General features: G+C 44.8%; 93 protein-coding genes, 1 tRNA gene and 4 pseudogenes (1 of these 98 only partly in view). 46 read left to right on the top strand and 52 right to left on the bottom strand.

From position 1 onward, the window contains the following. From R8N47_RS11800 to R8N47_RS11825, 6 genes are all read right to left on the bottom strand, one after another. Positions 1–846 carry the 5' portion of a CobW family GTP-binding protein gene (locus R8N47_RS11800; protein WP_064354624.1) on the bottom strand. The gene continues 168 nt to the left of window position 1, outside the view, so only the first 846 of its 1,014 coding nucleotides appear in the window; the start codon lies at positions 844–846; the stop codon falls past the left edge of the window. Then, the gene (locus R8N47_RS11805; RefSeq protein ID WP_017635738.1) at positions 836–1,396 is read right to left on the bottom strand and encodes a carbonate dehydratase; all 561 of its coding nucleotides are present in this window, start codon (positions 1,394–1,396) and stop codon (positions 836–838) included. The genes R8N47_RS11800 and R8N47_RS11805 overlap by 11 nt, the downstream gene beginning before the upstream one ends. A 44-nt stretch (positions 1,397–1,440) precedes the next feature. Beyond that, a complete protein-coding gene (locus R8N47_RS11810) occupies positions 1,441–2,775 on the bottom strand; it encodes a dihydroorotase (RefSeq protein ID WP_047104476.1) in 1,335 nt (444 codons plus the stop codon). A gap of 82 nt (positions 2,776–2,857) precedes the next feature. Continuing rightward, the gene (locus R8N47_RS11815) at positions 2,858–3,328 is read right to left on the bottom strand and encodes a Fur family transcriptional regulator (protein WP_017635740.1); all 471 of its coding nucleotides are present in this window, start codon (positions 3,326–3,328) and stop codon (positions 2,858–2,860) included. Positions 3,329–3,332: 4 nt separating this feature from the next. Then, on the bottom strand, positions 3,333–4,001 hold the full coding sequence (locus tag R8N47_RS11820) for a DUF1826 domain-containing protein (protein ID WP_017635741.1): 669 nt from the start codon (positions 3,999–4,001) through the stop codon (positions 3,333–3,335). A gap of 335 nt (positions 4,002–4,336) precedes the next feature. Next, positions 4,337–5,131 (bottom strand): AraC family transcriptional regulator, encoded by a 795-nt coding sequence (locus R8N47_RS11825; protein ID WP_054729357.1) that lies wholly within the window; start codon positions 5,129–5,131, stop codon positions 4,337–4,339. Between the two features lie 122 nt (positions 5,132–5,253). Between R8N47_RS11825 and R8N47_RS11830 the strand changes: the two genes are divergently transcribed. Beyond that, positions 5,254–6,060 carry a sulfite exporter TauE/SafE family protein gene (locus R8N47_RS11830; protein ID WP_064354623.1) on the top strand — a complete coding sequence of 269 codons (807 nt, stop codon included), beginning with the start codon at positions 5,254–5,256 and terminating at the stop codon, positions 6,058–6,060. A 123-nt stretch (positions 6,061–6,183) separates the two neighbouring features. Here R8N47_RS11830 and R8N47_RS11835 read toward each other — a convergent pair whose 3' ends face one another. From R8N47_RS11835 to R8N47_RS11850, 4 genes are all read right to left on the bottom strand, one after another. Further along, complete coding sequence (locus R8N47_RS11835) at positions 6,184–7,203, bottom strand: alpha/beta hydrolase family protein (RefSeq protein ID WP_206949092.1); 1,020 nt, start codon at positions 7,201–7,203, stop codon at positions 6,184–6,186. A 399-nt stretch (positions 7,204–7,602) separates the two neighbouring features. Beyond that, positions 7,603–7,905, bottom strand: a complete 303-nt coding sequence (locus R8N47_RS11840; RefSeq protein ID WP_054574367.1) for a hypothetical protein — start codon at positions 7,903–7,905, stop codon at positions 7,603–7,605. Positions 7,906–8,110: 205 nt separating this feature from the next. Continuing rightward, positions 8,111–9,049 carry an alpha/beta hydrolase gene (locus R8N47_RS11845; RefSeq protein ID WP_064354622.1) on the bottom strand — a complete coding sequence of 313 codons (939 nt, stop codon included), beginning with the start codon at positions 9,047–9,049 and terminating at the stop codon, positions 8,111–8,113. 72 nt (positions 9,050–9,121) lie between these two features. After that, positions 9,122–10,036: an alpha/beta hydrolase gene (locus R8N47_RS11850; RefSeq protein WP_017821078.1), complete on the bottom strand. Its 915-nt coding sequence runs from the start codon at positions 10,034–10,036 to the stop codon at positions 9,122–9,124. Positions 10,037–10,164: 128 nt separating this feature from the next. On the opposite strand from R8N47_RS11850, the gene R8N47_RS11855 reads away from it, so the two are divergent. Then, a complete protein-coding gene (locus R8N47_RS11855) occupies positions 10,165–11,094 on the top strand; it encodes a LysR family transcriptional regulator (RefSeq protein ID WP_064354621.1) in 930 nt (309 codons plus the stop codon). A gap of 69 nt (positions 11,095–11,163) precedes the next feature. Here R8N47_RS11855 and R8N47_RS11860 read toward each other — a convergent pair whose 3' ends face one another. Next, positions 11,164–12,357: an acetate/propionate family kinase gene (locus tag R8N47_RS11860; RefSeq protein ID WP_005386205.1), complete on the bottom strand. Its 1,194-nt coding sequence runs from the start codon at positions 12,355–12,357 to the stop codon at positions 11,164–11,166. 363 nt (positions 12,358–12,720) lie between these two features. Between R8N47_RS11860 and R8N47_RS28840 the strand changes: the two are divergent. After that, positions 12,721–13,041: pseudogene (locus tag R8N47_RS28840) on the top strand (GGDEF domain-containing protein); the annotation flags it as partial. Between the two features lie 140 nt (positions 13,042–13,181). Further along, on the top strand, positions 13,182–13,343 hold the full coding sequence (locus R8N47_RS28845; RefSeq protein WP_262640094.1) for an EAL domain-containing protein: 162 nt from the start codon (positions 13,182–13,184) through the stop codon (positions 13,341–13,343). 100 nt (positions 13,344–13,443) lie between these two features. On the opposite strand, the gene R8N47_RS11870 is transcribed toward R8N47_RS28845, so the two are convergent. Further along, positions 13,444–15,375: a DEAD/DEAH box helicase gene (locus R8N47_RS11870; RefSeq protein WP_064354618.1), complete on the bottom strand. Its 1,932-nt coding sequence runs from the start codon at positions 15,373–15,375 to the stop codon at positions 13,444–13,446. 413 nt (positions 15,376–15,788) lie between these two features. Between R8N47_RS11870 and rnb the strand changes: the two genes are divergently transcribed. Together rnb and R8N47_RS11880 are read left to right on the top strand one after the other, a co-directional pair. After that, positions 15,789–17,792 (top strand): exoribonuclease II, encoded by a 2,004-nt coding sequence (gene rnb / locus R8N47_RS11875; RefSeq protein ID WP_064354617.1) that lies wholly within the window; start codon positions 15,789–15,791, stop codon positions 17,790–17,792. A 71-nt stretch (positions 17,793–17,863) separates the two neighbouring features. Then, positions 17,864–18,673 (top strand): helix-turn-helix transcriptional regulator, encoded by an 810-nt coding sequence (locus tag R8N47_RS11880; RefSeq protein ID WP_064354616.1) that lies wholly within the window; start codon positions 17,864–17,866, stop codon positions 18,671–18,673. A gap of 33 nt (positions 18,674–18,706) precedes the next feature. Here R8N47_RS11880 and R8N47_RS11885 read toward each other — a convergent pair whose 3' ends face one another. Continuing rightward, positions 18,707–19,060, bottom strand: coding sequence for a DUF3024 domain-containing protein (locus R8N47_RS11885; RefSeq protein ID WP_064354615.1), 354 nt, complete (start codon positions 19,058–19,060; stop codon positions 18,707–18,709). A 266-nt stretch (positions 19,061–19,326) separates the two neighbouring features. Here R8N47_RS11885 and R8N47_RS11890 point away from each other — a divergent pair, with 266 nt between their 5' ends. Then, positions 19,327–20,151: a phosphate ABC transporter substrate-binding protein gene (locus R8N47_RS11890; RefSeq protein WP_064354614.1), complete on the top strand. Its 825-nt coding sequence runs from the start codon at positions 19,327–19,329 to the stop codon at positions 20,149–20,151. A 63-nt stretch (positions 20,152–20,214) separates the two neighbouring features. Here the strand turns inward: R8N47_RS11890 and R8N47_RS11895 are convergent, their stop codons facing one another. Next, complete coding sequence (locus tag R8N47_RS11895) at positions 20,215–20,895, bottom strand: MaoC family dehydratase (RefSeq protein WP_005375670.1); 681 nt, start codon at positions 20,893–20,895, stop codon at positions 20,215–20,217. 329 nt (positions 20,896–21,224) lie between these two features. Here R8N47_RS11895 and R8N47_RS11900 point away from each other — a divergent pair. Beyond that, positions 21,225–21,315 (top strand) — tRNA-Ser (locus tag R8N47_RS11900). Positions 21,316–21,476: 161 nt separating this feature from the next. Here R8N47_RS11900 and R8N47_RS11905 read toward each other — a convergent pair. Further along, a complete protein-coding gene (locus R8N47_RS11905) occupies positions 21,477–23,027 on the bottom strand; it encodes a PAS domain-containing methyl-accepting chemotaxis protein (protein WP_025768974.1) in 1,551 nt (516 codons plus the stop codon). Positions 23,028–23,312: 285 nt separating this feature from the next. On the opposite strand from R8N47_RS11905, the gene modF reads away from it, so the two are divergent. Then, positions 23,313–24,767: a molybdate ABC transporter ATP-binding protein ModF gene (gene modF / locus R8N47_RS11910; protein ID WP_064354613.1), complete on the top strand. Its 1,455-nt coding sequence runs from the start codon at positions 23,313–23,315 to the stop codon at positions 24,765–24,767. Here the strand turns inward: modF and R8N47_RS11915 are convergent. Continuing rightward, the gene (locus tag R8N47_RS11915) at positions 24,755–26,227 is read right to left on the bottom strand and encodes an EAL domain-containing protein (RefSeq protein ID WP_064354612.1); all 1,473 of its coding nucleotides are present in this window, start codon (positions 26,225–26,227) and stop codon (positions 24,755–24,757) included. The two genes, modF and R8N47_RS11915, sit on opposite strands and share 13 nt — an antisense overlap. Before the next feature lie 348 nt (positions 26,228–26,575). On the opposite strand from R8N47_RS11915, the gene R8N47_RS11920 reads away from it, so the two are divergent. The 3 genes from R8N47_RS11920 to R8N47_RS11930 all read left to right on the top strand — a co-directional run bounded on the left by R8N47_RS11920 (position 26,576) and on the right by R8N47_RS11930 (position 31,457). Continuing rightward, positions 26,576–27,310 carry an IclR family transcriptional regulator gene (locus R8N47_RS11920; RefSeq protein WP_005386192.1) on the top strand — a complete coding sequence of 245 codons (735 nt, stop codon included), beginning with the start codon at positions 26,576–26,578 and terminating at the stop codon, positions 27,308–27,310. 6 nt (positions 27,311–27,316) lie between these two features. Beyond that, complete coding sequence (locus R8N47_RS11925) at positions 27,317–28,156, top strand: arginase family protein (RefSeq protein ID WP_064354611.1); 840 nt, start codon at positions 27,317–27,319, stop codon at positions 28,154–28,156. A gap of 310 nt (positions 28,157–28,466) precedes the next feature. Beyond that, positions 28,467–31,457, top strand: coding sequence for a DUF6701 domain-containing protein (locus R8N47_RS11930; protein ID WP_409234163.1), 2,991 nt, complete (start codon positions 28,467–28,469; stop codon positions 31,455–31,457). Positions 31,458–31,521: 64 nt separating this feature from the next. On the opposite strand, the gene R8N47_RS11935 is transcribed toward R8N47_RS11930, so the two are convergent. From R8N47_RS11935 to pcp, 4 genes are all read right to left on the bottom strand, one after another. Beyond that, positions 31,522–32,814: a DEAD/DEAH box helicase gene (locus R8N47_RS11935; RefSeq protein WP_064354610.1), complete on the bottom strand. Its 1,293-nt coding sequence runs from the start codon at positions 32,812–32,814 to the stop codon at positions 31,522–31,524. A 170-nt stretch (positions 32,815–32,984) separates the two neighbouring features. Continuing rightward, positions 32,985–33,971, bottom strand: a complete 987-nt coding sequence (locus R8N47_RS11940; protein ID WP_064354609.1) for a CobW family GTP-binding protein — start codon at positions 33,969–33,971, stop codon at positions 32,985–32,987. 63 nt (positions 33,972–34,034) lie between these two features. Continuing rightward, positions 34,035–34,298 (bottom strand): hypothetical protein, encoded by a 264-nt coding sequence (locus R8N47_RS11945; RefSeq protein WP_064354608.1) that lies wholly within the window; start codon positions 34,296–34,298, stop codon positions 34,035–34,037. A 197-nt stretch (positions 34,299–34,495) separates the two neighbouring features. Next, entirely contained in the window at positions 34,496–35,134 is a 639-nt protein-coding gene (gene pcp, locus R8N47_RS11950; protein ID WP_064354607.1) for a pyroglutamyl-peptidase I, read from the bottom strand. Between the two features lie 289 nt (positions 35,135–35,423). On the opposite strand from pcp, the gene R8N47_RS11955 reads away from it, so the two are divergent. The 4 genes and pseudogenes from R8N47_RS11955 to trpB all read left to right on the top strand — a co-directional run bounded on the left by R8N47_RS11955 (position 35,424) and on the right by trpB (position 38,481). Beyond that, positions 35,424–35,672 (top strand): hypothetical protein, encoded by a 249-nt coding sequence (locus R8N47_RS11955; protein WP_005375646.1) that lies wholly within the window; start codon positions 35,424–35,426, stop codon positions 35,670–35,672. Positions 35,673–35,978: 306 nt separating this feature from the next. Next, positions 35,979–36,191, top strand: a complete 213-nt coding sequence (locus tag R8N47_RS11960) for a cold-shock protein (RefSeq protein WP_005375644.1) — start codon at positions 35,979–35,981, stop codon at positions 36,189–36,191. Positions 36,192–36,550: 359 nt separating this feature from the next. After that, a pseudogene (locus tag R8N47_RS11965) lies at positions 36,551–36,857 on the top strand (S1 RNA-binding domain-containing protein); the annotation flags it as partial. A gap of 400 nt (positions 36,858–37,257) precedes the next feature. Beyond that, positions 37,258–38,481, top strand: a complete 1,224-nt coding sequence (trpB, locus tag R8N47_RS11970) for a tryptophan synthase subunit beta (protein WP_064354606.1) — start codon at positions 37,258–37,260, stop codon at positions 38,479–38,481. 131 nt (positions 38,482–38,612) lie between these two features. On the opposite strand, the gene R8N47_RS11975 is transcribed toward trpB, so the two are convergent. Next, entirely contained in the window at positions 38,613–40,070 is a 1,458-nt protein-coding gene (locus R8N47_RS11975; protein WP_053303744.1) for a DUF3360 domain-containing protein, read from the bottom strand. Positions 40,071–40,488: 418 nt separating this feature from the next. Here R8N47_RS11975 and R8N47_RS11980 point away from each other — a divergent pair, with 418 nt between their 5' ends. After that, complete coding sequence (locus tag R8N47_RS11980) at positions 40,489–40,905, top strand: VF530 family DNA-binding protein (protein ID WP_005375544.1); 417 nt, start codon at positions 40,489–40,491, stop codon at positions 40,903–40,905. A gap of 151 nt (positions 40,906–41,056) precedes the next feature. Here R8N47_RS11980 and R8N47_RS11985 read toward each other — a convergent pair. The 5 genes and pseudogenes from R8N47_RS11985 to R8N47_RS12010 all read right to left on the bottom strand — a co-directional run bounded on the left by R8N47_RS11985 (position 41,057) and on the right by R8N47_RS12010 (position 44,892). Next, positions 41,057–42,307 (bottom strand): annotated as a pseudogene (locus tag R8N47_RS11985) (DEAD/DEAH box helicase). Positions 42,308–42,700: 393 nt separating this feature from the next. After that, positions 42,701–43,171, bottom strand: a complete 471-nt coding sequence (locus tag R8N47_RS11990; protein ID WP_017821094.1) for a hypothetical protein — start codon at positions 43,169–43,171, stop codon at positions 42,701–42,703. Beyond that, positions 43,161–44,071, bottom strand: a pseudogene (locus R8N47_RS28850) (hypothetical protein). Before R8N47_RS28850 ends, R8N47_RS11990 begins: the two are co-directional and overlap by 11 nt. A gap of 319 nt (positions 44,072–44,390) precedes the next feature. Then, on the bottom strand, positions 44,391–44,636 hold the full coding sequence (locus R8N47_RS12005) for a hypothetical protein (protein WP_033906842.1): 246 nt from the start codon (positions 44,634–44,636) through the stop codon (positions 44,391–44,393). 40 nt (positions 44,637–44,676) lie between these two features. Beyond that, positions 44,677–44,892 carry a DUF3820 family protein gene (locus R8N47_RS12010; protein ID WP_005375557.1) on the bottom strand — a complete coding sequence of 72 codons (216 nt, stop codon included), beginning with the start codon at positions 44,890–44,892 and terminating at the stop codon, positions 44,677–44,679. Positions 44,893–45,036: 144 nt separating this feature from the next. Between R8N47_RS12010 and R8N47_RS12015 the strand changes: the two genes are divergently transcribed. Further along, positions 45,037–45,345 carry a cysteine-rich CWC family protein gene (locus R8N47_RS12015; protein WP_080276966.1) on the top strand — a complete coding sequence of 103 codons (309 nt, stop codon included), beginning with the start codon at positions 45,037–45,039 and terminating at the stop codon, positions 45,343–45,345. A gap of 38 nt (positions 45,346–45,383) precedes the next feature. Here R8N47_RS12015 and R8N47_RS12020 read toward each other — a convergent pair whose 3' ends face one another. Then, positions 45,384–45,728 (bottom strand): HopJ type III effector protein, encoded by a 345-nt coding sequence (locus tag R8N47_RS12020; protein ID WP_017634382.1) that lies wholly within the window; start codon positions 45,726–45,728, stop codon positions 45,384–45,386. A gap of 199 nt (positions 45,729–45,927) precedes the next feature. Here R8N47_RS12020 and R8N47_RS12025 point away from each other — a divergent pair, with 199 nt between their 5' ends. Then, entirely contained in the window at positions 45,928–47,697 is a 1,770-nt protein-coding gene (locus tag R8N47_RS12025) for a choice-of-anchor I family protein (protein WP_064354605.1), read from the top strand. A gap of 70 nt (positions 47,698–47,767) precedes the next feature. Here R8N47_RS12025 and R8N47_RS12030 read toward each other — a convergent pair whose 3' ends face one another. Both R8N47_RS12030 and phhA read right to left on the bottom strand, forming a co-directional pair. After that, positions 47,768–48,106 carry a 4a-hydroxytetrahydrobiopterin dehydratase gene (locus R8N47_RS12030; RefSeq protein ID WP_053303750.1) on the bottom strand — a complete coding sequence of 113 codons (339 nt, stop codon included), beginning with the start codon at positions 48,104–48,106 and terminating at the stop codon, positions 47,768–47,770. Further along, positions 48,096–48,890, bottom strand: a complete 795-nt coding sequence (gene phhA / locus R8N47_RS12035; protein ID WP_053350625.1) for a phenylalanine 4-monooxygenase — start codon at positions 48,888–48,890, stop codon at positions 48,096–48,098. Before phhA ends, R8N47_RS12030 begins: the two co-directional genes overlap by 11 nt. Positions 48,891–49,112: 222 nt before the next feature. On the opposite strand from phhA, the gene R8N47_RS12040 reads away from it, so the two are divergent. After that, positions 49,113–51,086 (top strand): acetoacetate--CoA ligase, encoded by a 1,974-nt coding sequence (locus R8N47_RS12040; protein ID WP_064354603.1) that lies wholly within the window; start codon positions 49,113–49,115, stop codon positions 51,084–51,086. Between the two features lie 149 nt (positions 51,087–51,235). On the opposite strand, the gene R8N47_RS12045 is transcribed toward R8N47_RS12040, so the two are convergent. After that, positions 51,236–51,811: a class I SAM-dependent DNA methyltransferase gene (locus tag R8N47_RS12045; protein ID WP_054728907.1), complete on the bottom strand. Its 576-nt coding sequence runs from the start codon at positions 51,809–51,811 to the stop codon at positions 51,236–51,238. A 171-nt stretch (positions 51,812–51,982) separates the two neighbouring features. On the opposite strand from R8N47_RS12045, the gene R8N47_RS12050 reads away from it, so the two are divergent. Beyond that, positions 51,983–52,861 carry a LysR family transcriptional regulator gene (locus R8N47_RS12050; protein ID WP_064354602.1) on the top strand — a complete coding sequence of 293 codons (879 nt, stop codon included), beginning with the start codon at positions 51,983–51,985 and terminating at the stop codon, positions 52,859–52,861. Between the two features lie 176 nt (positions 52,862–53,037). Next, positions 53,038–53,931 carry a cation diffusion facilitator family transporter gene (locus R8N47_RS12055; RefSeq protein ID WP_005389400.1) on the top strand — a complete coding sequence of 298 codons (894 nt, stop codon included), beginning with the start codon at positions 53,038–53,040 and terminating at the stop codon, positions 53,929–53,931. A gap of 151 nt (positions 53,932–54,082) precedes the next feature. On the opposite strand, the gene yddG is transcribed toward R8N47_RS12055, so the two are convergent. After that, on the bottom strand, positions 54,083–54,985 hold the full coding sequence (gene yddG / locus R8N47_RS12060; RefSeq protein WP_064354601.1) for an aromatic amino acid DMT transporter YddG: 903 nt from the start codon (positions 54,983–54,985) through the stop codon (positions 54,083–54,085). A 120-nt stretch (positions 54,986–55,105) separates the two neighbouring features. Between yddG and R8N47_RS12065 the strand changes: the two genes are divergently transcribed. The 4 genes from R8N47_RS12065 (at position 55,106) to R8N47_RS12080 (ending at position 58,626) form a co-directional block, all read left to right on the top strand. Next, positions 55,106–55,255, top strand: coding sequence for a hypothetical protein (locus tag R8N47_RS12065; protein WP_017634379.1), 150 nt, complete (start codon positions 55,106–55,108; stop codon positions 55,253–55,255). A gap of 12 nt (positions 55,256–55,267) precedes the next feature. After that, the gene (gene elbB, locus R8N47_RS12070) at positions 55,268–55,918 is read left to right on the top strand and encodes an isoprenoid biosynthesis glyoxalase ElbB (protein ID WP_017634378.1); all 651 of its coding nucleotides are present in this window, start codon (positions 55,268–55,270) and stop codon (positions 55,916–55,918) included. Between the two features lie 333 nt (positions 55,919–56,251). Further along, on the top strand, positions 56,252–57,400 hold the full coding sequence (yiaY, locus tag R8N47_RS12075) for an L-threonine dehydrogenase (RefSeq protein ID WP_042521463.1): 1,149 nt from the start codon (positions 56,252–56,254) through the stop codon (positions 57,398–57,400). A gap of 149 nt (positions 57,401–57,549) precedes the next feature. Then, the gene (locus tag R8N47_RS12080) at positions 57,550–58,626 is read left to right on the top strand and encodes a PQQ-dependent sugar dehydrogenase (protein ID WP_064354600.1); all 1,077 of its coding nucleotides are present in this window, start codon (positions 57,550–57,552) and stop codon (positions 58,624–58,626) included. Between the two features lie 27 nt (positions 58,627–58,653). Here R8N47_RS12080 and R8N47_RS12085 read toward each other — a convergent pair whose 3' ends face one another. After that, positions 58,654–59,649, bottom strand: a complete 996-nt coding sequence (locus R8N47_RS12085; protein WP_009701162.1) for a S66 peptidase family protein — start codon at positions 59,647–59,649, stop codon at positions 58,654–58,656. 124 nt (positions 59,650–59,773) lie between these two features. Here R8N47_RS12085 and R8N47_RS12090 point away from each other — a divergent pair, with 124 nt between their 5' ends. Beyond that, positions 59,774–60,388 carry an HAD family hydrolase gene (locus R8N47_RS12090; RefSeq protein ID WP_005375585.1) on the top strand — a complete coding sequence of 205 codons (615 nt, stop codon included), beginning with the start codon at positions 59,774–59,776 and terminating at the stop codon, positions 60,386–60,388. A gap of 107 nt (positions 60,389–60,495) precedes the next feature. Here the strand turns inward: R8N47_RS12090 and R8N47_RS12095 are convergent, their stop codons facing one another. The 4 genes from R8N47_RS12095 to R8N47_RS12110 all read right to left on the bottom strand — a co-directional run bounded on the left by R8N47_RS12095 (position 60,496) and on the right by R8N47_RS12110 (position 81,136). Then, positions 60,496–60,975: a Dps family protein gene (locus R8N47_RS12095; protein WP_005375587.1), complete on the bottom strand. Its 480-nt coding sequence runs from the start codon at positions 60,973–60,975 to the stop codon at positions 60,496–60,498. A 300-nt stretch (positions 60,976–61,275) separates the two neighbouring features. Further along, complete coding sequence (locus tag R8N47_RS12100; protein ID WP_053303759.1) at positions 61,276–63,276, bottom strand: methyl-accepting chemotaxis protein; 2,001 nt, start codon at positions 63,274–63,276, stop codon at positions 61,276–61,278. 121 nt (positions 63,277–63,397) lie between these two features. Further along, on the bottom strand, positions 63,398–63,751 hold the full coding sequence (locus R8N47_RS12105) for a hypothetical protein (protein ID WP_064354599.1): 354 nt from the start codon (positions 63,749–63,751) through the stop codon (positions 63,398–63,400). A 432-nt stretch (positions 63,752–64,183) separates the two neighbouring features. Further along, on the bottom strand, positions 64,184–81,136 hold the full coding sequence (locus R8N47_RS12110) for a tandem-95 repeat protein (protein ID WP_064354598.1): 16,953 nt from the start codon (positions 81,134–81,136) through the stop codon (positions 64,184–64,186). Between the two features lie 182 nt (positions 81,137–81,318). Between R8N47_RS12110 and R8N47_RS12115 the strand changes: the two genes are divergently transcribed. The 7 genes from R8N47_RS12115 to R8N47_RS12145 all read left to right on the top strand — a co-directional run bounded on the left by R8N47_RS12115 (position 81,319) and on the right by R8N47_RS12145 (position 90,871). Further along, complete coding sequence (locus tag R8N47_RS12115) at positions 81,319–81,687, top strand: hypothetical protein (protein WP_031777210.1); 369 nt, start codon at positions 81,319–81,321, stop codon at positions 81,685–81,687. A gap of 9 nt (positions 81,688–81,696) precedes the next feature. Beyond that, entirely contained in the window at positions 81,697–83,046 is a 1,350-nt protein-coding gene (locus R8N47_RS12120; RefSeq protein ID WP_064354597.1) for an HlyD family type I secretion periplasmic adaptor subunit, read from the top strand. A 3-nt stretch (positions 83,047–83,049) separates the two neighbouring features. Continuing rightward, positions 83,050–85,281 (top strand): response regulator, encoded by a 2,232-nt coding sequence (locus R8N47_RS12125; RefSeq protein WP_054577120.1) that lies wholly within the window; start codon positions 83,050–83,052, stop codon positions 85,279–85,281. Next, complete coding sequence (locus tag R8N47_RS12130; protein ID WP_064354596.1) at positions 85,256–86,680, top strand: TolC family protein; 1,425 nt, start codon at positions 85,256–85,258, stop codon at positions 86,678–86,680. Before R8N47_RS12125 ends, R8N47_RS12130 begins: the two co-directional genes overlap by 26 nt. Beyond that, complete coding sequence (locus tag R8N47_RS12135; protein ID WP_064354595.1) at positions 86,670–88,256, top strand: ATP-binding cassette domain-containing protein; 1,587 nt, start codon at positions 86,670–86,672, stop codon at positions 88,254–88,256. The genes R8N47_RS12130 and R8N47_RS12135 overlap by 11 nt, the downstream gene beginning before the upstream one ends. Next, entirely contained in the window at positions 88,253–90,391 is a 2,139-nt protein-coding gene (locus tag R8N47_RS12140) for an ATP-binding cassette domain-containing protein (RefSeq protein ID WP_053809549.1), read from the top strand. Before R8N47_RS12135 ends, R8N47_RS12140 begins: the two co-directional genes overlap by 4 nt. Before the next feature lie 105 nt (positions 90,392–90,496). Further along, positions 90,497–90,871 carry a hypothetical protein gene (locus R8N47_RS12145; protein ID WP_025768457.1) on the top strand — a complete coding sequence of 125 codons (375 nt, stop codon included), beginning with the start codon at positions 90,497–90,499 and terminating at the stop codon, positions 90,869–90,871. 26 nt (positions 90,872–90,897) lie between these two features. Here R8N47_RS12145 and R8N47_RS12150 read toward each other — a convergent pair whose 3' ends face one another. The 3 genes from R8N47_RS12150 to R8N47_RS12160 form a co-directional block, all read right to left on the bottom strand. Continuing rightward, positions 90,898–91,788 (bottom strand): RNA polymerase sigma factor RpoD/SigA, encoded by an 891-nt coding sequence (locus R8N47_RS12150; RefSeq protein WP_064354594.1) that lies wholly within the window; start codon positions 91,786–91,788, stop codon positions 90,898–90,900. Between the two features lie 328 nt (positions 91,789–92,116). Then, on the bottom strand, positions 92,117–93,559 hold the full coding sequence (locus tag R8N47_RS12155) for a diguanylate cyclase domain-containing protein (RefSeq protein WP_017635871.1): 1,443 nt from the start codon (positions 93,557–93,559) through the stop codon (positions 92,117–92,119). Positions 93,560–93,789: 230 nt separating this feature from the next. Then, a complete protein-coding gene (locus R8N47_RS12160; RefSeq protein WP_017821594.1) occupies positions 93,790–94,077 on the bottom strand; it encodes an alternative ribosome-rescue factor A in 288 nt (95 codons plus the stop codon). A gap of 365 nt (positions 94,078–94,442) precedes the next feature. Here R8N47_RS12160 and R8N47_RS12165 point away from each other — a divergent pair, with 365 nt between their 5' ends. The 4 genes from R8N47_RS12165 (at position 94,443) to R8N47_RS12180 (ending at position 96,287) form a co-directional block, all read left to right on the top strand. Next, positions 94,443–94,652, top strand: a complete 210-nt coding sequence (locus tag R8N47_RS12165) for a cold-shock protein (protein WP_005375625.1) — start codon at positions 94,443–94,445, stop codon at positions 94,650–94,652. Between the two features lie 89 nt (positions 94,653–94,741). Then, a complete protein-coding gene (locus R8N47_RS12170; RefSeq protein ID WP_005375627.1) occupies positions 94,742–95,287 on the top strand; it encodes a YaeQ family protein in 546 nt (181 codons plus the stop codon). Next, the gene (locus R8N47_RS12175) at positions 95,274–95,816 is read left to right on the top strand and encodes a hypothetical protein (protein ID WP_017635869.1); all 543 of its coding nucleotides are present in this window, start codon (positions 95,274–95,276) and stop codon (positions 95,814–95,816) included. Before R8N47_RS12170 ends, R8N47_RS12175 begins: the two co-directional genes overlap by 14 nt. Before the next feature lie 111 nt (positions 95,817–95,927). After that, entirely contained in the window at positions 95,928–96,287 is a 360-nt protein-coding gene (locus tag R8N47_RS12180; RefSeq protein ID WP_064354593.1) for a glutaredoxin family protein, read from the top strand. A gap of 191 nt (positions 96,288–96,478) precedes the next feature. On the opposite strand, the gene R8N47_RS12185 is transcribed toward R8N47_RS12180, so the two are convergent. After that, the gene (locus tag R8N47_RS12185) at positions 96,479–97,105 is read right to left on the bottom strand and encodes an OmpA family protein (RefSeq protein WP_025768460.1); all 627 of its coding nucleotides are present in this window, start codon (positions 97,103–97,105) and stop codon (positions 96,479–96,481) included. Positions 97,106–97,387: 282 nt separating this feature from the next. Here R8N47_RS12185 and R8N47_RS12190 point away from each other — a divergent pair, with 282 nt between their 5' ends. Further along, positions 97,388–98,020 carry a thiol:disulfide interchange protein DsbA/DsbL gene (locus R8N47_RS12190; protein WP_054574392.1) on the top strand — a complete coding sequence of 211 codons (633 nt, stop codon included), beginning with the start codon at positions 97,388–97,390 and terminating at the stop codon, positions 98,018–98,020. Positions 98,021–98,033: 13 nt separating this feature from the next. Further along, positions 98,034–98,507 carry an FKBP-type peptidyl-prolyl cis-trans isomerase gene (locus tag R8N47_RS12195; protein ID WP_005375638.1) on the top strand — a complete coding sequence of 158 codons (474 nt, stop codon included), beginning with the start codon at positions 98,034–98,036 and terminating at the stop codon, positions 98,505–98,507. An 82-nt stretch (positions 98,508–98,589) separates the two neighbouring features. Here the strand turns inward: R8N47_RS12195 and cyoE are convergent, their stop codons facing one another. From cyoE to R8N47_RS12215, 4 genes are read right to left on the bottom strand one after another with little or no spacing between them, the layout of a single operon-like run. Beyond that, entirely contained in the window at positions 98,590–99,489 is a 900-nt protein-coding gene (cyoE, locus tag R8N47_RS12200) for a heme o synthase (RefSeq protein ID WP_005385222.1), read from the bottom strand. Then, positions 99,482–100,501, bottom strand: a complete 1,020-nt coding sequence (locus tag R8N47_RS12205) for a COX15/CtaA family protein (RefSeq protein WP_033906821.1) — start codon at positions 100,499–100,501, stop codon at positions 99,482–99,484. The genes cyoE and R8N47_RS12205 overlap by 8 nt, the downstream gene beginning before the upstream one ends. A gap of 11 nt (positions 100,502–100,512) precedes the next feature. Next, positions 100,513–101,049: a hypothetical protein gene (locus tag R8N47_RS12210; RefSeq protein WP_017635864.1), complete on the bottom strand. Its 537-nt coding sequence runs from the start codon at positions 101,047–101,049 to the stop codon at positions 100,513–100,515. Next, on the bottom strand, positions 101,039–101,830 hold the full coding sequence (locus R8N47_RS12215; RefSeq protein WP_031777208.1) for an SURF1 family protein: 792 nt from the start codon (positions 101,828–101,830) through the stop codon (positions 101,039–101,041). The genes R8N47_RS12210 and R8N47_RS12215 overlap by 11 nt, the downstream gene beginning before the upstream one ends. Between R8N47_RS12215 and R8N47_RS12220 the strand changes: the two genes are divergently transcribed. After that, complete coding sequence (locus tag R8N47_RS12220) at positions 101,829–102,065, top strand: DUF2909 domain-containing protein (RefSeq protein ID WP_005375504.1); 237 nt, start codon at positions 101,829–101,831, stop codon at positions 102,063–102,065. The two genes, R8N47_RS12215 and R8N47_RS12220, sit on opposite strands and share 2 nt — an antisense overlap. 24 nt (positions 102,066–102,089) lie before the next feature. On the opposite strand, the gene R8N47_RS12225 is transcribed toward R8N47_RS12220, so the two are convergent. Genes R8N47_RS12225 through coxB form a run of 4 tightly spaced genes read right to left on the bottom strand, consistent with a single transcriptional unit; the run spans position 102,090 to position 106,377 of the window. Next, positions 102,090–102,974 carry a cytochrome c oxidase subunit 3 gene (locus tag R8N47_RS12225; RefSeq protein WP_005385214.1) on the bottom strand — a complete coding sequence of 295 codons (885 nt, stop codon included), beginning with the start codon at positions 102,972–102,974 and terminating at the stop codon, positions 102,090–102,092. Between the two features lie 51 nt (positions 102,975–103,025). Further along, on the bottom strand, positions 103,026–103,565 hold the full coding sequence (locus R8N47_RS12230) for a cytochrome c oxidase assembly protein (RefSeq protein WP_005385211.1): 540 nt from the start codon (positions 103,563–103,565) through the stop codon (positions 103,026–103,028). A 20-nt stretch (positions 103,566–103,585) separates the two neighbouring features. Beyond that, positions 103,586–105,217, bottom strand: coding sequence for a cytochrome c oxidase subunit I (ctaD, locus tag R8N47_RS12235; RefSeq protein ID WP_064354592.1), 1,632 nt, complete (start codon positions 105,215–105,217; stop codon positions 103,586–103,588). Next, complete coding sequence (coxB, locus tag R8N47_RS12240; RefSeq protein ID WP_005385208.1) at positions 105,214–106,377, bottom strand: cytochrome c oxidase subunit II; 1,164 nt, start codon at positions 106,375–106,377, stop codon at positions 105,214–105,216. The genes ctaD and coxB overlap by 4 nt, the downstream gene beginning before the upstream one ends. A gap of 330 nt (positions 106,378–106,707) precedes the next feature. On the opposite strand from coxB, the gene R8N47_RS12245 reads away from it, so the two are divergent. Further along, the gene (locus tag R8N47_RS12245; protein WP_318070214.1) at positions 106,708–108,402 is read left to right on the top strand and encodes a phospho-sugar mutase; all 1,695 of its coding nucleotides are present in this window, start codon (positions 106,708–106,710) and stop codon (positions 108,400–108,402) included. Between the two features lie 98 nt (positions 108,403–108,500). On the opposite strand, the gene R8N47_RS12250 is transcribed toward R8N47_RS12245, so the two are convergent. Together R8N47_RS12250 and R8N47_RS12255 are read right to left on the bottom strand one after the other, a co-directional pair. Further along, a complete protein-coding gene (locus R8N47_RS12250; RefSeq protein ID WP_005375519.1) occupies positions 108,501–108,923 on the bottom strand; it encodes a GNAT family N-acetyltransferase in 423 nt (140 codons plus the stop codon). Positions 108,924–109,002: 79 nt separating this feature from the next. Then, positions 109,003–109,635, bottom strand: a complete 633-nt coding sequence (locus tag R8N47_RS12255) for a LysE family translocator (RefSeq protein WP_005375522.1) — start codon at positions 109,633–109,635, stop codon at positions 109,003–109,005. 229 nt (positions 109,636–109,864) lie between these two features. On the opposite strand from R8N47_RS12255, the gene R8N47_RS12260 reads away from it, so the two are divergent. From R8N47_RS12260 to R8N47_RS12270, 3 genes are all read left to right on the top strand, one after another. Further along, complete coding sequence (locus R8N47_RS12260; protein ID WP_005385198.1) at positions 109,865–110,692, top strand: AraC family transcriptional regulator; 828 nt, start codon at positions 109,865–109,867, stop codon at positions 110,690–110,692. A gap of 79 nt (positions 110,693–110,771) precedes the next feature. Beyond that, positions 110,772–111,482 (top strand): AzlC family ABC transporter permease, encoded by a 711-nt coding sequence (locus R8N47_RS12265; protein ID WP_064354591.1) that lies wholly within the window; start codon positions 110,772–110,774, stop codon positions 111,480–111,482. Continuing rightward, positions 111,482–111,793: an AzlD domain-containing protein gene (locus R8N47_RS12270; RefSeq protein WP_005385193.1), complete on the top strand. Its 312-nt coding sequence runs from the start codon at positions 111,482–111,484 to the stop codon at positions 111,791–111,793. Before R8N47_RS12265 ends, R8N47_RS12270 begins: the two co-directional genes overlap by 1 nt. Here the strand turns inward: R8N47_RS12270 and R8N47_RS12275 are convergent. After that, positions 111,790–112,404 carry a fumarylacetoacetate hydrolase family protein gene (locus R8N47_RS12275; protein WP_017635857.1) on the bottom strand — a complete coding sequence of 205 codons (615 nt, stop codon included), beginning with the start codon at positions 112,402–112,404 and terminating at the stop codon, positions 111,790–111,792. The genes R8N47_RS12270 and R8N47_RS12275 overlap by 4 nt on opposite strands. A 221-nt stretch (positions 112,405–112,625) precedes the next feature. After that, positions 112,626–113,684 carry a porin gene (locus R8N47_RS12280; protein WP_064354590.1) on the bottom strand — a complete coding sequence of 353 codons (1,059 nt, stop codon included), beginning with the start codon at positions 113,682–113,684 and terminating at the stop codon, positions 112,626–112,628. Between the two features lie 609 nt (positions 113,685–114,293). Between R8N47_RS12280 and R8N47_RS12285 the strand changes: the two genes are divergently transcribed. After that, positions 114,294–115,265 (top strand): porin, encoded by a 972-nt coding sequence (locus R8N47_RS12285; RefSeq protein WP_005375535.1) that lies wholly within the window; start codon positions 114,294–114,296, stop codon positions 115,263–115,265. Positions 115,266–115,343: the final 78 nt, after the last annotated feature.

Consider the following 115,343-nt stretch of genomic DNA (forward strand, 5'->3'; position numbering starts at 1 on the left):
TTTCATTCGTTCGACCTTGAGGTCGAGCAGCAATAATCTCAGCTTTTGATGATCGAACACGTTTTCAGCGGATATAAGCCAACCGATACTGTAGAAACCTTCCCCCTGATTGGTTGCTTTTAGAATGCCGCTCTCAGGCATAGGCAACTCAGGAACAAGTGACTTTTTCTCTCTTTCACGATAAAGAACAGAGGGCGTTTTTTGCACGTCAATACGAGTCGCTCCCCCACATTCATGAAAAGGGATAGCGCCATGTTCAGCGAAAATCACTTTTGTTTCCCGCAGACCGAGCTTTGCTATATAAGCCGTCAGCTTTTGCTCATCTTCATCTTGATAGAGATCGCGCTTATTACCTACCACTGTATCTGCGATAGTGATTTGCTGGTTAAACGTTTCATGCTCAGTGTACTTAGGATCCGATAGTTTACGTGCATCGACTAAAGTAATGTTTTTTTGCAAAGCGAGAATTTGACGATAATACTCGGTCGATAGCACTTGCAGTACTTCTTTAGGATGACCAAGACCTGTAGGCTCAATCAACAATCGATCTGGCCTTGCTTCAGACAATAATTGATTTAAAGCGATTTGCATCGGAAGACCTGCTGCACAGCACATACATCCCCCGGGGACCTCTCGAATAAACACTTGGTCTTGTTGTTTTTTTTGGCCTTGTAACAAGCTGCCATCAATACCAACTTCGCCAAATTCATTGACCAATACAGCCCAACGTTCATGGCTAGGTTTATGGGTCAATAAGTGCATTATTGCCGATGTTTTCCCCACCCCGAGAAAGCCAGTGATGATGTTAGTCGGCACTCGCGAAATCAGTGGCTTATTAAAGTTCATTGGCAATTCTCCGGTAGCCTTGGACTAGTTCATGGTTGGCAGAAACGACGGATTCGGAAAAAGCTGAATATTCTGGCGGCACTTTAGAGATACTCTCTAAATCAAAACCGACACCAATATTGGTCATCGGTGGTACATGGAAATAAGCGGGTAAATCGAGGCCATCGACGACACAGTTATGACGAATAACACACCTCTCACCGATGACGCTATTGAACACGACGGAGTTGAAGCCAATGAAAACATCATCACAAACCTGGCAAAGACCATGAATAATCGAACGATGAGCAATGGATGAGCGCTCACCAATGGTCACCGCAGCCCCTGCCTTAGAGTGAATTACGACACCATCTTGGATATTGGTGTCACGTTTGATGACGATAGCTTCCATGTCTCCATGGTTATTAACTTCGTCAGCTCGAATAACAGCATAGGGTCCAATAAAAACGTTATCCTCAATAATGACTTTGCCACAGATAATAGCGGTTGGATCGATAAAGGCTGTTGAGGACACCTGTGGCATATGGCCCGTTGGGTTTCTTCTTAACATAATGCTTCCAGTTTGTTTATGGCTCTTTTTTTACGGTCAGCGACTTAACGATTGAAGGATAAACGCATCGCTCCAGCTGGTTTATCGATGACTTTGTTATTGGCATAAACTAGCGCGCCATTGACCCAAGTCTTTTGAATTTGAGCTGAAAATTCATGTCCAGCAAAAGGCGACCAACCACAGTGATATAAACTGTTTTCGTTGCTAACTCGTGTTGGGGTATGAGCATCAACCAACACCAAATCGGCGTAGTAACCTTCACGAATAAAACCTCGGCCTTGAATGCCATAGCGAATGGCCGGGTTGTGCGCAGTTTTTTCGACTACTTGAGTCAAACTCATATGACCTAAACGGACATGCTCGAAGAGAGTAAGTAACGCATGCTGAACTAACGGCAGTCCGGCTGGAGCCTGCTCGTAAGGCACTTGTTTTTCTTGCCAAGTGTGAGGAGCGTGATCTGTTGCAATGATATCTATTTGCCCCGTATTTAACGCTTTTAACAACGCATCGCGGTCACTAGGAAACTTGATTGAAGGATTACATTTGATCAAATTACCAAGAGCGCCATAATCTTTGTTGCTGAACCAAAGATGGTGAACACAAGCCTCCGCGGTGATTGATTTATCTCGAATGTCTCCCTCGTCAAAAAGTGCTAGCTCCTTCGCCGTTGTGATGTGCAGCACATGCAGTTGGCTGTGATACTTTTTGGCAAGTTCTACCGCATAAGAAGATGAAGCGTAACAGGCCTCTTCGTCACGCAAAATGGGATGGTCTTCGATAGTGAAACCTGGCTTCTTAAGCCTTTGCTTTTGCTGGTTTTGTTTAATAACAGTCCCACTTTCACAATGAGTAACAATGAGTACTGGAGAGTCACGAAAAATTGACTCTAACGCTTGCGGATCTTCGACTAACAAATTTCCTGTTGATGCCCCCATAAATACTTTCACACCACAATGTTGTTTGGGGTTAAGTTGTTTAATCTGTTCAAGATTGTCTTCGGTTGCACCGAGGTAGAAAGAATAATTCGCAAACGAGCTTTCTTTAGCGAGAGCGAACTTGCGCTCTAACGAGTCAATAGTCGTTGTAGCCGGACTAACATTGGGCATTTCCATGTAGCTTGTAATACCGCCGGCTACCGCTGCCCGCGACTCGCTTGCAATTGTGCCTTTATGTGTCAACCCAGGTTCTCGGAAATGCACTTGATCGTCAATCATGCCTGGCAGTAAATAAGCCCCTTTAGCATCAATTACAATATCTCCGTGTTGTACGGATATATTAGTAGCAATCTTGTCAATTCGTTGATCAACAATACGTAAATCTGTTTCGGTAATGGCTCCTTCGTTAACCACCCGAGCGTTTTTAATCAATGTTGCTGACATAATTCATTCTTTTAGATAATTTGAAAAGGTGGCCAATACTCGGTCACCTTGTGAAGCTATAAGGGGAGATCGTGTGTCTGCCTCATAGGGGGCGGTTTGCGCATTCATCGCAAACACAGGAAATCTCAAATTGTGGGCTAAGAACGGTGAAGCCTTCTTGTATGGCTTTCGCACATACGCTAGAAATAACATTGGCTTCAACCGCTATTTCACTAACCTTTCCACACTGAGAGCAAATCAAAAACTGTGGAACGCCATGCTTCTGATCGCACGCGATTTGAGAACAAACGACGTATTTACTAGATGTATTGAGCTTATGGACAAAGTGCTCTGCTTCAAGGAAATCGAGTATTCGATAAACCGACATCGCTTGAATGTTTTGAGAAAAGTTGTGATTGCAGTAGTCAACTAGTTCGTAGGCAGAAAGCGGCTTCTCCGCATATAGCAGTGAAGTCAGTATCAATTTCCGTTTAGTAGTGAGTTGTTTACCTCGCAGCAGGCAGATTTTCTCTACCTGCTTCATGACGTCATCTACCGTTTTGAGCTTTCTCATATCTCTAGATGAAATCCAATGTGAGTAGTAAGCGACGTTCATTGTCTGCAACATGTGGAGAGCGATGTATAAGTCCAGTGGCTTCATTGCCTTCCCAACCACTTCCTTTGAGCAGGGCAACATCGCCAGGCTGCATTCGTCGTATTGCACTTTCAGAGTCGTATAAGCCCGATAGGTGATCAGGTTGACCGAGACTACCGGCACCGAGTTTAGTGCGATCAATGGTATCGTTGGTTAACCATTCGGTCGCTCGGCCGGTATAAGTTATGACAAGTCTGCAAGGCACACGATCAAAGTGAAATTTCGGGCACATCGGGCTGTCTAGGCGAGTTAGTCTCAAACCTGCTTCTTTAACCTCAAACAAACAGCAGAACATATCGACGATTAAAGCAACATCTTCACTCAGCGCATCAGCACACGCATAGCCCTCTAACTTGCTTCGTACCCATTGTGCAGCATCATCTGGCGTGACACTTTGTACCAGTGCCAATCTAGGCTCCTGAGCCAGCATCAGATTAATGTCCTTCGTCAACTCTTTCGAGAGCGTTCGCTGCCATATGGCAATATTGTGCTCTGGTTTGTAGATGTCGCTAAGTATGTTCGCTGATGTCGATATCGCCAACGATGATGTTTTTTGGACACGAAGCGGGTTCTCAACTACATCAATGCTCATATATCTTCCTCCCAAGCGTTAAAAAGGTCAGGTAAAGGTTTTAATAACGTTGATTTTCTAGGGCTATGAGACCTAGTAATCGTTACGATTTCGCTCTAGTTCACGGACATATTGACACAGTCCCACCCCATGTAGAGTCAAGTCAGACAACGCTTGTGAAGAAATCAACGTTTACTCTCAATAGGAGACTACTGGTTGTGAGATCAATTCTTTAAACAACAAATTGTAGAGCCCCAAACAAGGCAATGTTATAACATAACAATTAATCTTTTCAATATTTACCTTTTTTGATTAAAGATAATTAGGGGAACATCATGAGCATGCGAGCACGGAAATTATATTCCGCGATTAGAAAAGTAACGCGTAGGTGAATCGCCATAGACCCGACGAAACATCGCGATAAAGTTGCTGGGCGTCGAATAACCTAAAGCATGTGCAATATCTCCCACCGATTCCCCTCGAGCTATCATTTCTAATGAATGTATTAGCAGTACTTGTTGCCGCCATTCACTAAAACTCATGTTTAACTCACTTCGAATCAATCGTCTTAACGTCCGAGATGAGACTGCCCCAATATTGGCCCAATGCTCTACAGAATGCTTGCTGTTTGGGTCTATTAAAATTGCTTGAGTAACTTTTTGCAGTCTCGGATCTCTGGGCAGCGGGATGTGGAGTGACTCATGAGGGCTATTGACGATTTCATCGGATATTACGGCAAGAATACGTAAAGACTGTATGGATAGATCGTCTGTTTTGCTCCATATCGATGCTCTAACCGATAGGGCTTTCAACACATCGCTCATTTGGATAACACAAGGTCTCATTGGAAACCGCTCACAACTCTCTGGAGTAAACAGTAATGAACGACCTTTCAGAGAACCACAAAAATAAACACTGTGCATCGCACCCGGGGGGATCCAACCAGCTCGGTGAGGTGGTAGTATCCACGTTCCTTCATCGGTTTTTACCTGTATTAGCCCTTCATCTATACACAGTAACTGGCCTCGATGATGACTGTGCCAATTATGTGGCCGTTGATCCAAATGGTTGAAGTCGCTCCTTTCATGCTGCCACTCCTTAGCGATCAGTGCGGCGCCATTTTTCCATTCGCTGTAATCAGAGTTTGTCACTTTATTTACTCAATTCCATTTTGGCCATTATTCATTATTTTCTGTCCTCTTAACGTTACCATAGCAAGTTCACGTTCGAGTAACATTTTAGCAACGACCATTTTATCGAAGGCAGAACCATCATGAACGAACCTATCTTTATTATCTATTACATTACAGCAGGCTTGGGCATTGGCTTTCTCGCAGGACTCGTTGGTGTGGGTGGTGGTGGAATGGCCGTCCCTATTTTTGCGTTTCTATTTTCACTACAGGGAATAGCTGATACGGAAGTAGTGCATCTTGCGTTGGGGACATCAATGGCTTCGATGATTGTTACAACATTGGGCAGCATGCGCGCTCACTACAAAAAAGAGAATGTAGACTCGACAATGGTAGTAAAAATGTTGAGCGGAGTTCTAGTCGGAACATTTTGCGCCACATTCGTAGCATCGTATCTACAAGGCGTCTATCTGGCAGGCTTTTTTAGCGTATTCATGTTGTATGTTGCTTATAAGATGTTCCTCAACACTGAAAATGAGTACAACCCGAACCCACATGGAGCTATCGGTAATATCACTGTAGGCTCGGTGATTGGCTCTGTATCAGCACTTGTCTCTATAAGCGGTGCGGGGTTGATCATCCCCTATCTTGTCCAGCAAAATTTTGAGGTAAAACGTGCTATTGGTACCTCTGCTGCGATAGGTTTCCCTATCGCGCTGTCAGGAAGCCTCGGTTACATGTTAAACGGATGGGGAAACACAGATTGGAACAACTTAGTATTAGGATACATATACCTTCCTGCAATGCTCAGCTTCTCCATTAGTAGCTACTTAACTACTAGCCTCGGCGTGCGTTGTGCAGCGTATTTCCCAAATAAAGTTCTTAAGAAAATCGTTGGTATTTTGTGTGTTCTTCTAAGTTTCAAAATGTTGGTACAAGTACTTAGTTAGAGCAAATAACACGGTCACTAGTAGGCCTTGCACTATGGTGAAAGGATAAGCCTGCAAAAACTTACTTCTCGCTTTGCTGGTCCAAGCACACAATGTGTAAGAAAGCTCCTCATTGTTGCACTCTTATGACTTTGTTAACCTGGCCAGAATTACATCCAAAATGTGCTGATGATTGTCCTTTCTGGAAACCTCGTCACGCTCCTGGCAAAGTGCTTCCTCCCCTTCTGATGCGAGAATTTTAATGCCACGCTCAGTACATTCTGAGAACGCACTAAACTGACTCGCACTGGGGATCTCTTGAAACGTCACATTGGGAAGAGCAACAAGTGATTCGGCTGGTGTCAGTGCGGGATGTAGCCGATCAGAGAGCGCCACCACGGTGATAGCATTGTTCATCAAGGCCAGAGTTTCAGGGACAAAAGTTTTCGTTAGCTCAGGGTTGATAACGACGACCGATTTCAGTTTGTTTTCAGACTGAAATCGGGGGAATTTTTGATCCGGGATGCTGGTAATATCAACGTTATTTTCACGTAACCAATGACAGTCTACATTGGTGGCGTTGTGACACGATGTTCGATACTTCTCCGGGCTTATTTGCGCTCCGGAGAGCATCAGCATAGATGTGCCGCCCAGAAAAAAGCCGACCCCCTGCACTGCATCAGTATCTACGCCTGCGGACAGTATCCCGACCGAACTTAATTCGTTCAGCCCAAGCACCAAATCACTGGTTCTGAATGTGATTTCATCAACAGCCATTTCTGCATTGATTTCGTTCGGTGCAGGAGGCTTTGGTACCACAACGACATAACCTTGTTGCGCCAGGCTCGAGGCTATCCAACCACTGTGGGAAAACGCTGACCGTGTTCCGCCCTGCGACAAAAGCACAACGGGAAATTTTCCACTTGCTAAAGGGGCATCTAACTGCGTTTCGACTGATTTAAAAATGTTCCCCCTACCAAACGAGAAGTTGTTTTTTTCGTTCGTTGTGGGATACCAATAATAGACTTCCACAGGCTTGTCTCTGTCTTCACTGAATCCCGTTTTGACTGTTAGCGCAGAATGGTATTTCGGCTCATTCGTACTGGCGCTGACACTGACACATAATGTAGCGAGTAGAAAAGACATTATTATTTTGGTTTTCATTTTTCCCTCAGCTGGCAAACACACTCTTCTGCACGGCATCTGAAGATAACGAGCAGAAGAATATCCATATATTTTGCGAAACATAGCAATTAAGCTATTCATAGTCGAGGTAACCCAAAGAAAATGATAGACCGCTCCAGCTAGAGCCTTTCTTTTCAATAATTTTCTGCGGATATCCACCATGCAGAAGTTTGTACTTTACTCATTGTAAACGACTAATCATGGCCTCTTAAGGCAACATTAGAAAACCAACCGTATTCACAATCCATAACTCCATAACTCATAGTTACACCGATGTATATCTAAGTGAGCTGAAGCTTCATTGCCCATCCAGTGCCCTTTGCATTTTTATAGCAAGGTAGCCAAGCACCATTTTATTACGGACCATTGCTGCCCGCACTAACACTTTTGTTTTGTATCGTAACTGATTTGCTTACTGACGTTCTTTAGTTGCACTCCTGCCTTATTAAATGCCTTTTGAATAGTTGTGGAAACATGCTGGCGGCCCTCTCCTTCAAAAAAGTTAGCTCGATCTTGCTTCGTTTCGAATACGCAGACTATTTCTAAACTTTGTGGAAAAGAAGAGAATTTGACGGTATGAGTCACCCAAAGAAAGCCATCGTAGCCTTTTAGCGTATCTTCACAAACTTCGGTCAACACTTCTCTAATTAGATTCTCGACCTTCTTATCTGATTTGCGCATAAATTAAACTTCATTCCTATCTAACGCCTTTAATTAGGTTTCAGTGTACATTGTCTTAAACAGTATTTGGCAGTGGTATTTAGTCAATAGCCTGTAGATGAGGTTATTCGCACGAAGATTTACCGACCTACTCGCTTCGAACTACATCTTACGCTGTTAAAAATAAGCGCTTTGCAACTCTACAAAACGCTTCTAACTTATTAGATTATTTTAAGTGTGTTTCAAGGAATGCAGAAACCTTGTCCATTGCAATGCCGACTGCTTCTGGATGGTCATACAGTTCATAGTGAGACCAGTTTTCCAAATTAACCAGCTGTCGGTCTTTTGATTGAACAGAGCGGCCATAAATTTCCTGCCCATCACGATAAGCACCAAACGCCCCGACTTTTTGCCCTACCACGGCCATAACAGGCTGAGTCAATAACGTTTCGGCAAATGCAAAGGCATCCCAGCTCAGTGTTTTCTGTGCATGTGAAAACAGCATACGAGTTGCACCACCTTCGGTTTGTCCACGTGATGTTTTGTAGTATTCAGTAGCTTCGAACACGTCTCGTTCTGTTAATCCATTTTCTTTTGCAAATTCAATATTTGGAGGAAGAAGTTCATCGATTTTCAGCTCTGAGCCGCGAGCTTCGGCTGTTCTCTGTGCAGCCATAGCTTCAAGATTGGCGATAGGGTCGTACATACTAAAGCCTTCACGGAACATGCGGCCTAAGTTAACAGGCGTAATACCTACGACAGCTTTCAAGCGCTTTTCGGTTAGGGCTGAATTGATCATGTAACCACCACCGCCGCAGATACCGAGTCCACCAATTCTATTCTCATCGACATATGGTAAAGTTACTGCATAGTCGATAACGCGACTGATATCTTCAACACGTTGACTTGGGTCTTCTACGTAGCGAGGCAATCCCCCCGATTCTCCTTGGAAGCTCGCGTCAAATGCGATCACGACGTAACCTAACTCAGCAAGGGCTTTACCATAGACAGCGCTGGATGTTTGTTCTTTACAACTACCAAAAGGATGAACACTTATCATTGTTGGGTAGCGTTTCGATTCATTGAAGCCTTCTGGGAATAAAATTAATGCAGACATATCCCAAGACATATCAGCATTTCTAAAAGTGATTTTTTGCATATTCATAATCAATACCTTAAGAGTAAAAAGCCTTGAGAGCAGAAAGGCTCGAAGCAATTGAGCCTTTCATCGGGAATATTAAAGAGTGCGTTGGAAGAAAGATGCGAGTTGGGATACTGCGTCATCGACGTATTCGGCAACATCATAAAGCGACATATGGTTTGCACCATCAATGGCATACAAGGTTTTATCTGAACTCGCTGCACGCTCTATCAGGTCATCACTCATCCATTTGCTGCCTGCGTCACTACCAACGACAGCAAGAATTGGCTGAGTTAGGAATGCTTCCGCTTTGTGGTACGCATCGTAAGTAATGATCTGGTTTAAGTTACGAGTTAGAGCAAAACCCGGCGCATTTGGATGTTCACAACGTGGTGTGTGGTAATACTCCCAAGCTTCGCGTAGCTCTGCATTTGAGGCATCTTCTTCACGCATCGGAGCTAGAGGAATAGTCGCGAATTCTGTACCATTCGTGTCGGTTGTGCGAGCATTCGAACCAAATTCTAAGTAACCAACAGCGTCAGCATCGTTAACCGAATTATCCCAACCATTACGGAACATTTGGCCAATGTTTACGGCACTAACCATACCCAGTGCTTTGATTCGACGATCATTGATCGCTGCATTTGCACTATAGCCCGCACCAGCACAAATCCCCATTGCGCCAATTTTATCGTTATCGACGTACTCTAACGTTGTCAGATAGTCGACGACTGCGCTCACGTCTTCAGTACTCGTGTAAGGGTTTTCCATTTGGCGAGGCTCACCTGTACTTTCACCTTGATACGAACGGTCAAACGCAATGGCAATTATGCCGCTTTTTGCAAGTTTACTCGCATATAGGCCTGCGGTTTGCTCTTTTACGCCACCACCTGGGTGTGAAACAACAACTGCAGCATATTGTTTACTTGCATCAAAATCTGTAGGGAAGTTGATAACCGCTGAAATCTCAATACCTTGACCATTGAGATTTTTGAAAGTGACTTTAGACATAGCGACATTCTCCATTAGAGGTTAACTGTTCATCTCAGGCTGACCTGAGCTTCGAGGTAATATTAGTCAACACACTGTTTCGGATAAATATCGTTTTATCTACATGACTGTTTAGTTATACTTAACAAATGAGAATAGAACCTTCTTTAATTTCATCACTGACGTGGTTTGCACATATTGCTCGCCATCGCAGTTTCACTAAAGCAGCCTTAGAAATGGGGGTAACCCGTGCTGCCTTATCACAACACCTAAAAGCGTTAGAACAACAGCTACAAGTTCGGTTAATTAATCGAACCACCAGAAGTATGTCGCTGACAGAAGAAGGCCAACGTCTGCTTGATATTTTGCAACCTTCATTGATGAACATTGAGCAGGTCGTTAACGAGTTGAACGACTCTCATCTTGAGCCTTCGGGATTAATCCGTATCAGTGTATCAAGAACCGCTGCTCGGCTGCTTATTGAGCCCTATCTAGGTGAGTTCCTCTCTCGTTATCCTAAAATACGCCTAGAGCTAATCATGGATGATGGGTTTTCTAACATCGTCGCAGAAGGCGTTGACGCTGGCATTCGCTTAGGATTAAGCTTAGATGAACATATGGTTGCGGTCCCTATTACTCCGCCGTTAACAACGGCAATAGTGGGCTCTCCTGAATACTTTAGGCAAAATGGACTACCTCAAACTCCTGAGGATTTAGAAGATCACAATTGCCTTGCTTATCGTTTTACCTCTAGCGGAACAATTGATCATTGGTCGCTAACCTCTCCAGATGTTGCAAAGCGCACCCTCGTTTTCGAGCCTAAAGGCAATGCTATTTTTAATGATGACTATAGTATGTTACAAGCTGCAATACAGGGTGTGGGTTTAGTGAAGCATATTGATTTATGGGTGGAAAAGCACATAAATCAGGGAAGATTGACCCGAGTTCTGACACCTTGGTGCAAAGAGTTTCCTGGGTTTTATTTATATATACCTTCACGAGAGCATATGCCGAAAAAAATCCGCGTCTTGATGGATTTTTTAATCGAAAAGCGCGAAGCTCTGAAACTCAAAGAGTAATTACCAAATTGCTTTAAATAAAAAAAGCGAGCACGAGGCTCGCTTTTAACTTTCTGTTTTCGTTATATATTACAATAGCTCAACCGATTGTTTAGCTATCACAAATTCCTCGTTAGTAGGAATAACAAGAGCTTTGGCACCTAACAACTCAGATGTTGCAATAACACCTGCGTTACCAAATCTTGCATCTTCGTTACCTTTCTCATCTTCAACAAAACCTAACAGCTTTAGGTTTTTCAAGATTTCACGACGAATTGGTAGTGAGTTTTCACCAATACCACCAGTGAAGATGATGCCGTCTAATGAATCCAGAGCCGCTAGGTAGGAAGTAATGTATTTCGCAACGCGGTAAGTGAAGATCTCAAATGCCAACTTCGCACGTGAATTCCCCGCTTCCATTGCTTCTAGTACGCCACGAGCATCACTTGTCACACCAGATACACCTAAGAAACCTGACTTCTTGTTCATCATCTCGAACACTTCGTCTTTTTCCCAGCCTTTACGGAAAAGGAACTCGATAACACTTGGATCAAGGTCACCACAGCGAGTGCCCATCATTAGGCCAGCTAACGGTGTCAAACCCATACTTGTATCAACACATTCGCCATTTTTAACCGCGCTCACTGATGCACCGTTACCTAAGTGCACAGTGATAAAGCTGCTTTCTTCAACCGGCTTATCTAGCATTTTCGCTGCTTCACGGCTTACGTAGTAGTGGCTTGTACCGTGAGCACCGTAACGACGCACTTTATGCTCTTCGTAAAGCTCGTAAGGAAGTGCGTACATAAAGGCTTTGGCTGGCATTGTTTGGTGGAAAGCAGTGTCAAATACAGCAAATTGAGGCAGTGAAGGGAACGCCGCCATTGCCGCTCTCATGCCTTCAGCGTTCGCTTTGTTATGAAGTGGTGCAAGTTCAGCAAGGCGCTCTACTTCTTGAATAACTGTTTCATCAACTTTCACAGTTCCTTTAAAGGTTTCACCGCCTGCGACAATGCGATGGCCTACAGCGACAAATTTTGAGCTCAAACCTAGAGTTTCGAGTAGTTTTACCACTCGCTCAACAGCGTACTGATGATGGTTACCGCCAGCAGGAATTGCTTCAACGGTTTTTTCTCCCTGATATTTCCAACTGATTTCAGCTTCAGGTAGGCCAAAACACTCACCAATACCTGATACCAAAGCTTCACCGGTTTCAGAATCAATAACAGCAAATTTTAATGAAGAGCTACCAGAGTTGATCACCAGTACAAACGAATTAGACATGAAATAGTTATCCTGTTGTAGAGCAGAGGTTGTAATAGCGCTTGTGCGCTGCGTACTTCTTGTTTGCCCCTCTATTATTCAATAATTTTTTAATCTTTCAACAATCTTTTAGTAAAAGCGATTTGATTGAACAAATTTTGTTGATCTGTAGCAAGTTTTGATTTTATTTGAAGACTAAAAAATATCACTTGTTAAACATAGTTTATGAACAGGTCAATTTGTACAAAGTCAGGCATATAAAACACGTTGTTTATTGGGTTAACAAAAATAACAAACCAATCAATAAATCGGGGTAATAATGTGCTCACTATTGCGTTTCTACTAGTGATCTTAGGTTTGATTTTGCTCTGCTGGGGATGGCAGATGACAAAAAACATCTGCTCGAAAACTGACGTAACCGGGTGGACTTACCTATTATTGTTAATCAGCTGTTTCATTTTTGCTTATGCCGTTTTTTTGCACGCCATCATGCAAAAACCTATTGCTTCTCTCCTAGAAACGGGGGTTTCTCTTATACTTTTTGGCGGCAGTATCTTTGTCGTGCTGGTGATTAAGTGGAGCAACGATTCGATATTAGAGCTTCATACCGTTGCTGAAAGAGAGAAGCGCAATGCTGTCCATGACGCTCTTACTGGGCTCCCTAATCGTAAATACTGCTTTGAGTCTATCGAAGACATGACACAACCTGAAGGCCAATGACTGATTCAAATTATGAGATAACCTCAAAAACGTCGAAAGATTGATAATACGTTTCAAGGTAAGCTGGTTAATTTCTTTTCACAGCAAGCCGCACTGAAGGCTCCCGCTCTATCGTTGAGAACACGATTGCGCTAGCACATGGATTAGGGTATTCGGTCGTAGCAGAAGGCGTTCAAGACATGGACACACTGCATTTTTTGAGAAGTCGAGGCTGTGACATCATTCAGGGTTACTTGTTCTGTCCTGCCCTTAGACGAAGTAATAAGTTGGGTAAACAAACACGATGAAAAGCAAAACCGTATTAGACGCGCATAAAAAAGCCGAGCGCTTTGCTCGGCTTTCAATTCTTTTTGTAGCAACTTAAACCGTCGCTTTAATCACTCGTGATTATGCGTCTGTACGACGGCCACGACCGTGACCACGTTCACCACGATGTGCACCACGGTGATCACCACCACGGTTGCGATCGAAACGACGTTCGCCACCTTCACGATTACCATCGCGGTTGCCGTCACGGTTACCACGGAAACCACCTTCGCGACGACCGCCTTCACGACGATCACCACCACGATTGCCGCCTTCGCGGTTGCCACGGTAACCACCGCCATCACGACGACCACCATCGCGACGACCACCGTCACGGCGACCACCACGAGACTCGCGGAAATCATCGAAATCACATACTACAGCATCAACATCTTGTTGACGGATACGTAGTTTGCTTAGCTTGTTCGCCGCGTCTGAAGTCATTGCTTTAGGTAGCTGTACGAATGTGTGACCTTGAGCTAGCTTGATCGCACCGATAGAACCTTTACCTAGACCTAGTTCGTTTGCTAGAGCGCCAACGATGTCTTTAACTTGAACGCCTTGCTCACGACCAACTTGAAGCTGGTAAGTATCCCAGTCTTGGTTGTTGAAGTTACGACCGCCGTCGCGACCACCTTCACGGCGCTCTTTACGACGTTGCTTGTCACGCTCAATTGCTTCAACCATTGGGTCTTCGCCAATGTAGAACAGAGGACGTTTGCCTTGCTGACGCTTAAGAAGCATAGCAGCAAGTGTTGCTGGGTCGATGTCTAGAGAAGTTTGTAGTTTCTCTACCAGCTCAGCAAATTTGTCTAGTGCTTTGTGCTCTTTCTCTGCTTCAAGCTCAGCGCCTAGCTTAGCTAGACGAGCTTCAGCAACTTGGTCACGTAGAGGAAGTTGGATTTCTTCCATAGATGACTTAGTTACACGCTCGATAGTGCGAAGCATACGAATTTGGTTAGTGCGAACTAGAAGGATCGCTTTACCCTTACGTCCAGCACGGCCAGTACGACCGATACGGTGGATGTATGACTCAACATCAAATGGGATGTCGTAGTTAAATACGTGCGTAATACGTGGAACGTCAAGACCACGAGCTACAACATCAGTTGCAACTAGGATGTCAATAACACCTTGTTTGATGTGATCAACAGTACGTTCACGTAGAGACTGAGGAATGTCACCGTGCAGTGCAGCTGCTTTGAAGCCACGTGCAGATAGCCAGTCAGCCAGACGCTCAGTATCTTGACGAGTACGTACGAATACGATTGACGCGTCAGTTTCTTCAGTTTCAAGAAGACGAGACATCGCTTCATCTTTCTCTACACCTTTCACTACCCAGAACTGTTGTTGAACTTTGTCTACAGTGTGGTTTTTACCAGCAACGTCAACCGTTACAGGGTCACGAAGGAAGCGTTCAACGATCTTCTTCAGCATTGGAGGCATAGTTGCAGAAAACAGAACGCGTTGTGCTGACTCTGGAGCGTGCTCCATGATCGCAGTTACGTCATCTACGAAACCCATGTTTAGCATTTCGTCTGCTTCATCAAGAACGAAAGTACTAACTTCGTCTAGGTGTAGACGTTCGCGATTGATAAGATCTTGAACACGGCCTGGAGTACCGACAACTACATGAGCGCCACTTTTAAGAGCACGCATTTGGTCGACAATAGATGCGCCACCGTAAATCTCTAGAACTTTCAAACCTTTGATATTTTTACCAAGGTTTTTCATTTCCGCTGCAACCTGAATTGCCAGCTCACGAGTCGGAGCAAGTACAATCGCTTGCGGTTTGCGTTGGTTTAGATCGAGTTTGTTGAGAAGAGGCAGAGAGAACGCTGCTGTTTTACCTGTACCTGTTTGAGCTTTACCCAGCGCGTCAGCACCTTCCAATAGGTGTGGGATTGCCGCAGCCTGAATTGGAGTTGGTGACACGAAACCCATTCCGTCTAGAGCAGAAAGGATAGAATCATTCAGAGATAAATCACTGAATTGAATAACAGAATCTTGCATTGGGATCCTACTTAATTAAACAAAAAAACAGTCCCATATGCTCTTCCAATTCGATACTGATCCATCCAGATACTGATTCCATTCAGACGGGAACACAGCACAGTACACAACCGCGATAAGCCATTAGGGACGACTAAGGGAGGCGGATTATTCCTTAAAAGCATAAAAAAATCCAGAAAAAATTGAATTACATCACAATTTATTCTCAACAATGGTATTTTTAGCATATTTTTCCACCAGCCCTACCATTCCCCGTAGATTCGCGTAGCTCACAGATGAGAATTTCATCAATATTTAAGCCAATTTCTCGTGGTTAAATAGGCAAAATTCACGGCGAAATTACGCTCCACAGGTAGTAATAATAGCTCGCAATGATTATAGTGTGCCCAACTCCATAGGTAATTTAAGAAAAGATGTTTCAAGATAACCCACTACTCGCTCAGCTTAAGCAGCAAATCCAAGAAAACCTGCCTAAAAAAGAAGGCTCAATAAAAGCCACAGATAAAGGCTTTGGCTTTTTGGAAGTGGACAGTAAGACTAGCTTCTTCATCCCGCCTGCGTACATGAAAAAGTGCATGCACGGTGACAAAGTCGTCGCCATTATCCGCACCGAAAATGAACGCGAAGTTGCAGAGCCACAAGAGCTGCTGGAACAAGCCGTGACTCGCTTTATTGGTCGAGTAAAAATGTTCAAAGGCAAGCTCAACGTAGCACCTGATCACCCACAGCTTAAAAAGCTATCTCTTAAAGCGAAACTAAAGAAAGGTCTAAAACCTGACGAGTTCGCCGAAGGTGATTGGGTTGTCGCACATCTTATTCGCCACCCTCTAAAAGGCGATAATTCCTTCTTCGTAGAAATTTCTGAAAAAATCACTGACGCGAATGATAAAATTGCGCCTTGGTGGGTAACGCTTGCTCAAAACGATCTACCAAACTCTGAGCCAGCAGGCATCGATAACTGGGAACTGAAAGACGACACGGAGCTAGAACGCGTAGACATGACTCATGTTCCATTCGTCACTATCGACGGTGAATCGACTAAAGATATGGACGATGCGCTGTACGCGAAGAAAACCGTATCTGGCGATTTCGAACTCACCATCGCTATTGCGGACCCAACCGCCTACATCACACCTGAAGATGAAATGGATAAAGTAGCGCGTGAGCGTGGCTATACTATCTATCTTCCAGGACGCAACATCCCGATGCTACCTCGCGATTTAGCGGACAACCTATGTTCTCTGATTGAAGGTGAAACCCGCCCTGCTATTTGCTGTACCGTAACGGTAAGTAAAGATGGTGTGATTGGCGACGATATTAAATTCTTCGCGGCAAACATCAAATCACATGCACGCCTAGCATACGATCACGTGTCTGATTGGTTAGAAAACGGCAGCTCTGAAGCATGGACGCCATCTGAAGAGATCGCGACCATCGTTCGTGATCTTTATGAGTTCTCTCTTGCTCGCGCTGAATGGCGTGAGAAAAACGCAGTGGTCTTCCCTGATCGTCCTGACTACCGTTTTGAGCTCAGTGAAGATAACGATGTAATCGCTATCCACGCTGACATGCGCCGCAGTGCAAACCGCCTTGTTGAAGAATCCATGATTACCGCAAACATCTGTGCAGGTCGTACATTACGCGATAAATTTGAAACAGGTGTCTTCAATACGCATGCAGGTATCAAGAACGAGAAGATTGAAGAAGTGGTTCAACTTGTCAATCCAGAAGGCCAGTTGGAGTTCACAGCGGAGTCTATTGCTACGCTAGAAGGCTTTGCTGCGTTGCGCCGCTGGTTGGCTGCTCAAGAAACGTCTTATCTAGATAACCGTATTCGTAAGTTCCAAGCATACAGTGAAGTGGGTAATCAGCCTCTGCCTCATTACGCAATGGGTTTAGACATCTATGCAACTTGGACATCACCAATTCGTAAATACGGTGATATGATCAACCACCGTATGTTGAAGGCCGTCATCCTTGGTAAAGAACCCGTACAAAAACCAGATGACCAAGTAGGCGAAGAGCTAGCTCTACATCGTAAACATCATAAAATCGCTGAGCGAAATGTCTCAGATTGGCTATATGCACGCACGCTTGCTGATGAGCCGAGCAAGAAAACTTGTTTCACAGGTGAGATTTTCGATATTAATCGTGCAGGCGCACGTGTCCGACTTCTCGAAAATGGCGCAGCAGCCTTTATTCCTGGTGCACTAATTCTTGATAATAAAGAAAGAATTGAGTGCAATGGCGACAACGGTACCATCTCTATCGATAAAGAGGTCGTATACAAACTTGGGGATACATTGGAAATTGTCCTTACGGACGTAAACCAAGAAAACCGCAGTTTAGTTGCAAAGCCAACCCAGGTATTCGCTGAACAACCAGCAGCACAAACAGAACAGACTGTAAGTGAATAATACCGAATGAAGTTAAAAGGCGCTCTATTGAGCGCCTTTTTTATTTGTTATGTAAAACGATAAGAACTAGTATGCCGAACATTGAGATCATTCGCTTTAATCACTTCACTGCGCGCAAAAGTGAGCGTTACACTGCAACACATAATGGGTTATATATTGTTGAAGAAGGTGCCCTATTAGTTCATCAACCTAATGGTGAGCAATTTGAACTTAAAGCCGGAGATTTCACACTCTATAACTCCGCAGATCTGAGCAGTGCAGAAGCCGTCTCTAGTGACGGAGGCTTTAAAGCACTGGCTTTAGTCTTCAATCCAAATATATTCTGTGACTTTAAGAAAGCGCACCCGATGCTACGTTCCAAAACGGAAGAAAGGCGCTTCTATCCTTTTTCAACGCAATCCAGTGGCGAAGTAGCACAATTGAAGGACATGTTGGTTAAGTTAGCGAGTCGCAACGCTCCAGACTACACACAAAGCCATATCGCAATGGCATTGCTGTCGTTGATGGTTGAGGTAGAGCCAAACATCCTATCGATCATAGATGACGCAAGTAGCCTGAGCGACTCTCAAAAAGCCATTAAGTACATTGAGGGTAATATTGAAAAAGACATCACGCTAGAAGGCTTAGCGGCTCATATGAGCATGTCCATCGCAACCTTAAAACGTCGCCTCGCCGCAGATGATCTTTCGTTTTCTCAGATATTAAAGGTGAAACGGATAAACTTCGCAGCAACCCAACTGCGCAAGTCAGAAAAATCAATAACAGAAATAGCGTTTGAGTCTGGTTTTAAAAGTGCAGCGCATTTCAGTACAGCATTTAAATCCGTTTACAACATGACCCCCAAAGACTTTAGAAACCAAGTCGTTAAGCCTAAAGTATAAATCATGTCGGCATTCGCATCCGTTGGGCTCACCCTATTCCCAAAAACACGCTTGAGGATCACGCTCCAATTCGTTGAGTAAGTCCTCAAGCATTTGGCTAAATGGAAGTGGCTTATAAGGCACCCACCTTAACAGCTCGTTGTGATATGTGGGAACATAGAAATACCAAAGTTGGTTGTCCTCATCAAACATGATCTTCGCGACGGGAGAAGTATACTCGCTATGCTGGGAGTCGAGGAGAAAATGCGCCCGATGAAGCTCAACGCCATTTTCTACTAGCTCATAGAGGCACTTGCCCTGTTCGACAGGCAAGTTAGCATTACGCGCAGAGCAGAGCGATTGAACTGATTTGTATAAACGACTTGTCGCCATTTGGGACACTGACATCAACGTTCTCCCGATGGATGATAGTTAGAGCTGTCGATCCTAGTATATAACCTTTACATCATCACCGATGGTAGTTATCTACCTAACTCAAGTATAAGATAGCTATATTATCATTTGCCCAGATTATCATCTCAATCCACTTGGAAACGCTAGCTCCATCACCTCTTGACTAGAAACAATTCCTTTGTTTAGCGCTAACAGTTCACAAAAGTGTAACCTGAACGCAATATCATAAACTCTGCTTTATCCCGTATATGGAGTTTAATATGTTACGTTTTACTGTGGCGACGTTATTGGCCATAGCAGTCTCCCTCCCTACCATTGCAAAAGAAATCAACATCTCAGGTTCAACGTCGGTTGCTCGTGTGATGGATGTACTTGCTGAGGAATACAACAAAACACACCCAGACGATTACGTTGCTGTTCAGGGCATTGGTTCGAGTGCTGGTATCACCATGGTCAATAAAGGAGTAGCCGAAATAGGCATGAGCTCTCGCTATCTGACTGAAAGCGAAAAAGGTGAAGATCTCAATGTATACCCTATCGCTTATGATGGCCTCGCTGTTGTTGTAAACCGTACCAACTCTGTAGAAAACCTTTCTCAGCAACAACTATTTGATATTTACAAAGGTAAAATTAAGAATTGGAAAGAGGTCGGGGGCGCAGATCAGCCTATCGCGGTGGTTACTAGAGAAGCGTCTTCAGGTTCACGTTACAGCTTCGAAAGCTTGCTGGGACTGACCAAAATCGTTAATGATCGCCTTGTCTCGGATATCAGCCCAAACAACTTGGTTGTAAACAGCAACAGCATGGTAAAAACCATTGTTAACCATAACACTCGCGCCATTGGTTTTATCTCTGTAGGGTCAGTAGATCGCTCGATCAAGGCGATTCAGTTAGATGGTATTGACCCAACCTCGACAAACATTAGCAATCATAAGTACAAGTTGGCGCGACCATTCCTAGTGCTATACAAAGTAGATAAGATTAGCGATGCAGGTAAAGGTTTTATCGCTTTCCTTCGTTCAGAGCAGGGACAAAAAGCGATTGCAGGTTACGGTTATACGCCAGTAAAAAACTTTAATCAGTAAAAATGAAAAAGAGAGCACCTTGATGCTCTCTTTTACTATGTCGTGTTCTATCCGGTTTCGGAATTAGAAATGCAGTTGAATTACAGAGACCACAACCGCACCAGGTCGACGAATACCTTCAATTTCCACTTTAATTTCGCGCTCAATCTCCAAACCTTTTTTGATTGGCGTTACTTTTGTTAACGTGCTGACTGCACGAACATTATTGCCTGCTTTGACAGGGTAAGGGAAACGGACTTGGTTTAAACCCAAGTTAACTACCATTTTAGCTGTTGGGAACATTGGCTTGTCTGGATCGACTGAATCCGTCAGTTTAGGCAGCAATGCTAATGTTAAAAAGCCATGAGCGATAGTTGTCTTAAATGGAGATTCAGTTGAAGCACGCTCTGGATCAGTATGAATCCATTGCATGTCTTCCGTTACCGCACCAAATTGGTTAATACGTTCTTGAGACACATGAACCCAATCACCAGTGTGAATAACTTCGCCAATTTTTTCACTTAACTCGTCATAAAGCTTTTGAGCCTCAGGTGCCATTACGATCGGTGCAGGTTGAGGTGCAACTTCTTCGTTGACGGCTGGCTGCTGGTGATCACGAACTTTTGAGAAAAGAAAGCTATTTTGAGCTTTCCCCAAAAAGTCACTCCAATAATCGCGTAACGTTGGAGACATCCAATTCATAAACTCGGATTGATGAGCAGAAATCGCATCAACTTTGTCTTTAAATAGATTTGTGACCTTCATAAACACCCTTAAGAATTCTAAGCACAACTGGCTATACCAGTTAATTTTGAATTAGTTCACAAAGTCTTGCAAATACTTTCGGGCGAACACATGTACCCTAAAAGCATGTTATGTCTTATATATCAGCAAGATAACAATAAAACACCATTTTATTGACGTGCGCCAATATAAAGTAAAAACTCTATAAATTGGTACTTTTTGTCCCTTTTTCACTCCGTTTTCAAACTGTCCAACATCACATCAGTGATCATAAAACAAGCAAACAGTACTTCTATTATAATTCAGCACTTTACAAGTCGGACTATGCTCCTTATTATACCGCCCACAACGGAGAGATGGCTGAGTGGTTGAAAGCACCGGTCTTGAAAACCGGCATACGTTAATAGCGTATCTAGGGTTCAAATCCCTATCTCTCCGCCACTTATTTAGAGAGCTCGCATTTATTGCGAGCTCTCGTCGTTTTAGCTCTTACAAAAACGAGATTTAGAAATCCTCGCTCGTAAGCGAATCCAGCACTTCACTATATTCCAGTTAAAAGCCCGCTAATGTTTAGCGGGCTTTTAACTTCGATTTTCTAAAGTTTAAGCAAACTTCTTAATCATTTCAGACAGGTCATTGGTGCAATTTTGCACTTTGGTGTTCATATGATTCGTTTCAGTCATCAGTTCATACGATTCACTGTACTTTAAATTAAGCGACTGGATGTTTTCATTTATTTCATCCGTTACATAAACCTGCTCTTCTATCGCGACCGCAATTTGTTGGTTTCGTTCGACGACGTCCTGAACAAGGGACTCCAGTTGTTGAATGCTATCCAAAGCAGTACCTAGCAATGTTACCGTTCCGGTCGACATTTCATTACCTTTCTCTAACGCAGAAACCGCTGATTTGCTCCCATTTTGAATCCCTTCAATGGCCGATTTAATCTCTGTTGTCGATTCCTGAGTTCTTTTAGCTAAGGTTCTCACTTCATCTGCTACAACGGCAAACCCTCTGCCTTGTTCGCCTGCCCTCGCGGCTTCAATTGCAGCGTTCAACGCTAATAAATTAGTTTGTTCGGCAATACCATTGATGACTTCAACAACGGTTCCAATTTGCTCGGTTTGTTGGTTCAAACGTATGACCACTTTAGATATTTCGCCGAGCTCACCCACCAGCTCTAGTACCGATTGGTTAACATTATCGATAACGCTACGGCTGTCTATCATCGTATTTTGCGCTTCTAACGTAGCCTCGGCGGTCGCTTGAGCATTATTTGATATCTCAGATGAAGAGGCTTGCATCTCGTTGACCGCTGTTGCGACCGAGTCAATCTCCACTTTCTGTGCGCTTAAGTTCTCCGTCACTTGCTGGCTATTTGTCGCAGCACTGTTAGCACTTGCGCGCGTTTTTTCGCAAGAGTCTTTTACAGACACGCCAACGCGCCCCAATAGCGCATTGGCAAATTGCTTACGCATCTTCATACCCAGCTCAATCTCAGCCAGATCGTTGATTCTTCCGCAATAAATGTATTCCATGAGTGGATTGTTGAAGTCTTGCCTAGCCTGTTTAGCGAGCTTCTCAACTGGTCTGGTTAATACATAAATAGAGAAAACGGAAAGTAACGCAACAACGCCAAACGCTATCACTGGTGATTGATTCATTTGTAGAATGAGTAAGCCAAGAAGGTTTGAAATTAAAAGGAAGAAGGCCGATCTCATCCACAAACGTGTACGAGGAAGATACATTTTCCACGGCTTACGATTATTTCGAAGCTTCGAATACGCTTTTTCCGCTCGCTGGATGTGTATACGCTCAGGTTTAAATCTCACTGATTGGTATTCCACAACTTCACCATTAGATTTTATAGGAGAAGCAAACGCGTCAACCCAATAATAGCCGCCGTTTTTACGTCGATTTTTGACCATTCCCATCCAGTGTTTGCCAGTTTTCAGGTGAGTCCATAAATCTTTAAAAGCCTGTTTTGGCATATCAGGATGACGCACAACATTGTGGGGTTTACCGATAAGCTCCCCTTCATCAAACCCCGCGACTTCATTAAAGTTTTCACTGGCATATTTGATGTAACTGGAGGTATCGGTAATGGAAACTAGGCTGTAACTCGAAGGGTAATCGTATTCCGTTTCACTCATAAACATGTGTCCTTACATTGATTAATTAACAAACGGCAAATATGAATTTATCAGCATAACATATACATGCATAATGATAGGTTGATTCAAAAATAAAACAAAATTATTGACAAGTTTACTTGTTACTTAATGACTCTAGTCGCATTTTTATCCTCTAATACAAGGCTTCGTTAATATGCACAAGACTGAGCACTGTTCAAAATTAATACACAAAAGCGCTTCCGTACTGAGTTCGTAAATTGTTATAAGTAATCCACTAAAACGAAAACAGGGAAGACAAACACAATGACTATTCACTTTCGTCAGCTTGCAGCTAAGAGAAACACGACACACTTGTTTATTGACGATTGGAAAATTAACACTCAGCAGTCTTGGGGGATATTCAGCGCGGATGGAGATATTGGCTCTCTGCTTGGAGACCTTATTTGTGATGAAATGTCACCAAATAGTGGGGAAATTGAGCTAAATGGGCTGTCCGTTGCGCAAGTGTCGTTATCAGAGCAACAGCGATTACTGGAAAGAGAATTAGAAAAGGATGATACGGATTTTCTTGATCGTATCGACCAAGGGAGCACTGTTTATTCATTAATCCTAGAGCAGAGCCAAGACACCAACTTAACTGAACAGCTAATTAATGATCTCGACCTAAGTCATCTTAAAGATAGTGGCTTCCGCGTTCTCTCTACCGGAGAAACCAGAAGAGTAATGCTCGCCCGAGCTTTAGCCACACAACCTGACTTAGTATTACTCGATAATCCATTTACTGGCTTAGATATTGCGCACCGAGCTGCTCTCGCTCGCTATTTACACTCGCTTTCTCAAAATGTGCAACTACTCGTAACCTTCTCTCGCGAATCTGACATGCCTGAGTGGATCAATAGCATCGCGCTTTTCAGTGCAGGAAAGCTTGATAGTACAATGGATAAGTCCAGTTGGGATAATCATCCAATCATTGGACAAATAAAATCTCAGTCAGAGCAACAGAGTGAAGAAATGATGAGCTTGATACGTCAGCATCAGCACTCGACGCCATTCAACAACCCAATATTTGAACTAAAGAATGGGACTGTTGAATACACCGATAAGAAGATTTTTACTGACTTGAACTGGCGCATAGACAAGGGCCAACATTGGCAGGTCAAAGGCCCAAATGGTTGTGGAAAGAGTACCTTACTTGGATTGATCTTTGGCGATCATCCGCAATGCTACAGCAATGACATTGATATTTTTGGTAAAAAGCGTGGTACTGGCGAGACAATCTGGGAAATTAAGCAGCATATCGGTATGGTGTCTTCAGCGCTACACCTCCAATATCGAGTCAATTGCAGCGCATTAGAAGTCATTTTGTCAGGATTTTACGATTCGATTGGGTTGTATAACCAGCCAACTCGCAAAGAGATGAATATTGCAAACGAGTGGCTCGATATCTTACATATGAGCCAGTACAAAAAAACCTCATTCAAGCAATTAGAGTACGGTCAGCAGCGACTATTACTGATTGCAAGAGCCATCGTGAAACAACCCACATTATTGATTTTGGACGAGCCGTATCAAGGGTTAGATTTTTTGGGTAGACGGTTAGTTAAGAACACACTTGAGCTCATCGCTAGAGAGAATTTAAGCCAACTATTGTATGTGTCTCACTACCAAGAAGACCGCTTAGATAGCATCAAAAATGAGTTAGAGTTTGTGTTTGATGAAAATGCTCAGTGTTATAGAGCTAACGTCTACCAATCATAATGACTTCGCTGCGCAAGCTGCTCATAAGGTAATGGTTTGGAGTACAGGTATCCCTGATGATATCTCACTCCCATCTTCTGTAAGTGTTCAGCTTGCGCTATGGTTTCCACGCCTTCAGCGATCAATTGTACTTGTAATTCTTCCGCGAAGTGAACCATCGCTTTTAAGACAGAAGCACTAAGGCTAGGAATACCAATGGTTTCGACAAAGCACTTATCGATTTTTAAGTAATCTATGCGCATGTGCTGTAGAAATGCTAACGAGGTTTGGCCAGTTCCAAAATCATCGATCAGCACATCAATACCATGCACTCGCAGCGCTGCAATGCATTTTCTCGCCTCTGAATCAATGAGCTGACGCTCCGTTATCTCTACCCCTAATGAGACTTTGTTTCGGCTCAACTGTCTGTCGAGCAATTGAATTTTTCTGATCGCGTTTGGTCCGACTAAATAGCCAGGCGGCACGTTAATACCAAGGTGGACAGGCAGATCAAAGCCTAATTTACTGAAGTCCTCTGCCGCTTTATCCAGAACGAAATCAGTAAGTAAAAAAACCAATCCACTTTGCTCTGCCGCAGGGACAAACTCATCCGGAGAAATGAACCCCTTACTTTGATGCTCCCATCGCACTAGCGCTTCAAACCCGAATAACTGACCGGTATCAACGTTAACTTGCGGTTGGTAATACAGGGTCAACTCTCCTCTTTTTATCGCTCTTTTAAGATCCAGTATCAAATTGCGATGAGGATCAATAAACTTATTCAACGCATACAAGCAAAGGTAGATCACGAAAATAATTGGAATTGAGTACAAAAAATAGGAAAGTGTTCTCTGTTTGACGAAAAGATCGCTGGCTTCACTCAAAGCTTCATACTCAAACATTTGCGACGATTTGATACCGATAGGATTACTTCCCGCTCTTAATGCTCCTTCTGGTGAAACTTGATCATGGATAAACAGCGCAGAGCGTTTTAGGCGTAAATCGTTGTTAAACCCTATTGTCGCATTAAAGTAGTCATGATCGATAATCGTTACGGCTTGATAACCCCGCTCTCCTTCCGTTACCACTAGCAAGAACTGATCGTACAAGCTATCAACACTACCAAGCGCTAGCGTTTGTCCCTTGGGAAAGGCGATGTGCTCAGCTAACGGTTTAGAGATACTTCCCAATTTCGAAGAACAAGTAATGACTCCCTCTTTCACAATGAGCATTTCTTCAATATCTCGTTCAAACATTAAGCTTTGCTGGAGCTCTTCACATCGTTCAGGGTGTAGCAGTGCCGTGCGGTTTTCTGTCTCTATTTGGAATAAAATTTCATCTGCAATTTGCACATTTTTTTCTAATAAATGATTGAGATTGTTTTGCACGCTTTCACGAGCTAAATACAAAACCTCTCCAATAACCAAGGGAATAGGCAGAAGGAAAATGATGGCTTTTTTAAAAATCGCCTTATTCAGCATATAAAAGTAACCTTTTATAAAACCGATTTACTGAGATGGTACCTCGATTCCGATACCCGCTAGCAACTCACGTTTTTTAACATTATTTGTTTGGATTAACTCAGTATGCGAAACGCTGAGTAATACCGCAAACTAAACAATGTCTTATTCACTCCTGTTCCAATTTAGTATCAAGCGCCTCAAACCTGAGACTTTAATTCGACACCATGTTATGTCTATCGGTACTTGCGAAAGTCTTTACCTGTCTGTTTCTCATCATGTAAGAATTACCCATTAAAATTATTTTTCTTTTCTCAGTAATTAAGAATTATATTTGTCGTAACTCCTACAACACGTTACAACACTCTCATGACGACAAACAAAGCTAATGCTAACCAGGTAAACGAAAAATCACTGCAGTTGTTAATGCAAGTTGCAGTTAGTCCGTTCCCAGTTTCTGCGAAAACGCTAAGCGAGCAATTGAACGTTCCTTTAAGCAGCCTTTACCGACACTTAAAACTGCTTAAAGAGTGGAACTTGATCGAAGAAAGCGTTCACGACAAGACATTTGTCGTTGGTCCGGCGGCATTATTACTCATGCACAGCTATGAGACCGCGCAACATGGGCTCGACATGGTCGAAACCATACTGGCTAGGTTGGTACAACAAACCGGGGAAATGGCCGCTTATATGGTACCAGCGGGTTATCGTGCGCTTTGTGTCAGACAGAAAGAAAGTATGCAGGCGCTGCGTTGCAGCTTCGTCCAGGGTCAAAGTCAACCTCTGCTGCGCGGTGCCTCATCTAAAGTGATGCTTGCTTTTATGCCTCAAAGTCGATGCGAGAAAATCTTGAGATATTTTAATCAAGATCACCGACGTGACGAGTGGGAAAAAGAGCTCACAACCATCCGTAAACACGGATATGCCGTCAGTACTTCTGAGATTGACCCTGGTGTTTCAGGTATTAGCGCACCGGTAATGAAAGGAAGCAAACTGATTGGCGCAGTCTCGGTGATGGCTCCGGCCCACCGAGTCGAAAAGGATAAGCAGCGCATTATTTTACATGTACTGCAAGCGGCAAGGGCACTACCACCAGAAAGGTAATTCATCATGTTAAGCTTTTTCAAACGCTATAAACTCCACCACACCGTGAAACAGCCGCAGCATTACCCTTTTTCTTTTATGACAGTGTGTGAGTATTTGCCACCCATGTCTAAGGGCGCGTTTGAATTAGCTGATCAAAGTTTGGAAAATGCTAGCGATTGGCTATACCAACAGCATGATCATGAAACCGCTGAAAACTTTGGTCACTTCAACCACGACAAGCTGGAAAATGGCGAGTTTCAGGAAGCATTAAGCCTTTCGCTTTCTCGCCACTCAATTCCTGTTTTAGTAACTAACTGTACCGAGGCAATCTTGTCCATGTTACCTGTGGTCGTGTCCTATCGAGACGAAGTGGGTGTGGTAAATATTGGACATGACATGAACTTGAAACCAACACTTGAACCACGTTTAGGCTCGGCATTCCATTTTGCTCTTTCTCGCTATCAAAACGTGCGATTATTTTTTGCTGGTGTTAGTGAACAAGATACAAAGCAAGAAACGTGGGAATACGCGGAAGATCAAGGTTGTGATTGGGTAACCGAGAAAGAGTTTTCTTTTCGTCATCGCAATAACGTTAAGCAACAGATCGGCAATTACCTAGACCACTGCGACCAAATAATCATTAGCATCGACCTTGGATCTCTAAAAACCAAAAACAGCCTTGATGGCGCGTCAGAAATTGATATCCAAATGGTTCTACGCACGATTAGGCAATGTCTGGTTGCAGGTAAAGTGAGGGCAATTCAGCTCGTTGGCGATCGAGATTGCCTGGTCTATTCGAGACAAACGAAAGCCATACTAGAAGAGTTATATCAGATGGCTCCACTCATCGTTCACGCTGCCTAGCGTTATAAACATTCAGAATCAGGATCGCTTCCTTCCTGATTCTGAACCAACATGCTTACTTATTATCCTTAACTAACAAATAGTTACACATATAAATCGACACACATCACACTTGCCTCTTGAACTAACCTGACACTTACGTTGTAATAAGGCCGCTAAACTTTGGTATGACATACGAAATAAAAAATAACCAAAGTTCAATAACTAAGCGGCTTCAAAACAAAAAATTACCGCAGCTATTCCAATTTCAGTGAGCATTTGCTCACGCTCGCTTGATGCCATCTTGTTCCACTCATTAGGACATTTGATGATGCGTCTTTGCAGTATTTTCACTGCGGTTCTTTTTTTACCGCTAACCTCACACGCCACCACTTATGACTTAGCAGATATCAAGTCAAACACTAATGTTGCCTTTTGTAAAAACGGAACCATTCATGTAACGGGTTCTACTTACGATTGCACTACAAATATTGTTCTCCCGAAAGGCGATCAAATTATAAATAGTAGTCAAAGCTCATCGTCTTTAACCGCTCATGGTTCCATAACACTCCGTGGGCAGAATGTCATAGGCTCAAAGGAAAGCCCTATAAACATCAAAGCTAAAGGAACTTGGTTAAAAATTAATGGTAATAGCTACGTACTAGGTAATGTCTCTGCTTTAGGTTCTATAAAAATAACTGATAGTGAAATCGAAGGAGATATAGAAACCAATGGTGTTGGTGGAAATGGCCGTTCTGTCGAGTTTCACGGAGAGCACAACGTCCTTAATGGCAACATCATTGCTCAAAGTGACGTGTACATCGAATCTGGTATGTTCTGCGGTGATATCAAATCAAAAGGAACAAAAGTAGAAATTAATCAACTGGAATCGTCGCTTTCTAATACACCAATAGTTGTGGGCAACATTAATGCTCTATCGGGGATAAATCTTAATAATACGACAGTTTTTGGTTCTTTGACATCTCAGGGACATACTGTAGATACAGGTTTTGGCACGACCAAAATATATGCGAATAAGCAAGCTATTTCGGCAATGCATTTTTCAATTAATAACTCCAATACTTCTATTTGTGGTAGTGTGACAGCCACCCTAGAATCAAGTTCAAATTTCAACCACTATTGCGGCATTGATGAACCCAATTGTAGTTACGCAAATCAAACACCAACAACTTGCCCTATTCCTTCTTATATCCCTGAATGTAAAATTACGCCTCCATCAGAGAACGCCTTCGACCTCAGCGTCACACCATCGGACGACATGGCACTGATGTGCGGCGACGATCTTCCGCAATTTACAGCAATGACAACCAATAATGGAGAAGTTGTAAGCGCAGAAGTCAGTGCAGCCCTATCACACCCTGACTTGTTCACTTTAGAGGTGATCAAAGGTCAGCAGACATTAAAAGCAAACCAATTTATGTCTGACGACAATGGTGAGCTCGTTGTTCGAGTGGTCCCGAACGATATTGATACCATCGCGTTAGGTACTAACTACACGCTGACTTTCACTATGGCAGAAGACACCAGCAAGCATCAAACGGTTAGCTTTATGTTTACGCCATTTATGTTTGAGGCCTACTCAAAGACGAAAAGCGCCACTTTAAATGAAATACGCGTTATTGCAGGTAAACCAGAAAACGTGCATACGCGATTGCTTGCTTGTGCCTCCACCGGCGAACCTGTAGTGGCAAGCAACTACAATGGTACGCCTAAGGTTTTTCATCCATTGGTTCAACCATTAGGAGGAAGTGAAGGAAACTTTAGCTATTCAGCGGAATTTAAAGACGGCTTGTCTGAACATGGTCTTGTCACGAACGAGTCCGGCATATTTGAAGTGACATTGTCCGATCATTTTGAATGTGAGGGATTTGAAGAATGTCCAGAAGAAGGCAAAGTGGAAGTGAAAGGGACATTTAATGTGCACTCGCGACCATGGACACTCGCTATTTGTGACAACCAACGTGCTTTGCCTTCTGGCACCTCTGAACAAGGAGAAGGGTTTCTTGCTGCCGGAGAACTTTTCTCTCTAACGGTGAAACCAATCATTTGGCAACCTGACGGCTCTGCAAGTGGATCTGTTGAATCAGCACGCTATTGTGATGCTTCTATCACCCGTAATTTTACGCTTGATGACGCTCCAGCAGCATCGGTTGTCTTGTCGAGTGAGCAACATACGCCATCAGAGACAGCGAACCAAACCTCAAAATTGCTAAAAAGTAGTGACTCACTGGCTCAGGCGCATAATTCAGCCAAGAATGATCAATTCGTCTTTAATGGATTATATTGGGAAGAAGTCGGGAGCTTGAGAGTAAAAGCAAACCTAGAAAGTAAATATCTAGGTATGACTGTGAACGAAGGCTATCGTTACGTTGGTCGTTTTTACCCAAAATATTTTCAAGTGCAAGACCAAGAATGGCACTACCCACATGGCCAAACTTTTGCTTACATGAATCAACCTTTTGAGAAAGTCACTTACGATGTTGTCGCACTCAATGCGAATAAGGAAAACGTGAAGAATTACGTCCACTTTTCGTCTAACCTTCAACAACATTTCGATTTAGGCGAGCTAAGCTCATACTCCGATCGGTTTTTGCCGCCTAAGCCTAAGAAGGTAGACTGGAAACTACTGGGTAGCGCGAGTGTTGGAACGTTTGTTATAGAGAAGCCCTCGACCAATGCGACTTGTAACAATAGCCCATGCTGGAAAAAGAACACGACAGATAAGCAATATCCTGATGGTCCATTCAATACCGAGACTAATAGTGATATCAGCCAAATAGGTTTAGTCTCAGTAAAAGCCGTTGATGAGGTAAACTTCTTCGACGATAGCGAAGTGCTCACAAAACAACCAGACATTCGATTCGGTCGTTTGAACTTTCAAGATGTAGGTGGCAACCAAGGCATGGTGATCAAAGTGCCACTTGCTGTAGAAACTTGGCAAAACGGTCGATTTACGACTAACTTCGATGACAACTCAACAACGGCGAGTGGTGAATATTACTTCAGCACGCCAATTTGGTCTCATGCGCCAGCAAACAACGCCCTGCTTTCTGGCGTTGGAACGATGAGTATTGGCAGAATGACCGATATCGTTGCAAGCCAAATTGACTCAGCACGCGAGCAAATACAATTCCACCTGGATTTAGACGGCTCAGGTAATCGCATCCCTTGGCTGAAATACGACTGGGATAGCTCTACAAGTGAAGAGGAAAACCCACCCGTCATTGTTACGTTTGGTATTCACCGAGGAAACGATCGCATTATTTATCGTGGTGAGCCAAATATGCTTGGCCTAAATTAACGCGAAACGACAAAACAAAAAAAGCCCCTCAATTGAGGGGCTCTTTTCACACAGACTGTGTAATTTACTTTGCGCCACGACGCGCTTTCAGGCGCTTCACCATAGCAAGACGACGCTCTGCCGACCCTTGGTCTGTTGCCGACTGGTTCGGGTTATTACGACGACCTTGACGATTCTTAAACGCTGGTTTTGAGTGCAGCTTTTCAATGTAAGATTCACGCTGTTTTGGTTCATAGCCTGCAAGCTCAATACGGCGAATGCGTTGCTGGATTAGATTTTCAACCTGAACAACCGTGAGCTCTTCATCTCGATTTACAAATGAAACGGCATGACCTTGTTTACCTGCACGGCCTGTACGACCAATTCGGTGAACGTAATCTTCCGCTAGGAAAGGCATGTCATAGTTCACAACGTGAGGTAAATCTTCAATATCTAGACCTCGAGCAGCGACATCGGTAGCCACCATGACACGTGCTTTACCGGACTTGAACTCTTCTAACGCACGACGACGAGCACTTTGAGCACGGTCACCATGACAAACCACCGCTTTGATACCATCAAGTTTCAGCTCTTTTACAACGTCGTTTGCGGTCTCTTTGTAGTTCACAAATACCAACACTTGTTTCCAGTTCTTACGACCAATCAGCTCCGAAAGCAGTTCCGTTTTTCGCTCTTGATCAACTGGATATAACACGTGAGCAACTGTCTGTGCTGTCGTATTCGCTCGCTCAACTTCAATACGCTTAGGCTTACGTAGGATATCTTTTGCTAACAGATTTAGTTGGCTCGAAGTCGTTGCTGAAAACATCATAATTTGCGGATCAGTATCCACATCTAGCATGATCTTACGTACTGAGTGAATAAAGCCCATGTCCAAGATACGGTCTGCTTCATCAAACACTAAAAACTCTAAATGTGCGACCGAGACATTACCTTGTTCAATGTGCTCTTCCAATCGACCGGGTGTAGCCACTAGGATATCTACACCGTTTTCTAATGCCGTTACTTGAGAAGACATTTTACGGCCACCGAAAATCGCAGCCACCGACAGGTTCGTGTACTTCGTGTAAGCTTTGATGTTGTCAGCAATTTGTTCAGCAAGCTCGCGAGTTGGAGCCAAGATAAGTGCGCGAGCAGTCTTACGAGAAGCGCTACGGTTACTGTCTAGGAACTGCTGAATCATAGGCAGAGAAAACGCAGCCGTTTTACCAGTACCTGTTTGTGCTGTAGCGAAAATATCATGGCCTTTGCGAGCCATTGGAATCGCCTTCTGTTGAATTGGCGTTAACTTTTCATAACCGCATTCTGCCAGTGCTTTAACCACTTCTGGCGCAAAACCTTGAGATGAAAATGACATTGAGCGTATTCCTTAAACAAACCACTAAAAATAGCTTTAAAAATTTAGCCGTGCACTATACCCGAATTTGAGTGATTTATCTCACTTTTCTCATTGAAATCCTACAAAAGAAAAAACGGTGAGCACAGATATATTAGTGGTTCACCGTTTTCGTTTAACCTTTGTTCGATTTAACGCTTGATGCCAGATAACTGAAGGAGAATTCGCTCAAGCTCATCCCATGGCAACAGCTGAGAATCTATCACTTCTAATCGTGATTCAAAGCCTTCTAAGCTGATTTCATTCACCGACACGACTCGGTTGGCAACATTAAACGCGTAACAACCTTGATCCGTATTGACCACCGCTTTAACACGCTCTGCGGTCAAGTCCGAAAGCATAGAGAAAAGCTTTTCAAAATCAAACTTATACTCTGCCCCAAACAACCACCCACAACTAAAATAACCCTGCCCTTTGTTCTCTTTGCGCACAAAGGCTTCACCAGGCGCCAACTGGAATTGAGGCTCTTGATGAGCGTGGTCATGATGATGTGACTCGATATGGGAAGAAGCGCTGCCGTAAACCCGCTCGATATCCAAGACTTCTATCGGTAACTCACCATCATGAATAAGCTTACTGAATACTTTTGAAGGGGATTGGTCCGTCACCCAGTCATTAAACACATCAAGGTCGTGGCTGGAACATAGGTCAACCTTACTACCAATAACCACATCTGCACTGTCTAACTGGTCCACGAAGTTTTGGTTAGAAAGATACTTTTCATCACTTAAGTTACGCGGATCAACCAAGGCAATCGTCGCTTTAAGATCAACGTAAGGTTCATACTGCTGTGAGGTAAGCGTCGCGATAACCTGTTTTGGATGACCAAGGCCTGTCGGCTCAATCAATAAACGGTCCGGTTTTTGACGCAATAATGCGGTGATACCTACCGACATCGGCACACCCGCAGTGCAGCACATACAACCACCCGGCACTTCTTTAATCAACGCGCCTTGGTCGGTCATCAATGCACCGTCGATGCCAATCTCACCAAATTCATTGACCAAAACCGCCCAGTTTTCTTTTTCCGGTTTGTTCTTCAGTAGATTTAAAATCGTGGTCGTTTTACCGACACCCAAAAATCCGGTCAGTATGTTGGTTGGTACTCGATTTGACATGCTTATCTCCGACACGTTAGTGCATTAATGCTCCAGCAAAGTATACGGAGAATGTGACTCGCTTCAACGCTTTTTATCGCACTCATCAAGATCATTGCGTGATGCGTTGGCACACATTTTTCGAGCTTGTTTGGGCTGACTTATCAACTCTGAACGCTTCATATCGGACAAGTACCTACCGGTATAAATAACGCAAGTAAAAAACGCGATAATAGCGACTACGATGGGAAGAACTCCGAGCGTGTTTTCGAATTTAAGCGCAGCAATAGCCAACGCGAAAACAACGACAGAGATAAGTGCGATTGACTTACTTTTGTTGCTTTTCATAATAACTCGCCTTTCGTAAAGTTAGCCCCTAACACCTCCTGTACTAGAGGAATGCCAGTTTGAACAACATCCAACCTGACTATTCAATGCTACTCCTTTCGCTACTTGTGAAATTTGACAAAGCTAACATTTACTACAACATCAAACGACGAGCTTATTATTATCTTTCAGACACTTACTGGATTTTAAAACACTTACTAGCAAATCGTTCCACCGCTTACCAGGATATCGCTATCATTGGCAATACAAACTTGCGCCACCAGCCTTAGCCCTTCGACTATCATGTCCAAAGACATAGAAGGCTGACTGCCATCTACTGCTTGTTCTGGCAATAATGGGATATGAACAAACCCATGACGAATAGGTTTGTCTTTTAGATAATGTTGGATGCCATAAAAAAGGTGGTTACATACAAATGTTCCGGCACTGTTGGAAATCTGGCTAGGTATCCCCTGCTTTTGCAGCGTTTGAACAACACGCTTTATCGGCAGCGTCGAGAAGTAAGCATCAGGACCATCGGCCACCACGGGTTCATCAATCGGCTGATGACCAGCGTTATCTGGAATACGAAAATCATCGACATTAATTGCGACACGCTCTGGGGTTATCGCGCTACGCCCGGCCGCTTGCCCTACAGTAATCACACAGTCTGGCTGGTGCGCTTCTATTGCTTCAATAACGACTTTCACCGAGTCATATCGAACTACGGGGACTGGGCAAGTAACTATCACACCGCCTTTTATGGCCGCAGCCTCTAATTGCTTGACCGCTTCTAAGGCGGGGTTAATGGCGTCACCACCAAAAGGTTCAAAACCGGTAATCAGGACTTTCTTCATAACAGCCTTTAGGAAAAGAGTTTTACAAATTATTGCACTCCCCTTTACCCCATCCAATAGCAAAAGTATTGATGAGATAAACCAGACAACATTATGTGACTCATGTCTAACCAGAGAGTGTTTTCTGCCTCATTGAATCTAGGCAAGTTCCGGACTATCGAGACTAACTTATTGATGATTAGTGGCAGGGCAAGGTTCTCTCATTACATGACGCACGTAGAAGCTTGGTTTCCACGCTTAACTTAGGTAGAGTACGCGACCGCAATGCAATTCGAAGAGATTGAATACAATGAATATTGATAACCATGTAATCGAAACGATTGAAGAGTTAGAGGCATTTCTGCATTTAGTAGAAAGCGGCGCTCTTGGCCTTGAAGGTGTCACTGGCGTTGCGCTAGCCACCTCTAATACCGATGGTCGTCCATTTGTTGCCGTATTAGGAGAAAAGCACCAATTGCTCCTCGGTCGCTGGGTTTCGCAGCACGTATATGACAATGGTAAAGACATCGTTCGTAACGGCCCAACCAGAAAACACTAAGCGCTCGACGCCACCTATAACATCACGCCGTCTTATACACCAAGCGTATGCTTTGAAAGCAATGCGCTTGGTTTACTCAAAAAATAAAAAAGAAAAGGCTAGCCTTTATTAATTTTGTCGGTATACTGCACATCAGCTCTTACGGAAAGAGCTATTAATGTAATTAAAGATCAAAGTTTCTCTCAGTTCCACATCGAATTCCTCGTTTACGTTCCTGCGACAAAATAGTTATCTCTAAAATCATATAGTAGCACTTGATATTAGCTAAAAATTCAATATTTAAAACAATCAAATATAGAGGTATCTATGTCTAATAAATTAACTGGTTCAGTAAAATGGTTCAACGAAACTAAAGGTTTTGGTTTTATTTCTCAAGACAATGGCGGTGATGACGTATTCGTTCACTTCCGTTCTATTGTTTCTGAAGGCTTCAAAACTCTTACTGAAGGCCAAAAAGTATCGTTCGTTGTTGAACAAGGTAACAAAGGTTTACAAGCAGCTGAAGTAACTGCTCTGTAATTCTTTGTGTGGCACCAATGTTGTTGGTGCCACAATCCCCTTCCACTTATTACTGCCCTTACTATTCTCTATCTAAGTTTATATACCCAAATCACTTACCTCTCCCACACCATCATTAATTACTTTCAATAAAGTCACTTTGGTATACATCTTTAGGTAATCACACAACCTACCTTGCAATTCCAGTTTGGAATTAAATTAATCTCATTCATATCTGAATCACTTCGCCTCATGCTTTGCTCATAAAAATAAAGTTTATAAAATAAAAGCGATTGGCGAATATAAGAGAAAAAATGAAATTAAATATATCTGCTCAATCAATAAATTCTAATAACTACGAGCACATAATCCCTAGCTGAGAGGTTGAGTCAGCACTGAAATGTCATTACATGAAGCCATTTATCGGACAACACTTCATAGGGACAGCGTGTGGAGTCACACACTTCGGGGTATTTGTTGAGTTAGAGGAACCGAACCGAAGGTCTCATTCCTTTATCAAGTTTCCAAAATGGTGAGTTCGAATTTGATGCAGTCAAACAAAAAATTTCCAGCCAGAGCGCCACGTTTACTTTAGGAGCTAAAGTGCACGTGTTGGTTAAAGACGCCGATTCGAGACAAAGAAAGATCATGTCCAACTTAAAAGACGCGGAACACGCGGTAGGTTAGCCTGTTTTAGGTTACTTTCTAATCCATTAATCAAAAATAAAAAATAAGCTTTTAATACCGCAATTAACTTGTGACATTTCGCTGACATCGACTCATTCTAAAACCCTAATATCTGACAAAGGAAACGAATCTAATTTTTGTTTCCAGACACCATCGCAGAGTGTATTTCCAGCATTCTGTTTGCCTCGAGAGGTTCTTATGACAGCCTAGGATCTCTCGAGGCTTTTTTGCATCTATTCAAACCACCTGATTCTACATCACAACTATTATCCCCTACACAAGTTGTACTTTTTAACTAGTGCACTAGATCGCGAACTCTGATTTAAGCAACTGATCACACAACCACTTCTAAATTTTGGGTATAAAAGTATCAATACTTTCGTTAACTAGGATGTAAATAATGAAAAACTCGTTTGATCTCACTATGCCCAACGAAGAAGGATACTTTGGTGAATACGGTGGTAGCTTTGTTCCACCTGAGCTTGAACAAATCATGCATGACATCAACGCAGCTTATGAGGAATGCAGCAAAGATCCTGAATTTAAAGCGGAACTCGCTCGCCTGTATAAGCACTTTGTTGGACGACCTAGCCCAATCTTCCATGCGGAAAACTTGTCTAAAAAATACGGAGCAGACATCTACCTAAAGCGCGAAGACTTAAACCATACAGGCGCACATAAAATTAACCACTGCTTAGGGGAAGCCATTCTCGCTAAAAAGATGGGTAAGAAGAAACTAATTGCAGAAACTGGCGCAGGGCAACACGGTGTTGCGCTTGCTACAGCCACGGCATTGGTTGGCTTGAAATGCGACATTTACATGGGTGAAGTTGATATCGCCAAAGAACATCCGAATGTCGTCCGCATGAGAATCCTTGGTGCTAATGTCATTCCTGCCACTCATGGGCGCAAAACCCTCAAAGAAGCGGTAGATTCTGCATTCGAAGCTTATCTGAAAGATCCTGATACACAACTTTATGCGATAGGCTCTGTCGTTGGCCCTCACCCATTCCCTAAAATGGTACGAGATTTCCAATCAATTATCGGTAACGAAGCACGAGTTCAATTCAAAGAAATGACCGGCAAGTTACCCAATAATCTCGTCGCATGCGTTGGAGGTGGTTCTAACGCGATGGGGCTATTTACTGCTTTCTTAGAGGATGAACAAGTCGCCATTCACGGCGTTGAACCTGCGGGCCGCTCTTTGCAAAAGGTTGGCGAGCATGCTGCAACACTCACACTCGGTGAGCCAGGTATCATGCACGGATTTAAGTCTTACATGCTTAAAGATGCGCAAGGCGAACCTCAGGAAGTGTACTCTGTAGCAAGTGGCTTGGATTACCCATCGGTTGGGCCTCAGCATAGTTACTTAAAAGACATTGGCCGTGTCAATTACGGCTCAATCAGTGATGACGAAGCGATTGATGCCTTCTTTGAGCTGTCTCGTGAAGAGGGAATAATCCCTGCTATTGAATCCTCACACGCTGTCGCTTACGCAATTAAACTCGCACAGCAAGGAGAAACCGGCTCGATTTTGATCAACTTATCAGGCCGTGGTGACAAAGACATTGATTTTGTCGTTGAACACTACGGCGCAAAATACGGCATTGAATCACTCATATAGCCTAACTCCGTAGCCTAACCCTACATGCAAAAAGCTACCTGGTACTAGGTAGCTTTTTGTTTTTGTCTACTATTTTAAGAAGCAAGTCCCTTTACTCACTGCTCTCACTATACCTTTAGAGCATAATTCGATTAACCGATAAGAGCTGGAATGCCTGGAAGCTGACCAACAATAGCAAGGGAGCCTGCACATACGATAAACGCAGTGCCAGGAATCAGATATTTATCTTTGCGCGATAGTTCGTTAGCACGCTCATGGTCGCCGATAAGCCCGAGGTTATCCAACAGCATCGTGATTGCCCAACCGAAGACTGGATTAACGAATGCACAGGCAAAAATACAGATACCTGCACTGAGTGAATCTTTATGCTTATGGATCATCTGCATACCCGCTTCAAGGAGTGGTAAGAATACACCCACAATCAAAGCAACGCGCAGAACAGGTTCCCACATTGCTAGATCCATTGGGTAGCCAATTACCGCCGCCGCAATACACATGAAACCCGTCAACAGAGCGCCACCTGGAATAGGACGCTTGGCAATTGCGGCAGGAATCATGTACGTTCCCCAAGAAGAAGCTAGGTTTCCGCCCCCTAAGAGTGAACCAACCCCCTGACGAACAGATGCTCCGACCATCGTGTCGTCGACATCCATGAGTACACCTTTCGCTTCTTTTGGGTAGTTAAGTTCTTGAAACACACGATGGCCGAGATAATCAGGGGACCACATAGCGACTGCCAGTAGAGCAAATGGAGTCACGGCAATAAAGTGCTCTAGGGTTGGCCAGCCTAGCTGCCAGCCTGTATCTTCCCCCCACCAGTAGAATGGACTGAAATTAGGTAGGCCCGGTTCTGTGGTAAAAGCAAACTCAGCGCCCATCAAATAAGCAACAATACCCGCGAGTGCAGAGCACAATGGGATAGCGAGCCAACGTTTATTGATCTTGGCTAAGTAAGCGTAAACCATAACGGTTAGGCCTATGACCACAAACGAAATGTAACCTTGGTCCGTACTTGCAGCCCACGCTTCCGTCTTATTAATTTGCCCGAGCAACCCAACGGCACCAAGGTAGATCAACAACCCTCCTCGAACCCCGATACCAGTAAGAGTCATGAGTTTAGAGCCACCTTTGGTTAAGGCGAGAATTAACCCAAAAACACACACCATCAAACCTAGCGCGAGAGGGTGCCCTCCTGCAGCTGCAATCATAGGAATCAGCGGTATCATTGGGCCATGGGTTCCCGCTAAGTTTGCATTCGGGTTTAGGATGGCAGAAAACAGTATGACGAACAGGGCTCCAGCGATAAGTAATTCGTAACGCACGTTTTCTGCGATGAATTCCGGAGATAAACCAAACTGAGCAGCAAAAGCGGAAACCATGGCAGTGACCATAACCACTTTACCAATGGTTGCTGCTAATGCCGGTACCCAGTCTTCGATTTCAATACTGTAATCACGTGAAGGCAAATGAATTCCCCAGCGACGGAAACTCATGACGGTTAAATCATGATTTAGAAAGTCTTCTCGGCTTTCAAATTCATGCGGTTTTTTGCGCACATCCCTGTAAAAAGTCTTACTTTTGTCAGACATTGAGTCATCCTTTTATGTTTCAACGTTGAACTACGTCAACTAGAGTTTCGCTTGGTAGACAGGCCTTCGACCAATACGAGACAACACCCACATCAAACTTCTAGGCCATACTAAGAAAGCGGCATGAACCAATTTTGATTTTGAGCTTATTAAGCATGTGTTGCTATGGGTAGGAATATTAGACATTAGTAAAAGAACAACAAAAATCTCACTTATTACACAATAATTTAACATCGAGCTGGGACGCTTGAACTTTTAAGAGTCATTTTTGAGCAGAGAGCCAAGTAGAGCGGCCAATTCCGATTTATACTTTCAAGGTAGAGAGCACTGTGCTCGCATCCATCGCAAAGTAACTATAGATATCTCTACATTGTATACTTTGTTAAACTCCGCCCTTTAATGAGTAAGGCCCTTAAAAATGATGACTGACGAAGAGAGAATCGAGCTGCAACAGAACAATCCACTGCACGGATTAAAGCTAGAGACTATGTTGCAAGAGTTAGTGGATTTTTACGGCTGGGACATTCTAGATACAGCAATGCGTTTTAATTGCTTTAACACTAAGCCTTCGATTGCAAGTAGCGTGAAGTATTTAAAGAAAACCGAATGGGCGAGAGAAAAATTAGAAAACTTTTACCTTTATCGCTTTAAGCGCATGCCACGCGCGAGCGAAGAAGAATACAACTTACCACCAAGAGCTCGTACCTTCCCTCATGGCCTTGAACCTAAAGAGCCAATGCCGCTAACCGTTGACTCTATTCTTAAGTCACAAGCCAAAGCAGCGTCTGCATTTAAAAAGCGTTCACCTCGCGGACGCCCTGCTCGTCGCCAATAACACTATCTTGAAAAGCAATAGAGCCCTACTGGTAGCTCCAGCAGGGCTCTATTGTTCTTTAAAGGAATGGCTAGAAGCGAAGACTCAAGCTAGTGAGCATTCCTTTTCTCTAACAACTCCCGTAAGTAAACTCACATGTAGTTTACGTTTTCTATTGATTACGCTTTTTCTTCTTTTTACCCGTACCTGCCGGCTTCGCTCGCGGCTTCATTGGTAAAAAGTAGGCTTCACTCTGATCGTCTTCCACTTCAAAACCGACTACCTGCTCGCGTTCAAGTTGGAACTTATTTTTCTTTTCTATCACTTTGAAATGGTGGTAGTCGTCGTAATCGATAAGAGATAATCCTAAACCTACTTCACCAGCACGACCACTACGACCGATTCGATGCATATAATCAGCAGGGCTACGCGGAAGATCGAAGTTAATCACCACTGGAAGTTTTTCAATATCAAGGCCGCGTGCTGCGATATCAGTGGCAATAAGAACTTGAATCTCGCCAGACTTAAAACCGTCAAGGACACGAGTACGAGCGCCCTGCCCTTTATCACCATGGAAAACTTCAGCGGTAATACCGCGTTTTGACAGCTATTGAGCTAAATGGTTACAGGCATTCTTAGCATTCACAAAAATCAAAGTCTGTCGCCACTGATGCTGTTTGATTAAGTGCGCGAGTACCGCCGTCTTCTCACCTTTATTTACACTAAACACGCGCTGCACCAAAGTGCTGGCTTCTGCGCTCTGCAACTGAACATCAACAGGGTCGCGGAGCAACTGCTGAGCCAGCGTCGTGACTTTATCAGGGAAAGTAGCAGAAAATAACAGCGTCTGTTTCTTCTCTGGTAGTAACGCAAGAATCTTATTGAGTTCTTCGGTAAATCCGAGGCTCAACATTCGGTCGGCTTCGTCAAGAACAAGCGTTTTTACTTGGTCCAACTTAATCGCGTTACTGGATACCAGATCAAGTAATCGACCCGGCGTTGCAACAATAATGTCACAGCCACCACGAAGCGCCAGCATTTGTGGGTTCACCGATACACCACCAAATACGGCAACCGTTTTGATCTTATCTCTGAGATGGTATGAGTAAGATTTGACGTTATATGCCACCTGTAATGCCAACTCACGAGTTGGTACTAAAATCAGGTGGGAAACGAAGTTGCCACGGCGATTGTTTGATTCGTCTTGCTGAACAATTTTTTGCAAGATTGGCAGCGAAAAAGCAGCGGTTTTACCAGACCCCGTATTGGCACCACCAATAATATCTTTCCCTTCAAGGATATCAGGAATAGAACGGGATTGAATGGGCGTCGGTTGGCTGTATTCCAACGCTTCTAGTCGCTCGACTAATGTTGGAATCAGGCCAAGATCGGCAAATGTCGCTTGCTGTGTTTTATCTGTCATTACGATGAGTGGCTCAGTGCTAGTAAAGGCCGTGTATCTTATGCTATTTCGCGTCTGGATGTTAGAGATAATGGCCCAAACAGAAGATTGGTGAAAGAAGCACTATAGAGTTCAGGAATTTCCTTTCACTAACATGAGTTAATGGTTTCGATAACCAATACTCTACGACCAAGATGGTAGCGTTCGCGACAAGCAAAGGGAAAAGGAGCCAGGCACTCTGACTCCTGTAAAGCAAAATACAGCTTGAGAAAACCCTATAGCTTATAATTGGACAAAAATGCGTTACGACAAATAGAATATTAGCAACTAATGGATAACTTCAAGTATTGAGAGCTAGCGCATGACATGTACATACGCTAGCAGGGTGCTTGTGCCAAGAGCTTGAAAGATGATTTAATCGCACGAACTAGGGTCTAAAACATACGTCCGACTTGAGGATTTTAATGTAAGTTCTTGTTCAGAAGTACATTCAATATAGTCATATTGCTTTATTTTTTCTCTCGTGTTGTTATCTAACCATATGGCAGAGGCAATAGAACTTAATACTATTATCGCTATAGAATATAGCCCTGTTTTTGTCGAAAATGGTACTTTTAGTAATAGTTCTGTTGACCTGTGTAGCATAGCTATGGGAATGATCGCTATAAAACCAAATATTAGAAGGCCTACAAAAGAAGCAACATTGTTCACTAAACCTGCTAGTTTTACTTTAGGAATGATACCGATTGAGTTGTTAATGCTAATTAACTCATTAATTGAGCTGTAGCTCAACCACACCATAAAAACCATAAGAGGCCAACTAGCCATCACTTTAAGCCAACGCTTTATCTTTAGTCTTCGGTTAAATTTTTCATTAGAAATCATTAATAGTTTTCTCTACTTGATTCTTCATCGGTTCCGTAAATTTAAATTGGTCATCTAGTTTAGATATTTCCTTTCCTACAATAAACGCAGTAACAGCGAAAATACCAAGTGTTAGAGCGGTTGGCACAACAAGTACCGTACTTAATGTTGCGACTCCCAGAATAGTTATTCCTTGAGCGATAACTCCTGCGGCAATGCCCTTAGATATATCCGCTGTAAATTGGCCGACCACTTCACCTAGCGTTTTTTCATCATGTAGAATGTAGTCAACCGCATTAACCGCACCACTAAACACAAGTTCAACATAGATGTTGCCTTTCAAGAAACTGACATTGCCTTGAACAGTATTTAGAGCATGACCAATTTTAAGCATTTGTGGTGTTGCTTCTTGCCAACGGATACCTAGGTCTAAATATTTAGGCTTGTAGTTCTCAACCACAATATTCATTACACCATTGATATTGACAGCTTTAGCGGTTGCCCCCAACCGCCAAGCTCTTTAGCGACCTCATAAGCGCCTTTAAGCCCCATGCCTACGCCAGTGTAGTCCTTGCCGTTCGAAAGTTGTCCATGCGAGTCTTTGATGAGCAAGTCTAAATACTCGTTACCTTCTTCAACAGTCAGTACCGCAATACTCACGTTCTCTTGTTGAGAGGTGTCCCACTGATATTCTTTAGCTTGCTTTTGTAAATCATCGTTCCATTCTTTTTCTGTTAGGTCGTAAGCTTGTTGGACCGCTTTGCGTTCAGCAAGAACGCGCTCTCTATTTTCAGCCCATCGTTTCTCATCGCTCGCGGTAGATCTCAGCTCTTCCTGACGTTCTCAGCGTTGACGTGCTGCTCGTTCTCTAGTGGTTTCTTGTCTTTCTTCTGGGGCTACAGGAGAGGATTCATATCTCATGGGAGTCGGTTTTACTGATAAATAAAAAGGATAATAACAATATTTTCAGTGATTTATCATCCCCAACAAGATTGCATGATGATTTAACCAATTAAATAGGCAGTTTGACTAATCAAACAAGCACAATGAAGGCTCAATAGTGTTGAGTTACATTCAATCGGATAACTTTTCGTAGGGTAAAACGTACGAACCAAATTTTGTAGAGTATTTATTCCAGTTCTTTTTTGGGGCATAAAGAGTTAGCCTAACGGTCTGGCTCTTTTGAATGAAAAAATAGTCTGGTGGGAGAACTTGTAAGGCTGTGGCAGGTTACACTCACTTACTCCTTAGGCAGGTGACCAGTTTCCTTCGCAAGCTTTTGCATCGCCTCGGCAAACGTTGTTGTCCCGCCTTTAGCTTTAAGCTGTATTACCTTATATCCCAACTTTTCCAACGCTTGGCGCTCTGCCAAAACAGCTTTGTCATTGTGTTGGCTACCTTGAGCTGGCTGATGAATGTAACATCCCTCTAGTTTACCATCTTCGACCAATTGGTGATGTTTCAGTGCATCGATATCAAAATTCATAATAAGTCTTTTCATTAAGAGTGGGAGTTTCTGTGGCTAGTTACATACGCTTCAAAGGCTTCACGACACTATCTAAGCCTTCAATTTTGAGCGCTAAACATAGCTTGAGCAAATCCCCTAGCTCGCCGCTTGGCCAGCCCTTTTTATCAAACCACAGTAAGTATTCTTCAGGCAGGTCGATTAACACTCGCCCTGCATATTTCCCAAATGGCATTTGCATTCTAGCGAGTTTAATGAGGTTTTCTTTTTCTAACATAAGTGACAGAGAGTTAAGGTAACTCGTCCAAGGGTAACACTGGTTCTCCCTCCTCACCAGCAAATCGCAGTCACGTTTATTTTTGGCGGCCTTGACTCGCTTTATGCTAGAGTACGCGGCATAAAAAATGAGAACGAGAAAGCAATGAAGTCACCTTGTCGAGCTGCATGTAAAAATAACGCCGGAATATGCTCTGGTTGTCACCGAACGATGGATGAAATCATCCAATGGAAAGACAAAACCGATCTCCAACGAGATGCGATTATCGAACAAATCGCAGGAGAAGATTCAACGCACAGTTGTCCTGAGTGCGGGACTCAAGCCCATTGTGATATCGCCGCAGGCAAAGAGACATGCTGGTGCTTTACTATAGAAACCCGTGATTTACCCAAGCCAAGCGCCAACCAGCTGTGTTTGTGCCGAAAATGTCTAGAAAAAAAGCCAGTCGCGTAATACGACTGGCTTACTGATCATCGTTTTCTGACTGGTGTTTATTTAGCGGTTAAAGCGGACGCTTCAAACTTAATGCCTTCCCACCCTGTCACCATAAAATTACGAATATTCTGGTGATCGCTGTTCTCTGGATACTGCAATACATCTTCACGATAAAAACGGCCAAAGCAGGCTAGCGTCGCTTCTTTGTCTAGGTTGTTTAGCAAACCGAAAGCGAAGATCTTACACGAACCGTTGTTCTCGCCTGCATTGTTTTGTGTCTCACCATTTACAAAAGCGGTTGGCTCAAACGTATAGTTATCTTCGATCACCGCCATCGTTGCTTCAAATTCGACCTGCTCTGGTGACGCTGCCAATAAATCTAAAAACGATTTTAATTCCATTATTCCTCTATCCCTACTTCATCATATTGATGACACATTAGTTTCATAAAAAGCCAATATAAGAGTCATCAATCATACATATATTCAGAGCCTTACCAAATCACACGTCATTCAGCGCTCTATCATTCCAGTTGCGGAAATGGACAGCAGCATAAAACCCATGCTGATTGACAACCTATCGGATTGATAAGGAGATATCATGATCACCCCTTTAAAGGCAATCGGTGCACTCGCATTGTCATCACTTGCCATCGCGTGTTCATCACAACCCGAAGATACCGTGGCTTCATTCGCTACACAATGCAAACCTACCACTGCGCCCGTTACTGGGGAAACTTCAATTCAAGGGTTAACGTTTATCGGGACATCCGTTGCTGATGCTCCATTCGATACATCGGCAGCTGAAATCGTGAGTTATGACGCCTGTACAGATAAGCTCTATGTGGTGAATGCTCAAGCAAAACGTATCGATGTACTTTCTATGGATGACAACGGCGTACCAACGCAAAGCGCATTCATTGATCTCAACAGCGCTGGCGAAGCAGCGGGCATTGAAATTGGCGCAGCAAACAGTGTCGCTGTATTCAATGGTTTGGTAGCTGTTGCGATTGAAAACAGTAATAAACAAGCGAATGGTATTGTTGGCTTGTACCGCTCCGACGATTTGTCATTAGTCATGACGTTTCCAACAGGCGCATTGCCAGACATGGTTGACTTCTCGAAAGATGGCCGATACATCGCAACCGCTAATGAAGGAGAACCAAACAGCGATTACAGCATTGACCCTGAAGGTAGTATCACTTTGATCGATCTGAGCCTTGGTGTTACTCAAGCAGAAGTGTCACAAATTGGCTTTAACGAATTTGATGATTCACGAAAAGCAGAGCTTCCAAAGAATGTGCGTATTTCGGGGGCAAACGCCACCATCGCACAAGATCTAGAGCCGGAATACCTCACTTTTGCAGATAACGGCAAAATCTATGTCGCGCTACAAGAAAATAACGCCATGGCAATCGTCAATCCAGAGAGCAAATCAGTAGAGCGAATTGTTGGCTTGGGTGAGAAGTCTTGGTCGGGCGCTAAACTCGATGCATCCAACAAAGACAAAATCCTTGGGAACTTGAAAAGCTACCCACAACTGGTTGGCTTATTTATGCCTGACACTATCGACAGCTACTCAGTGAATGGGAGTACTTACATCGTATCGGCAAATGAAGGCGACGGGCGTGAGTACGGATTCAAAACCACTCAAGAACTGTGCGACAAAGCTGGCTTTATGTGGGATGAAGACGATTACCTCGGTACAGATGAATATACATCTGAGCAAGGAACCTGTTTAAGCCATATTGATGAAGTGCGCGGTAAGAAGCTGAAAGTGGCAGCAGAACACCCATTGGCAGAGGCACTAAAAGACAACAAACAACTCGCGCGTTTAAAAGTGATTAAGCCGGAACAAACGCTTTCTGCACAAGAGAATGTTCAATCATTTGGCGCGCGTTCATTTTCGATTTGGGATGAAAACGGCAAGTTGGTCTTCGATAGTGGTGACGATTTCGCGACTATCGCGCTGCTGAATGAAGGCAAGAACTTCAACAGCACCAACGATAACAATAATAGTGGCGATGACCGAAGTGATGATAAAGGTATTGAGCCAGAGGCGATTGAAGTAGCACAAATTAACGGTCGTCATTACGCGTTTATCGGCTTGGAGCGTCAAGGCGGTATCATGATTTATGACATCACAGACCCGAAACAAGCGCAGTTTATGCATTACGTAAGCCGCCGTGATTACAATCAGCCAGTATGTACAGAAGTCGAAGATGGCGAATGCATGAATGACACATACAATCCAAAAGCAGGCGATTTAGGTCCAGAGTCCATTAATTACTTTACCCGTAACGGTGGTCATTTTATCGTCGTTGGCAATGAGGTATCGGGCACGACATCCGTCTTCCGAATCAATCTATAAAGTAATGTAAAAGTCATTTAGAACCAAAACGCCCGACATAAGCCGGGCGTTTTTTGTATGAGGTAATGTCCTACTCTGCCGATGCTAGCGAGTCACACTTTGATGCGCAGATAAAATCGTTTTTATGCAGACCTTTGATAGAGTGACTCCACCACGTTACGGTAACCTTACCCCATTCCAACAAAATAGAGGGATGGTGGAACTCATCTTCTGCCAGTTCCGCGATTTTGTTACTGAAAGCCCATGCTTGTTTGAAGTTCTTAAATTTATACACCTTTTCTAGTTGAGGTATGTCTTCTCTTTCAATGATCTGCCAATCAGACAATTGCAGCAGCAGAGATTGTTGTTCTTCTTTGCTTAGTGCAATGGCATCGATACTACAAGCTTCGCATTTTTGTTCATTCAACATGAGCAGGTTCCTTTGGTTCAAAAAGTGGAGGAAGCAGTCCAGCTTCAATCGCTAGATCGGCTTGTTTCAATAAATTTAACTGACTGATTTTAAAAAGCTGAGAAAAGTCATCAATCACGTAGTACTTCGGTTGCATGATGTCGATACGATAAGGCGTTCTCAGCACTGTTTGTAATTCAAATGGGTCGCGAATTGCTACATCACTCTCTAATGCGTAGAGGGTTTCGCCAGGAGATGAAAGAATACCACCACCGTAAATTTTGGTTTTGTCCCCTTCTTTCACCAAGCCAAACTCTACGGTAAACCAGTAGAGGCGAGCGAGATAGGCTCTTTGTTTTGGGGTAGCGGCTTGCCCTAGTTGACCATAATGCTCGGTAAATGCAGCAAAGTCTGGGTTGGTTAACATCGCGCAATGACCAAATATTTCGTGGAAGAAATCTGGCTCCTGTAAGTAATCGAACTCATCTCTTGTACGCAAGAATGTGGCGACTGGAAAGCGCTTATTACCGAGTAGATTAAAAAATCGGTCGAAATCAATAAGCGCGGGAACGGGCTCCACTTGCCAACCTGTTGTCTCCATCAAGACACGATTAATTTCTGGTAACTGAGGAACGCGGTCTTGAGGTAAATCAAGCAGCGTCAAACCGTGTAAATAAGCCTCACAAGCTCTGTTTTGGATCACACCCATTTGTCGTGTTACCAAATCTCGCCAAATGGCGTCTTCTTCACGGCTCCATTCAACCCTGCCTTCCTGGTTTACGGGTTTAGAACGATACTGGGTCATGGCTCATCTCCATTAACAAATCCTTTACATTAAGCCTATCTGTAGTCTTAAGAGCTTCCAATCCCTGCGCGATTTTCTCAGCATCATCCCGATGTAACATATTGTTTACAACTCATCGTAACTGCATGATTTTTATGACACGATATAATATCTGGCTTGTTTGACTTTATCGTGTATTCCTCTCAAACTAAAACCTGTTATCACTTTGTTATAGAGGGACCTATGCGCGAGAGCAGCAAAGTATGGCAACCGAGCGAAAGTCGTATCGAAGAAGCCAACATTACACAGTTTATTGAACACATTAATCGACAAGGAAATACCCTTGAAAGTTTCGCTGATCTGCATCAATGGTCACTCGATCATGTAGAAAAATTTTGGCAGGAAGTTTGGCTATTCTGCGACGTCATTGGCACTCAGGGAGAGACCATAAAAGAGCGAGCAGAAAGTCGCTGGCAGCAACCCGTCGAAAATAGGGATATAAAATGGTTCCCAAACGCGCAAATTAACTACGCCGAAAATTTGCTAACCTACGCGTGTCACCAACCCGATGATCTCGCGATTTGGTTTGAAAATGAACGTGAAGAAAAACAGACCTACACATGGAAACAATTGTGCGAAGAAGTTTCGAGTGTGCAGCAATGGTTGAAAGAATGTGGAATTAAGCAAGGTGATGTCGTCGCTGGTTATTTACCTCACCTACCTCAAACGGTGATAGCTATGCTAGCAACCACCAGTTTAGGGGCGACCTGGACTTCCACCTCACCTGATTTTGGCGTCGAAAGCGTTTTGGAGCGCTTTGGTCAAGTGAAACCCAAAATCCTGTTTACTTGTGATGGCTATACATTCAATGGCAAAACTTTCGATATGTCTGAGAAAAACCAGCATATTGCGGATCATCTTGATGGTCTTAAACAAGTTTGCCAAATTAGCTACCTTAAACCACACATTTTTGAATGCGATGTCTGCACCCAAGATTGGCAAAATGTCCTGAATCAATACACCCCCGAAGCGTTGACTTTTACTCGTGTGAATTTTAACGATCCGCTATTTGTGCTTTATTCTTCAGGCACAACAGGCAAACCGAAATGCATCGTTCATTCCGTCGGCGGAACGGTGCTTAATCACTTGAAAGAGCATCAACTGCATTGCGATATCCAACCGAACGACCGAGTGTTTTATTACACGACCTGCGGTTGGATGATGTGGAACTGGCACGTTTCTTCACTCGCGAGCGGTGCATGTTTGGTGATTTTTGATGGTAGCCCTGTTTACCCCACTCATGATGTGCTCTGGGACCTCGCAGAACGAGCCGAAGTGACGCTGTTTGGAACCTCAGCAAAATACCTAGAGGCGCTGGAAAAAGCATCTTTTTCTCCGCAGAATAGTGATGCATTTCCAAGTCTGAAAACCATTTGCTCAACGGGCTCTGTTCTGTATCCAGAACAGTTTGATTATGTCTATCAGCACATTAAAGAAGATGTACACCTCGCCTCGATTTCTGGCGGAACAGACATTTGTGGCTGCTTTGTTCTGGGCAACCCTATTTCTCCCGTTTATCGGGGAGAGTGCCAATCAGCAGGGTTAGGGGTTGATGTCCGAGTCTTTAACCCACAAGGTAATAGCGTAATGGGAGAGCGCGGTGAGTTGGTTTGTGCCAATCCATTACCCAACTTCCCTACTGGCTTTTGGAACGACACCGGTGAGAGATATCATCGCGCTTATTGGGATAAATTCGACAATATTTGGCACCACGGCGATGATGTTGAACAGACCAGCGTTGGGGGATACGTGTTTTATGGTCGAAGTGATACCACGTTGAATCCCGGTGGCGTAAGAATCGGCACGGCCGAAATCTATCAGCAAGTGAACTGTATAGACGGTATTCTAGATTCGATCGCAGTAGGAAAAGAAGTCGATCGCAACGAACAAATATGGCTGTTTGTCCAATTAGTCAAAGGGGAAGAGCTCAATGACGAGATGATCGCTTCCATCAAAGCACAGCTAAAGTCTGCATGTTCTCCAAGGCATGTACCTAGTGCGATTTACGCAATAAGCGATATACCTAAGACACGCTCAGGAAAGCTGGTCGAGTTAGCCGTTAAGCAAGTTGTTAACAACCGAAACGTCGAAAATTTAGGCGCAATAGCCAACCCTGAAGTGCTGGAGGAGATACGCAGGATAGTCGTCTCAAAATAACCTCCGAAGACTTAGTTGTTCGAGTATGTCCTTGCCTGCACCATGACGACTTGTTTAGAGCAAGTGAAGTTACACATACCCTCAGCAGATAAGAAAAAAGCGAGCTTGTTAGCTCGCTTTTGTCAATTTTTGTTCTTTATTCAGCGGTATTAGCGACGACCAAGCCCCATTAATACCGACATTGTTTTACCATCAGATGTAATGTCAAAAACGTGTCGCGATTCAACTTCAGTAAAACCCGCTTCTTTCAGTGCACGCTCAGACTTCGCAAGGGTAAAACCGTCTTGTTCACATTCTGCAATCCAATCAAAATGAACAAAATAGCCGCCGTGGTTAAGTAGAGAATGCGAGATCGTTAATGACGCGTCTAAGTCTTCCACGAACGCTAAAACTGATGATGCAACCACCAAGTCGAACTGTCCACGAAACGCAGGGTGCTGAGCAACCAAGCCGCGAGATAGTGCATCTACCACAGGTTCTACGTTGACGAGCTCTTTTTTATCGAGTTCCTCAATCATGGCTTCCGATGCGTCTAATGCTACGATGTCTTTAACCATCGGTGACAATCGTTGACTTAACTGCCCTGTTCCGCATCCAAAATCTAGTACTTTAATGCCATCAAGCTGAGTTAGCTGTTGTAACTGCTCAAACACCGACTGCGCAAATTGCTCTGTTGCTGGATTTGATTCCCAGTTTTTTGCTAAGCCGTCCCAATCTTGTGCCATCGTGGCCTCCATGTTCACTTTTTGTAACCCACATAGATTACCGCAAAACCGTTAAAAGACCATAGACTTATCTGGCGGATTCGCGTTTTTTTCGATAATCTTTCATGGCTTTGGGAGCGCATCTGCATAATACCCAAATTATTTGAATTCATTTATTGGTTGTGTCAAATCATGAACTTAACTCAAGTAGAAGCCTTCTGCACCATCGCTGAGTGTGGTTCTGTTTCTGAAGCGGCAAGGCAACTCGACTGCAATCGCACCAAACTCAGTATGTCGATTAAGGCATTAGAGAAAGATCTCGACGTTGAATTGTTTAACCGAACTGGCAACCAGCTCACCCTCTCTGAAGCTGGGAAAGCCATTTACAAAGATTGCGAACACCTACTTATCATCGCACAACGGGTCAGAAAGACCTGCGCTCAAATCTCGGAAGGGTTTAACGCGGAAGTTTGGGTAGCACGTGACGACTCCTTACCTGATGATCTCTGGCAAGAATTATCTCATACATTGAATAACCGCTTTCCTTCAACAACCTTCAACTTAATCTTGGCATCCAGTGGCGACTTAGCCAACTTGGTCAGTACCCACCAAGTAGATTTTGCTTTCGGCGTTGATTATGAGCGAGTAGACGATCCTCGTATCGTATACAACCCGTTAGGCAAGATACGTATGATGTCAGTATGCAGTGTAGAACACCGCCTAAGTAAGATGCGCCGTGTCTCAGACGAAGATCTACGTAGTCAAATGCAAGCACTAATGGTGTACCTAAATGAGAAAGACAACCCTGAACTGCAACCTTTCTCGACTCGATATATTGGTTTTTCGAGTTTTGACTACATGCTGAACACCATCTTAGAAGAAGACGCTTGGGGCGTGCTTCCACAACCATTAATCCGCCATTACCTTCGTCAGCAGAAGCTCGCCGTTATCAAACACACATACGGATTGACGCAAGAAGACTACTGTATGTTTTCACCTAACGGCCATGCTGAGCATCCTGCAATGACGTGGTTAGCAGATAAATTGAGCGAGTATTTATTTGACTTCTAAACATTTTATCAGTGAGCGTCAATTTTACTGACACCAAAAAACAACAGTAAGTCGTTGTTTTGTAAGAACATAAATAAAAACGCATTTTTTTAGATTAGTTACTGGTCACTTTGTGGTTGCCTAAATTATCTTATGAGCGAAGAATAGTAAGGTATTAAAATTCAAAGGCATCTTTTATGTGTGACAGGACAAGCAAAAACGAAAACCGTATTCTAACCATTTCAGCCCTTTTGGCATCTGGGTTCGCTGCTGGTGGTATGGTACTTGGCTTGCTTGTAGGCTCAATTGTCATCGTTTTTGACGGTGTTTACTCTTTGGTCAGCTTACTGTTAACTTTATTGTCACTGGCCGCTTCTTACTATATTAACAAGCCTTCAAAATCTGTATTCCCATTTGGAAAAGCGGTCTTAGAACCAATCGTTATTGCGATAAAAGCAGCCGTCATTTTAGTGGTTGTAAGCTTCTCTCTCTACTCTGCGATATCAGCATTGATGTCTGGAGGTCGCGAGGTCGATGCTTCTATTGCGACCTTATTCGGCATCGTGAATGTTATCGGCTGTGGTTACGCTTGGTGGTTTATGGCGAAACGCAGCCGCCGCTTCTCATCAGGCTTGATTGAAGCGGAGAAAAAACAGTGGCAAATGGATACTCTGCTAAGTGTGGCGGTGACCGTAGGATTTATCTCGGCTTGGGCTGTTTCACTAACGCCATTCTCTGAGTATGCGGTATATGCCGATCCCATGATGATGGTTTTAATGGGCTTTTACTTCCTCAAAGTACCGTTCGATATGCTAGTAGGTGCCTTACGTGAACTACTAATGATGACACCAAGCAAAGAGCTGTGTCAGAGCGTTGGCAAAGATGTTCTTGAGATTGAAAAAGTAACTGAGCATCAATTGAAACTGGCTGGCGTAACGAAGGTGGGCCAAGAGCTACGAGTAAATGTGGACGTACATATTGATGACGACACATTGGAGCTTGATACACTAGAGCACACTCGTAAGCAGCTTATCAAGCGACTGTCGAAGCACAGATTCAAGCTTCAACTACACTTGAACGTCGCTTATTAGAGCGCCACCAAAGAGCCGTTAAAACTCAATAAAAAGCTCCCAATCTCGGGAGCTTTTTTAATTTTTTCGATTTAGTTGCTTCGTATTCGAATACAGCTCGCAAGGGAGATCTGTTCGTTGCTCACTTAAATTCTCTGATCTCGTTGGTAACTTATCCAGCCGCTTCGCGCTTCTCTTTGGTGACTAACCAACACATCAGCGAGCCCACCGTTACCATCACAACGCCCTGCCAAAAGCTATGGCTCAGAGTTACGCCAAGAATAATGGAAGAAAATAAAGCGGAAAAAATGGGCGTGAAGTAAGACAAGGTGGCGAGAAAAACCATATTGCCGCCAACGATCGCGATGTTCCATAAACCATAACCACCAGCCATTAAAGCCGCAGAAGCCATTAAGTACCCCATCGCTTCCCAACTGAATGTCATTGGTGGCTCATCGGTAAACGCATATTTGACCCAAAGCGAAACAGCTGTTGCAATGAAAAACAGGGTAATCGCATTATGTTTAGATTGCTGCCTTTGGGTTAAGTTGCAATAAAAGGCCCATATAACCGCCCCAGCGAAAGCCATAAAATACACCAGAGGGTTACTACTAACATTGGACATGATCTGAGTTATGGATAAGCCATTCTCACCGCTCACAGTCCAAGCAACCCCAACAAACGCCAGCGTAACTGCTGGATAAAGCAACCAGTTTGTTTTTTTATTGCTGCCAAGGACCGCAAATAAAACCGTCAATGCGGGCCAAAGGTAGTTGACAATCGACACCTCAATTGCCTGTGCGCGCGAGTTGGAATATCCCAAAGATAGAGCGAGAAATATTTCATAACAGACGAACATCGCACCACCAAGCGCAAGATACTTGGGAGAAAAGTAAGACAACTTTGGAATACCGACCACGATAAGAAGGAAAACAGAGCTAAGAGAGTACAACATGGCTGCCCCGCCTACAGGACCTAAACTCTCCGTAACCAACCTCGCGATGCCAAGCAGACAACTCCAAGAGAGAATCGCGATACAACCATAAAGTGTGAAACGAAATTGCACTGATTTCATGTGACCTACCACTCACGAATGCCAAAGGAAACGTCAGCTTAACTCAAAAATGATCAGGTTCAACGTACTGTTTTATAAAAATCAGTATAAAAATCATTCTATTAAGCCGTTGGAGTCGATATGAAACATTTTCTGCCCTCTAGTGTTATGCTTACACCCTTTGTTGTGCGCTACTATGATGAAGATGACAACGAGAGTGAAAACGTTAAAACACATTCGGAAACGCATGGTCTAGATAGCGAAGAGCAATCTAAGGAACGTTCAGAGTAAAGGAATCCAAACATGAAAAAAGTCGCAGTCATTTTAAGTGGTTCAGGCGTTTACGACGGTTCTGAGATCCACGAAGCAGTGTTGGCGCTCTACGCCATCGAGAAGGCAGGTGCAACTTGGCACTGCTTTGCACCTAACATTGACCAACTCCACGTCATCAATCACCTAACTGGTGACGAAATGGATGAAACACGTAACGTATTGATCGAATCAGCTCGTATTGCACGCGGAAATATTGACGATGTAGCCAAACTTAACGTTGATGAATACGATGCCCTACTGCTTCCAGGTGGGTTTGGTGCCGCGAAAAACTTAACCGACTTCGCTGTTTCGGGTGCGGAGTGCTCCATTAACACACACGTAGCTCAAGCTTGTCGCGCGTTTGCTAATGCGAAAAAACCAGCTGGCTATCTGTGTATTTCTCCTGTCATTATTCCGATGATTTATGAGCAAGGCGTGAAAGGAACGGTAGGCAACGATGAGGCAGTCTCAATAGCATTTAATCAAATGGGCGGTGAACACACCACGTGCCCTGTCGAAGACATCGTTTTTGATGAAAAACACCTCGTACTTTCAACCCCTGCTTACATGTTGGCAGAAAATATCTCTCAAGCGGCTTCAGGTATCGAAAAGTTAGTATCAAAGCTGATTAAAATAGCTTAATTATTAGTAGTTAGCTTATAAAACACTTCCCTATCCCCATTGATAATTAAGTTATTAATGGGGATTTTTTATACTTTAGTCGAATTTAGAGATATATCCGCGTCAGAAGTCAATTTCTGCCAATCGTTTGCGTCCATAGTTTCATATTTGTTCTACTTTATATCAGTGTTGCACTTATACGCAGTGCAACAAGATCACTGTCACAGTTTTTCTCTTGCAAGTACCTCTAAGTAGGTAAACTTGCTTCAGATCAACTTCAATCTGGAAACGAATGTGCGACAGTAAATGGCAAATTAAGAAAGATTATTAAAAATAACGACGGAGCTATCCAATATGACAAGTGCATTTTTTATCCCTACGGTAAACCTAATGGGCGCTGGTTGTTTGAAAGACGCAGCAGACAGCATCCAATCTCAAGGCTTTAAAAAAGGTTTGATCGTTACGGATAAGATCCTTAACCAAATCGGTGTAGTCAAACAAGTTCAAGACCTTCTCACTGAGCGCGATGTAGCAACCGTTGTGTTTGATGGTACTCAACCAAATCCAACTATCAGCAACGTTAACGACGGCTTAGCACTTCTTACTGATAACGAATGTGACTTCGTTGTCTCTCTAGGTGGTGGTTCACCACACGACTGTGCGAAAGGTATCGCGCTTGTTGCTTCTAACGGCGGCAAAATCGCAGATTACGAAGGCGTAGACCAGTCTGCAAAACCAATGATGCCACTTATCGCAATCAACACGACGGCAGGTACTGCATCTGAAATGACGCGTTTCTGCATCATCACTGACGAAGAGCGTCACATCAAGATGGCTATCGTTGATAAGCACACAACACCGCTTATCTCGGTAAACGATCCAGAGCTAATGCTAGCTAAACCTGCTTCGCTAACTGCGGCAACAGGTATGGATGCCCTAACTCACGCGATTGAAGCTTACGTATCTATCGCAGCAACACCAATCACTGATGCGGTAGCAATTAAAGCGATTGAGCTTATCCAGGCTTATCTACGCACAGCAGTGAAAAACGGTGAAGATCTAGAAGCTCGTGAACAAATGGCATACGCGCAGTTCATGGCGGGTATGGCATTCAACAACGCGTCTCTAGGTTACGTACACGCAATGGCACACCAGCTAGGTGGTTTCTATGACCTTCCACACGGTGTTTGTAACGCGATTCTTCTACCTCACGTACAGCGTTACAACGCGCAAGTATGTCCTGAGCGCCTACGTGACGTAGCAAAAGCAATGGGCGTAAACGTAGAAGGCATGTCTGCTGAAGCAGGTGCAGCGGCAGCAATCGACGCTATCGTTACTCTAGCGAAAGATGTGGGTATCCCAGCAGGTATCAAAGAGCTTGGTGCGAAACTAGAAGACATCCCAACACTAGCAGACAACGCACTGAAAGACGCTTGTGGTTTCACTAACCCTAAACAAGCAACTCACGAAGAAATTTCTAAGATCTTCGAAGAAGCGATGTAATCTCGCTAACTAAACAATTCTCTAGCCTTAATTCAATCCCCGATCTCGTATCGGGGATTTTTTACATTCATATACAAGTGAATCTCTGCCAAACATAGTCTTTTAGTGTTAGCTTTTAAGTATTAACACGATTCATATTGGAAGGAACCATGAGAACGATTGCTGCTACCCTACTCGCTTGTTTATCCTTTTCTGCCAACACTGCCGAATACCGCGCCAACGAAGTGGCGAATGGATTTCAGATCCCTTGGGGGATCGAGTTCTTAGATAATCAACGCGTTATCGTCAATGAAAAGAACGGTACGGTTTCGTTGCTGGATATCACCACAGGCAAACCTCAAAAGTTGTTTAACGTTCCCAATTTGAACACCAGTGGACAAGCTGGCTTATTGGATGTCGCGCTCGCACCGAATGCCGATAAGCAAAACCCGCAACTCTTCTTTACCTACAGCAAGCGTACGAGCAAAGGCAATACGGTGGCGTTAGCGACGGCACAATTGCAAAACAATCAGCTTGTAGGTTGGAAAGATCTCTTTGTTGCTGATGCCTTCACCGATACAGGTCGCCACTACGGCAGTCGAATTTCATTTATTGACGACAAAGTTTACTTCTCAATCGGTGACCGTGGCGAACGTGATAATGGGCAAGACACTCAAACTCATGCTGGCAGTATTCTGCGCCTTAACCTTGATGGTTCGGTTCCGCAAGACAACCCATTCAAACCTTCCGAAGCTCGCCCTGAGATATGGAGTTACGGGCACCGCAACCCACAAGGTATGTTTTACGACGAAGCAACAAAACAGCTGTGGTCGATTGAGCATGGACCACGCGGCGGCGATGAAATTAACCTAATCAAGAAAGGCGCAAACTACGGCTGGGCTAAAGTCTCTCATGGTAAAGAATATTGGGGTCCGTTGGACGTCGGGGAAGCTAAGTCGTTACCGGGAATGGAAGATCCAAAGTTGGTATACATCCCTTCTATCGCACCTAGCAATATGATTTTGTACCGTGGCGATAAATACCCAGAGTTGGACGGAAAAATCCTCGCCGGTGCATTGAAACTGGCGCACATCAACGTGGTTTCTATTGAGAATGGCAAGCTTACCGAATCAAAAAGATTGATGGAGAATCTTGGTGAGCGAGTAAGAGATATAACCATCAGCCCCGATGGCTATATCTATTTTTCTACCGACAGCGGCAAAATCTTTCGTCTTGAGGAGAAATAGTTTTCTCTGACGAACGAGTCAAAAAAGCTAGCTCTTTAAACTCACTGCCACCGTTTCATTGTCAAAGTCGAGCGTCATGGTCGAGCCCAATGGAACGGTAAGCATTGGGTGGGTATGACAGCTATCAAAGTCATACAAAATTGGCAGTGGTTGACCGTTAAGTACTTCTAATAACACGTCTATAGGTGCTCGTCCTGTGCCTTTATCGTTGAACTTTTCATGCTTGCCGAGCACAACCGCACCAACTTTATCAAACACGCCAGAAAGCTTGAGCAGCGCAAAAGAGCGTTCGACCGTTTCAATACCCTGCAAGCAATCTTCCACCAGCAAAATATCGCCTTGTTCGATACTCGGCATAAACTTGCTTGCCCAGATGCCTGTCATGGTATTGAGGTTGCCGCCAATCAAGCGTCCGGTGATCTTGCCTTCGCCTTTAAAGTGCCACTGGTTCGCTAGCGTGTGCTTTGCGCGGTCTTGCTCGCCCCACTCTATCCATTCATCTGTCCACCCTTGAGGCATTGTGTATTGATGCGCCAATCCATCTAACGTATTCACAATCGACTCAAACGAAGCGAAGGTCTCGTCCACCAGTGGCGGGAATTCACCCAGAGATGCCACTAAAGCGGGACCATAGAAAGTAACGATGCCGGTTTGTGCATAAATGCCCATGAGTAGAGCCGTCACATCCGAATAGCCAACAATGATCTTGGGATCTTTCTTCAATGCCTCGTAATCAATGTAAGGCAGCAATGAGTTACTGTTGTAACCGCCAATGGTAGACATAATACAGCGCACTTCAGGATCACGAATCAGCGCATTCAATTCTTCTACTCGCTCTTGAATCGAACCCGAGCGATATTGGTCAGTTTTGCCCGTTAAGCTACCTGCTTTTAGCTGGTAACCATGGGATTCCACATACGCTTTGGCACGTTCAAAACGCGCAGGTGCGAACACCGTGGCTGGGGAGGATGGCGAGAAAAAGCCGATGGTGTCGCCTTTTTGTAATGGTTTAGGAATGATCATGCGCGTCCTTGTTTTGTGATACATGGTTGATTTATTTTCGTACAATCTAAGCAGAAGAATCTAAACTTAACAATAACCTTTTGTTTTTTAAAACGATAGTTCGGTTAAGTTGTACGAGGTCATTATGATTCCATTCCCTTTACAGCTCGATAAAATTAAAGCCGTGGTGTTTGATTTAGACAACACTTTGGTGAGTTCTGATATGAACTTCGGCGAATTGCGACAACAGCTAGGTTGTCCGCAGAGTGAAGATCTATTGGATTTTGTCGACGCACTTGAGCATCCTCACCATAGAGAGCACGCTCATAACGTGATATTTGATTACGAGATTTCTGATGCTGAGCAGTCTGCGCCAATGATTGGCTGCCATGAATTGCTCGCCCACTTGCATCAAAATGAAATCAAAACCGCTATCGTGACGCGCAACTGCCAAATCGCCACTCAGCGCAAACTAGAGCACAACCAAATCTCAGTAGAACGAGTCATCACTCGTGAATGCTTCCCGCCCAAGCCAGACCCTTTGTCTCTGCAGGTATTGGCGAAAGAGTGGCGTTTGATGCCTGATGAAGTGCTTTATGTCGGCGATTACCTTTACGACTTGCAGGCAGCGTATAACGCGCAGATGCCCTCTTGCCTTGTGCACCATGGGAATCAAGAAACCTTCAATGACTCAGCCTCGTTGGCGCTTAATGAACTCAGCGATTTACTGAGCCATTTCCAATCCTTACCACGCAAATAAAGCGCACACATAAAACACGCACACAAAAAAGGGGCACCAGCGTGCCCCTTATGACTTATTCCCGATTGTTTCATGCGTTCCCAAGGATTGCTTGGGTGATGCGCTGCTTAGCCTTGTAGGTAAGCGTTAAGCATCCACATTAATTTTTCTTGCTCACGGATGTAGTCACCCATCAATGCCGCTGTACCTTCGTCATCTGCTTCACCCGCGTTTTGTAGAATCTCACGCTGTTTTAGAAGTAGAACGCTAAAGCCTTGAACCAGACCTTGTACACACTCCTCACCAGAAGTCGCGTTTTGATGTTCTTTAATTTCACTTGCTTCCAAGTAGTTGCTGAATGCGTGTGCTGGCGTATGACCCAAAGTTAGAATACGCTCTGCAAGCTCATCGATTTTTGTTTGTAGATCAGTATAGATCTCTTCAAATTTTACGTGCAGTTCGAAGAATTGCGTACCTTTAATGTTCCAGTGGTAACCACGAGAGTTCATGTATAACACTTGGTAATGCGCTAGCAGTTGATTTAACTGTTGAGCTAGTTGTGCTGATTGTTCGCTGTCTAGACCAATTAGGCTTACTTGTTTGTTCATAATCTTGCTCCTAGAAGGATGATACCAATCGTAGTAACGAACGATTCTCTTACCGGGATTGGTATAAAGTTTAAAAATTCTTTTGCAGTATTTGCTGCCGATGGAGTCATATTACGACTCTGGCTCGGTGAAGAAAATTTGGTTTTAACTATGATTTAAATAGCTAAATCCAATGAGCAAGTAGACGAATATCGGCGTATCATCCAACAAAAAGCCCCAACCCTTTTTGTGTAAAAAGAATTGGGGCTTTTTGACTATTTGGTTAATGTTCAAAAGTCGATGAACAGACGTAAACCTTATCTATGCCGTTTTGAAAGTTGCCATCTGTTGATTCAGCTCGGTAACTTGCTCTTTTACTTGCAATGATGTCTCTGATGCACGTTGGCTGTTATTCGACACCTCATCAACTGATTGAGTAATACCGGACATCAATCCAGTGATCGAATTGGTCGCATGAGATTGCTGCTCTGCCGCTGCCGCAAGCTCTGCCATTTGTTCATTCAAGGAACCTATTTGCTCAGTAGTAACAAGCAAACGAGTTACCGCTTTTTCAATGTGCTCAGCGCCCTGCTCCGCAAGTGATTGACTGTGTTCAATCTCCTCAACCACCGAATTGGTCGAGCGTTGAATCGCGTTGATAATGCCGTTGATTTCCGTCGTCGATTGAGTAGTGCGCGTCGCTAACATACGCACTTCGTCCGCCACAACCGCAAAGCCTCGCCCTTGGTCACCTGCGCGCGCTGCTTCTATCGCGGCATTCAATGCCAGTAAGTTAGTTTGCTCTGCCAAACCTTCAATCACTTCCGTCACTCGACCAATGGCTTCGCTCTCTTTGCTTAGCTGTGTGACTTGCGTACTCGCAGTTTCAATGCTGCCGTGCAAACTTTCCATGGTGACTTTGTTTTGCTCTAAAGCATCGCGACCTTGTTCAATCTCGCCTTTTGAATCAGAAAGCTTCTGCACAGATTGATTGGCTTGATCTAGAGTGTTACGCGCTGCTAAAGCGATTTCATCCAATTGGCTTCCCATTTCAACAATGCTGGTCTGTTGCTGTTCAACATTCGATGAAGTGACTTGCGCCGATTCCAATAAAGCCCCCATGCTGGTATCCACTTGGTGCGCTTTCTCACTCACCCCTGCCACGATGCTCGCTAACGATTGGTTCATGCGGTTAATCGAATCAGTAAGGTCTGCCAATTCATCTTTCCCAACAACAGTTAACGGAGGCTGAGAAACATCTCCTGAAGCGATGGTCTTGGCTCGCTCCGATAAGTTTTTCACTCGGCGACCAATGGTATTGCCCATGTATTTTGAAATCGCTACTGCGGCAAACAAAACCAATGCCGCAGCAATCAACATAGTGGTGAGTACGTTCTTGATCGACTGATTAATACCCTGTCCACTTTGATCAGCACGACTTTGCTGAGCCAATACGATCGTTTCTAAACTTTGGTCTAGTGCATCCGCTGCTGGCAACAGTTCATTCGCCATTAACAAGTTTGATTCGTTCCATTCTGGCGATTGACGCAATGCAATTACCTGCTCTGCTAAAGGAAAGTACAGTTGCTGCATTTCCTTAAACAGTGACCACAATGATTGGTCGTTATCAGTCAGTCTGTCGAGTTTACTGTCGATTTCCGCCACGGACTGATTGTGGTACTTAATCAAGTCGTGGTATTTGTCCAAATGATCTTGCTGCCCGTACAACAGGAAATCTCGCAGAGCAGACAGTGCATTGGCGAGCGAGGTATAACTGTCGGCATAGACTTTAAACAGACGTTTTCTGTCTCCACCAAATGGGTTTCCTGACTCTTCATTGATTAAGCTTTGAAGCTGATCAAGTGCCACTTCTGCAATGGGTGCCGCTTCGTTAATAAAGAGGTTGTGCGCGGGCAAGTTCTCGTCACTGTGGCTGAGTTCAATCAACTTGTTTAAAGAGACTTTTACCGCATCCCACTGACTTTGAATCGCTTGAAAATCCTGTTCAGAGATCAAAGCCTGCAAAGTCGGAAGCGACTCGTCTGTAGATGCCATGATATTGCGTACGTCCTCACTCAGACGTGCACTCGCCTCTTCATCGCCACCTAGCAACATGTAGGCTCGAATAGAAGACAGCGACGCTTGAACGGACTGTTGGATACCGCGACTGGTGTCGACGGTCGGTAGATCAGATTTAAGTAACGAAGAGGCGTATTGCTCTACGGTGGTGACGTTGCGATACGTGAATACCGCTGATGCCATAAAAAGTACGGCTAGCAGCACAAAACTGAGCTGCAACTTCCCTGATATCGTAAGGTTCATCCATAAACTCCTGACAACGATGAGCCTTAAATATAACGATGTTTACAAAAATGTTAAATACAGGTATCAAAAGTTACTAAGAAAACCATGTAAACCACTATTTCAAGCCAAGAAATGGGACTTATTCGAAGTATGGTATGCGCTCACTACGTAAAATCAGATAATTAACGTAAGTGGTTTCTAAGCAGTCTTGCTCCCACAACGAGAGAATCCGCTTGGTGGCAAAGTAGTAATCTTTATTACGCAGTAGCACGCCCACCGTACGGTTGAGCTGCTCAAAGCGCTGTTGCTCATTAGCAGAGATGTAATTGTCTTCATTCTGAATGATGGGCGCCAATCCATCTGCAAACCAATTGTTCAGAATTTCACGCATCTCTAGTTCCGACTCCGGCACATCGATACTCGACAACTCACGATGCTGTGGTGGTGGCACTATGTACTTTGACGCTTTTGGCGAACTGACATAACGGTACATGTCGCTCCTCCTTGTAAATGACTCTTATACCCAAGTGACTTCAAGATGCAGGATTCAGAGCGTTGTCATTGATTCGGGGTCAAGGAAAACAACGCAGCGTAATAGTCAGCTCTTTCCAAGTTGTTTGACACAGAAGCCGAGTCAATGACACGCTCCCGAAGGGCGAGCTGTCTTGGTTTGTATACTTTGTTGTCGATTCTTGATTTAGACCCACTAGACCTTTAAATCGCCGCCGCGTCTACAAACCAAGCCATTCTCGCTGAACCTAACATCTCGAGGTTACTTGGGTATAAACTAGCTAAGAATACTTTTTTCAATTTCCAAGTTTTTTTCTACAGCTCATAGAAAGAAGCCCAACAAAAAAGCCATGCAAAGTAGGCTCTGCATGGCTTTGGTTCGGGCAGCAATGACACTGCCCTTGTCTAGGACTGGTTACATTGAGCTTTGATCGAAATCGTTGCCTTGGTCAGTACCCGTTTGAGTATCCGAGTCGAAGCTGCCAGAGTCATCCGTGAAGTCAACACCTTGATCTTGACCTCCCGCACTTGTCCAGTCGCTGCCGCCAGATTCCATACCCGCCATATCTGGTTGCTGATCTTGAGCAGAACCCTGCATGGTGTATTGATCATCGACTTCAACTTCAACTGTGCCACTCGCACCTTCTACTGCGCTGCCCAATTCGTCGTAACCTTGGAATTGGATTTCGCTCGTACCTTCGTAACCTTCTGGTAAGTCAACCGATACTGGTTGGTTCAGGTTGCCACTTAATGTGAAGCTGCCATCACCATTATCCAGAGCGTTGCTTACTGATGCACCATCAGGTAGACCGGACATTTCTGCATAATCCACCGATTCGTTACCACTGACCTCATCTGGAACCGAGATAGAAATGGTATCGCCTGGTGCTGCAGTCACATCAGCTGCGCTCTCCTCTTCGCTGTCTGCACCGTTTGCTGCTTGCTCTTTAGGCTGTTGCGCTTCGCCAACTTGCTGCTCTGATGATGCTTGAGCAGTTTGAATTTGTGGCTCGTCACTTTGCGCTGAATCGTCCGCAACTTGGATACTCAGATTCTGAGTCGATACTTCACCGTTGTCGTTGACCTGAACATCCATAGCCAAATTGCCATCGAAGTCATCGTTCGGCCAGTATGTCCACTCTTCATCACCTGATTTCGCGAAGAAACCTGCATCGTTTGCATCAGCGACATCCAACACTTCTGCTGAAGGGCTAATGCCAAGCTCATCAATCAACTGTGCTTCCGTTAGTGTTAGTGAACCATCATCAGCGAGTGCGTAGCCTTCGCTGGTGGTAGTTTCACCCTCACCTTGGATGTCGACATTAAAGAAGCTCTCAATGCGGTTTTCACCATCAGTTGCAATGAAGCCAACTTGAACATCTCCGGTGTAGCCTTCTGCTGGTGTGAATTGGTAGTTACCTTGGTTATCGGTCTCTATCACACCTTGACCTTCCATTAGGCTCACTGACTCAATGCTCAAGCTGTCGCCTTCAGCATCGCTCAAGGTCGATAGCATGTCATCATTGGTGAACGACAAGGTGCCATCCGCTGCCATTTCTGTGGTAGAAATGCTGTCGATTTCTGGAGAAGCATTCTCTTGTGGTGCGTCTTCTTTCACGACCACACCCGTTTGCTCATCATGAAGCACACCGTCTTTATCAATCACGTAAGCGATATCCGCTTCACCAGTAAAGCCTGGTGCTGGATTGAATGTCCATGTGCCATCACCGTTATCGACAATCTCACCTTGGCTGCGATCAGCTAGGTGAACGAATTTCACTTCATCACCCGCGTCAGCGTCTACGTTTTCTGCCAATCCGATTAGGTCATCTGCGGTTAGGATAACTGGCTCACCCGCTAGGGTTTCGAAGTCACCTGAATCGATGCCATCTTCGAACTCTTCTGGCTCGTCACCATAATCCACCGTTGTTGCGGTCACGGTTACGAAGAACTCGCCATTAAAGTCAGCCGGAGGCGTCATTTGCAGGTCTGAGATATCCCACTCGTTCAAGTCGATGTATTGACCCGGTTCCGTAATGGTAATGGTGTTCACACCATCCGTAACTTCGAAGCCAACAGGGAAACCAGTCATCACTAGGTTACTTAGCGTTTCTGAATCGTCGATTAGACCGACATTCAAGCCTAGGTGACCCGTTTCGTCCTCACCGAAGACTAACGGACCATCATGGTCGGTTGTGATGACCGCGCCATCCGCAACAGGGCGAACAAACACTGGTACATCAAGTACTGTTTCAAACTCACCGTCACTTACCACAACTTGCAAGTCAGATACCCCTGCAAAATCGCCAGTCGGTGTGAATGTCCAAGTACCGTCACCGTTGTCCGTTACCTCACCACCATCTTCACCTTCTGCGGTGATAATGCGTGATACGACTAGGTTTTCAGTGTCGATATCGCCGAACAAGTTCATCAGGTCGCCAGCGTCGAAGGTGAATGCGCCATCCTCGTCGGTTGCCATAAAGGCATTACCCACATTGAATGGAGCATCGTTGACTGGAATAACATCCACATTCAACGAGCCTTCAACCACTTCTTCGCCATCCGTCGCGGTGTAGCCCAGTTCCACCAAACCATTGAAGTCTTGAGTGGTTACCAAGTGGTACATACCATCTGGCTGCTGAGTTAATGTCGCGTTTGCAGGAGCACGAACCGTGATGCTTTCTACGCTGATTTCGTCACCATCAAGATCCGTGACTTGATCAGCGATGTAAGCTGGGTCAATCACCATGACCACATCTTCTTCGCCTTGCATCTGGATGGTTGGCGCTTCTGGTGCATCATTAACCGCTTCGATGTTTAGATTGCCTTCAACCGGCGTCACTAAATCACCATCGCTGACGCCGAACGACATTGGCACATCGCCGTTGAAGTTCTCAGCTGGAGTGAATGACCAAGTGCCATCGCCGTTGTCTAGCAAGTCACCGTATTGCACATCAATCACTAGGTCGACAGCAGACAGTTCATCGTAGGTGTTGTCGATGTCTGTCGCGTTAGCAAGCAACATGTCCTGCGTAATAAGAATGGTGGTATCTTCGGTGCCAGCAATATTCACTGGCGTTGATTGCGGCGCATCGTTAATTGGGTTCACCGTTAGGTCGACGCCCACTTCCACGCTCGCACCATCGTTATCAATCAAGTCGAAACTTAGGTCGATATCGCCATTGAAGTTCGCATCAGGCGTAATCGTGAAGCTACCATCTTGGTTCTCAACAACGGTCGCATTGGCTACCGCGGTTAAGTTCACCGCTTCTAGATTATCGCTGTCGACGTCACCCGCTTGAGCCAGTAACTGCTCTTGACTCAATGTGATTGAACCGTCTTCATCGACACTGTAAGCCAAGTCGCCAGATACCGGAGCATCGTTGACTGGCAATACATCGATGTTCGCGTTGGTTGTCGCAGTTGCACCGTCTTCATCAGCCACTACTACGTCTAGGCTTACGCCACCATTGAAGTTTTCATTTGGCGCGAAGCTATAAGTGCCATCGTCATTCGCCGTTAGAATGCCATCGCTACCACTGTAAGAGACGCTTTCTAGGCTCACGTCACCTTCCACATCGCTTGATTGCGCTAGCAGTTGCTCTTCCGTGAAGATAATGACTTCGTCTTCATTGACAGAGTAACTTGTCGCACCTGCGATTGGTGGATCGTTCACCTCAAGAACGGTAATACCCGCAGTGGTTGAGTCTGTCGCACCCTCTTCATCGACAACTACAACGTCTAGGCTGACCTCGCCATTGAAGTTCTCGTTTGGAGAGAAGGTGTACGTACCATCGCCATTGTCTTGGAAGACGCCATCGTTGCCACTGTAAGTCACACTACTGATGTCTACGTCGCCTTCAATATCCGACGAATTAGCCAGTAGTTGCTCGTCACTGATGGTGATCGAGTTGTCTTCATGTACTGTGTAAGACGTGCTGCCCGCAACCGGAGGATCGTTCTCTGGCGTCACACTCACATCAATGTTGGCAGATGTCGTATCCGTACCGTCTGACACATCGAACGTAAAGTTCACATCGCCATTGAAGTTCTCATTCGGTGCGAAGCTGTACGTGCCATCGCCATTGTCGGTTAGGACACCGTCCGCGCCAGTGTAAGTCACGCCTTCAACTGTTAGGTTGTCACCTTCTACATCCGTCGCACCTGTTAATAGGTCAGCATCGGTGAAGGTAAGAAGACCGTCCTCACCCACGGTGAACGCTTGATCTTGTGGCTCTGGTGCGTCATTGACTGGCGTTACCGTTAGATCGAGACCAGCCGCAACCACTTCTTCGCCATCCGTGACATCGTAACTAAACTCAATGTCACCGTAGAAGTTCTCGCTCGGAGTAATGGTGAAACTGCCATCCTCGTTCATTTCAACCGTTGCATTTTCATCATTGGTGCTCAGGTTGATTGCACTTAGGTCGTCACCATCGATATCAACAGCGTGCTCCAGTAACTGCTCTTGAGTTAGCGTAATGCTGTTGTCTTCGGCAGTGACTGCAGTGATGTCACCCGTTACTTCTGGTGCATCATTGGTTGGCGAGATATGAATCGTCACATCTTGCGTCGCTGTCGCCGTTGTACCTGTATCCACATCCGTAGAGGTTGCATTTACGGTTAGCGTCACATCGCCATTGAAGTCCGCAGAAGGAATAAACTCTAGCCCTTCTAGCTCGCCAGGTTGTAGTGACCAAGTGCCGTCGCCATTATCAACACCCGCTGATAGCGAGCTGCCTTCTGGCACATCTTCAATCAAGATAGCGAGGTTTTCTGAACCATCGGTATCGGTTAATGCTGCATCGATATCAAGCGGCACTGGTGTATCTTCGGTACCAATGATTTGGTAATCCGCGTCCGCTACCGTGATTTCGATGTTGTCGATACCAAACGATTCATCCCAAACGTCTTGATTCAAGGTTGAACCGAAGCCGAGTTGCAGTTCACCATCCTCAACAGGAACCGACAGATTGATTTGGTGAGCTTGGTCATTCCAACCACTGAAGCCTTCACGTTGAGAGGCTCCATGAATCACTTCACCCACTTCATTACCATCTGAGTCGTAAAGCGTTGTCGTACCATCTTGAGTACGGAACGCGGAGTTCTCCAAGGTGGTTAGCTGTTCACCGCCGACAAAGATTTGGAACGACTCGCCATCCCAAGAATCGATTTCGTAGAAGCTAAACGAAATATTCACTTCATTGACATCGCTTGGGATCTCGTAGGTTTTGCTGACCGCTTCATCACCGCCAGTGCCACCAATACGACCCAGCATGTCGCCCGTTTCGAAGCCTTGTGAACTTTCAGTGTTCGCGTTCCAACCGTTCGAGCCAGACTCGAAGTTATCAGATGCAATCACCAAGTCTGAAGCAATCGACAGCTCTGGCATATCGACCACAGATTGAACATCAATGTTCGCTTCTGCTGGCACGGTTGCGGTGCCATCGTTGACATCAAACGTTACGTTCACGTTGCCATCGAAGTTTTCATTCGGAGCGAAGGTGTACGTGCCGTCACCGTTATCAACCAAAGTACCGCTGTCAGAAGCAACGTTTTCAACCGTTAGGTTATCACCATCGATATCACCTGCATTTTGCAGCAGTTGCTCTTCGGTGAAGGTGAAGCTGGTGTCTTCTTGCGTAACAAACTGTGGCTGACCAACCGTTGGTAAGTCGTTTACTGGGTTCACAGTCAGATCGGCAGTCGCTTGAATGGTGGCATCGCCGTCCGTAATGTCGAAGCTCAGATCAATGTCGCCATTGAAGTCTGCATCCGGCGTGATAGTGAAGCTACCATCGTCATTCGCAACAACGGTCGCATTGCCGTCAACAGTCAGGTTGGATGCAGTTAGGTCATCGCCATCCACATCGTCGGCTTGAGCAAGAAGCTGCTCTTGGCTGAGCGTGATAGAACCATCTTCATCCACGCTGTAAGCCAAATCACCTGATACTGGAGCATCGTTGACTGGAAGAACATCGATGTTTGCATTGGTTGCTACCGTTGCACCGTCTTCATCAACAACGACAACATCTAGGCTGACATCACCGTTGAAATTTTCGTTTGGTACGAAGCTGAATGTACCGTCGCCGTTGTTAGTAAAGATACCGTCGGAGCCGCTGTAGCTAACGCTATCAATCGCGACGTCACCTTCAACGTCAGAAGCATTCGCCAATAGCTGCTCAGAGCTAATGGTGATGACTTCGTCTTCGTTGACTGAGTAGCTAGTTGCACCGGCAATTGGTGGATCGTTTACCTCAAGTACTGTAATACCCGCGGTGGTTGAATCCGTTGCACCGTCTTCGTCTACCACAACAACATCTAGGCTGACTTCACCATTGAAGTTCTCGTTTGGCGAGAAGGTGTAAGTACCATCACCATTGTCTTGGAACACGCCATCTGCGCCGCTGTAGCTCACGCTATCAACCGAAACATCGCCTTCAATATCTGACGAGTTCGCTAGTAACTGCTCATCACTGATGGTGATTGAGTTATCTTCATGCACGGTGTAAGACGTGCTACCTGCCACAGGTGGATCGTTCTCTGGCGTCACGCTTACATCGATATTTGCGGTCACGGTATCCGTGCCATCGGAAACATCGAAGGTAAAGTTCACATCGCCATTGAAGTTCTCGTTTGGCGCGAAGCTGTAAGTGCCATCACCATTGTCGGTTAGGACACCATCAGCACCTGTGTAGCTCACGCCTTCAACCGATAGGTCATCGCCATCGATATCCGTTGCGCCATCAAGCAGATCTTCATCAGTGAACAACAAGACGCCATCTTCACCAATGGTGAACGCTTGATCTTCCGGCTGCGGCAAGTCATTAACTGGGTTAACCGTTAGGTCAGCCGTTGCAACGATAGTATCGGTGCCATCGTTGATATCGAACGTGATATCAATGTCGCCATTGAAGTTCGCGTCAGGCGTGATAGTGAAGCTACCATCGTCGTTTGCCGTAACCGTTGCATCACCGTCAACCACTAGGTTAGACGCAGTCAGCGCATCACCTTCTACATCCGATGCTTGAGCAAGTAGCTGCTCTTGGCTTAGCGTAATTGAATTGTCTTCATCAACGCTGTACGCCAAGTTACCAGATACAGGTGCATCATTGATTGGTAAGACATCGACTGTGATGTAAGTATCAACCTCTGCGCCATCTTCATCGCGAATGGTCACATCCAACTGTACTTGACCGTTGAAGTTTTCATTCGGTGCAAAGCTACAAGTACCATCACCGTTTACTGAGAAGATGCCATCTGGACCGTCGTAGCTGATGCCTACTAGCTCAACATCCCCTTCAACATCCGAAGCATTCAGTAGCACTTGCGATTCACTGAAGGTTAGAACTTGGTCTTCATCGATAGTGTATGCGGTAGGACCTGCGATTGGTGGGTCATTTACCTCAATCACAGTAATGCCTGCAGTGGTCGAGTCCGTTGCACCATCTTCATCGACAACGACAACATCTAGGCTCACCTCGCCGCTGAAGTTCTCGTTTGGTGAGAAGGTGTAAGTACCATCACCGTTGATTTCTAACACACCATCGTTACCGCTGTAGCTCACGCTATCAATCGCCACTTCGCCTTCTATATCAGACGAGTTAGCCAACAGCTGTTCGTTACTAATGGTAATCGAATTGTCTTCATGAACGGTGTAAGCCGTGCTGCCTGCAACCGGTGGATCGTTCTCCGGCGTCACGCTTACGTCGATATTCGCCGTCACGGTATCCGTGCCATCGGAAACGTCGAAAGTGAAGTTCACGTCGCCATTAAAGTTCTCGTTTGGTGCGAAGCTATATGTGCCATCACCATTGTCAGTAAGAACACCGTCCGCGCCTGTGTAAGTGACGCCCTCAACAGATAAGTCATCCCCTTCAATATCGGTAGCGCCTGTTAGGAGATCCGCATCAGTAAAGGTCAGCACACCATCTTCACCAATGGTGAACGCTTGATCTTGTGGTTCAGGCGCATCGTTAACTGGTGACACCAATAACTCAAGGTTGGTTGAGACAACATCATCGCCGTCAGACACATCGAACGTAAAGGTGATGTCACCATTAAAGTCCGCATCTGGCGTTAAGGTGTAAGTACCGTCACCATTGTCTGTGATGGTGATGTTTTCATCATCCGTTGCCAAGTTCAGTGCTGTCAGTTGGTCTCCATCCAAGTCACGCGCATTAGCGAGCAAATCTTCTTGCGTGATTAGGATTGAACCATCTTCTTCAACCACAGCAGAAACAGGCAATGCTTCAGGCGTATGTTCAATGTGAGCACCCGTTGCATTGACGTAGATGGTTTGAGAAACGGTTTCAGAATCATTATTTGATAGCTCTGTCGCCGTTGCCGTTACATTGATTTCTAGCTGTTGGTTAAAGTCTTCTGGCAATTGAATCTGTAGCTCTTGTTCAATTGCTGTGGTTGGAAGCGTTACAGAACCATCTGGACCGACTGTTACTTCACCACTGTAGATCTGGCTGTTCACTTCACCTACATCAATGGTGAAGTTGAAGTCACTATAATCGGCATCGCCGCCACCGTAGAGATCTTCAAAGCCGTAAACCAGTTCACCGTCTTCGTTCACAGTAGTTCGAGTATGTTCAATGCCATCTTGGTTGAGCTCTGAGCTTGTGCCGCCATGGAAGACTGCATCACCAAATTGGCTTTGAATCACGGTTTCAGAACCATCAGCACCCACAAACACGAGTTGTGGGTCAACTGTATCCATGTTCGCAGGAGAGCCATCTGCTGCACGGAACTCGTACTGACCATCTTGCATGGACGCAAAGTCATTGAAGTTATGACCGTTAGGAATCAAGAATAGGTTGAAGCTTTCCCCTTCCGAGATTTGGAAGCTGAATTGATCTTGTCCAGGAACTAGGTCACCACCTCCGCCAACTTGAGATGCATTTTCGTACACCACTTCAACGCCAGTGATGTTGCCATCTTCATCGACTTTGTAGTAACCCGCTGTGTTTTGGTAACCCGCGGTTTCACCTTCAAACGTAACCGTGATTTCAGTATCGTTGAAACTGGTGATACCGTTGTCTTGATCGTTAAGTACCCCTTCGTTGTCGTAGCTGATCACCGAACCTTCAGGAACACCATCAACGGTCACAGTCAGCGTTTCTGACAAGTCTTGGTCAACCAATGCTGCAGCGATGTTCACTTCAACAATGCCGCCTGGCTCAACCAAGATCGCTTGATCATCCACGTTTCGACCATCGCCATCAGTGATGACTAGGTCTGGCGCATCTGCCACGGCTTCGATATGGACATTAATGTCTTGCTCAACTTCATCCGTACCGTCAGAAACCGTAAAGCTGAACTGCAAGTCACCACTGAAGTGCTCTTCTGGTACGAAGCTAAATGTACCGTCACCGTTGTCCGTTACAGTACCTTCATCACCCGAGTAGTTAATGCTGGTAACAGTGAGGTCATCACCATCAATATCAATCGCACCACTTAGCAGATCTTCTTGCGTGAACAGGATGCTGCCATCCTCTTCAATGTGGTACATGCCAGGCGCAACAATTGGAATGTCATTGACTGGGTTCACCGTCAATGTCATTTCATTGGCAACACTCAATTCACCGTCGCTCACTTCATAAGTAAACTCGATGTCTCCATTGAAGTGTTGTGAAGGCGTAACGGTAAAGGTGCCGTCACCGTTATCCACGATAGAGGCATTCGGATCATTGGTTTCTAGTGCCGTTGCGTATAGGTCATCACCATCTTGATCGCTGGCGTTTTCAAGCAGCATTTCTTGTGTCACGAGGATAGAGCCATCCTCGTCCACGTCTGCCACGATTGGCGCTGCTTCTGGTGCGTCGTTGACGAACTCAACTTTCAAGTCGATGTTTGCCGCCACCACATCGGTGCCATCGCTCACATCAAACGTGAGGTCAACATTACCAAAGAAGCCTTGCTCTGGCGTTAACGTGTAAGTGCCATCGCCATTGTCTGTTACTTGAACCGTATCGCTTAAGCTCGTCACGTTCACAACAGATAAGTCATCGCCTTCGATGTCCGTCGCTTGAGCCAGCAGCTCTGCTTCAGTAATTGTGATGGCTTCGCCGTCTTCTGTAGTGAAGGACAAATCAGGTACATCTGGCAGATCGTTCACTGGATTAACGGTGAGGTTTAGATCCGCAGCGACGGTTTCAATCGCATCAGTTACGTCATAAGTAAATTCGATTTCACCAAAGAAGTTTTCGCTCGGTGTAATCGTGAAGCTACCATCAGCGTTCTCAACGATGGTTGCATTAGGATCGTTGGTCGACAGGTTCACCGCTTCAAGGTTGTCACCATCCACGTCCGTCGCGTTCGCCAACAAGTCTTCTTGAGTGATGGTAATTGAGCCATCTTCATCGACGACCGCATCAACAGGACCGCTGACCTCTGGACCTTCGTTGACGATCTCAACATCGATCTTCGCAGTGCTTGGTGCACTTGCTTGACCATCGCTGATGTCGAAGGTCAAGTTCACTTCACCGTAGAAGTTCGAAGTTGGCTCGAAGGTAAAGGTGTTGTCGCCGTTGTCTGTCAACGTACCTTGTGACTGGTCAACAAGCAGCAGATTCTCGATATGTAGAATGTCGCCATCCACATCAGTCGCACCTGATAACAGGTCTTTTGCTTCGATGATGATGGTGCCGTTTTCTAGCATTTGAGTATGCAGCGGTGCACCAGGAACTGGCACATCGTTGACCGGAATAACGGTCAGATCTAGATGGGTATCGACTTCATCGGTGCCATCGAAGACTTTGTAATCGATGTCGACTTCACCATTGAAGTTTTCATTCGGCATAAAGGTGTAAGTGCCGTCGCCATTGTCGACAAGCTCACCGTTATCACCGCTGTAAGAGATATCAGAGATAGACAGCGCATCGCCTTCCACGTCACTTGCATTGGCAAGCAAATCATCCGCGCTAAACGTAATGCCCACATCCTCATCAGTCGACAACACAATCGGACCAGAAACGATTGGCGCATCGTTTACTGCTTCGAAGTTGATGTTGATGATGTTGTCGTCGGTTAGCTCACCATCCGTGACTTGGTAGCCAAGCTCAATCTCACCGTAGAAGTTCTCATCTGGTGTGACTGTCCATGTACCATCGCCGTTGTCGGTTAACGTAGCGTGCTCCGCGTTATCCCCCACCAGCTCTAGGTTTTGGATATCAAGAACATCGCTATCGATATCACTCGCTTGTGCTAAAAGCTGTTCTTCTGTGATAACCACAGAGGCAAACTGCGTAGAACCTTCGGTATCGATGGTCACATTTGGCAGATCAGCGGTCAGTTCGATTTCACTGTCACCTTCACGGATATTCAGTTCTACCGTTTCCGTGATTTCCGTGCCGTCCACGCCAATAGATGTGAACACCGCTTCATCATGACAAGTTTGCGAAACCGTCATGTTTTGAACCACGTAAGTACCGTTACCTTGAATCGTACCTAGCTCAAAGTAAGACACCGGCTCGTTCACCGTTAGAGTGTAATCCGTCTCATAGCTACCACGATCTTCTTTGTGGTAAGTCATCGAGTCGATCAAGTCACCATCAGAGTTGAATGCGCGAATTTCGACTTCGGTAAAGTGGCGAGACTCTTCCATAAACCAGCCGCCTAGACCATCTAGGTGGAAGCTGATTTCGTTGATGTCTTGACCTTCAACGCTCACAGTCAGTTTTTCATCACCACTCAAGCCTTGACGGTCAGTATCACCAATACCGTGACCGATGTGTGTTTTACCATTCCACGCACCGAGTGGGTCATCATTACTTTGAACGGTAACTTTCAAATCACCATCAACAAACTCACGTGTGTAAGGGTCAACAGCAGTACCCCAATCATCGAGGCTAGCGTTGTCGTCAAAGGTACCAATTTGACTCGTATGCGTACCGTTCGCCAATGCATCATCATTTGGAATGAAGCGCACTTCCGTATCTGCAGGAACCTCCTGCCCGACTTCTAGCTGTACCCATTCGTCATTTAGATTTGCTTCAATGATGCCGTTTTCAGGGGCTTGGTCGAGACGTAACGCAGGCTCTTCACGCAGAGAAACACCCACTGTTTGGTCTTCTTCTGCTTGAATAAAGATCTCGTCGCCCGCTTCTGGCGCATCGTTGACAGGATTAACGGTCAGATCCAACGTGGTCAGAACATCATTTTCGCCATCGCTGATGTTGTAAGTGAAGTCCAACTCACCATTGAAGTTTTCCGTATGCGTAATCGTGAATGAACCATCATCGTTGGCTACGATCGTCGCATCCGGGTCATTGGTTTGTAGATTGCTGGCAACAAGGTCATCACCTTCAATATCTGTCGCATTCGCAAGCAACTGTTCTTGCGTGATGGTGATGGCGTTATCTTCATCCACCTCAGCTTGAATGCCTGACGTTTCTGGTGCGTCGTTCACCGCGATAACATCGATGCCTGCGGTTGTCGTATCCGTTGCACCATCTTGGTCGATGACCGTAACGTCGAGCGAAATGTTACCGTCAAAGTTCTCATTTGGCGTAAAGGTATATGTGCCGTCGCCATTGTCCACGAAGCTACCGTCGTTACCAGAGTAGCTAACATTCGCCAAGGCTACGTCGCCTTCCACATCAGAAGAGTTGGCTAACAACTGCTCGTCACTAATGGTGATTTGACCGTCTTCTTGAACCGTGTAAGACGTTGAACCTGCCACCGGCGGATCGTTCACTGGAGTCACGCTGACATCAATGAATGCAGGTGTTGAACCTGTGCCGTCAGACACATCGAATGTGAACTGAACATCACCGTTGAAGTTCTCATTCGGCGCGAAGCTGTAAGTGCCATCACCATTATCGGTAAGCACGCCGTCCGCACCTGTGTAGAGAACGTTTTCAATAGACAGATCATCGCCATCAATATCCGATGCGCCTTCCAATAGGTCTGCATCCGTGAACAGCAAGGTGCCATCTTCTTCTACCGTGAACTGTTGATCTTGCGCTTGTGGCAAGTCATTCACAGGATTAACCGTAATGTCCAGACCAACTTGTACCGAGCCACCATCGTTATCAATGATATCGAAGGTCAGATCTAGGTCGCCGTTGTAGTTTTCATCCGGTGTGATGGTGTAACTTCCATCATCGTTGTATTGAATCGTTGCGTTGTCATCTGTCGATAGATTGATGGCTTCAAGGTTCTCGCTATCAATATCGCCCGCTTTGGCAAGCAACTGCTCTTGGCTTAGCGTGATTGAGCTGTCTTCGTTGATAGTGTAAGCCAAATCACCCGATACTGGTGGATCGTTGATTGGTAAGACATCGACATTGATGTGCGTATCAACGGTTGCCCCATTCTCATCTTGAATGGTCACATCCAACTGAACTTGGCCATTGAAGTTCTCGTTTGGCGCAAAGCTACAAGTACCATCGCCATTAACGGTAAAGATACCATCCGAGCCTTCATAGCTGATGCCAACAAGCTCTACATCGCCCTCGATATCAGATGCGTTGGCAAGAATTTGTGACTCACTGAATGTCAGTACTGAATCTTCGTCAATCGTGTAAGACGTTGGACCGGCAACTGGAGGGTCATTCACTTCAATGACGGTAATGCCTGCAGTCGTTTCGTCAATCGCACCTTGCTCATCCGCCACAATCACATCAAGGCTGATATCACCGCTGAAGTTCTCATTCGGCATGAAGGTGTAAGTGCCGTCACCGTTGTCTTGGAATACGCCATCGGTGCCTGAATAGGTCACGCTATCGATGGACACTGCGCCTTCCACATCCGAAGAGTTAGCCAGAAGCTGCTCGTCGGAAATGGTAATCGCGTTGTCTTCATCAACCGTGTAAGACGTAGAACCCGCAACCGGAGGATCGTTCACTGGAGTGACGCTCACATCCACATTGGCAGGTACGGTCTCAGTGCCGTCAGAAACACCAAAGCTAAAGCTGACATCGCCGTTGAAGTTTTCGTTTGGTGCAAAGGTGTAAGTACCATCGCCGTGGTCAGTCAGCACACCATCGCTGCCTGTGTAGCTAATGCCATCAACCGTTAAGTTATCGCCATCGATGTCGGTCGCCCCTGCAAGCAGGTCTGCGTCAGTAAACTGAAGCGTGCCGTCTTCTTCAACACTAAACTGCTGGTCTTGAGGAACAGGAAGATCATTAACCGGATTAACCGTTAGATCTGCCGTTGCTTGGATAGTGTCTGTGCCGTCCGTAATGTTGAATTGGATATCAATGTCACCATTAAAGTCCGCATCTGGTGTAATCGTGAAGCTGCCATCATCGTTCGCTGTAACGGTTGCGTTTCCATCCACCGTCAAATCACTAGCAGTCAGGTCATCGCCCTCAATATCAGACGCTTGAGAAAGAAGTTGCTCTTGGCTGAGTGTAATCGCACCGTCTTCATCAACACTGTAAGCCAAATCACCCGATACTGGCGCATCATTGATTGGCAATACATTCACATTGATGACGGTATCAACTTCTGCTCCATCTTCATCTCGAATGGTGACATCAAGTTGAACTTGTCCGTTAAAGTTCTCGTTTGGCGCGAAGCTGCACGTGCCATCATCGTTAACGGTGAAAATGCCATCCGGCCCATCGTAACTAATGCCAACAAGCTCTACATCGCCTTCCACATCAGAGGCATTCAACAGCACTTGCGACTCACTAAACGTCAGAACTGAATCTTCATCAATAGTGTAAGAAGTTGGTCCAGCGACTGGTGGATCGTTCACTTCCAGTACTGTAATGCCAGCAGTGGTGACATCCGTTGCGCCTTCTTCATCAGCGACGACAACATCAAGCGTCACTTCACCATTAAAGTTTTCATTTGGAGAGAAGGTGTACGTACCGTCACCATTGATTTGCAACACACCATCGCTGCCAGAGTAGCTCACGCTATCAATCGATACATCCCCTTCTAAATCCGAAGAGTTTGCCAACAGTTGCGCGTCAGAAATGGTAATAGAGTTGTCTTCGTGAACCGTGTAAGACGTTGAACCAGCCACAGGAGGATCATTCACCGGCGTAACGCTCACATCCACATTCGCTGAAACTGTATCTGTGCCATCAGATACGTCGAAGCTGAAGTTTACATCACCGTTGAAGTTCTCATTTGGCGCAAAGCTATACGTGCCATCGCCATTGTCAGTTAGAACGCCGTCGGTTCCTTCGTAGCTGATTCCCGTTACAGAAAGGTCATCGCCTTCAATGTCGGTCGCACCTGCAAGCAGATCCGCATCGGTAAATTGTAGCGTGCCGTCCTCTTCCACACTGAATTGTTGGTCTTGAGGAACAGGCAGATCGTTGATTGGATTAACGGTTAGGTCAGCGGTTGCTTGAACGGTATTCGTGCCATCTGAAATATCAAAGCTAATGTCGATATCACCGTTGAAATCTGCGTCCGGCGTGATGGTGAAGCTACCATCGTCATTTTGAGTCACCGTCGCGTTGCCATCTACCGAAAGGTTAGAAGCCGTCAGTGCATCGCCTTCCACGTCAGAAGCTTGCGACAACAACTGTTCTTGGCTCAAACGAATCGAGCCATCTTCATCCACTGAGTAAGCAAGATTGCCAGATACTGGCGCATCATCAACTGGCGTAACGTTAACATCAATGTTGGCAGAAACCGTATCTGTGCCATCGGACACATCAAAGCTAAAGTTCACATCGCCATTGAAGTTTTCATTTGGCGCAAAAGTGTAGGTCCCATTACCGTTGTCGGTCAGGATGCCGTCACCACCGTCGTAGCTTACGCCCTCAACCGTTAGGTTATCGCCTTCAATATCCGTTGCACCACTGAGCAGGTCTGCGTCCGTAAAGATCAGCGTGCCATCTTCTTCCACGCTGAACTGTTGGTCTTGAGGAACAGGCAGATCGTTGATTGGATTAACGGTTAGGTCAGCGGTTGCTTGAACGGTATTCGTGCCATCTGAGATATCAAAGCTGATGTCGATATCACCATTAAAATCTGCGTCCGGCGTGATGGTGAAGCTACCATCGTCATTTTGAGTTACCGTCGCGTTGCCATCTACCGAAAGATTAGATGCCGTCAGTGCATCGCCTTCCACATCGGAAGCTTGCGACAACAACTGCTCTTGGCTCAAACGAATCGAGCCATCTTCATCCACCGAGTATGCAAGATTGCCAGATACTGGTGCATCGTCGACTGGCGTAACGCTTACATCAATGTTGGCAGAAACCGTATCCGTGCCGTCGGACACATCAAAGCTAAAGTTCACATCGCCATTGAAGTTTTCATTTGGCGCAAAAGTGTAAGCCCCATTACCGTTGTCGGTCAGGATGCCGTCGCCACCGTCGTAGCTTACGCCCTCAACTGTTAGGTTATCGCCTTCAATATCCGTTGCACCAGCAAGCAGGTCAGCATCGGTGAAGATCAGCGTGCCGTCTTCTTCCACCTCAAAGGTTTTATCTTCCGGCACTGGTGCGTCATTGATTGGACGAACAGTTAAATCAATCGAGCTAGAAATGGTTTCTTGACCATCACTGATATCAAACGTTAAGCCGAGTTCACCATTAAAATCAGTATCAGGTGTGACGGTATAAGTGCCATCACCATTATCCACAACCGATGCATTAGCACCCACTTGCACGTTGAATGCGGCAAGATCATCGCCATCAACATCACTCGCGTACCCGAGAAGTTGTTCTTGAGTGAAGGTAATAGTGCCATCTTCATCCATGATGTATGCCAGATCTTGCCCTACTTCTGGCGCGTCATTTTCACCTTCGACTTTAATTTGGAACGTCTCGCTCGTAGTTTCGGAGTCGAAATCGTCTTCTACTTGCGTCGTGGTTTCTTCGCTGGTGTCTTGTACATCCACCGCGAAGCTCTCTTCAGTGGTTTCTGAATCTAGCTCGTCACCACCTTGAGAACCTTCAGAGTCTGAAGAAGCACTTGGCGCAGATGAAGTTTGTACCGCTTGTCCTTGCGCTTCATTGCCTTCTGCGTCCGAACCACCTTCAGAGCCAGAGGCATCACCACCACCGACCGCTTGGGCACCCGCCCCAGAATCCGAACCACCGCTGCCCAGAGCCTCGTCACCTGATTCTCCGCTAGAAGCTACACTATCAACAACATTGGATTGTGCAGCGTCAGAGTCGCTGCTACTTTCAGTATCCTCTTCTTGAACTGCGCCACCCGAGCTCACTGCTTCTTCTTCCGTACCCGCGCCACTAGGATTTTCTTCCATCGCACGATTGGCTTCATCAACAGCATCTGCACTTTCAGCACCGGTCGCTACAGTCGAAGAGACGGTCGACTGCTGTTTTTCTTCTTTTGTCCCCGTATCCTTCGTTTCTGTTTGCTCTACCGCATCGTTAAGCTTTTCATTTTCTTTTTCTTGATTAGTGTCGCCTGCCATTACAGCCTCCGTTGCTTTTAGCTAACTGATCGTATTTAGAGGCAGTAAAGGACACCATTTTTAGAAACCAACTTTTTTATACAACTTTTTTCATACCTTTCGAGTTCTATAAAAACAAAAAAATTTGAAAACCCAGTATAAAGATCCTTACTTGTTGTCATTAAAGCAATTAGTGCGGTGGGATAATGATAAATATGACAAATCTGTTGCGCTCAGTCGACAACAGCCATAAAGGGCTGCAATTGCTATTAGGCGATTTTTACCAAGATTTCAGTGACGCAGGGATTGATATTGAGATGCTGCATAAACAAAACCGTTTTGAAGCACTCAGATGTTATTCAAAAAGACTAAAGACCATTCTCGTCTTGTTATGTGATGACGACTTACCACCAAAATTGGCAAAGCTTGAACACTTAAACAAACACCATTTCCCTGCTCCTAATGAATTGATTGAGGACGTTAAAACCGAGCTTAACAACGTAAACAAACAAATTAGCCAGCTGTTAAAAATCGAAAATTCAATCGATAGCCGCACAGGTAGTGAATCGTAGGGGTGGCTCATGAGTAATAAGCAAATAGAACATCACCTCAAAAAGGCGCTCGTTTCGAACAACGAAGCTTCGAAGGTAACAACAGACGATACAATCGTGCTAGCCAGTGCAATGACCAGCGTACACAAAACCTTGCTGGTTATCTTTTTGCTTTCCATGGTGGCTATCGCCGTGGCATCTCAGGCTCGTATCGACATTGTGGTGTCGGTGCGCGGTGAGCTATTGCTCGAATCTGACATCGAAAAAGTGCAACACCTTGAAGGCGGTATTCTAGAAGAAATGCTAGTGCGCAAAGGCGAAGTAGTTTACGAAGGTCAGCCTATTGCACGCCTTCGCTCTCTGGATAGAAACACTCAACTCGATACGGTAAACACAGAGATCATTCAGCTAGAGCTAGACAAGATTCGTTACGAAAGCCTGCGCGATATGTTGGAACCCGATTTTTCTGCCTACATCGAAAAGTACCCAGAATTAGTGCAAGTCAACATGAATACCTGGCAGCAAGAATTTTCTAAAAACCGTTCCAATGAAGAGTTGATCACTCACGATATCCAACATAAGAATTCGCTTATTGATTCAATGCTCAAGCGCCGTAAAAGCTCCGAGAACCAGCTCTCCTTGATACGCAAGCAGCTCAATATTAAGAACACCTTGTACAAAGAGGAAATGGCGTCTTACGTCGATGTTCTGAATATGCAGGTTCAAGAGTCAAACATGGTGCGTGAGATAGAAAACCTTGATGAGTCGGTCATGAATGAGCGCTTCCAACTCGACAAACTAGAGAAGCAGTACCGAGACTTGGTGGAGAATCGTAATGCCGAGTATCAAGCACAAATCATTCAAGCAAACAAGGACTTAAAGTTGAAGCGTATATTACGTCCTCAACACTCAGATAAAGTGGATCGCCTCGTGGTTTACGCCCCTATTGACGGTGTAGTAGATAAAGTGCACTTCAACTTCCGCTCCGCTGTGATACCGCCAGGTGAAAGCATCGCGGACATTGCACCGATCAATAACGCCCTTCACGGAGAGGCGAAGATCCCGCGTAAAGACATGGGTTTTGTAGAAATCGGACAAGCGGTCAAAGTGAAGATGGATACCTACAACTTTGCCAAATACGGATTTTTGGAAGGTCGAATTGCATCGATCAGCCGTTCTTCTTATGAAGAAGAAGACGCTGAATTCTACCTCGCGGAAATCCAAATCAGTCAAAACTATCTAGAGCGCGGAGGCACACAATACAAGCTGTCCCCTTATATGGAGTTTACCGCAGACGTGAAAACAGGTTCACGCCGGGTTATCGAATACGCAGCGAAGCCGGTTATGTCGGCTATCGAAGACGCATTCGATGAGAGGTGATGGATGAGTAGCAAGCCTTCTTACAATATTTCCGTTCCTGTTATGCGCCTAAGCATTGCTTTCAGCTTGATGCTGGCTGCCCTCGCCTTTTATTTGTATATCTCTTGGGACAAAGTGGATTCAGTCGAGAAAGTGCAAAACGCGCCTCTTTTGGTTCAAGCTCAACAGCTCAACCAAACTATCGAGTTTGATATTCAAACGCTTCAACGCTGTTTAAGCGCACGTTATTGCAGTACAACAGAGCTTGATTTTGAGGTTCTGAAAGACGAAATTGACCAATTTAAGTCGCTCGCGTCACTCAACAAAACCGAGTTTAGCTTGGTGGGCGCGACCGAATACACGCAGCTTGAACTGGCAATCAATCGCTTCTCAGACAGCCAAAAAACACGCGACGATGTGTTGGCACTGTACCTCTCGCTCACCAATAACTACCTACAAATGGACGACAACTACCGGACCATATTTAACAACCATGCGAGCGACCTAATGATGGAGAAAAACGAGTTCTTCATTTGGTTGTTTGTGGTCGTTGTCGTACTGGTTGGTATCGCAGTGCTATCGAACTTGGTGGCAATCCTTAAGCTGAAAAAATCCAGCTCGAATGAGCGTGACATTGACCAAGAATTCGATGAGCTTTATCAAGAGCTCAAACAACTGGATTTACAAAGGTTGGAAGAGTTGCTGAATGAAGTGAGCATCAATCCGAAGCAGCGTCAGATCTACTCTCACCTAAAACTGATTTTCAGCAAACTCGAAGAACAAAAACGCAATAACGATCTCTACAAGCAGCTCTATGCTCTGATTGGTTACGAGATTCGTGGCATCACCAACACCATTAACGGCGGCGTGCAATATCTCGTTCAAGAGACCGATGAGAGCGGCGTGTTGATGGCGCAAGATATAACCTCGGCTGCCAATACCCTGTCTGAATTGGCAGAGAACTACAACCGACTCATTTCACAAGGGACCGAGAGCAAATCGAAAGAGTTTTCACTGCTGAATGTACTGTCTGAATTGATGATTCACATCAGTTCAAAAGTGCAGCGAAATGAAGGTGAGCTAGACTGCTTTATCTCAGATAACTTACCAAACCGTGTTGAAGGACAATCCACCAGCTTATTCTGGGTGTTGTTCCTACAGCTATCAAATGCCATCCAACTCAAAGCCGACAAGAAACTGTTTGTCACCATTGAATCAGGTGCGGCGTCAGACATTGAAAATACCCGCCTGACCATCAATCTAAACTTCTTAACCACGCTGGATGTGCCGCTTGCCAAGCTCAATACCCTACACTGGAGCGACCATAAACAGCACACTGCAACCAAAGACGATTTGGCGAAAAGCGTGTTGAAAGATTATGGCTATTACGAGAGCCATTGGTATCAATCGGGCAATCAGGAACGTTTTCAAATTCAGCTCGATTTGAAAGCCAAAAGCTTCCACACCGAGAAAACTCGCTTCGACAATAAGCGCCTATTACTGTGTGCCAACTCTCAGCTGCGCATTGATGTGATGAGCAAAATGTTAGTCAACTTGGGCTTAGAGATTACGCCAATTCGAACGCCGAACGAACTCTTCTCTGCGGCAAAAACCTTTGGCGAATACGATGCCATCATGCTGACCGACACGTTCGAGCCAAACAAGCTGCCCTCACTGAGCAAAACGGTGAAATCGCAACTGCGCAATCACCCGAACACCAAGTTGCTGCTCTCGGTCACTAGCACTCAGCAAGCGCAAGAGAGCCATACCTTTGTCGACAAGATTCTGAACTCCCCTGCGATTCCGTATGAGTTTATCCCCAATCTTTTAGCAATCATGGAAGCGGAAGCCTCAGAAGATCAGATGGAGAACAGCTCATTCCTGATTGTGGAAGATGACCGTGTTCAACAGATTCTACTCAAACGTATTTTGAGCAAGCAAGAATACGAAGCCGACACCGTTGGCGATGGCGCAGACGCTGTTCAGCACTTCATGAATCAGCGCTCGGACATCATTTTTATGGACTGCATCATGCCTGGCATGGGCGGTATTGAAGCAACCAAACGCATTCGACAATATGAACAAGAAAGCGGACAAAACCCTTGCACCATCATAGGTGCGACAGCATTGACCAGCAGTAATGAACACCAAGCTTGTATCGAAGCTGGAATGGATTACGTGATCAGCAAACCTTATAAAAACGACGAAATCATCAAGGTGATCAACAAGTATGTGGCGGTACAGAAACTTAACTAGCTGCGTATTGGCAGCGCTTACATTGAGCAATGCTCCTTCGGCAATGGCAACCACCTTGCTTGAGGCGGTCAAACTCGGCTTGGAAAACAATTTATCTCTGCGCGCTAGTGACAAAGGCGTGGAAGAAAACGAATACAACATCGACATTAGCCGTTCTAAGTTTCTACCCTCTTTAAACGGTGCTGCTGATACCACATGGAATGAAAACGAAACCATATTAACGGGAACACCGGATACACGTTCTAGCTACAACTCAAACAGCTACAGCGTGTCTTTATCGCAATCGGTGTTTAACCTTGGCGACATCTTCAAATACGGCACCGCGAAACTTGATTTCAACATTGAAGAAATCAAACACGAGAACAAAATCCAGAGCACCATTTCTGAAATCGCGACGCAATATTTCGAGTACCTGAAAAACAACGCGCAAATCAAAGCCACCAAAGTCGAGCTTAAATCATCTGAAACACGTGAACGCCAAATGCGTCGCAACGTGGAGCTTGGCAACACTGCGGCGAGCGAGTTGTATGAGGTAATTGCCCAGAAAGAAGGCATTGCCAATCGCTTAAGAACCTTAGAGAAAGACCGGCGCGTAATTTTGAACGGTTTAGAGATTCAAGTTCAATACCCAGTCACCCCATCACAAGACATCTACGAAAGTGTTCCCTTGGAGGAAATCAGCGAATCCGAACAACGTGAGATTCTTGAACAAGCTTTGAAGCTCAATAACGACTTATTGGTTGCGAAGAAAACCGTCGAGCGCAGCCGAAGAGGCTTGAAAGAAAGCGGTTCAAACTTTGTGCCGACCGTATCGCTCTCTGCCAGTTACCGTTACGACGATGCGAACAACTATGACCGAACCGACCCAACCGCAACAGGGGACAGTAACTCGACCAGCGTCGGGTTGAACTTGAATGTGCCAATTTTCTCCGGCGGTTCGGATTACTACGGTTATCAAAAATCGTCGACTGCCATCGAGCGAACCGAGCTGCTGTACCAAGATTCATTGTTCGCGACGCGCAATAGCGTTAACACCTCAGTACTCAACATTAATGACTTCTCCCGCGCCATCAGCAGTTACGAGAACATCATCCGTGCCAACTACGCTTCCTACAAAGGCATTCAACGCGCCTATCAGCTTGGTACGCGAACCATTACCGACTTACTGGCAGCGGAAAGTAAACTGTTCAGCGCGCTACGTGATTACGAGAGCGCGCGCTATGACTACATCATTGAATCGATCAATCTTGAGCAAATCAAAGGCATGCTATCGGTTCAATCCATCGAAAGCATCATGCAGTTGATGAGCGATATCGAAGGCAGAAGCAATCAAGACTTAGTTCCAAAACACCTTCTCTCTAAACCATCGATTAAGAAAGGAGGTCGCAATGCAAACTGAGCACTTTTCCCAAAAGATTAACTTTGCTGACAAGTGTTATCTGACTTTCTCAACGGTCATCTCAACACTGTTTGGTTTAGTGCTGCCCTTTTCGATTCTTATTATCTTTGACCGTGTTTTACCTAACCAAGCCAAAGACACGCTGTTTCTTCTGTTTGCCATTATCTTGATCACCATCTTCCTCGACTATCACTTAAAGAATCAGGAAGAGAAGATTTCGTCGGTGATCATGAAGCAATTCGAAACCAACTTAACCAACAAGGTGTTTCAATCAATCTGTTTGGCTGAGATATCGAAGTTTCGTCGTCTAGAACCCGGTGAATACCTAGAGCGTATTGCGACCATTCCAGAGATTAAATCCTTCTTTGGCGGAGAATCTGTACGTGCATTGATCAACCTTGCCGTCAGCATACTGACCATTCTGATTATCGGTGTGATCAACATTTGGGCGGGAGTGACCATCTTGCTCGCCTCCATCATTTTGGCGGTGTTCGCACTCAGTCTTTCCAAGCAGAAAATCAACAGCTTAGAAAACAAATCCGACATCGAAGGCTTAACTACTTCTAAAATCATCGAGATCATCTCTAGCCCACTCGATATCAAAGCGCGCAATATGGAATATCGCGTTGAGAGCTTGATGACACAAATGGTGGAAGAACGTGAAGTCGAGAACATCAAATACGAGCAAATTGAATCGAACTTCAGCCTTATCTTGTCGCTCATACAACAGCTCTCCATCGCTTGTGTGGTGGTGGTTTTGGCAACGGCAGTTATCAACATGCAATCGAGCCAAGGCATCATGGCTGCCATCATCATGCTTACCAACCGCTACTTCGCGCCATACCAGCAAGTAATGCGCACGGTGAGTCGATGGGAGTTGAACAAGCTTCATATTCAACGTATCGCCGAGCTGCTTGAGCTTGCTGCATCTATAGAACAACAAAACGACACGACGGAAGTCGAGCGAATCTCGGTGAAGTATTCGGAAAAACAACGCATTGAGTTTGAACGCGGTCAGGCTTACTTGCTGACGGGGAAAAGCGGCGCAGGTAAAACCCACCTCGCCAATTGCATTACGCGGCAAAACACCGACAGCAAGCTCGATATCCAAATCAACGAGACACCGCTCGATGACGTCAACTACAACGTCTGGCGTAATAGCGTGCTCATGGTCGACAAAACCAGTTCGTTCGTCGAAGGCACCATCATCGACAACTTGACTTGTTTCCGCCCGAGCTTAAATAACACGGCATTTGCGCTTTGCGAAACCATGAACATCAAGGCACAAATCGATGCCCTTCCCGCTGGTTTTTACACCGAGCTTAAAGGACATTTACGCAATCCATTCTCGCGCCAAGTCGCTTATGCCTTGTTGCTGGTACGTGCCTTACTTGCGAACAAACGTGTATTGATCTTCGATGACATCGACTGTGTTTATGATGACGACTTTGCTCGATTGGTTTTGACCAGTACCGCCTATCGTGCCAACGACAAAATCCTCATCATCGTCAGCAACAAGATGGACAAACTCAATCATCGCCTCAAACGCGTCAAACTTACCGGAGGTGACCAATGAGTATTCTGGTTGATTTTAATAATGTCCCTCAGCGCTTGTTGGACTTTGAGGCTCGCAGCTATGACGAGCGATACAACCAGTCACCTTTGATTCGTGGTTTAGCTTACACCCTCATTGCGCTTGAATGGGAAGGCACACCTTCTATCCTCAGCGACGCTTTTATCCCTAAACCAAAAGACAGCGACAGTTTTATCGCTACGATTGAACGCCTTGGTTACCGTTGTGACGTCACCAAATTAAAAACGTTAGAGCACATCGAGGGGCACCCTCATCCTTGTTTTATCGAGATAGAAAACCTCACTGCGATTTTCTTGGGTACCAAAGACGGCAAGCTGATCCTGTTTGATTACACCAATAACAACACCATTGAATACCCGCTCTGCAAGAAGCCATGTTTGTTGGTCTCGATCAGCGAATACTCGCGCTTGTTCCGAGAGCCACCACCTGAATCTCAAGACCGCAGTAACTGGATTAAATACGCGTTTTATCGCTACAACAATGAACTCAAGAGCCTGATTATCCTCAGCTTCGTGGTCAGTATTCTCGGCGCACTCCAGCCCTTTTTTATTATGAGTGTGTACAACTTCGCCTTAACCTCTAGCTCGCAAGCCACGCTTTATTGGCTCACGTTATTTGCTGTGATTGTTGGGTTCTCGGAATACTTTTTCAAGAAAATGCGGGTCAACATCATCGCCACATCAGGGAAGGATTTGGCGGTGCATATTTCTCAAAACGTGATATCCAAACTGTTGTGGCTTCCGTATTCGATGACATCCACCGCAGGTGTCTCTTCTCAGTTAGCGCGTTTGAAAGACATCGACACGTTCCGCCGTTTGGTAACCGCAGAGTCAACATTAAGCTACTTCGACATGCCGTTTGTTATCGTATTCATTATTGCCATTGCTCTTATGTCTGGTACCGCGGCGCTAGTCGTTATGGCGGGGTTGATTCTAATGTTGGTGTTCTGTGTTTATTCTCGTTACATCTACTCGCAAGCCACGTCCAAGAGCTCTCGCGCCAACGCCATGGTTTCTTACCAATGGAATGAGATTCTTCGTGGTATAAAAACCATCCAAGGCTTGCCATTGTTGCGTGTTATCCAGTCCCGCTTTAGCGCATCGCATTTACAAAGCACCAACGATGCAGAACATGTTTCAGTGACTAATAGCAGGGTTCAGGCAGCAGGCGGGAGTTTGATTCAGGTTATTGGTACCGCAAGTATCGTCGCGGCCGTTATCGGCGTGATGGACGGCACCTCCGATGCAGGTGCAATGCTTGCTACCGTAATTTTAGTCTGGAAGGCGTTGGGGCCTATTATGGGTATCTACAACTCTATTTCTAAGTTCCAATCCATTAAGGCGTCTTCTGCGCAAATCAACAACCTTATGGCGATGAATGACGATAAGCTAACGTTAGAGAAAAGCCCCCCTATTCGCCTCTTTCAAGGTAGTATCGTCGGCTCTGGTGTGAGCCATCGTTATAGTGGTGCGGCAACAGGCTTAACTAATCTTGGTTTTAAAATTCCACCGGGTGCAAAAGTTGTGATTTGTGGACCAACAGGTTGCGGTAAAACGACGCTCATTTCTATTATCGCTGGGCTAGAGGAACGCTATCAAGGCTCAGTTTCGGTGGACGGTTATAACATCAAACAGTTCAACAGTTACCGCTATCGAACCTCGATTAACTACATCCCGTTTAACCTGCATATTTTTGAAGGCTCCTTGGAGACTAACTTCATCTTGCATAATGGGTTAATCCCAACAGAAAAAATGCGTGAAATGGTGAGTTTCTTTGAGCTCGATACATGGTTGCCACAAGGCCTGGACACTCAATTGAGCGTTGATATCTGTAAAAGTTTACCAAATGGTATTCAACAAAGACTGCGGCTCGCATTAGGGCTAGGCAACTGCGAACAATCTTTGATTATCATTGACGAGCCATTTAATGGTGCAGAGCAAGAAAACTCGCACTACTTCAAGCGGTTATTCAGCGACAAACTACTCAATAAGACCGTTATTTTCTCAACGAATGATCCGGGCATGATCTCTACATCCAATATGAGCTTAGTCTTGGAGCCAGATGGCAACCTGAAGTATTTCGGGTTAACCGATAAGTACTTAAAAAGTCTAAGTTAAGTTCGGAATGTGGTGTGGTTCATCATTCATACTTGAGCACGGTCATTGACAAAAATGTAAACGATGAGACTATTTACTCTGTAAGCGCGTACACTAAGGAATCCGATGTATACATTTGTTGCAGACAAATTGGATGTGGTTTATTTATCAACAATACCAGAAAACTACCAGTTACAAGACTTCGATGTGCCTGAAGAAGAACTCGAAATTCGTGAAATTGTAGAGGTATGGTATGAGTGTGCGTTTCTTCCTGACTTTAACCTTCAACACATCGACATCGAAAACAAAACCGCATTAGTCGAGACACAAGCGCAAGTCGTAAACAACTACACAAGTACGCTCGCTTTTTTACTCAAAAGTCGTGCTTATCGCGCAGCACTTAACCGATTATTGAGTGTATGGAGATTGGAGGCAGCAGCTAAAGCACAGCTTGAGCTGCTGTTACTTACGGAAGAACAGAGTAGCAAGCCAGTAAATTAATCGGCTAGGATAAGGGGCTAAAAATCTTAAACCCAACCATCGAATCGGAGACGTTTCTGCACGCGTTCAACCGCCTCTATCTGCATCTGACGAACACGCTCGTTAGACACGTTTAATAACAGGCCTATTTCCGACAAGGTTTTCACTCTCTGGTCAAATAATCCGAATCGATGGATCAAGACTTTCTGCAACTTAATTGGCAAAGTTTTAATAATATTTTCAATAGCTTGAGTAAAGCACTGGTTTTCACAGTCTTGTTGTGGATCTGGCGTATACTCACTTTCACACAGTTCAAGAACAAATGGAACACGATGTAGGTCCGCAGTGGTCGATACATCAATAAAACCACTAAGAGCAACAAGTTCATCTATACGCTCTGCTTTCACCCCTGAGCAGCGTGAGAGTTCAGAAATAGACAACTCCTTGCTCTCACTTTTTGACGCATCGAGCTTTTTTAAAGCCAGGCTATTTATCTCTTTGCACACATGAGCAGGTAAACGTACCGTGCGGCCATTGTTCATTAATGCCGCTTCTATATTCTCGCGAATCCACCATACCGCATAAGTAGAAAAACGGTAGCCTGGCTCAGGATCGAACTTATCGACCGCTTTTATCAAACCAATGTTACCTTCTTCTATTAAATCGAGCAGAGTAAAGTTATTGCCTGGCCGTTTGAGGTAGCCTTTTGCGATTTTCACAACAAGTCGAAGATTAGACTCAATCAACATTTCGCGCGCTTCTTCATCACCAGCTCGATTAAGTTTGGCGTAATGCAACTCCTCTTCACGAGACAACAAATCAATCCCCAAAATATCTTTGAGATAGTGAGCATAAGGGTCTTTCCCAACTGACAACGATTCTTTCATTGACAGTTCATCCGTGACAGCTCGGAACCTAGCAAAGCATTCGTTGTTCATTCCCCGTCCTTCTCAAGCCAACTTATTTCTTATCTTCTTTAATTGTTTTTGTACAACACTTTATGCATCATGATTTATATGCATTACTTTACACTGAGTGTAGACAGGGGTTCTGATCTTTACCAAGAAATCACTTATCACTTTAAAACAATTACTGCTTCTATGATAAAAACGTGAGCAGGCGGGGGTTTATATATATGAAAGTGATAGTATTTGTACGCAAATTGGCCTCAAAGAAAACAACGCAACGTGATCGTCAACGCTTACCACCTTACTCTGACTAAAACTTTGAGGCTTGAGGATGGTTTGAAGTATCAGTTGAATTAGCCTAATTCACTTGACGAAGCGCAGGTTGAAGCTGACAGTCTGTTATAACTTGGAAAACTGCACGATTCTTTCCTTCAGACTTACCTTGATACATCAACTCGTCAGCATCTTGCAAGCTCACGATGTGGGTAAACTCAGGATAGTAAGCACAGCCCAAACTGATACTCAAATGAATTGCTTGTCCGCCCAGTATAACAGGCTGATCGTAAACGGCTTTACAAAGCATATTGGCAAAATTGAGCGCTTCTCGCTCTGACAGAGAAGACGTAACGAGTGCGAACTCTTCTCCTCCAATTCTCGCCAATGTCATTCGGTCATCAGTCATCGACTTAGCGGCTTCTGCGATGGCAACTATTGCTCGGTCTCCAGCAAGGTGGCCATATCGATCATTGATTGATTTAAAATCATCAATATCAAACACCATCACCGTTAAGTTTCGCTTCAAATGATTCAGTAGCGCCAATTGCTCAATCAGGTGTCTACGGTTGTATAGCTTTGTGAGAGAATCCGTCAACGTCATCTCCAGCAATTGCTGATTGGCAATCGTTAATTGCCTTGTCCGAAGAGCAACCATACGTTTGAGAGCAAAAATATGATAAAGCGTTGCGACCGCCATAATGAAAATAGCAATAGGGAAAAGATAAAGTGGATAAACCGTTTTCACCACACTCCAACGGGTGAGGATCCGCTCACGATCCGTATCGATGACTTTTTCAAACGCTCGTGATACCTCTAAAATGGAAGTTGCACTGTGCATTCCTGCTGCAATCCGAAGATCTTTACTATATAAGCTAATTGTCGGGACAAACATACCCGCTCCCGGCGTGGTTGCCATATAAAAGTTAGCAACTTGCAGGTCTGCAACGAAGTACAGCACCTTTTTATCGACGGCGGCTTGTATCATCGAATCATTGTTAATGTATTCTGCGATAGGTGCATTCGGGTAATTCGTCTGAACAAACTCAGACTCGTAACTTCCTTTAACAACGCCAATTGGCAGCGTCATTTCGCCAGTTAAAACACTCCTGATATCAACCGAAAGTACATCTTTATTTACGTACAATTTGGTTTGGATAGGCATTATGACTGCGCCAAAGTCCATATACTTCGCTCTTTCGGGCGAGTAGACAAGTCCTCCGTGAAAATCAGCCTTACCCTCTTTTACGGCTTGTAAAGAAGCATCCCAATCCAAAAGGAGAAACTGAACGTCGATTTGGTTGTTCGCCGCGTACTCTTTCCAAAAGTCGATTAAAATACCTTTAGGTTCACCATCTGGGCTAAGGTAAGAGAACGGCTTCCACGCTTTGGAGTTAGCAACAATTAAAGAATGAGACTCTGACTTGTGTGCATGCGCCATCGGACAAATGGACAGCCACAGTAGTAATAAAGAAGCACACGCTTTTTTACATTTGCAACCATAAGTACCATAACTCGTCGATGACATACCTACTTCTCACCAGTCTTTTTAAACCATAATCTCGGCTGTTTGATTAGACTAAAGATATAGTAGAGTTGCATAAGACAGGAAGTGACTCTTATTGATATGAATCTAACTTAGTAAGTTTTAGTACTTAATTGGTACTTTCAACGCTTGGTTCGCTGAAGCAGTTGAAGCAGTTGAAGCAGTTGAAGCAGTTGAAGCAGTTGAAGCAGTACATGATAAATTAGGAAAACTTATCTGGTACTAAAAAATTGAATATCATCAGTTTTGCAAACACCTAGTACCAATAAAAAAGCCCTATTCAAAATCCACCTTGGGGAGAACTTTGAATAGGGCTCTTTGCCTCTATGCTTCATTTTACGGCTGAAGCTACCTTTACCTTTTTTCGCTTTAACGACTCGTGTTTGGAACAGCTGACTGGTAACAACCGCTTTTAGCGCGTTGTCTTTGATTTCACCTCTGCCGAAGTCGGTCTCATGTTGTGAGCCACTCGGTTGAGGACTGATTTTACGCTTTGCCATAAATCCTCCTTAATGGTCGAACCAGATTGGACAATAATTATATAAATAAGTCAAATTTATAGATTTAGTTGAATTTTATGCTAAAAAACTTCACATCACCGTCATTTATTTGAAATTTAATCAAAAACATGCTGGTTAAATAGTGACTAAATACAAATATTTGTCCATAAAGCACTAATATATGTTGACTCTTCGTGGAATTAACCTAGACTCAAACACGGCTAGAAAGAAAGTTCTTTGTTTTCACATTTCGTTGGATTACTTGTAACCCGTCGTCCTGTGGTACGCAATAGCAATTTATTTTTCCACGCTATAAGCGCCGTTGAGGCGAAAGATTACATTATTTAGATATTTAGGAAATAGACATGTCTAACACAGCTACTGGCACAGTTAAGTGGTTCAACGAAACTAAAGGCTTCGGTTTCATTCAACAAGAAAACGGTCCTGACGTATTTGCTCACTTCTCTGCAATCACTGGTGACGGCTTCCGTACTCTAGTTGAAGGCCAGAAAGTAGAATTTGTTATCTCTCAAGGTCAAAAAGGCCCTCAAGCAGAGCAAATCAAAGTACTTTAATTCTTAAAGAATTTGATACGATAGCCAGCTTTTAAAGCTGGCTATTTTTTTGCCTAAAACTTATTTTGCCAACAAAACGATATAAATCTATGGCTCTTAAACCAACCATTTACAAATTTCGTATCGCCATTTCCGATATGAATAATGACTATTACGATTCTAAAAATCTAACTATCGCCCTTCATCCTTCTGAAAAGCCGCAACGAATGTTGGCTCGCATTCTAGCTTACTGTTTAAATGCTCAAAGCAATCTGGAGTTTACAAAAGGACTCTCTACGATTGAAGAGCCTGATTTATGGCATGTTGGCGATGATCAAAGCATTACTCACTGGATTGAAATTGGCGAACCAGAACCAGACAGAATTAAGAAAGCTTCTCGCCTCGCAAAGCATGTAAAAGTTTACACTTATAACACCAAAGCGGCTGTCTGGTGGGACAAAATGTCAGGAAAGTTCTCAATGCTTCCCGTCAACGTAGAGAGCTTTGACTATGACGCTATCGACTTGATTTGTCAGCATCTTGACCGAGGTACTAGCCTTTCTGTTATGATTACTGGCAGCTCAATTTTTGTTGATATCAATGATCAACATATCGAAGTAACGGTGAAGGAACTAAAAAACCATGACGTCTCTTAGTGAACTGAGTCAAGAGATGGGATTTGAAGAAATCCCCTTTGTTAAAGAACATAAAGCAGCAAAGCGGCGTTGGTTAAAAGAACAGTCACAACTATTTACAAAAGTTTGTGAGAACAAACCCACAACAGCACCTACTCTTCACCTGCTTGGCCTTTTGACCAAATCACATATTGAAGCAAGTGCTAACTACGAGCAACATGCTCACTCTACCCAGCGTATGCAGCAAGTTCTGACTGACTCCTTGGGTAATGAGCACGCGGATAAGTTTACTAACCAATCTGCTGAAGACCTAATCTTAGTCACCCACCTTTGGTTATACACGCAAGGCTATTTAAATATGGATTTCAGCTTGGCGCACGATCATGCCGAGCAGACTCAAAATACATTGCAGCACGAACTTGTCATGAAACGCATGGACGTTGATGCATTCAGAACCGAACTCATGCAAAGTTTTTATCAAGGTAAAGAAGCCCGTCCGGCTTCAGCAAGTGGCTTTTGGGGTTGGTTTAAACGTCTATTTTCCGCATAAAATACATGGTTTTATCCATTTCAAACAACTGATAGACTTCACGTCCAGTGCAACAAGCATCATGATTGCATTCTTAAAGGACAATTACCCAATGAACATCAAGGGATCATTATGAAGTTTATCCGTTGGATTTTAGGCAAGGTTATCTTATTGCTGAACGCGGTGTTCTCACCTCGTGGTATTAAGCGCACCGCAGAAGAACAGCAACGTATTGATGAAAAAGCGAAACAATACGCACTTTACCAATTTGAAGCCTGCCCTTTTTGTGTAAAGGTCCGCCGTGCAATGAAGCGTCAATCGGTGAACATTGAGCTACGTGATGCAAAAAATAACCCGACTCATCGATCTGAACTAGAGCAATGTGGTGGGCGAGTTAAAGTCCCTTGTCTTCGTATCGAAAAAGATGGCGAGACACAGTGGTTATACGAGTCATCTGACATCGTCGCTTACGTTGAAAAAGAATTTGCCTAAGTTCCCCCTATGAACATTGGCGGATGTAAAAGAGGCACCTAACGGTGCCTCTTTTCTATTTTTTCTAGCTAGATGTTGCCGTGCGAGCTTTCCTTATTCAGTCTTCTTGCTCAACTCCGAACTTAAACTCCACTAAGCAAATAACGGGTATGCAAGAACAACACAACGAAGATTACCGCCTAACGTCTGCGTTATTCATCCACGATCAATGTTAGCTCTACGCGCCGATTGCAAGCTTTACCACTCGCTGTCGCATTGCTGCACTTCGGTACATACTCCCCGAAGCCTCTAGAAAACACTCGTTGACGTGGAATACTCGTCGCCAATAGTTGTTTTTCTACTTCACGAGCTCGCTTTTCAGATAGCGTGTCATTGAAGCTTTCAGCTCCCGTGCTATCCGCATGACCATCAATCACGACATCAACATCAGTTCTTCCAGCCAGATAGTGACCAATGTTTCGAATCCAGTCTTGAGATTGAGCAGATAACCGTGCAGAACCCGTTTGAAAATGCACTTGCTCTTTCAAACGTATCATCAGGTGACCACCACTGAGCGTCTCGTGAGGAATGTTATGCCTGCTCAGGAACATTTCCAGAGAGGTCACGTTTTGCGACTTTTTTACTGACGCCCTCGCCGTTTGATATGAACGAGGGGAAGAAGCCACATTGGATGCGCTCGGGTATCCCCACTCTGGGTGTCTCAGCTCAGTGTTTGATTTAGGAGCTGTATCTAAAATGTTCCCACCAGGGACCATATCTTGATCGAGGCTGCTGCACCCGGCCAGAATGCCACAAACAATTAAAAACCAATGCTTCATACCATTACCAACGTAGAAAAACTCTTGTTCATTGTGTCGACAAAACACGCCGAATCTTTAGCGCTTTTGTCCACCGATTGGTTTGTCTATGCAGCGTTCATGCCACTGGAGTCAATGCAAAATCATCTCTCAAATAAAACGCAACACTAAAATACCCTACCCTTACAGTCCATACGTCAGGCAAAGTCTGTTACCAATGGTCTCACTTTATTGTTATTTAATGGTTTTAGTCACTATCGTTAACCGATAAACTAACGCAAATTTCTCATTTAGAGCACTACTATGTTAAAAACCATATCGAAAGGCTTTGCTGTTGTTGTTGCCGTAATGGCTTTGTCGGCATGCGATAGCGGCAAGAGTCAGCCTCAGCAAGGCAAACAATACGAAGTTTTGCCAGTATCCCTTGAAGAGTATGATTTAGCTCCCCTGACTGAAGCATTCTCTTTAACTTGTGGCCACTGCCGCTCAATGGAAGAGTTTGTCCCTCAAATTGAATCATTGACCGATCAAAGCGTTGAAAAAATGCATGTAACGTTCAATGAAAGTGCACAAGTGAGCGCCATCATCTTCTATACTGCCGTAATGCAGCTTGAATCAACACCAGATAAAGCGTTTATGGCGGATCTTTTTACTGCTGTGCAAATGGGTGCCGATGCAACAGCTGAGGAACGCCAAATCGCCGTAGAGAAAGCCTTTGAGTCTCGCAACCTTATCAGCCCTTACCATTTAGATGAAGCACAGCAAAAAGCGCTGTTTGAGTACATCACTAAGGCAGAAGCGATCACGACTCGCGGCCAAATGAACTCCGTTCCAGCCTTTATCGTAAACGGAAAATATCAAGTGATTACTGGTGGTCATGACAGCGTTGAAGCCATGGCAGAAACCATCAAATTTTTGCTAAAACAACCTAAATAGACAAGGAGATTACGTGTCTAAATTTTTGTTTCCTCTTATTATTTTTATTTTGGCGGGCTTTTTCATTTACCGTACTTGGACAAACCATAAAGTAGCAGATGAAAACTTTGCCAAAGGCCAAGCATTCTTACTAGAAAATGCGAAAAAAGAAGGCGTCATCACAACAGAAAGTGGCCTTCAATACATGGTTCTTGAAAAAGGCGAAGGTGAGGTTCACCCAACTGCAACAAGTAAAGTAAAAGTACACTACCACGGCACCTTGATTGATGGCACGGTATTCGATAGCTCTGTTAATCGTGGTGAGCCGATTTCATTTGGTCTTAACCAAGTCATTAAAGGCTGGCAAGAAGGTCTACAATACATGGTAGAAGGTGAGAAAATCCGCCTTTTCGTACCAAGCACGCTTGGCTATGGTAAGAGTGGCTCTGGCCCAATTCCACCAGCAAGTGTTTTGATCTTTGATGTTGAACTGCTAGAAATTCAATAAATCTAGAAAGCTTTGTCTTAAAGCCAAAGTATCAAAACCAAAAACGCCGCGAACCACGCGGCGTTTTCTGTTTTAAGAGAGGTTAAAAACCAATATAGTGATCCGAAAGCAATGCAATGAACAACGCCAAAAGATGATAGATAGAGAATTTAAACGTCTCCATCGCGGTATTTGGCTCTGGTGCATATTTTAGCTTCCATGCATGGTACATAAAGCCAGCATTGAGGAGTAGCGAGGCAAAAAGATACACCACGCCGACCATACCAACCAAAACCGGTAGGACACAAACCAAAGTCAATAGCACCGTATACAACAGAATAGAAGTTTTGGTGTACTCAATGCCGTGTGTCACTGGCAGCATGGGAATATCTACCTTGCGGTAATCCTCGACACGATGAATAGCCAGAGCCCAAAAATGTGGTGGCGTCCAGATAAAAATGATCATCACGAGCAGCCAAGCATTCGCATGTAATTGCCCTGTTACAGCAGTCCAACCGAGAAGAGGCGGCATCGCACCGGCAATCCCTGCAATGACGATATTTTGGGGCGTAGCACGTTTGAGGTACATTGTGTATACCATCGCATAGCCGAGCAAACTCATCAAAGTCAACCATGCCGTCAGCGGGTTGACCATCGCATAGAGAAGTACAAACCCTAAGACACCTAAAACTGTAGCGAAGGCTATCACCGATGATGGTTTAGTCTCACCCGATGGCAATGGTCGTTTATGTGTACGTGCCATTCTCGCATCAATTCGGCGGTCAATTAGATGATTAAACGCTGCCGCAGACCCGGCCATCAGACCAATCCCCGTTAGGCCAACTACCGCCTGCAACCAGGGGAAATCATCAACTGGGGCTAAGCTCATCCCTACTACTGCCGTCACCAACATTAACGCCACCACTTTAGGTTTCGTTAACTTCAAATAAACGGAACTTAGTCGCTTTCGCCCATTTAACGACAGCGCGATTTCTTTACTCATAGCGAACTCCTTTCGCGGTGTAATTCCAAGCCGTTTTACCCTGCCACAAGTAAAACTGGCTAACACAAACGAGACTCAACATAACAGCGGCACCGAGGTTGTGCGCCACCGCGACATAGATAGGAAGTTGAAATACTACGTTGCTTACACCCAGCATAATTTGGCACACCAGAGTGAATAACAACCACCCTCCGATTCTCTGTGAATGATGAGAATCTTGCCTCATAAGCCCAATACTATAAGCCAATACCACGGTGGCGGTAACAATAGCGCCTATACGATGAGTGACGTGTATAGTCATTCTTGCCGGATACTCCAAGACACCAAATTCATAATTCTCGAATCCAGTTTGCCAGAAAGAAAACGCTTCTTTCCATGAGAGATGGCTCATCCAGTCTCCCTCACAAATCGGCAGTGTGGTACACATCAGCGCAGCATAATTTGACGAAGTCCATCCTCCAAGGAGCACTTGCACCAAAACAACCAGAAAAACCAACAATGAAAAGCCTCTCAGAGAGCTAGAAGATGGAGAGAAATAGAGATTGTTTTGCGCTTTTAATTGGCAGTAAAAAATCGCCTGTAACGCCAATAAAACAAAACCACCGAGCAAGTGAAGCATCACGATGACGGGCATTAATTTAAGAGTAACTGTCCACATTCCCAAAAGTGCCTGCCCAATCACCAATACGCTGAGCAACATCGGAATGGTTGAATTTACACGCTCAGACCTTATTGATATCGCTGCCATCGCAAAAATGACTAAACCTAACGTTCCTGCAAAATAGCGATGAATCATCTCAAGCCATGCTTTCTCATGCTCTACTGCCCGCTCGGGGAAGTTCAGGTTAGCACGTATGACGTCTTCTTCTTGATGCGGCACAGAAAAGTGCCCATAACAACCAGGCCAATCCGGGCAACCTAACCCTGCATCTGAAAGGCGAGTATATGCCCCTAACATGATCACCACGAGAGTTAGCAGCAAACTGAATCTAACCAACTGAATTAATTTCATATGCACTTCCTCTAACCGACTCGTGACAGTTTTAAGAGCTTGCGTAAGTCCGCCAACATACCTTTATTCAATAGGACTAAGTCCTCATTTGGTTTCGGCGAGTAAGACATCACCAGTTGCCCAAGAGGATCAACGATCAACATTTGCCCAGGTTTCACTTTTGCGGTAACCAATTCATTCATTTGCATCGCTAACATCGATACTTCCATGGGATCTGAATGCTCAGTCTGCCAAACGACTGGCACTACTCGCTCTTGATACTTACCTAAAGCAACATGACTTTGCTGAAGCAGGTAAAGCTGCTGTTTACACTGTTCAGTGCATTCGTTAGGCAATACATAAGCGAGTTGCCAACCATGGTCTTTGAGAGGTGACTCTTGACCAAGCTGCTCTAACGTCGTGTATGGTTCGACTAACTCGCCTCTATTGGTCACTCCGCTTTGATACCACCCTTGTGTGAGAATGACTTTTGCAATGACAGCGGGAAGCGCGAACGTACAAACCAGCGCAATCAACATTAGTCGTCCTTTGGTTACTTTAGATGTCATGCTTCACCTCCATGTGACGCAACTTTTTTTGCCAACGAACAAAAACAATTAAAGTCAGTATTAAGAAAACACCTGCCATCGAAAACCATTGAATCGAATAGCCAAAATGTTTGGCACTATTGAGTGGTAATGGATTCCAAGGAAAGTCATAGGGCCAACGAGTTAAATTGTCTGGCTGCAAGACTGCGGGCATAAGTTCAATATTCAGTAGCTGATTCAATTGCGCGATGTTTAGGTTTTGCACGCGAATAACATCGCCAACTTCCGGCATTAACTCTGAGCTCAGTGGATTAGTAGATTTTCGGTACAGGCGTCCTGTGATGAAAATCGAATTATCGAGTTTGGTGACCGTTGGTAACATTGAGCGATCTGCTCTTCCCTCGACAAAACCAAGCTCCAATAACGCATAGGTACTAGGCTCATCGCTCGTCAATACAATCTGAAATGCTAAATATCCCACACTGCCTTGATGCGTTTGGTTGTCTAACAAAATTACGGGAAACGCCTGAGGAACAACATTAACTTCCACTTTTTTCCCGAGGATACTTTCCTCTCGCCAGTCGTTGTCTTCAAGAACGACGCTTAGTGCTTGGTACGCACTATCCGCACGCGCGAGAATGGCTTGTTCCAATGCTTGTTTTTCTTGCCCTCTCTCAAACTGCCAAAAACCCAGTTTGACCAAAAGAGAAAACACAACCACAGTTAAACCAACTGCAACCCAAAACCGTTTCGATAGCCATAATTGTCTTGATAACAACAATGATGAAACCGGAGGTGCCATGTCCACCGTATTTCTATTCAAACTGACGCTTGTCCTTTTGCTGCTTTTCATTATCTTCAACCTCGCAAAAGCGCTTATCGAAATGGTTCGTGAAGACCCAGATAATCCTGAAAAAAGAGACAAACCCATGAGTCATTACTTAGGCCGTCGAGTCATGTTCTCCGCTTTGGTGGTCGTCCTTTTGCTTATTGCGCTCAGCTCGGGTTGGCTAGCACCAAACCCTCGCCCTTATTAGTCGAACCAAGAGTTCACACTGCGCCTAAAGTACGTAAACAAACACAAACAGACATAACCAAACCACATCCACGAAATGCCAATACCAGCTGCCGGCTTGAAAGGCAAAATGGTTCTTTGGCGAAAAGTGATCTTTAGCGATTCTGAACAGCAGCACGATCAAGAAGATAGTCCCAAGACAAACGTGTAAACCGTGGAACCCCGTCAACATGAAGAACGTGTTACCGTAAATACCGGACTGCAACGTGAGCCCTATGTCTTGATAAGCATGAACATACTCAACCGCTTGGTAATATAGAAAAAAGCCAGCAAGTACGATGGTTATCTCTAACCAAACAATCAGTGCCGTTCTTTTGTCTTGTTCAAGGCTTATATGCGCCATATGTAGCGTAATAGACGACAATAGCAGCAAGATAGTATTGGTAAGGGGTATGCCCTGCCACGGCATAGCTTGTGTTGTTTCTCCTCCCGGTGTCAGTGTGAGTGGCCACATCGCTTCGAAGGTTGGCCACAGGACTTCGTTAGTCATGAAGTTATTATCTGCCCCACCTAACCAAGGCACAGAAATCATTCTGGCGTAGAACAAGGCACCAAAAAAGGCACCAAAAAACATCACTTCAGAAAAGATAAACCAGCTCATTCCTTGGCGAAAAGAACGAGTAATTTGCGAGCTGTATTTTCCACTCAGTGATTCAGTAATCACATTACTAAACCAACCAGCCAACATGTAAAGCAAGAACAAGAAGCCCACCGCTAGCACAATGCCACCAATGGTTCCCACTGCACCGTCACTTTGTGTCCCCTGGACGGTCATGCCCGCGCCAACAGCAACCAAAAACAGAGCAAATGCACCGATGATCGGCCAGCTACTTTGAGCGGGAACATAATATGTTCCTGGCTTGTTACTCATAATTTCTCTCCTTACTGACCAACCTTGGTCTGTATCTCTCTCCCTGAGTGGCTAAGAGCCTGTAGGAGGGGGAAGTTTATAGAGTGTGTAAGACAGCGTTAACGTGTGTATAGACTCAGGCAAGTCCGGTTCGATATAAAAAATCAACGGCATTTGAGCTTGCTGTTTACCATCCAGAGGCTGCTGGTTAAAACAAAAACACTCAATCTTATTGAAGTAAGCAGCTCCAGTCCCGGGAGAAACAGAAGGAACGGCTTGCCCCACCAACTTCTGCCCGCTTTCATTAAATGCAAGGTATTCAGTTTGCACAACTTCACCTGGGTGAACATCCATCGAAATCACTTTGGGTCTAAACTCCCAAGGCATATCTGGGCTGACATGAGCCATAAACTCCACGCGAACAGTTCGGCTCATGTCCGGTTGCATACCTGTCGGTTGAATGGCGGCTACTTCACTTGTCTTTCCATTGATTCCCAGTGCGTCGCACATCACGTCATAAAGTGGGACCAGTGCATAGCCGAAGCCAAACATTAACAGGGTCGCCAAAAGCAACTTCACTGTGAGCTTCTTGTTTGATGGATTCGGTTTCATGTCACTCACCCCACTCTTTGCTAGTCAATCTTAGGCGGTGTAGTAAACGTATGATGCGGCGCAGGGCTTGGCACTGTCCACTCTAAGCCTTCCGCACGTTCCCACGGTTTTGCAGAGGCCTTTTCCCCGCCACGAATACACTTGATCACCAACCATAAGAAGATCAGTTGTGACAACCCGAATGCAAACCCACCAATTGATACTATTTGATTAACATCAGCAAACTGAATGGCGTAATCCGGTATGCGTCTTGGCATGCCCGCTAAGCCTAGGAAGTGCATTGGGAAAAACAGGACATTGACGGAAATAATTGAGCACCAGAAATGCCATAAACTCAGCTTGTGGTCGTACATATTGCCCGTCCACTTAGGTAGCCAGTAGTATGCCGCTGCCATGATCGAGAATACCGCACCAGATACCAACACATAATGGAAATGGGCAACCACGAAGTAAGTGTCATGATATTGGAAATCCGCCGGCACAATCGCCAACATCAGTCCCGAGAAGCCGCCAATAGTAAAAAGCACAATAAAGGCAATGGCAAACAACATTGGCGTTTCAAATGTCAGAGCTCCACGCCACATGGTGGCAACCCAGTTAAAGACTTTAACCCCCGTTGGTACCGCAATCAGCATAGTGCAATACATGAAGAAGAGCTCAGCAAAAACTGGCATCCCCGTGGTAAACATGTGGTGCGCCCACACAAGGAAAGATAACAATGCAATGCTGCACGTCGCGTAAACCATCGAATGATAACCAAACAGCTTCTTACCACTGAAAGCAGGCAGAATGGCGGAAATGATTCCAAACGACGGTAAAATCATGATGTACACTTCTGGGTGACCAAAGAACCAAAAGATGTGTTGGAACATTACCGGGTCACCACCACCAGCTGCGTCAAAGAAGCTAGTCCCGAAATATTTGTCAGTAAGAACCATGGTCACTGCACCCGCTAGTACCGGCATAACCGCGATCAACAAGAAAGCGGTAATTAACCAAGTCCAAACAAACATTGGTAACTTGAACCAAGTCATTCCCGGAGCTCGCATATTTACGATCGTCACGATAACGTTGATCGCGCCCATAATGGAGCTGATACCCATGATATGCACAGAGAATACAAACAGCGCAGTGCTATCTGGTCCATAAGTCGTGGACAGCGGAGCATAAAACGTCCAACCAAAATCAGGACCGCCGCCAGGTAAAAACAACGAGCTAAACAAAATAAGAAATGCAAAAGGTAAGATCCAAAAGCTCAAGTTGTTCATGCGCGGCAGCGCCATATCAGGAGCGCCGATCATCATCGGGATCATCCAGTTAGCAAGACCCGTAAATGCTGGCATCACCGCACCAAATACCATCACTAAACCGTGTACCGTGGTCATTTGATTAAAAAACTGCGGATCGACTAGCTGTAGCCCTGGCTGGAACAGTTCGGCACGAATGATCATTGCCATCGCACCACCTGTTAGAAACATCGCAAAGCTAAACCAAAGGTAGAGGGTGCCTATGTCTTTATGGCTTGTAGAATACAACCAACGAGTGATGCCCTGGGGTGCATGATGCTCGTGACCATCATCGATCGCAATGGTACTGTTCGCACTGGCTTCTGCTGGCGCAGACTTCACTGCCTTATCTATTGGCTTACTCATATTTCCTCCTTAGCACTGCCTTGTGCCTTAAAGGCATTCACATCGGATGCTTGCACTGTATCGCCAGTATCGTTGCCCCATGCATTTCGTTGATATGTGATAACCGCGCCAATTTCTTTGTCACTTAACTGATTAGAAAAAGCCTGCATTGCGGTGCCCGGGCGACCGTTGACAATAATATCTATGTGCTCTGTAACATCTCCGGTTGCAATAGGACTGCCTTTAATCGCGGGAAATGCACCCGGAATCCCCTCACCATTTGCCTGATGACACACAGCGCAACGCGCCGTGTATATCGATTCGCCTTGCGACATCAATTCGTCCATAGATAAGTCTTGAGAGAGCGCTTCTTGTGCCGCCGCTTTTTGAAGCGCGAGTTCTTCCTTCTTACTCGCTAGCCATTCATCGAACTTTTCTTCTTCCATTGCATGCACCACCACTGGCATAAATCCGTGTGCACGACCACATAGCTCCGCACACTGACCGCGATATACGCCTGGCTCATCAATTCTTGTCCATGCTTCATTGATAAAACCTGGAATGGTGTCTTTCTTGACGGCAAAGTCTGGTACCCACCAAGAGTGAATGACATCATCAGAAGTCATCAAAAAACGCACTTTGCGATTCACAGGCAACACCAAAGGGTTGTCTACTTCCAGTAAGTAATGCGCGCCTTTAGCTTCGATTCCATCAATTTGTTTTTGGCTGGTGGCAAGCAAACTGAAGAACTCAACATCTTCACCAAAATAGCTGTAATGCCATTTCCATTGCGAGCCTGTGATCTTGACCGTGATATCCGATTGGCTTGTGTCTTCCATTGCTACTAGAGTTTTTGTTGCGGGAATCGCCATAGCGACAAGAATGATGATGGGTATGACCGTCCAAATAATTTCCACTTTTGTGCTTTCATGGAAATGTGCTGCAACTGCTCCTTTTGACTTGCGATGACGGAAGATGGAATAGAACATCACACCAAAAACAATCAAAGCAATTACACAGCAGATATAGAAAATCAGCATATGTAATTCATACACTTGCCCACTTATCTCTGTGACCCCTTTTGTCATGTTGTAGTCATTTTCCTTTGACCAACCAAAAGAGGAAAATGTGATTAAAATCACATTCAGTGATAAGGCTAGAGTAGTCGTTAATCTTTTCAAAAGATCTCTCCTCTGCTCAGCCGCTACGCCTACGCGAGCTTCCTTGCGTCCCGATGCAAATATCGAACAACTTTACGAAAAATCACAAAAACTACGATTTCGACACGGTTTGTTATATTTATGTTAAAAGGCTAGTTATAGTTCCAAGGTTCTTCAAGAAATTAAATATGATTAAATTTTGTTCGGATAAGAAAAATTAATTCGGTTTATCGATTGCCCTCTTTGAAATGTAATTGAGAACCATTTACATTGATTTAAAAGAAAACATTGAGATACTTACCAAACGAAGTGTCCAAGAAAGTAGGCTCCCCCTACTAAGGAATGACTGATATGACAGCACTAATTACGCAATGGCTAGAACGAGACCCTGATCCTAAGACTCGTGAAGAGCTACAACACCTCGTCGATACGAACAATGAACAAGAACTTACTGATCGCTTTGGCTCACGCCTTGCCTTTGGTACTGCAGGCTTACGTGGCAAAGTGGGCGCAGGTCCAAACCGAATGAACCGCTTGGTGATTCAAGAGACCGCCACTGGTTTAGGGAACTATTTGCTTGAGCAAGTCAAAGATGCCGCGAGTCGTGGTGTCGTTATTGGCTACGACGGTCGTCCCGATTCAAAACAATTCGCGCATGATACCGCATCCGTACTGACGGCCCTTGGTATCAAGGTTTACCTAACGTATGACGTTGCAGCAACCCCAATTGTCGCGTTTGGTGTCCGTACATTGAATGCGGCGGCCGCTGTTGTTGTTACTGCCAGTCACAATCCACCAGAATACAATGGCTTTAAAGTATATTGGGAGAATGGCGCACAGATTATTCCTCCACACGACTCTGGAATCGCAGCGAAAATTGATGACGCAACAACGAAGCCATTACCTTTAATGTCTCTCGATGATGCAAAACAGCACGGTTTGTTAGTTTGGTTGGAAGACGACTACTACCAAACTTACCGTAAGACAATGAACGAAAACGCGCTGCTTACTCCTGACAACAATACCGATATATCTATTGCTTACACCGCAATGCATGGCGTTGGCGCGAATATGGCGGAAACGCTACTTGCCGACGCAGGCTTCCAAAAAGTGGCAAGTGTTAAGGAACAGCGCGAACCTGATGGAAGCTTCCCAACCGTCAACTTCCCAAACCCTGAAGAAGCCGGTGCAATGGATATGGTGATGGCATTAGGTAAGTCCGTAGATGCCGATATCGCTTGCGCGAACGATCCAGATGCGGACCGTTTTGCCGTGGCAGTTAAACGCCCAGATGGCGAGTATCAAATGCTAACAGGTGATCAGGTGGGCTCACTGTTTGGCGATTACTTGCTGGAACAGCAACCTAACGCTTTGGTTGGCAACACCATCGTATCCTCAAGAATGCTGAGCAGCATCGCTAAGGCGCATGGCGCACAATACTATCAAACATTAACTGGCTTTAAATGGCTTACTAACGTTGCCATGGAACAAGAGACAGAAACCAACCCATTCTTGTTTGCTTATGAGGAAGCGCTCGGTTATACCGTGGGTAACAAGGTGTGGGATAAAGATGGTTTATCTGCAATCGTCGCGTTTTCACAGCTAACAGGCAAGCTTAAAGCGCAAGGCAAAACACTGTGGGATAAACTGGAAGAGCTGTACCGCAAGCACGGTTTCTACTTCAACGCACAACGCAGCATCGCTCTCGACCCGAACTCTCCACCAATCGGCGACAAACTCCGAGCCAATCCACCAACAGAGATTGCTGGTAAAAAAGTTGCAGTAACCGAAGATCTAAAAACATCGGTTCGCATGTTTGACGACGGCTCTGAAGAATCCATTGACTTACCAGCAAGTGACGTATTGATTTATCACCTAGAAGATCAATCTCGCGTGATTGTTCGTCCTTCTGGTACTGAGCCAAAACTAAAATGTTACTACGAAGTCATCAACCTCTTCCCTGCGGATATGAGCTATGAACAAGCACAGCAAGCAGCAGAAGCGAAGATGAACGAACTTATCGACGCGCACCAGCAAAGTTTGTAAGTCAAAGAGAAACATAGATATTTGATACAACAAGAGGCGCAAATTCGCGCCTCTTTTTTGATTTTCACTAGAACAAGTCAAGCTAACCCGTGCTTTCCCTAGCCTACAATTTCCTTTTGTAGAAAGTACTTGTGGATGCCCTCTGCAGGATAGCCTGAGTACTGCCCCACTTTCTCAAAACCCAATTTGAGATAGAACTCAAGAGCTTGAAAGCTGTAGGTATCCAAATAAACATGGGTAACCCCATGAGGCTTTACTTTTTGTTCTAGCATCGACATTAATTGACTACCGAGACCAGAGGTTCGACTTTCAGCGTCTACCCACAAAAACTCAACAAACACCGTATTTTTAAACATTTCGCCAGTCAAGCCACCCATGATCTTGCCATTCTCATCTTTTGCGAAACAGCCTACAGCATGCACTTCCCCTTCAGGTAAATGCAGTCGGTTATAAGATCGAATACCTTCACGAACAAAATCAAGGTCTGTTTGATCTGGATTTAAACAAAATTCAAGCTTCATATATCCTCTCCTTAGGAAACACCAATATCCTAAAACAAAAAGCCAGCAATTGCTGGCTTTCTAATGGAATATGATAACTTTACAAGGCGAAACTACTCAGCATCCACAACGCCAGAATAACAAACACTAACCCCATTAGTTTATGTTGATACGTGCGGAATTTTTCGTTCTCGAGCAGCCCTTTGCCCAATGTGCCTGCTAACCCAACAAGTAATAAATTGAATGACAAGCCAAGAACGTTCAACAATAACCCTAGCGCTAGCATCTGCTCACCGGAAGATGCAGTGATATTGCTTGAGACAAACTGCGGCAAAAACATCACAAAAAAGACCAAGGCTTTAGGGTTAAGCAAATTACTCATCAAAGCACGCTGATAATAAGTTGATGCCATTTTGTTTTGACCATCAAGCTCTGGAGCCGAAGATGCCTCAGCTCGTAAGCAGTCCCAACCCATTTTTAACAAGTAAGCGCCACCTAATAGATGAAGGACTTTAAGGGCTATTGGGCTCATGGCAATCAGGGTAGATACGCCCATCGCAGCAAGCAAAGTAAGAATAACACCAGACGTCGCATTGCCTAAGCTAGCAAAAAGACCGACCTTCTTACCGTAACTCATACTAGAGCTCGCTATCAGCAACATATCGGGCCCTGGTAACAGCAACAAAGCCACTACTGCGGTGAGATAAACAGGAAGTACAGATAAATCAATCATGATGGAACCGCTTTTCTACAACAAGGCGGCGAATGTTATACCAACAAAATAACATCATCCAGCCCAAAATAGCCAAGATAAGTCAAAAAATAAAAATCATAGTTTGCCCAGTTGAAAAGTAGCAATCAATTCGCCTGTTTATCAAAATCGAATAGCAATTTTGTACAAAAATAAGCACGATGGATCCGTTACACTTCTAAAATGATTTTCTTGAGCAGACCGGATAAAGATGAAAGAAAAGAATAAGGAAATCGCTACCTTCAAGATAGCTCAAGAGCTCGGCGGTTTAGAACTTCTCGATGCAAAGTATGAGAAGCAGAATTTTTCACGCCATAGCCACGAAGGTTACACTATTGGTGTCATCGAAAAAGGGGCACAACAATTTTTTAGGACGGGCGGGAATCATATCGCGCCACAGGACAGCATCATCCTTGTTAATGCAGATGAAGTACACAACGGGCATTCAGCCTCGGAAGGCGGTTGGGAATACAAAGCAATGTACCCTGTACCTCAGCAGTTTCAAACTTTAGGACAAGAGCTTGGTTCACCAAATGTAGCTCTGCCCTATTTCCCTCAACCTGTGGTTTACGATCCTGAGCTGGCTAGTCAGTTACGATTGGTATTTGAAACACTAGAAAAATCAGACAACCGTTTATTGAGAGAAACTTTGGTTTACGGCACGTTGATCAAGCTAGCCAGTAAACACAGCACTCATCGGGCACCACTGAAAGAGTCAACCAGAGCTCAGCGACAAGTGCAGCTCGTCAGAGAATTTTTGGAAGACTTTCCACAAACGGACGTCTCACTAGAAGAACTCGCCAAACTGTCTGGATTAAGCCCTTTTCATCTGCTGAGAGAGTTTCAAAAGCAATTTGGCTTTCCGCCTCATGCCTATCAAATTCAGCAACGTTTACGTATGGCGAAGAAGCTACTAAAAATGGGACAAAAAATTTCAGACGTGGCACAAGAATGCGGCTTCCATGATCAAAGCCATCTGCATCGACACTTTAAAAAAGCCATGGGCGTCACTCCCGGCCAATACGTCCGTCACAGCTAAAGCAGCAATATTGTACAAGGCGTTATGCGACTACCGAGCTATCTTGGTAATCTGATTTAGGAATAAATAAGAAGAAACTATGGACCACACTTTGCCGTTAAAAAAAGAATCAAAAGCCACGCTATTTTGGCAAGGTACACTTGCGATGATGCCTCTGAGTATCGCAGTGCTCCCTTGGGGCTTACTCGCAGGCTCATTCGCAATTGATACTGGGCTTCACCCTTTGGAAGGACAAGCACTATCCGCCATTTTGTTCGCAGGTTCTGCACAGCTCGTCGCGATGGGAATGATTAAAACGGGAGCAGGTCTAGTGACCATGTTACTGACAACGTTTTTTATCACCTCTCGACACTTCCTCTACAGTGTATCGATGCGCAGTAAAATTGCACCGCTCCCTCTAAAATGGCGATTATCACTCGGCTTCTTACTTACTGACGAGCTGTTTGCGATTGTAGGCCACCATTCCGATAAACAATTTAATCGCTGGTATGCACTTGGGGCTGGTCTGAGTTTTTACCTGTTTTGGAATGTCGCGACATTGACGGGCATTATTGCGGGAAGTCTAATCCCTGAACTGAACGAAATGGGTTTGGAATTTGCTGTAGCCGCTACTTTTATCGCGATAGTAGTACCCACCATTAAAAATGCAGCGGTGCTCGCGAGTGTTATTGTGGCTTTGGTGAGCTCAGTTGCCCTAACCTATTATCAAATTGAGGGAAGTTTGATGATTTCGAGCATTTTAGCCATGCTTACTGGTTACTTTGTGGAACAAGTAAAGGAGAAACGCTAATGATCATGTTGGCTATTTTGCTGATGACGGTACTTGTTTTCACCAGCCGCTACTTGTTTTTAGAACCCAAGCTACCATTGCGATTAGGGACGCGCACTCAAAAAGTACTCAATTACGCTAGCCCCGCAGTACTGACTGCGATCTGGGCACCGATCGTTTTCATTCCCGATGGGGAGCTCAGCGTCAATGTGCAAAACCCATTTTTACTGGCTGCCGTACTGGCTGCTTTAATCGCGTATTTTACTAAAAATGTTCTTTTAACGACGGTTATCAGTATGGTGGTATTTCTCGTTCTACGAATTTGGCTTTAATCCGCCAACCACTCAATCTCCAACAAGGTGACATCGCCACACTTTAATCGACCAAGGAAGATGTCACCTTCATGTACCTCACCAACGCCCTTTGGTGTACCAGTCATCACTACATCGCCATCTTGAAGTGTTGTGTAACTGGTTAATTCATCCAGGATAGTTAGCGGCGGATAGAGCATTTGGTTAACGTGACCTTTTTGTACACGAACACAGTTGATTAAGAGCTCAAGGTTTAGATCATTGATATCAATGTTATCCAAAGAGACAAACCGACTAAACACAGCGGAGCCATCAAATGCCTTAGCACGCTCCCACGGCAACCCCTGATTTTTAAGCGAGGATTGCAAACCACGCTTGGTCAGATCCAATCCCAAACCAACCGCTGAATAACGTCCATCCTTGATCAAAAAGCAGATTTCAGCCTCATAATGAAGGGGCTCTTGATGGAATGAACGCAGAGTTGTTGATACGGAGGTTGCGGGTTTATTAAATACAACCATTTGCTCAGGCATTGCATTATTAAGCTCATGAATGTGTTCAACGTAATTTCGTCCAACACAAAGCACTTTACCCACTTCTACTTTCTTTTCTTCAACTTGAATAACACTCATCATTCTTCCCTGCAAAACAAAAATCCCATCATAATCTAACCTATTGACTTAACGACACTAAATAGCAACCTCTAGTGTAAAAAATAAGACATTCACCCCGTTTTGAATTTTGTATCATCTAATTGAAACAGCAAAGTATTTGTAAAACAAATAGACAAAAAAGCCAGCACGAGGCTGGCTTTAGATCAATGAGCTTGAATAATAGTTCTCGCTAAACCCTATTATAGGTAGTAACGAGCACCTAACGCCCATTTGTCATCAGTTTCACGACCATTGTCGTCATTTAGGTCAAACTGGTAACCCGCGTAACCAACAAATTTAGGCGTGAAGTTGTATTCTGCTTGTAGTGCCATTTCTTCACGAGCAGTTTCTGTTTTAGAGTTCTTAAACTCTTTACCTTCCACCATTTCATAGTTAACACTCAAGTTTAGGCTGTTCGCCAGAGCGTATGCGATGATCGCCTCGTACGCATCACTTTCTTCTAAACGGTCACCTTTTGCACTGAAGTTCATGTTTTCGTTTGAACCATAAACTGCAGCAAGGAATAGGCCTTGGCCGTACGCACCGTAAGATGCTGATACAACGTGTGATTCCGCCGTGTGCTTACCTGCATATGCAGGGTGCTGGAAATCGCCGCCATTGTAAGAGTAACCGATTTTAGCGCCCATGATTGAGTAAGAAAGCGCAGCTTGCACACGGTCATCGTATTTAGCACCGCCAGTTATAACTCCAGCATCGTTGCGCGTGTAATCATCGTTTGCACCCTGCCAACCAAGACCAAAGTTGATCACACCCGCTTCACCCAGCTCGATGGCATTACGGTAAGAAAGCATTTTATCCGCACGGCCAGTGCCAAGGTTTCCATGATCGTCATAGATGAAGTCGTTGGCAAACGCGATTGGCATATCTGCAATACCTGCGACATCGTAGTAAGGTGACCATTGCGTACCACCTACTGCACGACCATAAACCTCATGCGTTACACCTAAGTAACCTAGACGCGTTTTAAACGACTCTTCACCACCGTCTAAGTAGTTTAGCGCCCATTCACCACGTGCGTCTGCGGTGAAGCCATTACCCAAATCCTGTGTCGCAGAGATATTGATACGAGGAGAGTTAGTACCCACATCCGTGTCACCTTGCTCTGATCCATTTAAATTAACAGAAACGTGGCCGCCCATCGAAAATGTTGTGCCATCGTTATTATATAGTTCCACTGCAACTGCTTGAGTACCGAAGGTTGCTGCCGCGATTGCCGCTGCTAATAATTTTTTATTCATTTCTAAATCCATTACTTATTAGTTGGTTAGTCAGTTTTAGACCCGGCTTTGGTTCACTTTCGTAAAAACGAAATGATGAACAAAGAGAGGAATACAAAGGCTATCCGAGGCATCGTTTCCACCAGATTAGTTTTACCTTTGTGTAACAACTGCCGACACTTTATTTGATTAGTTCCTGACAACCGAGTGAAAAGATCTCAGACAAAACCTAAAAAGCAATCGTTTACTTAGCCTTCAAGAAATCGAGAAATAAAAACCTTACAATAAGAAATGCTTTAGAGAGAGTTAGCTCACAAATAGCTGATGATTCGCTATTTTTAGGCCAAACTTCCCTGCCAAATTGAAATGTTTACTTACATTTAGGGTCAAGAAGCAATTCAGGAACTTTTTGAAAAAAACACAGTCTTTAACGGAGAGGAAAAAACCTCAAAAAAGATAAACCTTTCTTTTTATAAGTGGTATGAGAAGGGGAACTTATTCTTTCCAGCAATAAAAGTGCAATCAAATCATAACTTAACAGAAATCTATCTTTCATTTTCAGCCTTTACCTTAGCGTCATCAACACATCGGGCAAGAAAGCCCATCGATTACAACTAGGGTAATAAGAAAATGAAAAAGGCAGCACTAACTACTGCAATTCTTACAGCATTGGTATCAGCACCATCATTCGCAGCAACTGTATACAAAAACGACGGTACTGAATTAAAAGTTGGCGGCCGCGTTGAGTTTCGTGGTGACTTCATCGGTTCAGACGGTGCTGAAGTTGAAGGTTCCATGGAAGATAAAAGCCGTGCTCGTCTTAACCTAAAAGGTAAAACAGACATCGGCAACGGCCTTTCTGCTTTCGGTGTTTACGAAGCCGAACAAAAAACGGGCAAGAGTGAATTCAAAAACCGCTACATGTATGCAGGCGTCGACTCTGATATCGGTGCTTTCTCTGTAGGTCGTCAAGACATGGCTGCAGTCATCATCTCTGACATGACGGATATCACAGAATTCTCTGGTGTTCAGCAAGTTATTGATTCGTCGTCTGATAAGCAAGACAGCGTTTTCGCATACCGTGGTGCGTTTGATGCACTACAACTTCAAGCAACCTACCAAGCAAACTCTAGCGATAACGAAGATAAATACGGCATCTCTGGAATGTACTCACTACCAATGGGCCTCGACTTTGGTCTTGCATACTCTGGTGGCGATGTAGATAAAGATAACTCTGAAGATCAAATTCTAGGTGGTATCGCTTACTCGATGGACAACCTTTACCTAGCAGGTACTTATTCTCAAGGTTCCCTGACTGACTCTGAAGACTTTACGGCTTACGAGCTAGTCGCAAGCTACAAAGTAGCAAGCAAAGTGACACTTGCAGCTCTATACACAGCTCAAGAGAATGATCCAGACAACGGTTCAAAGTACGACACCGTTGAAGGTATCGAGCTTGTTGGTTACTACAAACTAAACAGCAACTTCCGTACTTACCTGTCTTACTACATCAACCAACTTGATGAAGCAAAAGATGCAACAACAGGTCTAGTAACAGAAGGCGAAGATACACTGCGCCTAGGCGTACGTTACGATTTCTAGTTCACTCTTGTCCTAAGAGCGAGTCCACTTGGCCAGCACCTTTGCTGGCCATTTTTTATGTAACCCAACACAACTCGA

The sequence above is a fragment of the Vibrio sp. 2132-1 genome (genome assembly GCF_033344315.1).

Coding starts and splice junctions, on each gene's coding strand:
- R8N47_RS11805 (WP_017635738.1), bottom strand. CDS start 1,396: ATGTTAAGAAGAAACCCAACGGGCCATATGCCACAGGTGTCCTCAACA.
- R8N47_RS11810 (WP_047104476.1), bottom strand. CDS start 2,775: ATGTCAGCAACATTGATTAAAAACGCTCGGGTGGTTAACGAAGGAGCC.
- R8N47_RS11815 (WP_017635740.1), bottom strand. CDS start 3,328: ATGAGAAAGCTCAAAACGGTAGATGACGTCATGAAGCAGGTAGAGAAA.
- R8N47_RS11820 (WP_017635741.1), bottom strand. CDS start 4,001: ATGAGCATTGATGTAGTTGAGAACCCGCTTCGTGTCCAAAAAACATCA.
- R8N47_RS11830 (WP_064354623.1), top strand. CDS start 5,254: ATGAACGAACCTATCTTTATTATCTATTACATTACAGCAGGCTTGGGC.
- R8N47_RS11835 (WP_206949092.1), bottom strand. CDS start 7,203: ATGAAAACCAAAATAATAATGTCTTTTCTACTCGCTACATTATGTGTC.
- R8N47_RS11840 (WP_054574367.1), bottom strand. CDS start 7,905: ATGCGCAAATCAGATAAGAAGGTCGAGAATCTAATTAGAGAAGTGTTG.
- R8N47_RS11845 (WP_064354622.1), bottom strand. CDS start 9,049: ATGAATATGCAAAAAATCACTTTTAGAAATGCTGATATGTCTTGGGAT.
- R8N47_RS11850 (WP_017821078.1), bottom strand. CDS start 10,036: ATGTCTAAAGTCACTTTCAAAAATCTCAATGGTCAAGGTATTGAGATT.
- R8N47_RS11855 (WP_064354621.1), top strand. CDS start 10,165: ATGAGAATAGAACCTTCTTTAATTTCATCACTGACGTGGTTTGCACAT.
- R8N47_RS11860 (WP_005386205.1), bottom strand. CDS start 12,357: ATGTCTAATTCGTTTGTACTGGTGATCAACTCTGGTAGCTCTTCATTA.
- R8N47_RS11870 (WP_064354618.1), bottom strand. CDS start 15,375: ATGCAAGATTCTGTTATTCAATTCAGTGATTTATCTCTGAATGATTCT.
- rnb (WP_064354617.1), top strand. CDS start 15,789: ATGTTTCAAGATAACCCACTACTCGCTCAGCTTAAGCAGCAAATCCAA.
- R8N47_RS11880 (WP_064354616.1), top strand. CDS start 17,864: ATGCCGAACATTGAGATCATTCGCTTTAATCACTTCACTGCGCGCAAA.
- R8N47_RS11885 (WP_064354615.1), bottom strand. CDS start 19,060: ATGTCAGTGTCCCAAATGGCGACAAGTCGTTTATACAAATCAGTTCAA.
- R8N47_RS11890 (WP_064354614.1), top strand. CDS start 19,327: ATGTTACGTTTTACTGTGGCGACGTTATTGGCCATAGCAGTCTCCCTC.
- R8N47_RS11895 (WP_005375670.1), bottom strand. CDS start 20,895: ATGAAGGTCACAAATCTATTTAAAGACAAAGTTGATGCGATTTCTGCT.
- R8N47_RS11905 (WP_025768974.1), bottom strand. CDS start 23,027: ATGAGTGAAACGGAATACGATTACCCTTCGAGTTACAGCCTAGTTTCC.
- modF (WP_064354613.1), top strand. CDS start 23,313: ATGACTATTCACTTTCGTCAGCTTGCAGCTAAGAGAAACACGACACAC.
- R8N47_RS11915 (WP_064354612.1), bottom strand. CDS start 26,227: ATGCTGAATAAGGCGATTTTTAAAAAAGCCATCATTTTCCTTCTGCCT.
- R8N47_RS11920 (WP_005386192.1), top strand. CDS start 26,576: ATGACGACAAACAAAGCTAATGCTAACCAGGTAAACGAAAAATCACTG.
- R8N47_RS11925 (WP_064354611.1), top strand. CDS start 27,317: ATGTTAAGCTTTTTCAAACGCTATAAACTCCACCACACCGTGAAACAG.
- R8N47_RS11930 (WP_409234163.1), top strand. CDS start 28,467: ATGCGTCTTTGCAGTATTTTCACTGCGGTTCTTTTTTTACCGCTAACC.
- R8N47_RS11935 (WP_064354610.1), bottom strand. CDS start 32,814: ATGTCATTTTCATCTCAAGGTTTTGCGCCAGAAGTGGTTAAAGCACTG.
- R8N47_RS11940 (WP_064354609.1), bottom strand. CDS start 33,971: ATGTCAAATCGAGTACCAACCAACATACTGACCGGATTTTTGGGTGTC.
- R8N47_RS11945 (WP_064354608.1), bottom strand. CDS start 34,298: ATGAAAAGCAACAAAAGTAAGTCAATCGCACTTATCTCTGTCGTTGTT.
- pcp (WP_064354607.1), bottom strand. CDS start 35,134: ATGAAGAAAGTCCTGATTACCGGTTTTGAACCTTTTGGTGGTGACGCC.
- R8N47_RS11955 (WP_005375646.1), top strand. CDS start 35,424: ATGAATATTGATAACCATGTAATCGAAACGATTGAAGAGTTAGAGGCA.
- R8N47_RS11960 (WP_005375644.1), top strand. CDS start 35,979: ATGTCTAATAAATTAACTGGTTCAGTAAAATGGTTCAACGAAACTAAA.
- trpB (WP_064354606.1), top strand. CDS start 37,258: ATGAAAAACTCGTTTGATCTCACTATGCCCAACGAAGAAGGATACTTT.
- R8N47_RS11975 (WP_053303744.1), bottom strand. CDS start 40,070: ATGTCTGACAAAAGTAAGACTTTTTACAGGGATGTGCGCAAAAAACCG.
- R8N47_RS11980 (WP_005375544.1), top strand. CDS start 40,489: ATGATGACTGACGAAGAGAGAATCGAGCTGCAACAGAACAATCCACTG.
- R8N47_RS11990 (WP_017821094.1), bottom strand. CDS start 43,171: ATGATTTCTAATGAAAAATTTAACCGAAGACTAAAGATAAAGCGTTGG.
- R8N47_RS12005 (WP_033906842.1), bottom strand. CDS start 44,636: ATGAATTTTGATATCGATGCACTGAAACATCACCAATTGGTCGAAGAT.
- R8N47_RS12010 (WP_005375557.1), bottom strand. CDS start 44,892: ATGTTAGAAAAAGAAAACCTCATTAAACTCGCTAGAATGCAAATGCCA.
- R8N47_RS12015 (WP_080276966.1), top strand. CDS start 45,037: ATGAAGTCACCTTGTCGAGCTGCATGTAAAAATAACGCCGGAATATGC.
- R8N47_RS12020 (WP_017634382.1), bottom strand. CDS start 45,728: ATGGAATTAAAATCGTTTTTAGATTTATTGGCAGCGTCACCAGAGCAG.
- R8N47_RS12025 (WP_064354605.1), top strand. CDS start 45,928: ATGATCACCCCTTTAAAGGCAATCGGTGCACTCGCATTGTCATCACTT.
- R8N47_RS12030 (WP_053303750.1), bottom strand. CDS start 48,106: ATGTTGAATGAACAAAAATGCGAAGCTTGTAGTATCGATGCCATTGCA.
- phhA (WP_053350625.1), bottom strand. CDS start 48,890: ATGACCCAGTATCGTTCTAAACCCGTAAACCAGGAAGGCAGGGTTGAA.
- R8N47_RS12040 (WP_064354603.1), top strand. CDS start 49,113: ATGCGCGAGAGCAGCAAAGTATGGCAACCGAGCGAAAGTCGTATCGAA.
- R8N47_RS12045 (WP_054728907.1), bottom strand. CDS start 51,811: ATGGCACAAGATTGGGACGGCTTAGCAAAAAACTGGGAATCAAATCCA.
- R8N47_RS12050 (WP_064354602.1), top strand. CDS start 51,983: ATGAACTTAACTCAAGTAGAAGCCTTCTGCACCATCGCTGAGTGTGGT.
- R8N47_RS12055 (WP_005389400.1), top strand. CDS start 53,038: ATGTGTGACAGGACAAGCAAAAACGAAAACCGTATTCTAACCATTTCA.
- yddG (WP_064354601.1), bottom strand. CDS start 54,985: ATGAAATCAGTGCAATTTCGTTTCACACTTTATGGTTGTATCGCGATT.
- R8N47_RS12065 (WP_017634379.1), top strand. CDS start 55,106: ATGAAACATTTTCTGCCCTCTAGTGTTATGCTTACACCCTTTGTTGTG.
- elbB (WP_017634378.1), top strand. CDS start 55,268: ATGAAAAAAGTCGCAGTCATTTTAAGTGGTTCAGGCGTTTACGACGGT.
- yiaY (WP_042521463.1), top strand. CDS start 56,252: ATGACAAGTGCATTTTTTATCCCTACGGTAAACCTAATGGGCGCTGGT.
- R8N47_RS12080 (WP_064354600.1), top strand. CDS start 57,550: ATGAGAACGATTGCTGCTACCCTACTCGCTTGTTTATCCTTTTCTGCC.
- R8N47_RS12085 (WP_009701162.1), bottom strand. CDS start 59,649: ATGATCATTCCTAAACCATTACAAAAAGGCGACACCATCGGCTTTTTC.
- R8N47_RS12090 (WP_005375585.1), top strand. CDS start 59,774: ATGATTCCATTCCCTTTACAGCTCGATAAAATTAAAGCCGTGGTGTTT.
- R8N47_RS12095 (WP_005375587.1), bottom strand. CDS start 60,975: ATGAACAAACAAGTAAGCCTAATTGGTCTAGACAGCGAACAATCAGCA.
- R8N47_RS12100 (WP_053303759.1), bottom strand. CDS start 63,276: ATGAACCTTACGATATCAGGGAAGTTGCAGCTCAGTTTTGTGCTGCTA.
- R8N47_RS12105 (WP_064354599.1), bottom strand. CDS start 63,751: ATGTACCGTTATGTCAGTTCGCCAAAAGCGTCAAAGTACATAGTGCCA.
- R8N47_RS12110 (WP_064354598.1), bottom strand. CDS start 81,136: ATGGCAGGCGACACTAATCAAGAAAAAGAAAATGAAAAGCTTAACGAT.
- R8N47_RS12120 (WP_064354597.1), top strand. CDS start 81,697: ATGAGTAATAAGCAAATAGAACATCACCTCAAAAAGGCGCTCGTTTCG.
- R8N47_RS12125 (WP_054577120.1), top strand. CDS start 83,050: ATGAGTAGCAAGCCTTCTTACAATATTTCCGTTCCTGTTATGCGCCTA.
- R8N47_RS12130 (WP_064354596.1), top strand. CDS start 85,256: ATGTGGCGGTACAGAAACTTAACTAGCTGCGTATTGGCAGCGCTTACA.
- R8N47_RS12135 (WP_064354595.1), top strand. CDS start 86,670: ATGCAAACTGAGCACTTTTCCCAAAAGATTAACTTTGCTGACAAGTGT.
- R8N47_RS12140 (WP_053809549.1), top strand. CDS start 88,253: ATGAGTATTCTGGTTGATTTTAATAATGTCCCTCAGCGCTTGTTGGAC.
- R8N47_RS12145 (WP_025768457.1), top strand. CDS start 90,497: ATGTATACATTTGTTGCAGACAAATTGGATGTGGTTTATTTATCAACA.
- R8N47_RS12150 (WP_064354594.1), bottom strand. CDS start 91,788: ATGAACAACGAATGCTTTGCTAGGTTCCGAGCTGTCACGGATGAACTG.
- R8N47_RS12155 (WP_017635871.1), bottom strand. CDS start 93,559: ATGTCATCGACGAGTTATGGTACTTATGGTTGCAAATGTAAAAAAGCG.
- R8N47_RS12160 (WP_017821594.1), bottom strand. CDS start 94,077: ATGGCAAAGCGTAAAATCAGTCCTCAACCGAGTGGCTCACAACATGAG.
- R8N47_RS12165 (WP_005375625.1), top strand. CDS start 94,443: ATGTCTAACACAGCTACTGGCACAGTTAAGTGGTTCAACGAAACTAAA.
- R8N47_RS12170 (WP_005375627.1), top strand. CDS start 94,742: ATGGCTCTTAAACCAACCATTTACAAATTTCGTATCGCCATTTCCGAT.
- R8N47_RS12175 (WP_017635869.1), top strand. CDS start 95,274: ATGACGTCTCTTAGTGAACTGAGTCAAGAGATGGGATTTGAAGAAATC.
- R8N47_RS12180 (WP_064354593.1), top strand. CDS start 95,928: ATGAAGTTTATCCGTTGGATTTTAGGCAAGGTTATCTTATTGCTGAAC.
- R8N47_RS12185 (WP_025768460.1), bottom strand. CDS start 97,105: ATGAAGCATTGGTTTTTAATTGTTTGTGGCATTCTGGCCGGGTGCAGC.
- R8N47_RS12190 (WP_054574392.1), top strand. CDS start 97,388: ATGTTAAAAACCATATCGAAAGGCTTTGCTGTTGTTGTTGCCGTAATG.
- cyoE (WP_005385222.1), bottom strand. CDS start 99,489: ATGAGTAAAGAAATCGCGCTGTCGTTAAATGGGCGAAAGCGACTAAGT.
- R8N47_RS12205 (WP_033906821.1), bottom strand. CDS start 100,501: ATGAAATTAATTCAGTTGGTTAGATTCAGTTTGCTGCTAACTCTCGTG.
- R8N47_RS12210 (WP_017635864.1), bottom strand. CDS start 101,049: ATGACATCTAAAGTAACCAAAGGACGACTAATGTTGATTGCGCTGGTT.
- R8N47_RS12220 (WP_005375504.1), top strand. CDS start 101,829: ATGTCCACCGTATTTCTATTCAAACTGACGCTTGTCCTTTTGCTGCTT.
- R8N47_RS12215 (WP_031777208.1), bottom strand. CDS start 101,830: ATGGCACCTCCGGTTTCATCATTGTTGTTATCAAGACAATTATGGCTA.
- R8N47_RS12225 (WP_005385214.1), bottom strand. CDS start 102,974: ATGAGTAACAAGCCAGGAACATATTATGTTCCCGCTCAAAGTAGCTGG.
- R8N47_RS12230 (WP_005385211.1), bottom strand. CDS start 103,565: ATGAAACCGAATCCATCAAACAAGAAGCTCACAGTGAAGTTGCTTTTG.
- ctaD (WP_064354592.1), bottom strand. CDS start 105,217: ATGAGTAAGCCAATAGATAAGGCAGTGAAGTCTGCGCCAGCAGAAGCC.
- R8N47_RS12245 (WP_318070214.1), top strand. CDS start 106,708: ATGACAGCACTAATTACGCAATGGCTAGAACGAGACCCTGATCCTAAG.
- R8N47_RS12250 (WP_005375519.1), bottom strand. CDS start 108,923: ATGAAGCTTGAATTTTGTTTAAATCCAGATCAAACAGACCTTGATTTT.
- R8N47_RS12255 (WP_005375522.1), bottom strand. CDS start 109,635: ATGATTGATTTATCTGTACTTCCTGTTTATCTCACCGCAGTAGTGGCT.
- R8N47_RS12260 (WP_005385198.1), top strand. CDS start 109,865: ATGAAAGAAAAGAATAAGGAAATCGCTACCTTCAAGATAGCTCAAGAG.
- R8N47_RS12265 (WP_064354591.1), top strand. CDS start 110,772: ATGGACCACACTTTGCCGTTAAAAAAAGAATCAAAAGCCACGCTATTT.
- R8N47_RS12270 (WP_005385193.1), top strand. CDS start 111,482: ATGATCATGTTGGCTATTTTGCTGATGACGGTACTTGTTTTCACCAGC.
- R8N47_RS12275 (WP_017635857.1), bottom strand. CDS start 112,404: ATGAGTGTTATTCAAGTTGAAGAAAAGAAAGTAGAAGTGGGTAAAGTG.
- R8N47_RS12280 (WP_064354590.1), bottom strand. CDS start 113,684: ATGAATAAAAAATTATTAGCAGCGGCAATCGCGGCAGCAACCTTCGGT.
- R8N47_RS12285 (WP_005375535.1), top strand. CDS start 114,294: ATGAAAAAGGCAGCACTAACTACTGCAATTCTTACAGCATTGGTATCA.